At 70.2% G+C, this 112,854-nt stretch carries 101 protein-coding genes, 4 tRNA genes and 1 riboswitch (2 of these 106 running past the window's edge); of the genes, 39 read left to right on the plus strand and 66 right to left on the minus strand.

Annotated elements, in window-relative coordinates:
• On the plus strand, positions 1-152 hold the end of the coding sequence (locus ACFU9P_RS17720; RefSeq protein ID WP_384081534.1) for a putative bifunctional diguanylate cyclase/phosphodiesterase. 1,900 nt of this gene lie to the left of the window's left edge; only the last 152 of its 2,052 coding nucleotides appear in the window; its start codon lies beyond the left edge, outside the window; its stop codon occupies positions 150-152.
• A gap of 94 nt (positions 153-246) precedes the next feature.
• Here ACFU9P_RS17720 and ACFU9P_RS17725 read toward each other — a convergent pair whose 3' ends face one another.
• The 3 genes from ACFU9P_RS17725 to ACFU9P_RS17735 form a co-directional block, all read right to left on the minus strand.
• A complete protein-coding gene (locus tag ACFU9P_RS17725) occupies positions 247-1,356 on the minus strand; it encodes an LLM class flavin-dependent oxidoreductase (RefSeq protein WP_384081537.1) in 1,110 nt (369 codons plus the stop codon).
• A gap of 134 nt (positions 1,357-1,490) precedes the next feature.
• Positions 1,491-2,210, minus strand: coding sequence for a decarboxylase (locus ACFU9P_RS17730; RefSeq protein ID WP_384081539.1), 720 nt, complete (start codon positions 2,208-2,210; stop codon positions 1,491-1,493).
• Between the two features lie 19 nt (positions 2,211-2,229).
• Positions 2,230-3,228, minus strand: coding sequence for a decarboxylase (locus ACFU9P_RS17735; RefSeq protein ID WP_384081542.1), 999 nt, complete (start codon positions 3,226-3,228; stop codon positions 2,230-2,232).
• A 163-nt stretch (positions 3,229-3,391) separates the two neighbouring features.
• On the opposite strand from ACFU9P_RS17735, the gene ACFU9P_RS17740 reads away from it, so the two are divergent.
• Together ACFU9P_RS17740 and ACFU9P_RS17745 are read left to right on the plus strand one after the other, a co-directional pair.
• Entirely contained in the window at positions 3,392-4,342 is a 951-nt protein-coding gene (locus tag ACFU9P_RS17740; RefSeq protein ID WP_384081871.1) for a D-2-hydroxyacid dehydrogenase, read from the plus strand.
• Positions 4,335-5,783 (plus strand): amidase, encoded by a 1,449-nt coding sequence (locus tag ACFU9P_RS17745; protein ID WP_384081545.1) that lies wholly within the window; start codon positions 4,335-4,337, stop codon positions 5,781-5,783. Before ACFU9P_RS17740 ends, ACFU9P_RS17745 begins: the two co-directional genes overlap by 8 nt.
• Before the next feature lie 19 nt (positions 5,784-5,802).
• Here the strand turns inward: ACFU9P_RS17745 and ACFU9P_RS17750 are convergent, their stop codons facing one another.
• Positions 5,803-6,300 (minus strand): DUF3830 family protein, encoded by a 498-nt coding sequence (locus ACFU9P_RS17750; RefSeq protein ID WP_046504012.1) that lies wholly within the window; start codon positions 6,298-6,300, stop codon positions 5,803-5,805.
• A gap of 114 nt (positions 6,301-6,414) precedes the next feature.
• Between ACFU9P_RS17750 and ehuB the strand changes: the two genes are divergently transcribed.
• The 8 genes from ehuB to ACFU9P_RS17790 all read left to right on the plus strand — a co-directional run bounded on the left by ehuB (position 6,415) and on the right by ACFU9P_RS17790 (position 13,947).
• Entirely contained in the window at positions 6,415-7,326 is a 912-nt protein-coding gene (gene ehuB, locus ACFU9P_RS17755) for an ectoine/hydroxyectoine ABC transporter substrate-binding protein EhuB (protein WP_384081548.1), read from the plus strand.
• On the plus strand, positions 7,323-7,997 hold the full coding sequence (gene ehuC / locus ACFU9P_RS17760; RefSeq protein ID WP_384081551.1) for an ectoine/hydroxyectoine ABC transporter permease subunit EhuC: 675 nt from the start codon (positions 7,323-7,325) through the stop codon (positions 7,995-7,997). Before ehuB ends, ehuC begins: the two co-directional genes overlap by 4 nt.
• 32 nt (positions 7,998-8,029) lie before the next feature.
• A complete protein-coding gene (gene ehuD, locus ACFU9P_RS17765; RefSeq protein ID WP_376374342.1) occupies positions 8,030-8,647 on the plus strand; it encodes an ectoine/hydroxyectoine ABC transporter permease subunit EhuD in 618 nt (205 codons plus the stop codon).
• Between the two features lie 34 nt (positions 8,648-8,681).
• On the plus strand, positions 8,682-9,437 hold the full coding sequence (locus ACFU9P_RS17770) for an amino acid ABC transporter ATP-binding protein (RefSeq protein ID WP_384081555.1): 756 nt from the start codon (positions 8,682-8,684) through the stop codon (positions 9,435-9,437).
• A 213-nt stretch (positions 9,438-9,650) separates the two neighbouring features.
• Entirely contained in the window at positions 9,651-10,403 is a 753-nt protein-coding gene (locus ACFU9P_RS17775; protein ID WP_384081875.1) for an IclR family transcriptional regulator, read from the plus strand.
• Positions 10,404-10,487: 84 nt separating this feature from the next.
• Positions 10,488-10,561 (plus strand) — tRNA-Lys (locus ACFU9P_RS17780).
• A 234-nt stretch (positions 10,562-10,795) separates the two neighbouring features.
• A complete protein-coding gene (locus ACFU9P_RS17785; RefSeq protein ID WP_384081558.1) occupies positions 10,796-12,895 on the plus strand; it encodes a phosphocholine-specific phospholipase C in 2,100 nt (699 codons plus the stop codon).
• A gap of 227 nt (positions 12,896-13,122) precedes the next feature.
• Positions 13,123-13,947, plus strand: coding sequence for an RDD family protein (locus tag ACFU9P_RS17790; protein WP_384081561.1), 825 nt, complete (start codon positions 13,123-13,125; stop codon positions 13,945-13,947).
• A gap of 89 nt (positions 13,948-14,036) precedes the next feature.
• Here ACFU9P_RS17790 and ACFU9P_RS17795 read toward each other — a convergent pair whose 3' ends face one another.
• The 4 genes from ACFU9P_RS17795 to ACFU9P_RS17810 form a co-directional block, all read right to left on the minus strand.
• Positions 14,037-14,525 carry a phospholipase gene (locus tag ACFU9P_RS17795; RefSeq protein WP_376374032.1) on the minus strand — a complete coding sequence of 163 codons (489 nt, stop codon included), beginning with the start codon at positions 14,523-14,525 and terminating at the stop codon, positions 14,037-14,039.
• A gap of 427 nt (positions 14,526-14,952) precedes the next feature.
• Positions 14,953-15,540: a lytic polysaccharide monooxygenase gene (locus tag ACFU9P_RS17800; protein WP_384081564.1), complete on the minus strand. Its 588-nt coding sequence runs from the start codon at positions 15,538-15,540 to the stop codon at positions 14,953-14,955.
• A gap of 141 nt (positions 15,541-15,681) precedes the next feature.
• Positions 15,682-18,768 carry an SPFH domain-containing protein gene (locus ACFU9P_RS17805; protein WP_384081567.1) on the minus strand — a complete coding sequence of 1,029 codons (3,087 nt, stop codon included), beginning with the start codon at positions 18,766-18,768 and terminating at the stop codon, positions 15,682-15,684.
• Positions 18,769-18,779: 11 nt separating this feature from the next.
• Entirely contained in the window at positions 18,780-20,243 is a 1,464-nt protein-coding gene (locus ACFU9P_RS17810; protein WP_384081570.1) for a peptidoglycan-binding protein, read from the minus strand.
• A 181-nt stretch (positions 20,244-20,424) separates the two neighbouring features.
• Between ACFU9P_RS17810 and ACFU9P_RS17815 the strand changes: the two genes are divergently transcribed.
• The 3 genes from ACFU9P_RS17815 (at position 20,425) to ACFU9P_RS17825 (ending at position 24,896) form a co-directional block, all read left to right on the plus strand.
• Positions 20,425-20,498 (plus strand) — tRNA-Lys (locus ACFU9P_RS17815).
• Positions 20,499-20,982: 484 nt separating this feature from the next.
• Positions 20,983-22,947: a glycosyltransferase family 2 protein gene (locus ACFU9P_RS17820; protein ID WP_384081573.1), complete on the plus strand. Its 1,965-nt coding sequence runs from the start codon at positions 20,983-20,985 to the stop codon at positions 22,945-22,947.
• Entirely contained in the window at positions 22,944-24,896 is a 1,953-nt protein-coding gene (locus tag ACFU9P_RS17825) for a galactose oxidase-like domain-containing protein (RefSeq protein ID WP_384081576.1), read from the plus strand. The genes ACFU9P_RS17820 and ACFU9P_RS17825 overlap by 4 nt, the downstream gene beginning before the upstream one ends.
• A 66-nt stretch (positions 24,897-24,962) precedes the next feature.
• On the opposite strand, the gene ACFU9P_RS17830 is transcribed toward ACFU9P_RS17825, so the two are convergent.
• From ACFU9P_RS17830 to ACFU9P_RS17850, 5 genes are all read right to left on the minus strand, one after another.
• Positions 24,963-26,021, minus strand: coding sequence for a glycoside hydrolase family 6 protein (locus ACFU9P_RS17830; protein WP_384081579.1), 1,059 nt, complete (start codon positions 26,019-26,021; stop codon positions 24,963-24,965).
• 183 nt (positions 26,022-26,204) lie between these two features.
• Positions 26,205-26,693 carry a hypothetical protein gene (locus tag ACFU9P_RS17835; RefSeq protein WP_384081582.1) on the minus strand — a complete coding sequence of 163 codons (489 nt, stop codon included), beginning with the start codon at positions 26,691-26,693 and terminating at the stop codon, positions 26,205-26,207.
• Positions 26,694-26,806: 113 nt separating this feature from the next.
• Positions 26,807-27,586, minus strand: coding sequence for an HAD-IIA family hydrolase (locus ACFU9P_RS17840; RefSeq protein WP_046499241.1), 780 nt, complete (start codon positions 27,584-27,586; stop codon positions 26,807-26,809).
• Between the two features lie 189 nt (positions 27,587-27,775).
• Entirely contained in the window at positions 27,776-28,651 is an 876-nt protein-coding gene (locus ACFU9P_RS17845) for a hypothetical protein (protein ID WP_376374056.1), read from the minus strand.
• Between the two features lie 208 nt (positions 28,652-28,859).
• Complete coding sequence (locus ACFU9P_RS17850) at positions 28,860-30,167, minus strand: ROK family transcriptional regulator (RefSeq protein ID WP_384081879.1); 1,308 nt, start codon at positions 30,165-30,167, stop codon at positions 28,860-28,862.
• Positions 30,168-30,394: 227 nt separating this feature from the next.
• On the opposite strand from ACFU9P_RS17850, the gene ACFU9P_RS17855 reads away from it, so the two are divergent.
• Positions 30,395-31,510, plus strand: coding sequence for a Gfo/Idh/MocA family oxidoreductase (locus tag ACFU9P_RS17855; protein ID WP_384081586.1), 1,116 nt, complete (start codon positions 30,395-30,397; stop codon positions 31,508-31,510).
• Positions 31,507-32,046: a heme-degrading domain-containing protein gene (locus tag ACFU9P_RS17860; protein WP_384081589.1), complete on the plus strand. Its 540-nt coding sequence runs from the start codon at positions 31,507-31,509 to the stop codon at positions 32,044-32,046. The genes ACFU9P_RS17855 and ACFU9P_RS17860 overlap by 4 nt, the downstream gene beginning before the upstream one ends.
• A 117-nt stretch (positions 32,047-32,163) precedes the next feature.
• Here the strand turns inward: ACFU9P_RS17860 and ACFU9P_RS17865 are convergent, their stop codons facing one another.
• The 4 genes from ACFU9P_RS17865 to ACFU9P_RS17880 all read right to left on the minus strand — a co-directional run bounded on the left by ACFU9P_RS17865 (position 32,164) and on the right by ACFU9P_RS17880 (position 35,242).
• Positions 32,164-33,024, minus strand: coding sequence for a fumarylacetoacetate hydrolase family protein (locus ACFU9P_RS17865; RefSeq protein WP_384081592.1), 861 nt, complete (start codon positions 33,022-33,024; stop codon positions 32,164-32,166).
• A gap of 110 nt (positions 33,025-33,134) precedes the next feature.
• Positions 33,135-34,022, minus strand: a complete 888-nt coding sequence (locus ACFU9P_RS17870; RefSeq protein ID WP_384081882.1) for a YidC/Oxa1 family membrane protein insertase — start codon at positions 34,020-34,022, stop codon at positions 33,135-33,137.
• A 208-nt stretch (positions 34,023-34,230) separates the two neighbouring features.
• Positions 34,231-34,575: a DUF6412 domain-containing protein gene (locus ACFU9P_RS17875; protein ID WP_384081595.1), complete on the minus strand. Its 345-nt coding sequence runs from the start codon at positions 34,573-34,575 to the stop codon at positions 34,231-34,233.
• A 136-nt stretch (positions 34,576-34,711) separates the two neighbouring features.
• The gene (locus ACFU9P_RS17880) at positions 34,712-35,242 is read right to left on the minus strand and encodes a winged helix-turn-helix transcriptional regulator (RefSeq protein ID WP_384081598.1); all 531 of its coding nucleotides are present in this window, start codon (positions 35,240-35,242) and stop codon (positions 34,712-34,714) included.
• A gap of 197 nt (positions 35,243-35,439) precedes the next feature.
• Between ACFU9P_RS17880 and ACFU9P_RS17885 the strand changes: the two genes are divergently transcribed.
• The 3 genes from ACFU9P_RS17885 to ACFU9P_RS17895 all read left to right on the plus strand — a co-directional run bounded on the left by ACFU9P_RS17885 (position 35,440) and on the right by ACFU9P_RS17895 (position 39,285).
• Positions 35,440-37,035, plus strand: a complete 1,596-nt coding sequence (locus ACFU9P_RS17885) for an MFS transporter (RefSeq protein ID WP_384081601.1) — start codon at positions 35,440-35,442, stop codon at positions 37,033-37,035.
• Between the two features lie 291 nt (positions 37,036-37,326).
• Positions 37,327-38,331 carry a tetratricopeptide repeat protein gene (locus ACFU9P_RS17890; RefSeq protein WP_384081604.1) on the plus strand — a complete coding sequence of 335 codons (1,005 nt, stop codon included), beginning with the start codon at positions 37,327-37,329 and terminating at the stop codon, positions 38,329-38,331.
• Positions 38,332-38,358: 27 nt separating this feature from the next.
• On the plus strand, positions 38,359-39,285 hold the full coding sequence (locus tag ACFU9P_RS17895; RefSeq protein WP_384081607.1) for a YDG/SRA domain-containing protein: 927 nt from the start codon (positions 38,359-38,361) through the stop codon (positions 39,283-39,285).
• A gap of 27 nt (positions 39,286-39,312) precedes the next feature.
• Here ACFU9P_RS17895 and ACFU9P_RS17900 read toward each other — a convergent pair whose 3' ends face one another.
• The 3 genes from ACFU9P_RS17900 to ACFU9P_RS17910 all read right to left on the minus strand — a co-directional run bounded on the left by ACFU9P_RS17900 (position 39,313) and on the right by ACFU9P_RS17910 (position 42,856).
• Positions 39,313-40,296, minus strand: coding sequence for a hypothetical protein (locus ACFU9P_RS17900; protein ID WP_384081610.1), 984 nt, complete (start codon positions 40,294-40,296; stop codon positions 39,313-39,315).
• Positions 40,297-40,439: 143 nt separating this feature from the next.
• Complete coding sequence (gene ribD, locus ACFU9P_RS17905) at positions 40,440-41,363, minus strand: bifunctional diaminohydroxyphosphoribosylaminopyrimidine deaminase/5-amino-6-(5-phosphoribosylamino)uracil reductase RibD (RefSeq protein ID WP_384081885.1); 924 nt, start codon at positions 41,361-41,363, stop codon at positions 40,440-40,442.
• Positions 41,363-42,856 (minus strand): hypothetical protein, encoded by a 1,494-nt coding sequence (locus tag ACFU9P_RS17910; protein WP_384081613.1) that lies wholly within the window; start codon positions 42,854-42,856, stop codon positions 41,363-41,365. Before ACFU9P_RS17910 ends, ribD begins: the two co-directional genes overlap by 1 nt.
• Before the next feature lie 337 nt (positions 42,857-43,193).
• Between ACFU9P_RS17910 and ACFU9P_RS17915 the strand changes: the two genes are divergently transcribed.
• The 3 genes from ACFU9P_RS17915 (at position 43,194) to ACFU9P_RS17925 (ending at position 44,612) form a co-directional block, all read left to right on the plus strand.
• Positions 43,194-43,574, plus strand: a complete 381-nt coding sequence (locus ACFU9P_RS17915; RefSeq protein WP_384081616.1) for an ATP-binding protein — start codon at positions 43,194-43,196, stop codon at positions 43,572-43,574.
• Positions 43,571-44,206, plus strand: coding sequence for a hypothetical protein (locus tag ACFU9P_RS17920; protein WP_384081619.1), 636 nt, complete (start codon positions 43,571-43,573; stop codon positions 44,204-44,206). Before ACFU9P_RS17915 ends, ACFU9P_RS17920 begins: the two co-directional genes overlap by 4 nt.
• Positions 44,207-44,282: 76 nt before the next feature.
• A complete protein-coding gene (locus ACFU9P_RS17925; protein ID WP_376374088.1) occupies positions 44,283-44,612 on the plus strand; it encodes a hypothetical protein in 330 nt (109 codons plus the stop codon).
• Positions 44,613-44,756: 144 nt separating this feature from the next.
• On the opposite strand, the gene ACFU9P_RS17930 is transcribed toward ACFU9P_RS17925, so the two are convergent.
• Positions 44,757-46,382 (minus strand): DUF445 domain-containing protein, encoded by a 1,626-nt coding sequence (locus tag ACFU9P_RS17930; RefSeq protein ID WP_384081623.1) that lies wholly within the window; start codon positions 46,380-46,382, stop codon positions 44,757-44,759.
• 215 nt (positions 46,383-46,597) lie between these two features.
• Between ACFU9P_RS17930 and ACFU9P_RS17935 the strand changes: the two genes are divergently transcribed.
• Positions 46,598-48,046, plus strand: coding sequence for an SGNH/GDSL hydrolase family protein (locus ACFU9P_RS17935; RefSeq protein WP_384081626.1), 1,449 nt, complete (start codon positions 46,598-46,600; stop codon positions 48,044-48,046).
• A 111-nt stretch (positions 48,047-48,157) separates the two neighbouring features.
• Here the strand turns inward: ACFU9P_RS17935 and ACFU9P_RS17940 are convergent, their stop codons facing one another.
• From ACFU9P_RS17940 to ACFU9P_RS17955, 4 genes are all read right to left on the minus strand, one after another.
• Positions 48,158-48,838 (minus strand): DUF1707 domain-containing protein, encoded by a 681-nt coding sequence (locus ACFU9P_RS17940; RefSeq protein ID WP_376374348.1) that lies wholly within the window; start codon positions 48,836-48,838, stop codon positions 48,158-48,160.
• Between the two features lie 127 nt (positions 48,839-48,965).
• The gene (locus ACFU9P_RS17945) at positions 48,966-50,051 is read right to left on the minus strand and encodes an ATP-binding cassette domain-containing protein (protein WP_384081630.1); all 1,086 of its coding nucleotides are present in this window, start codon (positions 50,049-50,051) and stop codon (positions 48,966-48,968) included.
• Between the two features lie 38 nt (positions 50,052-50,089).
• Positions 50,090-50,926 (minus strand): ABC transporter permease, encoded by an 837-nt coding sequence (locus ACFU9P_RS17950; protein ID WP_384081889.1) that lies wholly within the window; start codon positions 50,924-50,926, stop codon positions 50,090-50,092.
• 124 nt (positions 50,927-51,050) lie between these two features.
• Positions 51,051-51,851 carry an ABC transporter permease gene (locus ACFU9P_RS17955; protein WP_384081633.1) on the minus strand — a complete coding sequence of 267 codons (801 nt, stop codon included), beginning with the start codon at positions 51,849-51,851 and terminating at the stop codon, positions 51,051-51,053.
• A 375-nt stretch (positions 51,852-52,226) separates the two neighbouring features.
• Here ACFU9P_RS17955 and ACFU9P_RS17960 point away from each other — a divergent pair, with 375 nt between their 5' ends.
• Entirely contained in the window at positions 52,227-54,875 is a 2,649-nt protein-coding gene (locus tag ACFU9P_RS17960) for a transglycosylase domain-containing protein (RefSeq protein ID WP_384081636.1), read from the plus strand.
• A 115-nt stretch (positions 54,876-54,990) separates the two neighbouring features.
• Here ACFU9P_RS17960 and ACFU9P_RS17965 read toward each other — a convergent pair whose 3' ends face one another.
• Both ACFU9P_RS17965 and ACFU9P_RS17970 read right to left on the minus strand, forming a co-directional pair.
• The gene (locus tag ACFU9P_RS17965; RefSeq protein ID WP_046506547.1) at positions 54,991-55,293 is read right to left on the minus strand and encodes a co-chaperone GroES; all 303 of its coding nucleotides are present in this window, start codon (positions 55,291-55,293) and stop codon (positions 54,991-54,993) included.
• A gap of 198 nt (positions 55,294-55,491) precedes the next feature.
• Positions 55,492-55,812 (minus strand): DUF3618 domain-containing protein, encoded by a 321-nt coding sequence (locus ACFU9P_RS17970; RefSeq protein WP_376374102.1) that lies wholly within the window; start codon positions 55,810-55,812, stop codon positions 55,492-55,494.
• Positions 55,813-55,984: 172 nt separating this feature from the next.
• Between ACFU9P_RS17970 and bcp the strand changes: the two genes are divergently transcribed.
• The 5 genes from bcp (at position 55,985) to ACFU9P_RS17995 (ending at position 59,702) form a co-directional block, all read left to right on the plus strand.
• The gene (bcp, locus tag ACFU9P_RS17975) at positions 55,985-56,452 is read left to right on the plus strand and encodes a thioredoxin-dependent thiol peroxidase (RefSeq protein ID WP_376374105.1); all 468 of its coding nucleotides are present in this window, start codon (positions 55,985-55,987) and stop codon (positions 56,450-56,452) included.
• Between the two features lie 169 nt (positions 56,453-56,621).
• The gene (locus tag ACFU9P_RS17980; RefSeq protein WP_384081641.1) at positions 56,622-58,082 is read left to right on the plus strand and encodes an MFS transporter; all 1,461 of its coding nucleotides are present in this window, start codon (positions 56,622-56,624) and stop codon (positions 58,080-58,082) included.
• A gap of 69 nt (positions 58,083-58,151) precedes the next feature.
• On the plus strand, positions 58,152-58,778 hold the full coding sequence (locus ACFU9P_RS17985; protein ID WP_384081644.1) for an HNH endonuclease: 627 nt from the start codon (positions 58,152-58,154) through the stop codon (positions 58,776-58,778).
• Positions 58,775-59,614, plus strand: a complete 840-nt coding sequence (locus ACFU9P_RS17990; RefSeq protein ID WP_384081647.1) for an HNH endonuclease signature motif containing protein — start codon at positions 58,775-58,777, stop codon at positions 59,612-59,614. The genes ACFU9P_RS17985 and ACFU9P_RS17990 overlap by 4 nt, the downstream gene beginning before the upstream one ends.
• 12 nt (positions 59,615-59,626) lie before the next feature.
• Positions 59,627-59,702 (plus strand) — tRNA-Leu (locus ACFU9P_RS17995).
• A gap of 71 nt (positions 59,703-59,773) precedes the next feature.
• On the opposite strand, the gene rdgB is transcribed toward ACFU9P_RS17995, so the two are convergent.
• The 4 genes from rdgB to ACFU9P_RS18015 form a co-directional block, all read right to left on the minus strand.
• Positions 59,774-60,376, minus strand: a complete 603-nt coding sequence (rdgB, locus tag ACFU9P_RS18000) for an RdgB/HAM1 family non-canonical purine NTP pyrophosphatase (RefSeq protein WP_376374115.1) — start codon at positions 60,374-60,376, stop codon at positions 59,774-59,776.
• A 48-nt stretch (positions 60,377-60,424) separates the two neighbouring features.
• Positions 60,425-60,817 (minus strand): hypothetical protein, encoded by a 393-nt coding sequence (locus tag ACFU9P_RS18005; RefSeq protein ID WP_376374118.1) that lies wholly within the window; start codon positions 60,815-60,817, stop codon positions 60,425-60,427.
• A gap of 207 nt (positions 60,818-61,024) precedes the next feature.
• Positions 61,025-61,756 carry a ribonuclease PH gene (rph, locus tag ACFU9P_RS18010; RefSeq protein ID WP_384081651.1) on the minus strand — a complete coding sequence of 244 codons (732 nt, stop codon included), beginning with the start codon at positions 61,754-61,756 and terminating at the stop codon, positions 61,025-61,027.
• Positions 61,757-61,873: 117 nt separating this feature from the next.
• Positions 61,874-62,137, minus strand: a complete 264-nt coding sequence (locus tag ACFU9P_RS18015) for a glucose PTS transporter subunit EIIB (protein ID WP_376374124.1) — start codon at positions 62,135-62,137, stop codon at positions 61,874-61,876.
• A 161-nt stretch (positions 62,138-62,298) separates the two neighbouring features.
• Between ACFU9P_RS18015 and ACFU9P_RS18020 the strand changes: the two genes are divergently transcribed.
• Together ACFU9P_RS18020 and ACFU9P_RS18025 are read left to right on the plus strand one after the other, a co-directional pair.
• Positions 62,299-63,573, plus strand: a complete 1,275-nt coding sequence (locus ACFU9P_RS18020; RefSeq protein ID WP_384081653.1) for a PTS transporter subunit EIIC — start codon at positions 62,299-62,301, stop codon at positions 63,571-63,573.
• A 210-nt stretch (positions 63,574-63,783) separates the two neighbouring features.
• On the plus strand, positions 63,784-65,067 hold the full coding sequence (locus ACFU9P_RS18025; protein WP_376374130.1) for a PTS transporter subunit EIIC: 1,284 nt from the start codon (positions 63,784-63,786) through the stop codon (positions 65,065-65,067).
• Positions 65,068-65,157: 90 nt separating this feature from the next.
• On the opposite strand, the gene ACFU9P_RS18030 is transcribed toward ACFU9P_RS18025, so the two are convergent.
• The 11 genes from ACFU9P_RS18030 to clpS form a co-directional block, all read right to left on the minus strand.
• Positions 65,158-65,910 (minus strand): MBL fold metallo-hydrolase, encoded by a 753-nt coding sequence (locus ACFU9P_RS18030; protein WP_046509263.1) that lies wholly within the window; start codon positions 65,908-65,910, stop codon positions 65,158-65,160.
• A gap of 398 nt (positions 65,911-66,308) precedes the next feature.
• The gene (locus tag ACFU9P_RS18035; protein ID WP_384081657.1) at positions 66,309-67,259 is read right to left on the minus strand and encodes a PLP-dependent cysteine synthase family protein; all 951 of its coding nucleotides are present in this window, start codon (positions 67,257-67,259) and stop codon (positions 66,309-66,311) included.
• Entirely contained in the window at positions 67,259-67,561 is a 303-nt protein-coding gene (locus ACFU9P_RS18040; protein ID WP_046509348.1) for a MoaD/ThiS family protein, read from the minus strand. Before ACFU9P_RS18040 ends, ACFU9P_RS18035 begins: the two co-directional genes overlap by 1 nt.
• A 109-nt stretch (positions 67,562-67,670) precedes the next feature.
• A complete protein-coding gene (locus ACFU9P_RS18045) occupies positions 67,671-67,805 on the minus strand; it encodes a putative leader peptide (RefSeq protein ID WP_384081661.1) in 135 nt (44 codons plus the stop codon).
• Between the two features lie 153 nt (positions 67,806-67,958).
• A complete protein-coding gene (locus ACFU9P_RS18050; protein ID WP_384081892.1) occupies positions 67,959-68,714 on the minus strand; it encodes an ABC transporter ATP-binding protein in 756 nt (251 codons plus the stop codon).
• An 80-nt stretch (positions 68,715-68,794) separates the two neighbouring features.
• The gene (locus ACFU9P_RS18055; protein WP_384081663.1) at positions 68,795-69,910 is read right to left on the minus strand and encodes a FecCD family ABC transporter permease; all 1,116 of its coding nucleotides are present in this window, start codon (positions 69,908-69,910) and stop codon (positions 68,795-68,797) included.
• A 144-nt stretch (positions 69,911-70,054) separates the two neighbouring features.
• Complete coding sequence (locus tag ACFU9P_RS18060; RefSeq protein WP_384081895.1) at positions 70,055-71,059, minus strand: ABC transporter substrate-binding protein; 1,005 nt, start codon at positions 71,057-71,059, stop codon at positions 70,055-70,057.
• A gap of 48 nt (positions 71,060-71,107) precedes the next feature.
• Positions 71,108-71,235: riboswitch (cobalamin riboswitch) on the minus strand.
• The gene (locus tag ACFU9P_RS18065; RefSeq protein ID WP_384081666.1) at positions 71,231-71,644 is read right to left on the minus strand and encodes a Mov34/MPN/PAD-1 family protein; all 414 of its coding nucleotides are present in this window, start codon (positions 71,642-71,644) and stop codon (positions 71,231-71,233) included. Its footprint overlaps the riboswitch before it by 5 nt.
• Before the next feature lie 135 nt (positions 71,645-71,779).
• A complete protein-coding gene (locus ACFU9P_RS18070; protein WP_384081669.1) occupies positions 71,780-73,306 on the minus strand; it encodes an amino acid permease in 1,527 nt (508 codons plus the stop codon).
• Positions 73,307-73,642: 336 nt separating this feature from the next.
• Positions 73,643-74,221 carry a DUF2017 domain-containing protein gene (locus ACFU9P_RS18075; RefSeq protein ID WP_376374150.1) on the minus strand — a complete coding sequence of 193 codons (579 nt, stop codon included), beginning with the start codon at positions 74,219-74,221 and terminating at the stop codon, positions 73,643-73,645.
• Complete coding sequence (gene clpS / locus ACFU9P_RS18080; RefSeq protein WP_376374152.1) at positions 74,221-74,526, minus strand: ATP-dependent Clp protease adapter ClpS; 306 nt, start codon at positions 74,524-74,526, stop codon at positions 74,221-74,223. Before clpS ends, ACFU9P_RS18075 begins: the two co-directional genes overlap by 1 nt.
• 166 nt (positions 74,527-74,692) lie before the next feature.
• Between clpS and ACFU9P_RS18085 the strand changes: the two genes are divergently transcribed.
• Positions 74,693-76,021: a nicotinate phosphoribosyltransferase gene (locus ACFU9P_RS18085; protein WP_376374154.1), complete on the plus strand. Its 1,329-nt coding sequence runs from the start codon at positions 74,693-74,695 to the stop codon at positions 76,019-76,021.
• A 223-nt stretch (positions 76,022-76,244) separates the two neighbouring features.
• Positions 76,245-76,859 (plus strand): isochorismatase family protein, encoded by a 615-nt coding sequence (locus ACFU9P_RS18090; RefSeq protein ID WP_384081674.1) that lies wholly within the window; start codon positions 76,245-76,247, stop codon positions 76,857-76,859.
• Between the two features lie 14 nt (positions 76,860-76,873).
• Here ACFU9P_RS18090 and ACFU9P_RS18095 read toward each other — a convergent pair whose 3' ends face one another.
• Both ACFU9P_RS18095 and ACFU9P_RS18100 read right to left on the minus strand, forming a co-directional pair.
• A complete protein-coding gene (locus tag ACFU9P_RS18095; protein WP_376374362.1) occupies positions 76,874-77,227 on the minus strand; it encodes a hypothetical protein in 354 nt (117 codons plus the stop codon).
• A 147-nt stretch (positions 77,228-77,374) separates the two neighbouring features.
• On the minus strand, positions 77,375-79,786 hold the full coding sequence (locus ACFU9P_RS18100) for an immune inhibitor A domain-containing protein (protein WP_384081677.1): 2,412 nt from the start codon (positions 79,784-79,786) through the stop codon (positions 77,375-77,377).
• A 416-nt stretch (positions 79,787-80,202) separates the two neighbouring features.
• Here ACFU9P_RS18100 and ACFU9P_RS18105 point away from each other — a divergent pair, with 416 nt between their 5' ends.
• A complete protein-coding gene (locus tag ACFU9P_RS18105) occupies positions 80,203-80,493 on the plus strand; it encodes a hypothetical protein (protein ID WP_384081679.1) in 291 nt (96 codons plus the stop codon).
• A gap of 13 nt (positions 80,494-80,506) precedes the next feature.
• Here ACFU9P_RS18105 and ACFU9P_RS18110 read toward each other — a convergent pair whose 3' ends face one another.
• The gene (locus ACFU9P_RS18110) at positions 80,507-81,259 is read right to left on the minus strand and encodes an RDD family protein (protein WP_384081682.1); all 753 of its coding nucleotides are present in this window, start codon (positions 81,257-81,259) and stop codon (positions 80,507-80,509) included.
• A gap of 112 nt (positions 81,260-81,371) precedes the next feature.
• On the minus strand, positions 81,372-82,844 hold the full coding sequence (locus ACFU9P_RS18115) for an RDD family protein (RefSeq protein ID WP_384081685.1): 1,473 nt from the start codon (positions 82,842-82,844) through the stop codon (positions 81,372-81,374).
• 337 nt (positions 82,845-83,181) lie between these two features.
• On the opposite strand from ACFU9P_RS18115, the gene ACFU9P_RS18120 reads away from it, so the two are divergent.
• Positions 83,182-83,658, plus strand: coding sequence for an SsgA family sporulation/cell division regulator (locus ACFU9P_RS18120; RefSeq protein WP_384081688.1), 477 nt, complete (start codon positions 83,182-83,184; stop codon positions 83,656-83,658).
• A gap of 60 nt (positions 83,659-83,718) precedes the next feature.
• On the opposite strand, the gene ACFU9P_RS18125 is transcribed toward ACFU9P_RS18120, so the two are convergent.
• Positions 83,719-85,086 (minus strand): FAD-binding oxidoreductase, encoded by a 1,368-nt coding sequence (locus tag ACFU9P_RS18125; protein ID WP_376374364.1) that lies wholly within the window; start codon positions 85,084-85,086, stop codon positions 83,719-83,721.
• A 116-nt stretch (positions 85,087-85,202) separates the two neighbouring features.
• Between ACFU9P_RS18125 and ACFU9P_RS18130 the strand changes: the two genes are divergently transcribed.
• Positions 85,203-86,774: a tetratricopeptide repeat protein gene (locus ACFU9P_RS18130; RefSeq protein ID WP_384081691.1), complete on the plus strand. Its 1,572-nt coding sequence runs from the start codon at positions 85,203-85,205 to the stop codon at positions 86,772-86,774.
• 132 nt (positions 86,775-86,906) lie between these two features.
• Here the strand turns inward: ACFU9P_RS18130 and hppD are convergent, their stop codons facing one another.
• Positions 86,907-88,046, minus strand: coding sequence for a 4-hydroxyphenylpyruvate dioxygenase (gene hppD, locus ACFU9P_RS18135; protein WP_384081899.1), 1,140 nt, complete (start codon positions 88,044-88,046; stop codon positions 86,907-86,909).
• A 152-nt stretch (positions 88,047-88,198) separates the two neighbouring features.
• Between hppD and ACFU9P_RS18140 the strand changes: the two genes are divergently transcribed.
• Together ACFU9P_RS18140 and ACFU9P_RS18145 are read left to right on the plus strand one after the other, a co-directional pair.
• Positions 88,199-88,726 (plus strand): Lrp/AsnC family transcriptional regulator, encoded by a 528-nt coding sequence (locus ACFU9P_RS18140; RefSeq protein WP_376374171.1) that lies wholly within the window; start codon positions 88,199-88,201, stop codon positions 88,724-88,726.
• Positions 88,727-88,848: 122 nt separating this feature from the next.
• Complete coding sequence (locus ACFU9P_RS18145; protein ID WP_376374173.1) at positions 88,849-89,373, plus strand: hypothetical protein; 525 nt, start codon at positions 88,849-88,851, stop codon at positions 89,371-89,373.
• A 118-nt stretch (positions 89,374-89,491) separates the two neighbouring features.
• Here ACFU9P_RS18145 and ACFU9P_RS18150 read toward each other — a convergent pair whose 3' ends face one another.
• From ACFU9P_RS18150 to ACFU9P_RS18165, 4 genes are all read right to left on the minus strand, one after another.
• Complete coding sequence (locus ACFU9P_RS18150) at positions 89,492-90,289, minus strand: PDZ domain-containing protein (protein WP_384081696.1); 798 nt, start codon at positions 90,287-90,289, stop codon at positions 89,492-89,494.
• A 97-nt stretch (positions 90,290-90,386) separates the two neighbouring features.
• A complete protein-coding gene (locus tag ACFU9P_RS18155) occupies positions 90,387-91,028 on the minus strand; it encodes an IclR family transcriptional regulator (RefSeq protein ID WP_046500092.1) in 642 nt (213 codons plus the stop codon).
• Between the two features lie 513 nt (positions 91,029-91,541).
• Entirely contained in the window at positions 91,542-93,329 is a 1,788-nt protein-coding gene (locus tag ACFU9P_RS18160) for a DEAD/DEAH box helicase (protein WP_384081700.1), read from the minus strand.
• A gap of 270 nt (positions 93,330-93,599) precedes the next feature.
• The gene (locus ACFU9P_RS18165) at positions 93,600-95,114 is read right to left on the minus strand and encodes an MFS transporter (protein ID WP_384081703.1); all 1,515 of its coding nucleotides are present in this window, start codon (positions 95,112-95,114) and stop codon (positions 93,600-93,602) included.
• Positions 95,115-95,329: 215 nt separating this feature from the next.
• Between ACFU9P_RS18165 and ACFU9P_RS18170 the strand changes: the two genes are divergently transcribed.
• Positions 95,330-95,401 (plus strand) — tRNA-Cys (locus ACFU9P_RS18170).
• A 119-nt stretch (positions 95,402-95,520) separates the two neighbouring features.
• Here ACFU9P_RS18170 and ACFU9P_RS18175 read toward each other — a convergent pair.
• The 14 genes from ACFU9P_RS18175 to ACFU9P_RS18240 form a co-directional block, all read right to left on the minus strand.
• Entirely contained in the window at positions 95,521-96,195 is a 675-nt protein-coding gene (locus ACFU9P_RS18175; protein ID WP_384081706.1) for a hypothetical protein, read from the minus strand.
• Between the two features lie 76 nt (positions 96,196-96,271).
• Positions 96,272-98,614 carry a hypothetical protein gene (locus tag ACFU9P_RS18180; RefSeq protein WP_384081709.1) on the minus strand — a complete coding sequence of 781 codons (2,343 nt, stop codon included), beginning with the start codon at positions 98,612-98,614 and terminating at the stop codon, positions 96,272-96,274.
• A 13-nt stretch (positions 98,615-98,627) separates the two neighbouring features.
• Positions 98,628-99,059 carry a hypothetical protein gene (locus ACFU9P_RS18185; RefSeq protein ID WP_376374189.1) on the minus strand — a complete coding sequence of 144 codons (432 nt, stop codon included), beginning with the start codon at positions 99,057-99,059 and terminating at the stop codon, positions 98,628-98,630.
• A gap of 76 nt (positions 99,060-99,135) precedes the next feature.
• The gene (gene mycP / locus ACFU9P_RS18190; protein WP_384081712.1) at positions 99,136-100,527 is read right to left on the minus strand and encodes a type VII secretion-associated serine protease mycosin; all 1,392 of its coding nucleotides are present in this window, start codon (positions 100,525-100,527) and stop codon (positions 99,136-99,138) included.
• A 42-nt stretch (positions 100,528-100,569) separates the two neighbouring features.
• Positions 100,570-102,048: a hypothetical protein gene (locus ACFU9P_RS18195; RefSeq protein ID WP_384081714.1), complete on the minus strand. Its 1,479-nt coding sequence runs from the start codon at positions 102,046-102,048 to the stop codon at positions 100,570-100,572.
• A 69-nt stretch (positions 102,049-102,117) separates the two neighbouring features.
• The gene (locus ACFU9P_RS18200; RefSeq protein ID WP_384081717.1) at positions 102,118-102,645 is read right to left on the minus strand and encodes a hypothetical protein; all 528 of its coding nucleotides are present in this window, start codon (positions 102,643-102,645) and stop codon (positions 102,118-102,120) included.
• 135 nt (positions 102,646-102,780) lie between these two features.
• On the minus strand, positions 102,781-105,090 hold the full coding sequence (locus tag ACFU9P_RS18205; RefSeq protein WP_376374199.1) for a xanthine dehydrogenase family protein molybdopterin-binding subunit: 2,310 nt from the start codon (positions 105,088-105,090) through the stop codon (positions 102,781-102,783).
• Positions 105,087-106,463 (minus strand): (2Fe-2S)-binding protein, encoded by a 1,377-nt coding sequence (locus tag ACFU9P_RS18210; protein WP_384081720.1) that lies wholly within the window; start codon positions 106,461-106,463, stop codon positions 105,087-105,089. The genes ACFU9P_RS18205 and ACFU9P_RS18210 overlap by 4 nt, the downstream gene beginning before the upstream one ends.
• Positions 106,460-107,356, minus strand: a complete 897-nt coding sequence (locus ACFU9P_RS18215) for a xanthine dehydrogenase family protein subunit M (RefSeq protein ID WP_046502952.1) — start codon at positions 107,354-107,356, stop codon at positions 106,460-106,462. Before ACFU9P_RS18215 ends, ACFU9P_RS18210 begins: the two co-directional genes overlap by 4 nt.
• A gap of 300 nt (positions 107,357-107,656) precedes the next feature.
• Positions 107,657-109,357, minus strand: coding sequence for a beta-N-acetylhexosaminidase (locus ACFU9P_RS18220; protein WP_384081724.1), 1,701 nt, complete (start codon positions 109,355-109,357; stop codon positions 107,657-107,659).
• 3 nt (positions 109,358-109,360) lie between these two features.
• A complete protein-coding gene (locus ACFU9P_RS18225) occupies positions 109,361-110,194 on the minus strand; it encodes a carbohydrate ABC transporter permease (RefSeq protein ID WP_384081902.1) in 834 nt (277 codons plus the stop codon).
• Between the two features lie 2 nt (positions 110,195-110,196).
• Entirely contained in the window at positions 110,197-111,246 is a 1,050-nt protein-coding gene (locus ACFU9P_RS18230; RefSeq protein ID WP_384081726.1) for a carbohydrate ABC transporter permease, read from the minus strand.
• Between the two features lie 5 nt (positions 111,247-111,251).
• Positions 111,252-112,568, minus strand: coding sequence for an extracellular solute-binding protein (locus ACFU9P_RS18235; RefSeq protein ID WP_384081729.1), 1,317 nt, complete (start codon positions 112,566-112,568; stop codon positions 111,252-111,254).
• Between the two features lie 271 nt (positions 112,569-112,839).
• Positions 112,840-112,854, minus strand: the 3' end of a protein-coding gene (locus tag ACFU9P_RS18240; protein ID WP_217308418.1) for a DUF3039 domain-containing protein. It continues 288 nt past the right edge of the window; only the last 15 of its 303 coding nucleotides appear in the window; its start codon lies beyond the right edge, outside the window; it ends in the stop codon at positions 112,840-112,842.

The raw sequence follows: 112,854 nt of genomic DNA on the forward strand, positions 1-112,854 counted from the left end.
CGGTGACCGCGGAGTGCGTGGAGACCTCGGGGCAGGCGGCGCGGCTCCAGCGGATCGGCTGCGACACCGGGCAGGGCTGGCTCTTCTCCCGCCCGGTGGCGCCGGAGCGGATCGCGGAGATGATCGCCGCGAGCCCGCGGCCGGCCAGCTGAGCCGCACGGCGGCCGAGCCGCCCGCCGGGGCCGCCTGCCGCGGCCGCCCGCTCAGCCGCCCGCCGCTTCGGACCGCTCGCGACGGTCCGGCCCGTCAGCCGGTCAGGCCGTACGCGTCCGCGATCAGTTCGTAGCTCCGCAGCCGTGCCTCGCCGCCATGGGCGTTGGCCGTGATCATCAGCTCGTCGGCGCCCGTGCGCTTCTGGAGGTCGTTGAGGCCGTCGCGTACCGCGTCCGGGGTGCCGTGCACGATATTGGTGAGCCAGGTGTTCACGAACTCCTGCTCCAGCGAGCTGAATTGGTACGCCTCGGCCTCCTCCGGCGTCGGTACGAGCCCCGGCCGGCCGGTGCGCAGCCGGACCATGGAGAGGGCACCGGTGAGGACCTGGCGGCGGGCCTCGCCTTCGTCTTCACTGGCCAGCGCAGCGACCCCGATCAGGGCGTACGGCTCGTCGAGCACCTCGGAAGGGCGGAAGTTCTCGCGGTAGATGTCGAGCGCGGGGATGGTGTTCTGCGCCGAGAAGTGATGGGCGAAGGCGAAGGGCAGCCCCAGCATCGCGGCCAGCCGGGCGCTGAAGCCGGACGAGCCGAGCAGCCAGACGGGGGGCCGGGCCGCGGGGCCCTGGACCGGGCCGGGGACCGCGTGGATCCGGGAGTACGGATGGGCGTCGGGGAAGTCGTCGTCCAGGAACCGGGTCAGCTCGGAGAGCTGCTGCGGAAAGTCGTCGGCGCCCTCGTTGAGCCGGTCGGAACGGCGCAGCGCCGCCGCCGTCGCCCCGTCGGTGCCCGGCGCGCGCCCGAGGCCCAGATCGATCCGGCCCGGCGCGAGCGCCTCCAGCGTGCCGAACTGCTCGGCGATCACCAGCGGCGCGTGGTTGGGCAGCATGACGCCGCCGGAGCCGAGACGGATGCGCTCGGTGTGGGCGGCGAGATGGGCGAGGATCACGGCCGGGGAGGACGAGGCGACGCCCGGCATGGAGTGGTGCTCGGCGACCCAGTGTCGGTGGTAGCCCCTGCGCTCGGCGAGCCGCGCCAGCGCGACGCTCGTACGGAGCGACCGGGCGGCGGTGGATCCCGTGCCCACCGTGACCAGGTCCAGTACGGAGAGGGGTACGGGGGCGTTGCCCTGCGCGGTGCCCCGGATCCCGTCCGTCGTGCCCTCGGCCCCGTCCGTCGTGCCTCGGCTCGTGTCGTGGTCGTCCACCGGTCAAGACCCTCCTGCGCTGAAGTGCGTACGGAAGGATGCTAACGGGAGGGGCTCTCCGTTTATTCCCGTCCCGGCCCGCCCGGCCCGCGTTGTGTCCTCAAACGCCGGACGGGCTGGCTGCCGCGCACGCTTCAGTCCCGGCTTCCGAACAGTGTGCCCAGTCTCGGCAGCCACACCTTGCGCTGCGCCAGCCGCAGCCCCTCCCAGACCGACACCTGGTTCGCGGTCAGCACCGGCTTGCCGAGTGCCTCCTCCAGTTCCGGCACAAAGGCCGCCGTGTGCAGCGCCGTGTCCGGGATCAGTACGACCTGCGCGTCCGGGTGGTCGCCCGCGTGGGCCAGTTCCAGTACCTGGTCCCGGCCCCAGGTGCCGACCTCGGCGGCGGTGATGATCCCGCTGGCGCGGTCCGCGACGACTTCGATCCCGGCCGACTTCAGGAAAGCGGTGAAGCAGGCGGTGACATCCTCCGGGTAGGTGGCCGCGATGGCGACCCGCTCGGCGCCCAGCGTCCGTACGGCGTGGGCGAAGGCGAACGACGTGCTCGACGCGGGCAGACCGGCGGCTCTGGCCAGGGCGCGCGTCTGTTCATGGGCGCCCTCCCACCCGTACACGAAGCTGCCGCTCGTACAGGCCCAGACGACGGACTGCGCGCCCGCCAGCCGCAGCTCCTCCACCCCCTGCGCCAGCCGGTCCGCGGAGCCCATCTCGATCAGGGCGTCGACGCGGTGGGCGTCCTCACCGATGTCCGTATGGACGACCGCCAGCCGGATGTCGATGCCGAACAGCGCCTCCATGCGCGGATAGTCGTCCTCGGCGGAGTGTCCGGGGTAAAGGAATCCGACGGTGGTCATCTCCAGCCTTCCTCACTGGTCACTCGTCCGGCAGCGGCTCCGGGGGCCCATCGGACACCGTCGACGGCGGCTCCGGTGCTGTCGACGCTATCGGGGGAACCTCCGGCAGGGGCACCGCCGGCCCGGCAGGCACCGTCGGCGCCGCGGGCGGGACGACGGGCACGACCGGCCCGACCGCTGCCACCTCGCGTGCTCCCTGCGTCTCCGCCACCTCCTGCCGTATCTCCCGCATCTCGTCCCGCACCGCACGCGCCTCGTCCGCGTGGAGCACCTCGCCCGCCGGGCTCCGGTCGAGCAGCAGCCCTTGGTACGGACCGACCGCCCGCGCCCCGAGCCTGCGCAGCGCCGCCCACATCGTCACCTGGTTCGCGGACAGCACCGGCATCCGCAGCTCCGCCTCCAACTGGGGAATCGCGTCGTACGTAGGCAGATTCGTACAACTGATGAAGAGCGCGTCCGCCGATCCGACGACCGCCTCTCGCGCCATGTCCACGACCGCGCGGTAGGGCACCTTCCAAATGTGCCGCGTCAGCCCCAGAAAGGCGCGTCCGGTCACGGTTACCCCGACCTCCGCCAGATAGTCCTCCAGCGCCCGGGTGACCGACTCCGTATAGGGCGTGACCAGCGCGATCCTGTTCACACCCAGTTCCTCGATGGCCTCGATGAGGGCCCCGGTGGTGGTGAGCGAGGGGACCTCGCCGGCGCGGGTCATCGCCTCGCACATGGCGCGCTCGCCGGCCGGGCCGCCGACAAAACTGCCCGAGGTGCAGGCGTACGCGATGACCTCGGGCTCGGACGCGCCGAGCGCCCGTACCGCCTCACCGAGCGTCTCGTGCTCGCTGACCAGCCTGGCCAGGTCCAGGGAGACCTCGACGGGTACGTACGGCGTCCTCGTGACCCGCAGCGAGATGTCGTCCGGGACCCAGCGCCACAGCTCGCGGTCCAGGGCGAAATCGAAAGGAGCGACCACGCCGACCCCACGCTGTGGCTGTGGTCCACCGAGAAAAGAGACGTGCAAGACGGGGCCCCCTTAGCCTGTTATTGACGACGGTAAGAGCCAGGTGCAAGCGTGGTCAATCCGCACATCTCAGACGTTGCACGGAATTTCCAGGGCTGAAATCCACCCGCGGCACCCGACCGTCCGACCGGCTCCGGCAGAAGGGCTCCTCCCCATGCCAGCAATGCCAGCCCCCGCCCTCCTCGTCCTGGACGCGGACCCTCCGCCGCGCCTGGGCAGGCTCACCGGGAAGGCCCGGATCCAGCACACCGACGAAGCCGGTCTCGCGGACCGGCTGCCGGCCGCCGATGTCCTGCTGGTCTGGGACTTCACGTCCGACGCGGTACGGAACGCCTGGCCAGGAGAGGGCCCGCGGCCCCGCTGGGTGCACACCGCGAGCGCCGGGGTGGACCGGCTGCTCTGCCCGGAGCTGATCGCCGCCGACACCGTCGTGACCAATGCCCGGGGGATCTTCGAGGAGCCGATCGCCGAATATGTGGCCGGGCTGGTGCTCGCCATGGCGAAGGATCTGCCGGGGACCCTGGAGCTCCAGCGCCAGCGCCGCTGGCGCCACCGCGAGGGGCTGCGGGTCGCGGAGAGCAGGGCCGTGGTGATCGGCGCGGGCCCGATCGGCCGGGCCGTCGCCGGGACGCTGCGGGCGCTGGGGGTGACGGTGGCCGTCACGGGCCGTACGGCACGGCCCGGGGTGTACGGGCCCGACCAGCTCGACCGGCTGGTGTCCAGGGCCGACTGGGTGATCGGCGCGGCGCCGCTGACGGACACGACCCGCGGCATGTTCGACGCGCGGCTCTTCGGTCTGATGCAGCCCTCCGCCCGCTTCATCAATGTGGGGCGGGGCCAGCTCGTGGTGGAGAGCGATCTGATCGCCGCGGTGTCGAAACGCTGGATCGCGGGCGCTGCGCTCGATGTCTTCGAGCGTGAGCCGCTGGACCCGGAGAGCCCGCTGTGGGACGTCCCGGGCCTGATCGTCTCTCCGCATATGAGCGGTGACACGGTCGGCTGGCGGGACCGGCTGGGCGCACAGTTCGTGGAATTGTATGAACTTTGGGCGGCCGGAAAGACCCTCCCGAACGTGGTCGACAAGAAACGTGGGTACGTCCCCATGCATGACTGATCACACGCACCGGACCGACCTGCCGGACCCGCCCGCGACGTCAGGGCTCACCGGCCTGACCGCGCGGCAGCTCCTGGCCGGCTACGAGCAGGGCGACTTCTCGCCCGTCGACGCGACCCGTGCGGTGCTGGAGCGGATCGAGGAGGTCCAGCCGCTGGTCAACGCCTTCGTACGGGTGGACGCGGAGGCGGCGCTCGGCCAGGCGGAGGAGTCGGCGGCGCGCTGGCGCAAGAAGGAGCCGCAGGGGCTGCTCGACGGGGTGCCGGTCTCGGTGAAGGACGTCTTCCTCCAGCGCGGCGGCCCGACCCTGCGCGGTTCGCGGACCGTACGGGCCGAGGGGGCGTGGGAGGAGGACGCCCCGGCGGTGGCGCGGCTGCGGGAGCACGGCGCCGTACTCGTCGGCAAGACGACCACGCCGGAGTTCGGCTGGAAGGGCGTCACGGACTCGCCGCTGTCCGGGGTGACCCGTAATCCATACGACCACACGCGCACGGCGGGCGGGTCCAGCGGCGGCAGCGCGGCGGCGGTGGCGCTGGGCGCGGCGCCGCTGTCGATCGGTACGGACGGCGGCGGCTCGGTCCGTATCCCGGCCTCCTTCTGCGGGATCTTCGGCCTCAAGCCGACCTATGGCCGGGTGCCGGTCTATCCGTCCAGCCCGTTCGGCACGCTCGCGCACGCCGGGCCGATGACCCGGGACGCGGCGGACGCGGCCCTGCTGCTGGATGTGATCAGCGGCCCGGACTGGCGGGACTGGTCGCAGCTCTCCCCCGCGCCGGCGGTGAGCGGTTCGCTGGGCGAGGGGGTGCGCGGGCTGCGGATCGCGTACTCCCCGTCCTTCGGCGGGCAGGTGGCCGTGCGTCCGGCGGTGGCCTCGGCCGTACGGGGCGCGGTGGGCCGGCTCGCCGGGCTGGGCGCGTACATCGAGGAGGCCGACCCGGACATCACTGATCCGGTGGAGGCCTTCCACACGCTGTGGTTCAGCGGCGCGGCCCGGCTGACGCAGCCGCTCAACGAGCACCAGCGGCAGCTTCTCGACCCCGGGCTGCGGGAGATCCGGGCGATCGGCGAGCGGTACAGCGCGGTGGACTATCTGGCCGCGGTGGACGTACGGATGGAGCTGGGGCGGCGGCTCGGCCGGTTCCACGAGTCGTACGACCTGCTGGTCACGCCCACGCTGCCGATCACCGCGTTCGAGGCGGGGGCCGAGACCCCGGCGCGCTCGGGGCTGCGCCGCTGGACGGGGTGGACGCCGTTCACGTACCCGTTCAATCTGACGCAGCAGCCCGCCGCGACCGTGCCGTGCGGGGTGGACGAGGACGGGCTGCCGATCGGGATCCAGCTTGTCGCCGCGCGGCACGCCGACGCGCTGGTGATGCGCGCGGCGCACGCGCTGTACGAATCGGGAGCGGCACGGATCCCGGCGCCGGGCGCGGGGCTCTGAGGGGCCCGTTTACAGGCAGCTACGCCCGGCGGAAGCTGAGCGTCTCGCCGATGGCGCCTGCTCGCCACAGGTCCTGGCAGGCCTCGGCCATCCGGTCGAGGCCGTCGACCACCGAGCCCCAGACGATGCCGGGGATCCAGCCCATGTCCCCGTTAATCAGCAGATTGTTGCGCTCGTAGAAGAGGGCGAGATCCACGACGGTACGGCGTCCCCGTACGGCCTGCTCGTCATAGCCGTACGACGCCGTGCCCAGCTCCGTCTCGGAGAAGGTGAAATAGCACAGGTCGCCCGGGATAGGGGTGACGGTCGGATTCTCCAGCGGCGGTTCCTCGGCGGCGAAGGCCGGGAACAGCGCGTAGATCTCATTGCGGGCGTATTTCGCGTGATAGACGTCCGAACCCAGCGGCAGGGCCTCCCACACCGCCGCGCAGGTGACCGGGGCCCGGTCGTCCAGGAGTTTCGCGGTGCACTCCACTCCGCGCTTGTCCAGTGACACAGTCACAAATCGGTCGGTCATGTCCTCATCGTCCTCGCCCGGCCGACCGAGTCAAGACCGCCGCAAGACCACTGGAAGACCGCTGGGCCGGAACCCGTACGCATAACCGGAGTGGACCGGGGTAGCCGCGCGGCCATGGCTTCACCACCCGAAAACGCCTACCCGAGCACCTACCCGAGACTCCCGAGACCTCTGAGACGCCGTTCCCTGCTGATGGGCACGGCGGTGCTGGGCGCCGCGGGGGCGTTCGGCGCCGCCGGCTGTGCCAAGGTCCCCACCGGCGACACCCTCGCCCGGCTGAAATCGCAGCGCACCGTACGGCTCGGTATCGCGGGCGAGGCACCGTACGGATTCATCGACCAGAACGGCGAGTTCACGGGCGAGGCCGTGGAACTCGCGAAAGTGATCTTCAAACGCCTCGGGGTCGGCAGTGTCCAGCCCGTCGCCACCGATTTCTCCTCGCTGATTCCCGGGCTCAACTCCCAGCAGTTCGATGTGGTGTCGGCCGGGATGTATATCAACAAGGAGCGCTGCGACCAGGTCATCTTCGCCGATCCCGAATACCAGATGCTCGACTCATTCATCGTGCTCAAGGGAAACCCCAAGGGCCTCCGTTCGTACCAGGATGTCGTGCGGACCAAAGCGAAATTCGCCACCGGAACCGGCTATGCCGAGATCGACTACGCGATATCCGCCGGAGTACCGGAGAAGGAGATCGTGATTCTCCAGGACCCGGTGGCCGGGCTGAACGCCGTTGAATCCGGCCGGGTCGATGTCTTCGCGGGAACGGCGCTCACCGGGCGCAGTGTGGTGCGGAAGAGCCGCAGGGCCGAGGCGACCGAACCGTTCGCGCCCGTCGTGGACGGCGAGAAGAAGATCGACGGCGGCGGATTCGCCTTCCGGCCCACCGACACGGAACTCCGCGATTCCTTCAACACCGAGATCCACGCCATGAAGAAGAGCGGCGAACTGTTCCGTATTCTCCGGCCGTTCGGCTTCACCGAGTCGGAGATGACCACCCTGACGGCCAAGGAGCTGTGCGCATGACGGCCGGCCTCTGGACCCACTGGGTGCTGCCCGGCATCTGGATCACCGTACAACTCACGCTGTACAGCGCCGCGCTGGCCACCGCCGTCGCCTTCACCGTCGGCACGGCCCGTACCCACCGTTCGCGTACCGTCCGCTTCCTCGCGGGCTTCTACACCGAGATCTTCCGGGGCACTTCGGCACTGGTGCTGATGTTCTGGCTGTTCTTCGTGATGCCGGGCCTGTTCGGCTGGGCGCTGGTCCCGATGTGGGCGGCGGTGCTGGCGCTGGGCCTGTCGTACGGGGCGTACGGCGCCGAAGTCGTGCGCGGCGCGCTCAACGCGGTCGCTCCGGCGCAGCGCGAGGCGGGGATCGCGCTGAACTTCACGCCCTGGCAGCGGCTCAGGCTGATCATGCTGCCGCAGGCGGTGCCGGAGATGATCCCGCCGTTCTGCAATCTCCTCATCGAGCTGCTGAAGGGCACCGCGCTGGTCTCCCTGCTCGGGGTGGCCGATGTGTCGTTCGCCGCCTATCTGGTCCGGCTGGCCACCCAGGAGAGCGCGCAGATCTATTCGGTGACCCTGGTGATCTATTTCGTCCTCGCCTTTCTGCTCACGCGGGGAATGCGGGCGCTGGAACGGAAGACCAAGGCCGGTATCGGTATCACCACGACCGCCGGAGGTGCCCGGTGAACGGCTGGGACTGGTCCGCGGTCGCGGACTTCATGCCACGTTTCTGGGACGGTCTGCTCCTCACCCTTCAGGTGCTGGTGCTGGGCTCGCTCCTCTCCTTCTCGCTGGGGCTGGTCTGGGCGATCGGATTCCGGTCGGGCACGCGCCTCGTACGGTGGCCGGTCCAGGCCGTCACCGAATTCATCCGGAACACCCCGCTGCTGGTGCAGCTCTTTTTCTTCTTCTTCGTCCTGCCCGAGTGGGGAGTCCAGTTCTCCGGGCTCGCCACCGGCACCCTGGCTATCGGGCTGCACTACTCGACGTACACCGCGCAGGTCTACCGGGCCGGAATCGACGCCGTACCCGCCGGTCAGTGGGAAGCGGCCACGGCGCTCAGTCTGCCGCTGGGCAGGACCTGGACCGCGGTGATCCTGCCGCAGGCGATCCGCAGGATCGTGCCGGCGCTGGGGAATTACGTCATCTCGATGCTGAAGGACACTCCGCTGCTCGCCGGGATCAGTGTGCTGGAAATGCTCCAGCAGTCCCGGCTGGAGAGCGCGTCCACCTTCCAGTACACCGAACCGCTGACCGTGGTCGGTATCGCCTTCATTCTCATCGCCTACCCGGCTTCACTTCTGATGCGAGCCCTGGAGCGCCGTCTTGTCCGCTGACCTCCCTCCCGCGAACGCGAACGCGAACGCGAACGTGAACGTGAACACGAACACCGACGAACTGATCCGTTTCGACAAGGTCACCAAGAGATTCGGCAGAAACACCGTTCTCGACAATCTCTGTTTCTCGGTACGGCCGGGAAAGCATGTCACCCTGATCGGCCCGTCCGGCTCCGGCAAGACCACGATTCTGCGGCTGCTGATGACCCTGGTACGGCCGGACGAGGGCACCATCACCGTCAGCGGCGACCAGCTTTTCCCCGCGGTCCCCAAGGAAGTCCGCGAGATACGCAAGAACATCGGCATGGTCTTCCAGCAGTTCAATCTCTTCCCAAACATGAGTGTGCTGCGCAATGTCACCGAAGCGCCGGTCCGGGTGCTCGGGCTGAGCAAGGACGAGGCGGAGGCGCGCGGCCGTGAACTGCTCGACCTGGTCGGGCTCGGCGACCGCTGCGCCGCGAAGCCGTCCCAGCTCTCGGGCGGCCAGCAGCAGCGGGTGGCGATCGCCCGCGCGCTGGCGATGCGGCCGAAGATCCTGCTGCTGGACGAGGTGACCTCGGCGCTCGACCCCGAACTGGTCGCCGGTGTGCTGGACGTCCTGCGGGACATCGCCCGTACCACCGACATCACCATGCTCTGTGTGACCCATGAGATGAACTTCGCCCGGGACATCTCGGACGAGGTCCTGATGTTCGACTCGGGCAAGGTCATCGAGTCCGGGCCGCCGGAGCGGATCTTCTCGGCGCCCGAGCACGAGAGGACGCGTGAGTTCCTTGGCGCGGTGCTCTGACCCCGGCCGCCTTCCGGAGACCAGCCGCCTTCCGGACGCGGACCGCCTTCCGTACCCCGGACGCCTTCCGGACGCCGGCCGCTTCCCGCTCATGAACCTCACCGGTCCCGGCCGTCCTCAGCTCGGGCCGAGACGCCCCGTACCGGGCGGTTCGCGGTTATCGTGGTACGCGGTGAGCTTGCGGTCACAACCTGTCAGGGGGGAACGGCGGTGCTGAAGCCGGAGCCGACCGCGCCGTCCCACTCGGTGCGGTACGTCCTGCGCGTCCTGGAAGCCGTGTCCAAGTACGGCGGCGGGGTGACCGAGGACCGGATCGCCCGGGAGAGCGGGCTGCCGCCCGGGCATCTCGTACCCCTGCTCACGCTGCTGTGCCGCGAGGGCTATGTGGAGCGGTTCGCCGACGGCGCCTATGTGCTGGGGAACGCGCCGGCGCTGCTCGGGCCGGGATCCGCCCGGCGGCGGGCCCAGCAGGCCAGGCTCCAGCGGGGCCTCGACGAGCTGCGCGACTCGATCGGCGCGGCGGTCTATCTCAGCCGCTACATCGACGGCGAGATCAGGGTCACGCAGATCGCCGAGGGGCCGCTGACGCCCGCGGTCAACGAGTGGGTCGACTTCCGCTCCACCGCCCATGCCAGCGCGATCGGCAAGTGCCTGCTGACCCAGCTCGACCGGGACGGCCGCCGGGAGCATCTCGCGCGCCACAGGATCGCCCGGTTCACCTCGCGGACGATCACCAGCGAGCGCCTGCTGTTCTCCCGTCTGGACAGCCGCCCGCCGACCGTCCCCGTACTCGACCTCCAGGAGTACGCGGTCGGTACGGTCTGCGCCGCGGTCCCCCTGACCGCGGGCTCCACGGTCGGCTGCCTGGCGCTCTCGCTCCCGGTCGAGTACGCGCACCGCCTGCGCTCGGCGGCCGAGACCCTCAACCGCAGGGCGGCCCCGATGGCCCTGTCCCTGACGCTCTAGGGCCGCCCGGGCCTCTCGGCGCATGGTCACCGGCCGCTGGTCCGGAGCACTCCTGAGCACCGGGTATTATTTTCGAGTCAGCAGGCGCCGCTAGCTCAGTTGGTTAGAGCAGCTGACTCTTAATCAGCGGGTCCGGGGTTCGAGTCCCTGGCGGCGCACCGGCGAATAGGTCGCTGACCTGGGCGTTCTCGGTTTACGAGAGCGCCCTTTCGCATTTCTGGGCGGCGTACGGGGGCCGGAATGGCCCTGCCATGGCACCTGCGCGGGGGCCGCTGTACGTGTCCTGTACCGCGCGGCGCCAAGTGGGCGGTACCGGTCGTTCCCCCTGGGTCGGTGACCTTGGCAGGTAGTCGCTTCGTCCGTTACCCCCCGAACAGGCAGGTCCTACGCTCATGCCCGAACTCAACCGGCGCCGCTTCCTCCAGATAGCCGGCGCGACCGCAGGTTTCTCCGCACTGTCCGACAGCATCGCCCGCGCCGCCGCCATCCCGGCCGGACGCCGGTCCGGCACCATCAAGGACGTCGACCACATCGTCGTACTGATGCAGGAGAACCGGTCCTTCGACCACTACTTCGGTGCGCTCAAGGGCGTACGCGGATTCGGTGACCCCCGGCCGATGACCCCGGCCGGCGGGAAGTCGGTCTGGCACCAGTCCGACGGCACCAAGGACATCCTGCCGTTCCACCCGGACGCCGAGGATCTCGGCATGCAGTTCATCGCCGGGCTCGACCACGACTGGGCGGGCGGCCACCAGGCCTGGAACCAGGGCCGGTACGACCAGTGGATCCCCGCCAAGTCGCCGGGGACGATGGCGTATCTGAAGCGTCAGGACATTCCGTTCCACTACGCCCTCGCCGACGCCTTCACCGTGTGCGACGCGTACCACTGCTCGTTCATCGGCGCCACCGACCCCAACCGCTACTACATGTGGACCGGCCACACCGGGAACGACGGCAAGGGCGGCGGACCCGTCCTCGGCAACGACGAGCTGGGATACGACTGGACGACCTACCCGGAGCGGCTCGAAGAGGCCGGTGTCTCCTGGAAGATCTACCAGGACACGGGTGACGGGCTCGACGCGGCCGGCGGCTGGGGCTGGATCGACGACGCCTACCGCGGCAACTACGGCGACAACTCCCTGCTCTACTTCAACCAGTACCGCAACGCCAAGCCCGGCGACGCGCTGTACGAGAAGGCCCGTACCGGCACGAACGCGAAGAACGGCGACGGCTTCTTCGACATCCTCAAGGCCGATGTGAAGGCCGGGAAGCTCCCCCGTATCTCCTGGATCGCCGCGCCCGAGGCCTTCTCCGAGCACCCCAACTGGCCCGCGAACTACGGCGCCTGGTACATCTCGCAGGTGCTGGACGCGCTCACCTCGAACCCCGAGGTGTGGAGCAGGACGGCGCTCTTCATCACCTACGACGAGAACGACGGCTACTTCGACCACGTCGTACCGCCGTTCCCCCCGGCCTCCGCCGCGCAGGGCGCCTCCACGGTCGACACCTCGCTCGACCACTTCCCGGGCGACAGCCGCCACGCCGCCGGGCCGTACGGTCTGGGCCAGCGGGTGCCCATGCTGGTCGTCTCCCCCTGGAGCACCGGCGGTTACGTCTGCTCCGAGGTCTTCGACCACACCTCGGTCATCCGCTTCATGGAGCGCCGTTTCGGGGTGCGCGAGCCGAACATCTCGCCCTGGCGCCGTGCCGTCTGCGGCGATCTGACCTCCGCCTTCGACTTCGGTCTCAAGGACACGCGGCACCACCCGCTGCCGGACACCGACGCGTACGAGCCGACGGACAACGAGCGGCACCCCAGCTACCGTCCCGTCCCGCCGGAGCACGCCGTCCTGCCCAAGCAGGAGAAGGGGTACCGGCCCGCGCGCCCGCTCCCCTACGCCCCGTACACGGACGGCGCCTCGACCCCCGCGACCGGGCGTTTCACGCTCACCTTCAGCGGTGGCGCGTCGGCGGGCGTGTGCTTCACGGTGACCTCGGCGAACCGCACCGACGGCCCGTGGACCTACACCACCGGTGCGGGACAGCGGCTCTCCGACACCTGGAACACGCAGTACTCGGGGGGTACGTACGACCTGTCGGTGTTCGGGCCCAACGGTTTCCTCCGTACGTTCCAGGGTTCCGGCACCAACGCGGCCCCGGAGGTGACGGCCCGCCATGAGACCCACGAGGACCGCGGGTCCCATCACGGCCCCGACAAGAACTCCGGCTCCGCGGCCGTGGTACTGACCCTGACGAACGCGGCCAGGACCGACCGCCGTCTGACGATCAGCAACGCGTACGGCGGCAAGAGCGTGACCGTCAAGGTGCCCGCGGGTGGACGCGTCGTACACCGCGTGGAACTCCAGGGCACCAAGCGCTGGTACGACCTGACAGTCGTCTCCGACAAGGACAAGGGCTACCTGCGCCGCCTGGCCGGACACGTGGAGAACGGCGCCCCCGGCGTCAGCGACCCGGCGATCATCACGGACTGACCCCCAACGGGCTGCCCCCCGAAGAGGCCGCTCGCGCGAAAGGCCGCCCGTACACCCGCCGTACGGGCGGCCACCGGCCGACGGCTATGCCGCCGCGGTGGAGCAATGCGGCGCACATGTACACACAGGGGGATTGAGTCCAAGTGCCCGCTCTTCACTCACTATTTCTGACCCCGGGACATGACTAAGCTCTTCGGAAAATATTTCTCGTCACTTCGGGGGACGACATGTCACGGGAGATCACAAAGAAAGGGCAGCGCACGCTGGCCTGGCTGCTGGACTTCGCTCTGGTGGCCGTTATGGCGGTGCTGTTAGGAATTCTCACCTTCCACCGGATCAGCGCATTGTTGACCGATGTTCCCGAACTGGGCATCCGGAGCGCCTGGGAGCTGTTCAGCTCGCGAGGACAGGTGCTCGAAAGTGCGGAGGGCCTCGGACATGAGATGTGGGACTCGGCGCTGGGGTACGTCCAGCAGGCCTTCGCGGTCCTGGTGGTGTGCACCTTCGTCTACCAGTTCGCGACGCTGGCACTCGTCGGCAGGACCCTGGGCAAAGCGGTGGTCGGCCTGCGGGTCGCGACGGTCCGCCCAGAGCGGAGCCGTCGACACGCGGCGGCGGTGCGTGCGGCCGTGACCACCGTTGCGGATGTCGCCTGCTTCGCCGTGGCGTGCTGCCTGCTGCTGGCCGGCCAGTTCAGCCTCTCCGTGCTGTGCTGGTGCCTCGCCGTGGTGCTCTTCTGGTGCAACGCGCTGCCGGTGGCACTCGGTCCGGGCCGGTCTGCCGCGGACCTCTTGGCCGGGACGGCTGTCGTCGGCATCCAGCTGCCGCAAGCGGTGACCCAGAAGGCCGCCCGGGCCACCCAGGCGGCATCACAGGCGGCCACCCAGGCAGCCGGCTTGGGACGGGCCACCACCCAGGGCGGGCGCAAGGTCTGGGAAGGAGTCCGCCGGGCGGCGGACTCGGACGTCAGCCGTGCCACGGCGGACAGGGGCCGTGCCGCGCTCAACCAGGCGCGCTCCCGGTGGGACCAGCGGCGGTTCCCACAGGAGTGAGTCGGGGCCCCTGGCGGCGCACCACCAACAGCGGGGCCCTTCGCCGGCGCGAGGGGCCCCGCTGTCAGGTGTCAGAACGACCTCGGGTGTCAGGCGACCGAGCGGGTGCCGTCGACCATGGGGCTCACGCCGAAGATGTCGACCGCGTGGTAGTACGTCCACGCCAGCGCGTCGCAGGAAGCCTTCGTGGCACCCGAGTACTTGGCGCACACGCGCTTGAGGTCCGCGTAGAAGGCGGAGTCGATCCGGGCCTTGTTGGCGCTGAACGTACCGGCCGCCTTGTAGTTGCGGTAGCCGAAGTCGTGGCGCACGCAGGCGTTCTGGAAGGGGAAGCCGAAGGGGTTGTCGGGCGACGAGGAACAGTAGTCCGTGGACCAGTCGAAGCCGTAGGCCGACCAGGCGCCCTGGTTGCCACGGGCCGCCATGAAGGAGTTGTAGCTGTTCACGGACTCCTGGGTCCAGCTGCTGAGCACCTGCGGCTTGTCCGCCGGGGCGGCGGTGGCCGAAGTGGCCGTCAGCAGGGAAGCGGCGATGGCGAGTACGGCCGAGGCGAGCGGGAGAGCCAGACGTCTGCGCATGACGGATCAACCTCCGTACGGGTGGGGGGACACGCTCCTTGCCCGGGGTGGCATGGAGCGCCGCAAGCGTGAACGGCACGGCTGTCGCACGGGTCTACGCGCGATGACCGCCGCGGGAATGGTCCCCCAAATCCCGGCGCGGGCAAACCCCTTTCACACCGAACGCCCCTGTGAACGCTTCGAGTTGACGGTTCCGTCCCGGGCTGCCCGGTCTGCGCCCGCGTGCCGGGCGCTCGGGCGCGCGGGGGCAGGGCGGACGTACGCTCCGTACGCGGTGATGACACGCGCCTCGGGGAGCGCGGACCGCACGGCGGCGGACCGGGCGGGGGCCGTGCCCCCCGAGGTTCTTACGGCCTGACTACGCCGGCCACGGCCGGCCACACGTCAGAACTGTCAGAACTGGACGTTCACAACCGGAGTGACCGTCTCAGAACTGGACGTCGGAGCACGCGTAGAACGCGTTCCCCGTGTCGGCGATGGTCCACACCGCCAGGATGATGTGCTTGCCCGACCTCGAAGGCAGCGTGCCCGAGTGCGACAGCGTCGCGGGCGGCTGCTGGTTGTTGTACGGCACCGTCAGGAACGGCTGGGTGTCCAGGGCGGCGCGGGTGAGCGGCGCGTTGGAGTTCCAACCGTTCTTGGTGATGTAGTACTTGAAGTCGGTCGTGGCGTGCCGCGCGGTGAACTGCCAGCGGAAGTTGTAGCTCTGGCCGCCGCTGACCTTGGTGGTCGGCCAGGAGCCGCCGCGCGGGTCGTCGAGCTGCGCGAACTGGCCGAGGCCGCCCGAGCAGATCTTGCCGTCGGCGGGGCCGCCGTTCGGGAAGCCCTTGGGCCCCTCGACACTCTGCGGCTCCCACTGGATGTTGCCGCAGTTGGTCACCGTGCCGTTGGCACAGAGCTTCTGACGGCTGATGGGGGAGTCCGTGTAGCCATGGCTGCTTGCGCTGCTGGTGGCGAGCAGGGACACGCCCGCCACGGCGAGGCCGACAACGGCCGCGCCTATCTTCTTTCGCATGCTTCGCTCCAGAGAACGTGGGGAGTTCGGTGAGCCGTACTGCACGCGTGCAGGGGGAACAGTCTGCGGTCTAGACCAAGCTCTAGAGTATTAACGGAACTTGACCGTGTCCATAACAAGTACGAGCCAGGTCCAGACCAATTACAGCCTCTCCGGGGTGCCTTGCCGCCCGGTGTAGAACGCCACGGTGAGGTCCTTGACCAGCACCTTGCGCTCGTAATCGTCCAGTTCGACCAGTCCGCGGGCGGTCAGCCGGTGCACGGTGTCGTCCACCGCGTCCACCACGGAAGTCAGCACGCTGTCCCGGTGCTTGGCGTCGATCGCCGCGATCCGGCTGCGCTGCATCGCGGCTGCGATCTCCGGCGCGTACTCGATACGGGTCGGCTGCGCGGAGAACACATCGATACCGACGGGCCGGCACTCCGCCGAGAGCATCCGGGTCAGCGCGTCGCCGACCGCCTCCGCGTTGCGCAGGGTGGGGGCCTCGTCGTGGAATGCGTCGGCGGGAAGCTGGGAGAGCACCCGCGCCATCGCCGCCTCGACCTGCTCGCGCAGATACTCCTCGTGGTCCTGTACGCCGAGGGCCGCGCGTACGGTGTCCCTGACCCGCCAGATGACCAGCACGACCACGCACAGCGCGGTGCCGTTCGAGTCGACGGCGGGCATCGGCTCGCTGCGCCAGTGCCGCAGCCGTACGTCCATCCGGCGGCGCAGCAGCAGCGGGCTCACCCAGAGCAGTCCGGTACGGCGGACGCTGCCGCGGTACTCGCCGAACAGCGTCAGCACCCAGGCCTGGCCGACCCGGCCACGGCCGAGCCCGCCGAAGGCGAAGAGGGTGACGGTCCCGCCGAGCGCGAGCAGGGCCCACTGGCCGATCCCGATGCCGCGGTCGGGGTTCGCCCCCAGCCCGAGCGGCCCGGTCACGGCCTCCGGCACGGCCCCGGACCACCACACAACCACCGCACACGCGACCAGCGCGAGCACCCCGACGAGCACGGCGGCCCACCCGGGCAGCACCGGCCCGGGCCGCTCGACCAGCTTCGGATCCACGGGCGGCGGAGGCCGCAACGGCACGGCGGGCACGGCGGCGTGCGCCCGCCTGACCCGAGGCTGCTCCCCGGTCCCCCAACGCCGCCCGGCGCCGGGTGACTTGGTGGCGTCGTCGGCGGCCGTCTCGTCGCGGAAGAGGAGGTGCACGGGGATCTCGTGGGTGGACTCCCCGACGATGAGCGGACTCCAACGGGGCGCGGGTTCGCCGGCGGTACGGGGGCTGGGGTCGGCGGAGCCGACGGGTTCGGCGGCACCGGTGGGGCTGTACGGGCCGGTGGGGCCGGTGCCGGTAGAGCTGAGGCCGTTGGGGCTGCGGCCGGTCGGGCCGGTGCCATTGGGCCCGGTGGGGGTGAACGGGTCGGCGGTCCCGGGGCCGGTGGAGCTGTACGGGCCGGTTGTGCCGCCTGGGGCGTTGTGCCCGGCCGAGCCGGTGGCGTAGGCGGGGTCTCTCGGACCGGTCGAGTCCACCGCACCGCCCAGGCCGTCGTGCCCGGCCAGGCCAGCGGGGTCGACCGTGCCGGTGCGACCGGTCAAGCCGGTCGAGCCGGGCCGGCCGGTTGCGTCGGCCGGCGTAGCCGCGCCGTTCGCGCCGGTCGGGCTGGTAAAGCCGGCCGAGTCGGCCAGGCCGTTCGGGCCTACGGCTCCAGTGTGGCCAGTCGGATCGGCCAGGCCGGGCCAGCCGGTTGTGTCGGCTGATGCCGACTTGCCGTTCACGCCCGTCGGGCCGGACGCGCCACGTGCGCCGGTCGAGTCGACCGGGCCGGGCATTCCCGTAACGCTGGTGGGACCGGACCCACCATTCGGGCCCATCAAACCGGTCGGGCCGGTCGAACCGGCCATTTCGGTTGAGCCGGTCGGGGTGACCGGGTCCGGCGTGCTCGTAACGCCGTTCAGACCCATCGGGCCGGCTGCTGAGCCGGCGGAGTCGAACACACCGGTCCCCCCGGTCCGGCCGGTCGGACTGACCGTGCCGTTCGGGCCGGTCCAGTCGGAGGACCCGACACCGTCGGCCTTGGTCGAGCTGATCCAGCCGGACGCGCTGGTCGCGTCCGTCGCACCGCCCTCGTGGGTCGGGCCCATCGGGCCAGTCGTGCCGGTCCCGCCGAGTGGTCCGACGGAGCCGGATACACGGCTCCGGTCGGTCAAGCCGGGCGAGCCGCTCGTACCGACCGCGTCGGTCGAACCCGTACGGCCGGACGGGCCGTACGGCCCGAGCCCGGACCCGCCGTCCGCGCCGGACGAACCGGTCCAGCCGGGCGCAACGCCCGTACTGGTCAGGCGTGTTGGGTCGACCGTATCGGTCGAGCCGGTCAGGCCGTCCGGGCCGGACGCGCCATGCGCGCCGCCCGCGCCGGTCAAGCGCGTTGGGTCGGCCGGATCGGTCGGGACCGTAACGCCGCTGGGAACGGGCCTGCCGTTCCGGTCCGTCACGCCGACCGTGTCGGGAAAGCCGACCAGACCGTCCGGGTCTGGAGCGTCGAGCCCCGCAGGGCCGCCAGGGCCGGTCGAGTGGACCGGGCCAGTCGTGCCCGTAACGCCGCTGGGATCGAACCCACCGTTCAGACCCGTCCGGCCAGTTGGACCGGCGGAGCCAGGCACACCGACCGCGTCGAAAAAGCCGGGCCTGTCGACCGGGCCGGTCGTGTCCGTGACGTCGCTGGGAACTGATCCACCGTTACGGCCCATCCAGCCAGTTGGATCGCCGGAGCCGGTCACGCCGTTCCGGTCCGCCACACCGGTCGCATCGACCGCGTCGGGCGGACCGGGTCGGCCAGTCGGGCCGGCTGCCTCCCGGCCGTTGCGCCCCGGCGCGCCGTCACGGCCCGACACGGCGGCCCAGCCGGACGGGACGAACGCGTCCGGCGCATCCGGCGCGGCCGTTCGGCCCGTCAGGCCGAAGGGGTCGGTCCCGTCGGCCGCGCCATCGGCCCCGGGCGTACCGGACATGTCGATCGGCAGGGTCGTCTCCACCGCCCCCGGCGGCTCGGCCGCCTCCTCCGTCCGGTCCTCCCGGGACGTCCGGGTCGGGGTCCACACCTCCGCGCCGAACAGGGGGCGGGCCGAGCGCTGGGCCGGTTCGGCCGCCGGCGGCGGGGCGGGCTCGGGCGGGTGCTCGCCGTCCGGCGGGGGCGGCGCGGGGGCCGGCCCTTCGTCGTTCGGGTGCGAGGTCGTCGTCATCCGTGCCTCCGTCATGCGAAGAGTCGCCGCCAGGTCTGCGGGCCGGGATAGCCGTCGGCCTCGGCGCCGCGCCACCCCTGGGCGCGCTGGAACGCCTCGACATTGCGCCGGTCGGCCTCGGTCCAGCCGCGCCCGGGGCCCGAGGTGTAGTGCTTGCCGAAGCCCTTCTTCACGAGCTGCTTGCCGAGCCGCTCGACGTACACGCTGGTGCTGCCGGGCCGGAAGTGCCGGGCGCCCGGATACGGCACGGCCTTCCCGAACCCGGCCCCCGACCCCGACCCGGACCCGGGCTTCCCGGGCTTCCCGGGCTTCCCCGAAGCCCCGCCGCCCTTGTCCCCACCCGCCGCCGGGATGTCCTTTCCGAGGCCCCGTACCAGATACCGCCAGGTCGCCGGGCCAGGCAGCCCGTCCGCCTCGGCGCCGCGCCAGCCCTGCGCCCGCTGGAACGCCCGGGTGGCCCGCCGGTCCGACTCGCTCCACCGGGGCCCGGCGCCCTCCCGGTAGTAACGTCCGCCCCCGCGCGCGATCAGCATCCGGCCGAGCCGTCTGACATGCGCGTTCACCGCGCCCGGCCGGAACGCCCCCGCCCCCGGATACGCCGCCGTCGCCCCGGTCCCGGCACTCGCCCCCGGCCCCTTCTCGTCGCCGCTCTCGGCCAGCCCGCGGTAGCGGTACGGGACGTAGCGGCCGGAGTTGCTCCAGTACGCGAGGGGCGTGGACTGCGAGCGGGCGTGCGGCTGCGCCTGTTCGTACGCCAGGTAGTGGGAGCGGGTGTAGTCGGTCCAGCCGCCGAAGATCGTGACGTGCGACCCCTTCTGCGGGTTGGCCGGATTGTGGAAGAGCAGCATGTCGCCGGGCTGGAGCTCGTCGTGGTCGATCCGTACGCCGTACCGCGCCAGCGTGCCCGTCCATTCGTTGCCCGCGAGGTTCCAGGCCATCGAGACATAGCCGGAGCAGTCCTGGCGGTATCCGTCCGACCAGAACTTGACCATGCTGTACGGCACCTGCGCGTTCGCCCAGCGCTTGGCGCGGTTGATGATGTCGGCCCGGGTGGATCTGCGCAGGGCGCTGTGGGGCCGGTGGGAACCGGGGCCGGGCAGCGGGCGCCCGTAGAGCGGGGAGCTGCCGCCCTGCGGAGTCTCGGGCTCCGGCCCAGCGGCCACCCCCGCGGCAAACCCGGCCGCCTTCCCCGCGGCCACCCCCGCGGTCACCGCAGGCGCCGTATCCACAACCCCCGCAGCCGCAGTCACACCCTCAATCCGCCCCGCCGCCCACGCCGCTTCCGTACCCGTCCCCGCCGTCCCGAGGGCCACCCCCGCCGTCGCCAGGACCAGCGCCCGCCGGGCGCCGTGTGCGGCCGGGTGGCCGCCCGCGCGTACCGGTACGCCCCTCGCCAGGTCGCGCCGCCGTTCGGCGCAGCCGGCGCAGGGGCAGTCGGCGGCGGGCTCGTACTCGTCGAAGACCGGGACGGTCATGCGATCCCCTCCACACTCATCGCGATCTTTCCGGCACGATAAGCGCGCCAGTGTCTCAACTATCTGGACAAGTCGCATTTTGACGGATCAAGGGGAAGAAAGGACAATCCGACAGGCCGCAACAGCCATCAAATGGCCAGGACCACCTCCGCGGATCCGGTAGAGTCCTCCAGGTCAGCAGGCGCCGCTAGCTCAGTTGGTTAGAGCAGCTGACTCTTAATCAGCGGGTCCGGGGTTCGAGTCCCTGGCGGCGCACGCGCATACAGAAGCCCCCTCGCACCGAGCGAGGGGGCTTCCCGCGTCTCCGGCGAAGCACCGGGCACCGAAGCACCATGCGCCACGCGCCCGGCCGCGGCACCCGGCACCACCCGCCCGGCCACCACACCGCCGCCACATCCGTCACACTGGCCGCTCACATCGCGTACACAACCGACAATCGTAACTTTTCTTCCTTGCGGTCCCGAGTCAGGTCGGCCAACCTGTTCTGAACGCGTCGACGCCGGCGCGTCGACGCCAATGAGGTACGCGGTCCGAGCAGTTGCAGTTGCGTTTGCGGTTGCAGTCGGACGCGGCGCGAGGGGATACCTCCACGGGCGGGTGCAACCGGACGGCCGCCGTTCTCTGTCCTTGAGTGCGGGGCCGCGGCTGCCGCGCCCGGGGCCGGTGGTCGAGGGGGACCGTTCCGGACGAAACCGTCGGTACCGATCACGCAGCGACCGTGCTCGCGGGGGGATGACTCATGACGTCGACGCCAGAGGGCGCGCAGCAGAACGACGCGTCCCGGACCACACAGCTCCGGATCCCCTCCCATCTCAGAGGCGGCGGCCAGCGCCCCCGGTCCAGGAAGCCCGCGCTCCCCAAGTACGACTACGAGCACTACAGCCGGCTCGCGGGACCGCTCACCCGGCCCGACCCGGACAAGCCGTACACCGTCCGCTACCGCTCGCTCCTCTCCCAGGAGCCGCACCGGATACGCGCCGCCCTGCTCCTCGGCGCGGCGCCGCTGCTCTCGCTCGGGCTCTTCGTCTGGCTGATGCAGCCGCAGCACTGGACCGAGCGCGATCCGAACCTCAAGAACGACACCCTCCTCGTCCTCGACATCGTGATGCTCGTCTCGATCGGACTGATCGAGCTGTTCCGCACGATGAATGTCCTCTCGAACGCCCATGCCACCCTGGTGGCGCGCGACCCCGTCCCCGTCGTACCGGAGAACGGCACCCGCGTCGCCTTCCTCACCTCCTTCGTCCCCGGCAAGGAACCGCTCGCCATGGTCACCAAGACCCTGGAGGCGGCGGTCAGGATCCGGCACCGCGGGCTGATGCATGTCTGGCTGCTCGACGAGGGCGACGACCCGGCCGTCAAGGAGGTGTGCGCCCGTCTCGGGGTGCACCACTTCTCCCGCAAGGGCGTCGCGAAGTGGAACCAGCCCAAGGGAGCGCACCGCGCGAAGACCAAGCACGGCAACTACAACGCCTGGCTGGACGCGCACGGCGACGCGTACGACTTCTTCGCCTCCGTCGACACCGACCACGTACCGATGCCCAACTATCTGGAGCGGATGCTCGGTTACTTCCGCGACCCGGATGTCGGCTTTGTCATCGGCCCCCAGGTGTACGGCAATTACGACACCTTCGTCACCAAGGCCGCCGAGTCGCAGCAGTTCCTCTTCCACGCCCTGATCCAGCGCGCCGGCAACCGCTACGGCGCGCCCATGTTCGTCGGTACGAGCAACGCCGTACGGATCAGCGCGCTGAAGCAGATCGGCGGTCTGTACGACTCGATCACCGAGGACATGGCGACGGGCTTCGAGATGCACCGCGCCAAGAACCCGCGCACCGGCAACAAATGGCGCTCGGTCTACACCCCGGACGTGCTCGCCGTCGGCGAGGGACCGACCGCCTGGACGGACTTCTTCACCCAGCAGCTCCGCTGGTCGCGCGGTACGTACGAGACGATCCTCAAGCAGTACTGGCGGGGGTACGGCACGCTGCCGCCCGGCAAGCTCTTCAACTACACCATGATGATCATCTTCTACCCGATGTCGGCCCTCAACTGGATCCTGGCGGCCTTGAGTTGCGCGCTGTTCCTGGGCATGGGCGCCTCGGGTGTGCAGATCGACCCGGCGATCTGGATGATGCTGTACGGGAATGCCTCGGCGCTCCAGATCGGGCTCTACATCTGGAACCGGCGCCACAATGTCTCGCCGCACGAGCCCGAGGGGTCCGGCGGACTGGCCGGCATGGTGATGTCCGCGCTCTCCGCGCCGATCTACGCCCGCTCGCTGATGGACGCCGTACTGCGCCGGAAGAGCGGTTTCGTGGTGACGCCCAAGGGCGACTCGTCCAGTCCTGACACGCTCTTCGGGACCTTCCGGATCCATCTCTTCTTCATCCTGGTCTTCGGCGGATCGCTGGCCTCGTCCTTCTACTTCGGGCACGACCATCCGGCGATGATCACCTGGGCTTCGCTGGCGATGCTCATCACGGCGGCGCCGATCTTCGCCTGGCGCTGGGGAATGCGCCAGGACAGGAAGAAGCGGAAGGGGCGGGGTCGCGGTGACGCCGGCCCTCCGTCCGGGGGCACGGCCCCGTCCGGGGGCGCGGCGTCCGGAGGCGCGGCTCCCTTCGTACCGCAGCAGCCCGCGGGCCCGCCCGCGGCCACTGATCAGACCATGCAGATTTCCCTTGGGGGACGTAAGAAATGAGCGCCACTCCCGTCCGGCAGAACCACCGCAGAAACCGTGCCCGACGGATTGCGATAGGCGCCGCGGTGGTGGTCGCGGTGGCCGGGGTGAACGGTCCAGCGCTCTACCGGTTCGGCTCGGCGAAATACCACGAGTACACGATCAACCGGCCGGAGTACAAGGCCGAGAACGGGCACTGGGACTTTCTCGACATCCCGTCCGAGTTCCGTATCAACTCGATCCACGCCGCCCTGCTGCACACCGGCAAGGTGCTGCTGATAGCGGGCTCGGGCAACAACCAGAAGAACTTCGACGCGGGGAAGTTCGAGTCGATCCTCTGGGACCCGAAGGCCAATACGTACAAGAAGATCCCGACGCCCAAGGACATGTTCTGCTCCGGGCACACCCAACTGCCGGACGGGAACCTGCTGGTGGCGGGCGGCACCAAGCGGTACGAGAAGCTCAAGGGCGATGTCACCAAGGCCGGCGGCCTGATGATCGTCCACAACGAGGACCCGGACAAGCCGGTCACCCTGCCCGCGGGCACGATGTTCACGGGCAAGGAGAACGGCAAGACCTTTGTCTCCAAGGACCCGGTCCTGGTCGAGAAGGCGAAGAAGATCTTCGATCCGGAGACCGGCGCTTTCCTGCGGACCGAGGCGGGTCTCGGTCGTATCTATGTCGAGGCGCGCCAGTCCGGCAAGAAATACGAGACCGGCACCGAGGACAATTACCGGGTGCAGGGCATGAAGGGCTCCGACGCCCGCAATGTGTACGGCATCGCGCAGAAGCTCGCGCTCGACAAGAAGGACTTCCAGGGCATCAAGGAAGCCTATGAGTTCGATCCGCTGGCGGAGAAGTACATCACCGTCGACCCGATGAACGAGGCACGCTGGTATCCGACGCTGACCACCCTTGAGGACGGCAAGGTACTGGCGCTGTCGGGTCTCGACGAAATCGGCCAGATAGTCCCCGGCAAGGACGAGATCTACGACCCGAAGACCAAGTCGTGGGAGTACACGGGAATCATCAGGAAGTTTCCCACCTACCCGGCGATCTTCCTTCTGGACAACGGCAAGCTCTTCTACAGCGGCTCGAACGCCGGTTACGGCCCGGCCGATGTCGGCCGTGATCCGGGCATCTGGGATCTGGAGACGAACAAGTTCAAGAAGATTCCGGGGCTGAGCGATCCCGACCGGATGGAGACATCGGCGACGGTCATGCTGCCGCCCGCCCAGGACCAGAAGTTCATGGTCATCGGCGGGGGCGGGGTCGGCGAGTCCGAGAAGTCGAGTGAGAAGTCCCGGCTGGTCGACCTCAAGGCCCGCGACCCGCGCTTCACGGACGGCCCGGCGCTGGAGAAGGGCACCCGCTATCCGAGCGCCTCGCTGCTGCCCGACGACTCCGTACTGATCACCGGCGGCTCCGAGGACTACCGGGGGCGCGGCGGCTCGGACGTCCTCCAGGCACGGCTGTACGACCCGAAGGCGGCCTCGTACGATCGGGTCGCCGATCCGGCGGTGGGCCGCAATTACCACTCGGGCTCGGTCCTGCTGCCCGACGGCCGGGTCATGGTCTTCGGCTCGGACCCGCTCTACTCGGACAAGGCCAACACCAAGCCGGGCGTCTTCGAGCAGCGCGTCGAGATCTACACGCCGCCGTATCTCTTCCGGGACGAGCGGCCTGTGCTCTCGGGCGGGCCGAAGAGTGTGAAGCGGGGCGGGACGGCGGAGTTCAGGACGGCGGACCCCGGGGCGATCGCGTCGGCGAAGCTGATGCGGCCCAGCGCGGTCACGCATGTCACCGATGTCGAACAGCGGTCGGTGGCACTGGACGTGAAGAAGACGGCGGACGGTATCGAGGTCACGGTCCCGAAGAACAGGGCGCTGGTGCCGTCGGGCTGGTACATGCTGTTCGTCACGGACACGAAGGGCACGCCGTCCGAGGGCGTGTGGGTGGAGATTCCGTAGGGCCTGTGGGCGGGGGCGGTACGGGCAGCGCGCCGCGTCCGCCCGCCAACCCCCGCGCCCGCCGCGCTACTTCGTGTTGCGCGCCAGCTCCAGGGCGTACTCCGGATACCACTCGCCCGCCTTGGGCCCGCCCTTGCAGTCGCCGTCCGACTCCCCGGGCCGCTTCACCCACAGATACGCCTTGACCAGCGGGTCACCGGTGTCGGTGGTCGGCGCCTCGCCGAGGGCGCGGCCCGGGGGGTTGCACCAGGTCTCGCCCGGATCGCCGCCGGTGTACGGGCCGTTGCCGTTGCGGCTGGTGTCGATCACGAACGGCTTGCCGCCGACCTTCTCGGAGAGCCGCCTGCCGAAGTCCGCGCTCGCGCCGGTCGGGTAGAAGTTGGAGACATTGACCGCGAAGCCGTCCGCCGCGGCGATGCCCGCGCGCTGGAGCGGTTCGAAGAGCGCGTCGGGCGACTGCCAGCCCGCGTTCCCCGCGTCGACGTAGACCGAGGTGGCGGGCTGCTGCTTGAGCCGCTCGACGGCGCCCTTGAGCAGGTCGTACCGCTCCTCGTGGTACGCCTCCGGGGTGCAGCCGTCCACCAGGTGCAGTACGGCGTCGGGCTCCAAGACCACGGTGGCGCGGCGGTCGGCTATGCCCTGGGCGACCTGGTCGATCCAGGCACGGTACGCGTTGCCGTCCACGGCGCCGCCCTTGGAGAACTGGCCGCAGTCGCGGTGCGGGATGTTGTAGAGGACCAGCAGGGCGTCCCGGTCGGCCTTCGCCGCCGCTTCGGTGAAACCTTTGGTCTGGGCCTCGGGGGTGTCGGGGCCGATCCACTCGGCGACCGGCTGTTCGGCGATCTTCCTGATCAGCCCGGCGTTCGCGGTGTCGCCCCGGCCGGCGTACGCGGCGGCCTCCCGGGCCGCCGTGCCGTCGGGGTTGACCCAGTACGGTGCCTCCGCCTTGGGGCGCTGGCCGATCGGAGCCATCTTCGTACCGCCGTCACCGCCGCCGTCCGCACCGCCGTCGCCGCCGGACGAACAGCCCGCGACGAGCAGCACCGCACCCGCCGACGCCCCCACCGCGCCCGCCCTCAGCACCGCGCGGACGCGCGCGCCCCGGCCGGAATAACTGCCGTACATCCACTCCCCCTTGACGCACCGTGACCCGGAGCGCGCACCCCCCGCGCCTCCGGACCTCCCCTGCCCGCCGGTCGGGACCGGCCGCCACCAATCCTGGCACAGGAGCCCGATCCGCCCGGCGGATCGAGCGGCTTCGTGCGGCTTCGTGGGCGAGCTGTGACGACAGGCGCGTCGACAGCCGCGTCAGAGACGGCGGTCGTGGCTCGCGTCCGGTTGCAGGTCCGGGTCCCGGGCGTCGCGCCGCCGCCGGGCGCCCCGGAAGGCCACCGCGACCGCGGCGACGCCCGCGAGGACCAGGCCGACCACGGCCTGCGGGGCGCCGGGCCCGGCGGACTCGTCCCGTGGGCTGCCGGGTTCCTCAGCCCGCGCCGGATGAGCGGGACCGTATGCCGGCGGGCCGCCGCTGCCGATCTGCACCGGGCCGAACGGCGTGGGCAGGGCTCCGGGGCGGCGCTGCCCGGGGCAGGTTCCGTGAGCCGTCGCCGTACCGCTCGTACAGCCGTCCGCCCCGGCCCCGGCTTCTCCGCCGAGGGTCACGGCCGACGGGGTCAGTGTGCCCCGCACGGAATCGTGGTCCTGGACGGCGCCGCCGGCGCCGGTGACGAGGACCGGTACGGCCACCACCACGGCGGCCGCACCCGCGGCACGGAGAGCGAGCAACCCTGGACGCATCGTGGACCTCCTGACGCCGACGCTCCATCCCGACATCTCAGAGACTCACGCGTCCCCGGTCCTTCCGCATCCGCAGCGCGCGCCGCCCGCCCGCCATTCCCCCGCTGACGTGCTCAGATGCGATCGACCAGATCGGCGATCGAGTCAACGACCGTGGAGGGCCGGAAGGGATAGCGGTCGATGTCGCCGGGCGCGGTCAGTCCGCTCAGCACCAGGAAGGTCTCCATCCCCGCCTCCAGACCGGCGAGGACGTCGGTGTCCATCCGGTCGCCGATCATCGCGCTGGTCTCGGAGTGCGCGCCGATCGCGTTGAGTCCCGTCCGCATCATCAGCGGGTTGGGCTTGCCCGCGAAGTACGGGTCCTTGCCGGTGGCCTTGGTGATCAGCGCGGCCACGGCGCCGGTCGCGGGCAGCGGGCCCTCGGTCGACGGGCCGGTCTCGTCGGGGTTGGTGCAGATGAACCGCGCTCCGCCGTTGATCAGCCGGATCGCCCTGGTCAGCGCCTCGAAGCTGTATGTACGGGTCTCGCCGAGCACCACATAGTCCGGCTCGTGGTCGGTGAGGATGTAGCCGATGTCGTGCAGGGCGGTGGTCAGTCCCGCCTCGCCGATGACATACGCCGTACCGCCGGGCCGCTGGTCCTCCAGGAATCTGGCGGTGGCGAGCGCCGAGGTCCAGATGTTGTCCACGGGCACGTCGAGCCCCATCCGGGCGAGCCGGGCCTGGAGATCGCGCGGGGTGTAGATGGAGTTGTTGGTGAGGACGAGGAACGGCTTGCCCGACTCCTTCAGGCGCTTCATGAACTCGGCGGCGCCGGGGATCGGTACCCCTTCGTGAATGAGCACGCCGTCCATGTCGGTGAGCCAGGACTCGATCGGCTTGCGCTCTGCCACTGGACTGTTCTCCGCTCTGGGGTGGCCAATAATGCGTGGTCCGACACGCCCAGCGTAACGAGGGTGTACAGCGGGAGCCGCAGACGGGCTCTCGTCCCGTACGGCACTCGTACGGCACTCCCGCGGCGCTTGTACGGCGGCTCGTCCAGCGGCTTGCGGCGGCTCGTCCAGCGGCTTGTCCGGAGGTTGTCAGTGCCGTTCGGTACGGTCGGTACGGAGTCGTCGGGCACCGACGACCAAGAGGACTCCGGCGATGAGCAGTGCGGCCACCGCGGCGGTACGGCCCACGAGGTCGCCTTCCAGTCCCGCGCGGGCGAGTTGACCGGTGCCGGTCGGCCGGTCGCCGGGGTGGGAGTGGCCGACGGTGGGCGCGGGTGTCCTCGTACCGGTGCCCTTGGCGGATCCGTCGCCGCCGGTGCTGTTGCCTTCGGGTTTGCGGACGGCCAGCCGGTACGCGTCGGACTCCCCGACCCAGTCGCCGTCCCGGCCCCGCCGCTGGACGGCCGCGGCGGTGATCATGACCTTGTTGGGCTCGGTGTTCGCGGCGAACGCGAGCCGCGCGTGGACGGTGACGGTACGGCCGGCCGGTACGGCGAAGCCCGGCGAGCCGTCGTCGAGTACGCCGATGATCTCGTCCCGCTCGGTCTTCTCCAGCGGCAGCGCGTGCCAGCGCCCCGCGCCATCGGTCATCTCCAGGGTGAGCTGGGAGGCGGTGAGCGCCCGGTGCCGGTCGACGAGGACGAGCACGGGATGGATGTCGCGGCACGTCTCGGCGGTGGTGTTGGTGAGTTCGAGCGCCCACGACCCGGCGGCACCGCCGGGCCGGTAGGCGTCGGGCCCGCCGAGGATCCGTGAGGTGATCGGGAACTCGGGGTCGGAGAGCTTGCCGCACCGGGGACCGGGGGCGGCAGGCAGGGACACGGCCTGTTCGAGGGCGGGCAGGGCCTGTACGGGGACGGGCAGCGGCACGGCTCGTACGGGGACGGGCAGGGCGTGGGCCGTCATCGGCGCGATCGTCGTCGTGGCCACGGTGATTCCGGTGGCGAGGGCGTGACGCAGTCGCATGGGTGGCGTGGCCTTTGCTGCTCGCGGGTCGCGTTGGTGTGCTGGTCGGTGTGCTGCGGGACATGGCCGGGCGCCCGGGCCGCACCGGACAGGACACGACCCGAGCCCCTGTCACGCTGCCATGCGACCGCGGGCCGTCCGGAGCGCCACGACCCCGAACAGCCGGAAAATCACATGAACACACCCCATCAGCCCAGTTCCGGCTCCGTCAGCCCAGTTCCGACTCCCGCCGATGGCCGAAGACCGGTGCGAGAACAAGTTGCGCCGCTCCCTCGGCGACCGGGTGCGGCCCGCCCTCGGCCGCGGTGACGGGGATGACCGCGCCCCGGGCCCGTTCGGCGACGACCGCGCCGACTCCCCGTACAAAACACGCCTCGTGCGCGGCGATCGTTCGGCCGCCGAGCAGGACGCGGTCGATGTCGAGCAGGCCGACGAGGTTCGCCGCGCCTGCGCCGAGCACCCGCGCCGCCTCCGGCAGATCACCGCGGGCGACGGCGGCGAGACAGAGCGCCTCGATACAGCCGCGGTTGCCGCAGTCGCAGCGGGGCCCGTCGAGCTGGATGACCTGGTGCCCGAACTCCCCGGCCCCGGTGCGGGCCCCGCGGTGCAGTCCGCCGCCGAGCACGAGCCCGGCGCCCAGTCCCGTACCGAGATGGAGATACGCGAAGGAGTCGCCGGCCCCGCGCAGGGCGAGACCGAGGGCGGCGGCGTTGGTGTCCTTGTCCAGGACGACGGGAAGCTGAAGCCGCGCGGCGAGCGCCTCGCGCAGCGGAAACCCCTCCCACTCCGGAAACCCGGTGACCCGCCCGGGCACCCCGGCCCGATGGTCGAGCGGCCCGGGCATGGCGACGCCGACGCCGAGTACGTCCTGCGCGCCGTCGCACTCACCGGCCACCAAGTCCGGCCGCATCCCGGCTCGCAGGGAGGTCCCGGCTCGTACGGAGGCCTCGGCCCCGGAGGCTACGGAGGTCCTGGCCGCGGGGGCTGCGGAGGTCCCGGGGCCGGGGGGTACGGGGGCGCCCGCTCGTACGGAGGTCCCGGCCGTGGGGGCGACGCCCACGCGCCCGGCGCCGACCGGCATGTCGAGCCGCGCGCCCGCCCGTACCCTCGCCGCCCGCAGCGCTTCCGCGCGGACCGCGTCGACCTGGACCGCCGCCGTCTCGATGACCTGGTCCGCTCCCGCGCCGAGGTCGAGGGGGACCGTGCGTACCGCGACCAGAGCACCGGACAGGTCCACCAGGACCGCCGTCAGTTCGTCGCGGTCCAGGTGCAGGCCGACCGCGGAGGCGGCGGAGGGGACCAGCCGCAGTACGGTCCTGGGCTTGCCGCCCGTGGAGGCGCGGCGGCCGGCCTCCGTGGCCATGCCCTCCGTACGCAGCCGGGCCGTGATCTTGCTGACCGCCTGCGGGGTGAGGCCGGTCCGCTCGGCGAGTTCCAGCCGGCTGATCCCCGCGTCGCCCGCCGCGCGCAGCAGATCGAGGACCAGGGCCGCGTTGTGGCTGCGCAGTACCGGCAGATTGGCCCCGGCGCCCGCGGTCCCGGCGACCGTACTGCCGGTGACGGCACCGCCGGTGACCGTACCGCCGGTAGCCGCACCACCAGTGACCGTACCCCCGGTAGCCGTACCGCTGGTGACGGCCGCGCTACCCCCGGCTACTCCCGTGACATCCCCGTTTCTTCTCTCCACGTCCGCCATTCTCCCTCGTGGTTGCACTTTGGCAACGCCGTTGCTTAAGTGGAGCCATGACCTTGACTGGTACCCGCACCGGCCCCCGTACCGGCACCCCGCTGCGCGTCGGACTCGTGGGCTACGGCCTCGCGGGCTCCGTCTTCCATGCCCCGCTGATCGCCACCACGGACGGGCTCGTCCTCGACACGATCGTCACCGCGAGCCCGGAGCGCCGGGAGCAGGCGCGCGCCGAGTTCCCGGACGTACGGTTCGCCACGTCGCCGGTCGAGCTGTGGGAGCGCGCGAACGAGCTCGACCTGATCGTCATCGCCTCCCCCAACAAGACGCATGTCCCGCTCGCGACGACCGCCCTCAAGGCCGGTCTGTCGGTGGTCGTGGACAAGCCGGTCGCGGGCAGCGCGGCCGAGGCGCGCGAGCTGGCCGCGCTCGCCGAGGCGCGCGGGCTGCTGCTCTCGGTCTTCCACAACCGCCGCTGGGACAACGACTTCCTCACGCTGGCCCGGCTCATCGACACCGGCCGGCTCGGTGACGTACAGCGCTTCGAGTCCCGCTTCGAGCGGTGGCGCCCGCAGCTGAAGGGCGGCTGGCGCGAGTCGGGCGCGGCGGAGGAGATCGGCGGGCTGCTGTACGACCTGGGCAGCCATGTCGTCGACCAGGCGCTGGTCCTGTTCGGCCCGGCGGAGCGGGTGTACGCGGAGACGGACGTACGCCGTCCGGGCGCCGCGACCGACGACGACACGTTCATCGCGGTCACCCACACGAACGGCGTCCGCTCCCATCTGTACGTCAGCGCCACCGCGGCCCAGCTCGGCCCGCGCTTCCGGGTGCTCGGTTCGACTGCGGGGTATGTGAAGCACGGTCTCGACCCGCAGGAGGCGGACCTGCGCGAGGGCAAGCGGCCGGGCACGGCGGCCGGCTGGGGCGTGGAGCCCGAGTCGCTGTGGGGGCGGATCGGCGCGGGCGAGTCGCCGCTGACCGGGGGCGGCCACCCGGTGGAGACCGAACCGGGCGACTACCCGGCGTACTACGCGGGCATCGCCACCGCGCTGCGCAAGGGCATCGCGCCTCCGGTGACGGCGTACGAGGCGGCGGCGACGCTGGAGGTCCTGGAGGCGGCACGGCGCTCGGCCCAGGAGGGCACGGTCATCACCCTGGAGACCCAGTCATGAGCGCCGCGTCCTCCGCACCGGCTACGGGCCCGGCTTCGGGGCCAGCTCCGACTTCGGCTCAGGCATCGGCTTCGGCCCAGGCCCCCGGTGTCGCCGAACTGGAAGCCCAGGAAGTCCGGCTGACGCTCCGTCAGTTCACCTACGACGACGCGTGGACGCTCGGCTGCCTGCTGGTCGAGCTGGCGCGCGAGCGCAACGCCCCGGTCGCGATCGACATCCGCCGCGGCCCCCAGCAGCTCTTCCACTGCGCGCTCCCCGGCTCGTCGGCGGACAACGACGCCTGGATCGACCGCAAACGCCGGGTCGTGGAACGGTACGGCGCCAGCTCGCTCCTCGTCGGCACCCGCTTCCGCGCCAAGGGCACCACCTTCGAGAACTCCTCCCGCCTGGACCCGGACTTCTACGCGGCCCACGGCGGCTCGTTCCCACTGGCGGTGGAGGGCGCGGGCATCATCGGCACGGTCACGGTCTCGGGCCTCCCCCAGGCGGAGGACCACGCGCTGGTGGTGGAGGCGCTGGAACGCTTGCGCGGCTGACGTTTTCCGTGTCCTCAATCGCCGGACAGGCCGCTGTGTCCTCAATCGCCGGACGGGCTGATTTTCCGCCCGTCCGGCGACACACCAAGCCCGTCCGGCGATTGAGGACAAAAGACGCTACGCGTCTTTGAATTCCTGGCGCTGCTTGCCCAGCCCCTCGATCTCCAGCTCCACCACATCCCCCGCCCGCAGATACGGCTTCGGCTCCGGCTTGCCCAGCGCCACCCCCGCCGGCGTACCCGTGTTGATGACATCACCCGGGTACAGCGTCATGAACTGGCTCACGTACCGCACCACTTCGCCCACGCCGAAGATCTGGTCGGCCGTCGTGCCGTTCTGCTGGAGTTCGCCGTTGACCCACAGCCGCATCGGCAGCGCCTGCGGGTCCGGTATCTCGTCCGCCGTCACCAGCCAGGGCCCCAGCGGGTTGAACGTCTCGCAGTTCTTGCCTTTGTCCCACGTACCGCCGCGCTCGATCTGGAACTCGCGCTCGGAGACATCGTTCGACACCGCGTACCCGCCCACGTGCGCGAGGCCGTCCTCCACGGAGTCCAGATAGCGGGCCGTACGTCCGATGACCACCGCAAGCTCGACCTCCCAGTCGGTCTTACGGCTGCCCCGCGGCACCAGCACGGTGTCCTCGGGTCCGACCACCGTGTCCGGCGCCTTGAAGAAGATGATCGGCTCACCCGGTATCTCGGCACCGGTCTCCCGGGCATGGTCGTGGTAGTTCAGCCCGATGCACACGATCTTGCCGATACGGGCGAGCGGCGGCCCGGTCCGTACACCCTCGCCGTCCAGCACTGGCAGTTCACCGGCGGCTGCCGCGGCCCTGATCCGGTCGAGCGCGGCCTCATCGGCGAGCAGCGCCCCGTCGATATCCGTGACCAGCCCGGACAGATCCCGAAGGGTCGTCCCGTCCTGGTCGAGCAGGGCCGGGCGCTCCGCCCCCGCCGTACCGACACGCAGCAGCTTCATCGTCTGTCTCCCTCTGGTCGAGCTGGTCGAGCGTTTTCGAGGCCGAATCGAGCGGTTTTGGGCCGATGGGCGCGGCCATCGGGGATTGTTCGATCCTCCAAGACATCCGATCACTCCGCAAGTCCCTGTTCATAACCTGGACCACGTCCCTGACCTGCACGGCGCCCGCGCCCGCGCCCGGGGCCAGGGCCGGGGCCGGGGCCGCCCGCAACGGGCCCGCGTCCCGCTTTCGCGCTCCCCGCTTTCGCGCTCCCTGCTTCCGCGCGCTCCGCTTTCGCCGCCGCCATGTCCCGATACATGTCCCGGTAGAGGAAGTACCGCTCGACCGCCGTCCACGTCGTACTTGTCACCACGTACAGCGCCGCCGCCAGCGGCACCACCCCGACGGTGAACAGCGTCGCGAAGGAGAGCAGCGGCATCATCTTCGTCATCGCGCCCATGCCCGGGAGTTGCTGCCCGTCCGGCCCGGCCGGCATCGCGGGCATGGCCGCCATCTGGATCCGGGTCCGCCGGAAGGTGAAGGTGGCGACCCCGGCGACGATCGCGAAGAGCGCCACGTACACCAGTCCCGCCGCACCGAACATCCCGCCGTGCGCGAGCGCGTCCGTCCAGCGACCGCCGAGGGGCGCGGCGAAGAGGGAGTGACCGAGGAGTTCGTTCTGCCCGCCGCCGATCGTCCGGTTGGAGAAGAGGTGGTACATCAGGAAGAACGCCGGCATCTGCAACAGGCTGGGCAGACAGCCCGACAGCGGCGAGATCTTCTCCTTGGCGTGCAGTTCCATGAGGGCCTTCTGCAGGCGCTCGGGGTTCTTGGCGTGCTTCTTGCGCAGTTCGGCGATCTGCGGGGCGATTTTGGTACGGGCCTTCTGACCACGGGCGGAGGCGCGGGAGAGCGGGTGGACGGCCAGCCGTACGCAGGCGGTGAAGAGGACGATCGCCGCGGCGGCGGCCCCGGCGTGGAAGAGCGGCTGGAGCAGATCGGCGAGGCCGGTGACCATGCCGGCGAATACGGACAGGAAGACGGAGAAGACAGCGGACAAGGTGAGCCCTCCGTGGGGTCTCGTCGTGCCGGTTGGACGGAGCCGCGCCGAAGGTGCGAACGGCAGGGCTGGTCCAGGGAAGTGCGCCGCAGGGCGGCGATTCGGCGTGACGACCCGCGCGGGGTCCGGGGAGCCCGAAAGCGGAAATGTGTAGCGGTACGTGCCCCTACGCGGCCGTCGCGAGGCGACGGCCGGGCGCCCGGGGCCTGGTGCGGCCCGAGGCGTCGGGATCCCGCTGGGGCAGGAAGGCGGTGCGCTGCTCGCGGTCGCGGATGGCCGTACGTACCCGCTGCGGCGGATGCGCCGGTACGGAGCGGGCGGTGATGACGGCGCAGGCGGCGAGCGCGGAGCCCGCTGCTGCGGTGGCGGCGAGCGCGACGGCGGCGGAGAGGCTGCCGGCGTCGACCAGCAGGACCAGCAGGACTTGCAGTACTTCGGTGAGGAGGAAGAGCAGCAGTCCGGCGGGGCGCGGCATCCGGAGAGCCGGGAGCGGACCGTGGACCATGCCCATGGCCTGCCCCTCTCGCGCTCGTGTCCCGTGTACCCGCTTGTACCCGCTCGTGTCCGGGATCCCGTGTATCAGTGTCGTATCCGGACGGCTTCGCGGCGTGTCTGCACGAGACATACCGCTTCAGCCTCTTCAGCCGTTATACACGACCGGTCTCCAGGGGCTGAAGCAGTCGGCGGGGCCGGAGCAGCGCACGGCTCACCGGATCGGCCGGATCCGGGTCGAGCCCCTCGCCCGGCAGCATCTCCACATCGCGCGGCGGTACGGCCGTACCGCAGGCGGGGCACTCGCCGTACGAGCCCAGCTCCGTACCGCAGGTGGCGTGCGTGAACACCCGGAGCGGCTTCGTACCGTCCACATGTGCCGTACCCCACACCCCGAGCGACCGCAGCACCGGCCAGAGGTCGGTCCCGCGCTCGGTCAGTACGTACTCGTCGCGCGGCGGAGAGTCCTGATAGCGCCGCTTCTCCAGGACACCGGCGCGCTCCAGGGCCTGGAGGCGGGCGGCGAGAACGGCGCGGGGCAGGCCGAGATGGGCGAGGAAGTCGTTGTAGCGGCGGATGCCGTAGAAGGCGTCGCGGATGACGAGGAGCGTCCAGCGCTCGCCGATGACCTCCAGTGCGCGGGCCATCGAGCACTGCTGTGTGGCGTAGTCCTTGCCCAGAGCCATGGAATCAGCTTAACAAGATCTGGGTTCAATGAATGAACCTAGGCTGTTACGCTCGGCGGGGTCGGTGGGTTCATTCACCGAACCTACGAGTGGGGCTGCTGAGGTCCACAAGTCCACAACCGGGATCCGCCACGGATCCGTCACCGAGATCCGCCACGGATCAGCCGAGATCCGCCACCGAGGGGGACAAGACCGTCATGGCCGAGGCTCAGCCCAACCCGCAATCCGCCGCAGACCGGGCGAGTGCCGGAGCGAGTGCCCGTACGAGCGCCGGAGCGAGTGCCCGTACGAGCGCCGGTACGAGCGCCGGTACGAGCGCCCGCACCCGTACCCGTACCGACAGCGCCCGTACCCGTACCGACAGCGCCCGTACCTGTACCGACACCGGCGCCCCGGACCCGCACGTCAGCGCCCCGCCCACCGCCCACGCGGTCCTCCGCCCCGCCGCGACCCTCGCCGTGACCAGCGCGGCCACCGTCGTCGCGCTGATGAACTACACGGCCCCGCTCCTCACCCTCCCGAGCATGAGCGCCGCCTTCGGCACCCCGCTCTCCGCCCAGGCCTGGCTCATAAACGGCATGCCGCTCGGTCTCGCCGCCGTCCTGCTGGTCGCGGGCAGCCTCGCCGACGACTACGGCCGGCGCCGGATCTTCCTTCTGGGCACCCTCGCTCTCGGTGTCACCACCGCGCTCGGCAGCCTGGCCGACAGCACGCTCCTCTTCACCCTGGCCCGGGTGGCGCAGGGCACGGCGAGCGCGGCGGTCATCGCGAGCAGTCTCGGGCTGCTGGTCCACGCGTTCCCGGCCGGGCTCGCGCGGATCAGGGCGACGGGGGTGTGGGGCGCGTTCGTCAGCGCGGGCATAGCCCTGGGGCCGCTGCTGGCCGGCGGGCTGAACGAAGTGAGCGATTCCGGCTGGCGCCTGACGTACGCCGTGCTCGGCGCGGCCGCCCTGGTCACCGCCGGCTTCGCCGTCCGCGTACTCGCCGAGTCGCGCGCCGCTCACCGGAACCGGCCCGATCTGGCGGGCGCCCTCGCCCTCGCGCTGGCCTTCACCGCCCTGCTGAGCGCGCTCACCCTGGGCCGGGACGGCTGGCTGCGGGCGCCGGTGCTGCTTCTGCTGCTGGCCTCGGCCGTACTCACCGGGCTGTTCGCCGTGATCGAACGGCGCGCCGCCGCGCCCGTCTTCGACCTGGGGCTGCTGCGCCGTCCGCTGTTCGGGGCGGCGTCGACGGGCGCGCTGTTCACCGGGCTCGCGGTGATCGGGCTGATGAGCTACATGCCGTCGCTGATCCAGCAGACCATTCATATGTCGGCACTGGGCTCGGCGTGGCTCTTCCTCCTCTGGTCCGGTACGGCCTTCGCGGTCGCCCTCCAGGCCCGGCGCCTCGCGGGCCGGGTGGCCGCCCGCCACCAGCTCGCCCTCGGTTTCGTCCTGCACGCGGCAGGCGCGCTGGGGATGCTGGGCGCGCTGGGCGCGGGGTCCTGGGTACGGCTGGTGCCGGGCCTGTTCGTCGCGGGCGCCGGCAGCGGCCTGCTGAACGCGGCACTGCCACGCCTGTCCGTCGAGTCGGTCCCCCAGGAGCGCGCAGCGATGGGCTCGGGCGCCAACAACACGGCCCGCTACCTGGGTTCGTCGGCCGGCGTCGCCCTGATCATCGCGGTAGCCACCTCCGTAACCGACCCAGCCCACGGCACGGACCTCGCGATCCTGGTATCAGCGGCCCTGACCCTGGCGGGCGCGACGGCGGTCCTGGCGCTGAGGGACCGCGGGGCGCGCGGGACGGCGGGGTGAGGGGTACGGGGGGCGGGGGCCGGGGGCCGGGGCGGGCGTACGGGACGGGGACGAGGGGACAGGGGACCGGGCGGGGCCGGGGCCGGCGTGCGGGACGGGGGCCGGGGCCGGGCAGGGCCGCAGGGCCAGGCGAGGACAGGAGACCGGGGCGGGCGAGGGACCGTTCGTACGACGACGCCGGCCCCCGGACAAGCGGGGCGCGGCCGGGGCGCGGGCCTCGGCCTCCGGGCTTGGCCTCCGGGCGTGGCCTCGGCCTCCGGGCGCGGCCCGTACAGCAGTACGGTGTGGACCATGCGCCCCGACATGCCTGCCGACCACCCCACGGAAGCCGAGCGCCTGCTGCGTACGGCGGCCCAGTACCCCGAGGATCACGAGCCCCTGCTCCTCCAGGCCGCGGCCCATCTCGAACTGGCCGGCGACCACGACCGCGCCACCGCCCTGTACGACACCCTCCTCGCGGGCTCCCCCGACCACCCCCACCTGGTGAAGGCCCTCAAGGCGGCCAACCTCTGGGAGTACGGCCACGAGGCCGAGGCCCGCGCGATCATCGAAGGCCTGCGCACCGCCGCCCCGCTGGACCCGGCGCCCTGGGAGATCGTGGCCGAGACGCTGGAGTCGCACGACGAACTGCCGGCCGCCCACGACGCCTTCTCCACGGCCCTGAACCTGCTGCTCACCCCGGGCGAAGAGGTCCCGTACCCGACGCACAGCCTGCTGGCCGGCCGCCACCGCGTCCGCCGTCTGCTCGGCCTGGACCACGACGACTGGGACGCCCTCGCCGACCGCGTCCACCCCTCACCGGTCCCCCTGGACGAACTGCACGACCCCAAACGCCTCTGGGCCCTGGGCTCCGACAACCCGGCCGAACTCCAGGCCGAGATCACGCGTCTCCGCGCCGAACTGGGCTCGTACCGCACGGCGTTGTCCCGCCCGTTCCCCGTCGCGGTCCTGCACTGGCCGGAGTCCGAACTGACCGAACTCCTCGCCGCCTACCCGACCCTGACCGCCGAATACCCCTCGCACGAGGCCCACCTGTCCCAACTGGAAGCCTCCCTCCGCGACTTGGCCGCCACCGGCACCCCCAACCTCGGCATCGTCACCGCCACGGTCCCGTCGTACGAAGCCTTCGCGGCCTCGGAACAGTCCTCCCCGGCCAACCCCGACCTCCTCCCCCAATACGCCACCACCCTCGCCGCCCGAGGCCGAGCCACCCCCTGGCCCCCACCCCGCACCACCCCCTGCTGGTGCACCTCAACCAAGCCCTACCGCGACTGCCACGGCACCCCATCGTCCTGATCGGCCGGCGACTGAGACCATCTATCCATGCCGCCCACGTCAAAGCAGGTCATGTTTGGCACCCCCGAAGGTGTCACTGAAGGCGATTGGTTCAAGGGACACCAAGAGCTCCACGCCAGTGGGGTGCATCGCTTTAGCGGTCGCGGAATCTCCGGAACAGCAAAGACAGGTGCCGATTCCATCGTCCTGTCTGGCGGATATGTAGATGACACGGACGACGGCGACGAGATCATCTACACCGGCGAGGGCGGCCGCGACCGAGAATCTGGCCAAATGGTCTCAGATCAGTCGCTCACCGATGAAGGCAATGCCGCACTGGTGGTATCTCAAGCCCTCGGTCACCGCGTCCGGGTGATCGAGGGTCTAGATATTAGGGGGAAAACCCGCAAGAGGGCCAGGGGAGGCTACCGGTATCGCGGGCTCTATCGCGTGGCAGATCACTGGATGACCTTTGGGCAGGAAGGTTTCCTCATCTGTCGATTCCGCCTCTTGAAGATTGCCCCCGGCGAGGTAGTTTCGCCTCAACCGGTAGATCCGGCATCGAGCCAGAGCACAGACTTCGAAGAACAGGTCCGGCGGTACATCAGCCAGAACCGCCTTGCGCGTGACTCCAAAGTGGCGCGACAGATTAAGGACCTCTACAACAACACGTGCCAGATTTGCTCCTTGCGCATGGTGGTCTCGCCCGCTGGTGAAGCGTATAGCGAAGCAGCCCATATCCAGGCACTTGGAAAGCCGCACTTTGGTCGAGACATCATCCAGAACGTTCTCTGCCTCTGCCCCAACTGCCACGCACAATTCGATCGTGGAGCTCTCTATGTAACCGATTCCTTTGAGGTGTTCAACAGCATAACGCAGAAATTTGTTGCAGAGCTAAAGCGCATTGAATCCCACGAGATCAGCACTGAATTCCTCCAAAAGCATCGAGAGCGCTGGGCCGATCGCCTTCTGTAGTACGCCGGGTGGCGCGCTGCCGGTTGGTCAGAGGTAGGGGCGGATGATGAGGTTGGGGAGGGCTGGGCGGGATTTGGCCTGGTGGAGTTTGGTGTGGACTGCGGCTACCAGTTCGGCGGGGTGGTCGCGGATCAGGGCGGGGACTGCTGTTACTACGTCCACGCCGTGGGCTTCCAGGAGGAGGCGGCGGCGGAGGGTGGTGCGGTAGGCGGTGATGCCCAGGTGGAATTCCTCCGAGTCGACTTCCAGGGCCACTCCGGCGTGCGGCCAGTAGGCGTCGGGGCGGGCGAGGAAGGTGCCGGTGGGGGTGAGGAGGGTGGGGTTCCAGAGGGGGTGGGGGAGGCCGGCGGCGAGGAGGGTGTCGCGGGCCTGGCCCTCGGCGATGGAGCGGGTGCCCGCGCGGAGTTCGTCGAGGACGGCGCGGACGGCCGGGTTGCGCAGGGCGTGGGACGCGCGGAGTTCGGCGCGGAGGTCTTCCAGGTGGCAACTGCACATCTGGACCGTCGTCGCGAGGATCTCGCGGACCCGCTCGGCGGACGGTTCATGGGCCGCGAAGTCGGACGCGGCGCGGACCGGGCGTACGCAGGGGATGCCGTCGACCAGCAGGGTCGGCGGCCAGCGGCTGGTGCGGCGCAGCCGTACGTACGCCCTGTCCCGCAGGCCTCGGCGCGGGCCGATCAGGACGTCGGCGTGGTCGGCCCCCGCGCCCCGTACTCCGTACAGCGTCAGCGCCGCCTCGCCGGTCAGGACAGCCCTCGTACCGGACAGCGCGGTCGGTCCGGGGTCCGCGTAGAGGACCCCGGCCAGCAGCCGTTGGCGGGAGTTCGGCTCGCCTGTCTGTATCAGGACGACGCCGGGCAGCAGCCGCTGCCAGGGGCCGGCCGGTCTGCACCTGGAAGCGACGGTGTTGGCGGCGAGGCCGGTGGTGCGTAACTGGCGGGTGGTCGCCAGGCGCTGTTGTGTACGGGACAGTTGGGCGATGGCCGGGTCGGCGGCGGTGGTTCGGGACATGGGGGTTCAGTGCCCACGCCACTCCGGGAACGGAACACGTAGCGACGGCCTGTGACGATCTCTTGTGTCCTCAGTTGCGTTAGGCCGTGTCTGGCGTAGACACAACCCCCTGGGACCTGTTCGGGCCGTGACTTGGGCGGGATTCATGGCAAGTCCCGCCCTCGCATCTCATCAGTCCTGCGTCCTACCAGGCGGACATGGGCTGCCAGTCGGGTAACTTCGGTCAGCCGATAACCGTCCGGGACTGCCACGATTTGGGCTGAATCAGTCCCAGGCGACCACGAGTGTGGAGTTTTCGGGAGATAAACGATTACTTGATCGACCATTCCCGCTGAAGCGATCGAAGACAGTTCATCGATCACACCGGACAGCAAAACGGATCGCGCCCCCGTATCGCCGAGCGCTCTCACCATCTCAGTGGCATTACCGCTCAGCGATCCACACGGAAGCCGGAACACGTCGTTGCCGTGACTTCCTGGTCTTCCTTCTTCGATGCCGGCTTGGTCAATCACCAGGTCGTATGATCCTCGAAGCGCACTCTTTTCCTCAAGCGCGACACCCTGTGTGAGATGAGGGTTGGGGTTTCCGCCTGGACTCGCTTCATAGATCCACGTAATGAACGGCCGGTCACCTTTCAGAGAGGCCCGCCAAGGGCCCAGAACGAGAAGCGCCTCATCTTCAAGAAAGCCTTGCTCAACTTCTACGCCCGCTTCTTGCAGGAGTTTCGCCCCGCCTTCGTCGCGCGACGTTGGATCCATTACAGCAATGAGCACTTTAGCCACGCTCGCATTAATCAGAGCTTCACGGCATGGTGGCGTGCGCCCGTAGTGATTGCATGGTTCCAGTGTTACAACTGCCGTTCCGCCCTCCGCCCGTTTGCCGGCGGCGGTAAGCGCATTGACTTCTGCATGTGACTCACCCTTGCGTACGTGATACCCCTCGCCAACCGTCCGTCCGTCACTATCGAGAATTACACAACCAACAGGCGGGTTGGGGCTGGTCGACCCCAACCCTTGGGCGGAAATTGCGATGGCCCGGCGCATGGCAGCCACCTCGTAGGAATTCATCACGTCAGATCCGCCCCTTCTCGAATCTCTTCAAACAACTGAGACACCGCCTGGGATGTTTGAACTTCTCCCAATGCATTTACCGCAGACACTGTCTCATGCATCGTACGCACCGAACCTGAACTGCGTGCGATACTCAGCGCAGAGGTGGCTTGCGCTGCTGCCGAGTCATATTCCCTTACTCCCGCATACGCGAGTGCTAGACGAGCTTGCGCGAGACCTCGGTCTCGCTGGTAGACGTCCGGAACTTCGTTTAGCGCAGCTTCGAAGACCGGAACGGCGAGATCAGGGCGGCCAAGGGTGAGCCAGCAATTGGCTCGCTGAATTTCGATGTAACTTGCGGTGCAGAAGTCCCCATGCCCAGTGCGGGCATCACCTTTGGTATCCGGCGATGCTGCAAACTCATGAGCTTCGTCCAGACGGTTATGACAAGAAACTTCATCCGCATCCAATGCGTATCCATGCGCTTCTTGCTGCATAGCCGCTGCACGCATGGGCGAGGTAAGAACAGACTCGTTTCGCTGGGCGGCTTGAGCGAGACTCACAGTCTGCGCAGCATTCTTCCTCGTAGTGGCCTGCTGGCTCTTACGGAAAAGTGTCCAAGTGACCATGGCTTGGTCACCTGATTCATTTGCCCATTCCATGGCTTGACTCGTCCACTTAGCCGCGCTCTGCATGTCTGAGGAGTCTTCATTCAGCCAGGCGGCAGATTCCGCATATTTGGCTGCAAGTCCCAGCAGTTCAGAGCGCTGAGCACCCCTGGCATATTCGAGAAGCGATTCGAGGATAGAAAGTTGCTGGCGAACTGAAGCAAGCGCGTGGCGCGGACCAAAAAGATTGTCGGCCTGAACGAGGGTGTGCCACATCTCTTGGAGATGCGCTGTTGCTGCGTCGATTCGGGACGCATCGAGTTTCGGTAATGCGGAGCCCGGGATGGATGCATGACTGGAAACTGAAACTCGCGCCACGTCCGTCATTTGCAGGGCAGCGCCAATCGCACCCGTGACCAGATTTCGCCGACTGATGGGCACGACTTGTTTCCTCCCCTCAATCCACACCGAGACCAAGAGCACGTCAGGAAGAACGTGTACGGAGCTGTTGTCCGCGATATCCAACAGCGCATCCGGGCGGCTTGATCCAGAGTAGGCCAGACCTTCGGCTGGATGGCCGCCTTCCGGGGAACCCCCCTCCCAGGGCCGTTCAGGCACGTCCAGCATTTCCCCAGGAATGCCGAAGCCGTCGCAAATACGTTCGATGACACCCTGTCCGCGGACACCGCGGACACCGCGAATGATGTCGCTTACTCGCGAACTCGTCATCCTGCCGACAGCGGCCGCCATGGCCGCGTGGCTGGAGCCCGTCCGTCTGTTGACGAGACGGAAGATCTCTCGAAAGTTCCGAACGGCACAGGCTGCCCGCATGGCCTCACTCTGCAGCAGTGCATCAGGGATCGTCAGCGGATAGCCGCTGCGCCGTGTCTCGCGTTCGTCCATGGGCCACCTAGCAGGGACGGAAGTGACTCCACCCAGCGTATCCCCGGCCTGCTGAGCGGGGATCCCCAAAGTCCCTTGTGGGGTTCCCCATTTGGTGTTCCGGTAGCTCCCCGTCGCCTAGAAGCTCGTAAGGCACAACGCACACACAGTGCTCGGCGAGGACCCCCGCGACCGCACGAACGGCCCGGGGGCGTGGTCTCAACTACAAGGAGTTGATGACATGGTGAAGGCTATCGCTCAGTTCTTCGAGCCGCTTTTGCGGCACTTACTTCCAGCCGGGATTGCCAGAGAACGAAGTGACGCCGTGGTGCTTCGGTGGAGTCCCCATCCCAGTTGTGTGGGGCTGGCGCGGGTGGAGTTGCGCAAGACGTTGGCGAATTGGGGACTGTCCGAGCTGGAGGACTCCGCGTCGCTTGTCCTCTCCGAACTGCTCACCAATGCGGCGCGGCACACCCGTGTCTCCCCGGGGCGAGAGATCGAGACGCGTTACCTGCCCAGGCCCGGCGCCGTACGGATCGAGGTACACGATTCGTCACCCTGCCGGCCCAAGCTGCGGGGCCTGGACCCTGACTCCGTCGACGGCCGGGGCCTCGTCCTCGTAGCCGCTCTGACGGACGAGTGGGGGGTCTGCGAGCGGGGCGACGGGGCGCCCGGGAAGGTCATTTGGGCCGAGCTGGCTCTCCCACTCGGACTGCCTGGTGAGGGTGGTTGCTCGTGACTGCGCCGGTGGGGAGGCCTCCGGTCGTTCCGTACATCGCCTGTTGGTCTTCGGAGCACCGGCCGCAGGGCACGTTGGTCGTCCGGGGCGGCGGCATCGCGTACGCCGACGAAGGACCGTACGAACGCGACGACTTGGGCGTGCTCTGGAAACGGGTGGGAATCAGTCCAGGCAAGGGGCGGCCGGAGTTCGGGAACGTGCACTTCCTGCGCCAGCGCCGGGCCATGCGGAAACTGCTGTGCCAGATCTGCGGCGGCCCGTCCGACCGTACCGACGACGGCACCCTCTGGGTGGTCGGCGAGGACGCCGACTACCCGAAGTTGAGCAAGCCCGGGTACGTCACCACGCATCCGCCCCTGTGCATGCCGTGTGCCGTGACTTCGGTACGGGCGTGCCCGCACTTACGTAGGCGCTATGTCGCTCTGCGGGTGCGGACGTTTGTGGTGGCGGGGGTGCACGGTGTGGTGTATCAGCCGGGCGGGCTGTTTCCGGTGATGTGCGACGCGGGCGGGGTCGCGTTCGAGAGCCGGCGGATCAGGTGGGTGCTGGCAGGCCAGCTGATCATGGAATTCCAGGAATTCACGATCGTGGACCTGGACGCGGAACACGCCGCGTACCTGAAACGAGCGTAAGCACGGCAGAGCGTGTTCGAGGCCCGTCGCAACGCTCAGCTCCGGCTCCGGTGCGGGGGTCGTTAGGCTCGGTGGTATGGCAGTAGCACCGGTATTGGCGTCAGGAAGTATTCCGGCGGCGGTTGTGGCCGCGGGTGGGCTTGTTGGTGGGTATGGGGTTGCGCGGTGGACGAAGAAGCGGCCCCTTGGTGGGGTTGTTCTTGCCGCTGCGGGTGCGGTGGCTGTGCGGGAGTGGCAGCGGGCCGGTGGGACTGAGGCTGCGGTTGGGCTGGGGGTCGCGTACGTTGCCGCCTTCGCCGGGTCACATCCGCTGGCCAAGAAGATCGGGGCCTGGCCGGCCGTTTTCACCGTGGCGGGTGGGGTTGCCGCCGCGTCGTGGGCCGTCACCCGGCGCGCCGGCGGGTGACCGTGAGCGGGTTGCCGTTGCCTTGAACGGTTCCGGGCTCCGGCCCGTACTCAAGGGCGGCACCCCCCTGGTGGCTGGGCGCGTGGCCGGGCGACATGGTCCGTGGCGCGCGCCCAGCGCTCCCGTACGCCCGCGGCGCCCCGGCTACGCGCCCAGCGCGTGTGCCACCGTATAGATCAGCAGGCCCGCGAGCGCGCCGACGACCGTGCCGTTGATGCGGATGAACTGCAGGTCGCGGCCGATGTGCGCCTCGATCTTGCGGGAGGTGTCGGCGGCGTCCCAGCTCCGTACGGTGTCCGAGATCAGGGACGTGATCTCACTGCGGTACGTCGAGACGACATAGCCCGCCGCGTCCTCGACCCACCCGTCCACCTTCCCCTGGAGCCTGCTGTCCGTCGCCAGCCGTGAGCCCAGGGAGAGGAGCGAGGCCCGGGCACGCAGGCGCAGTTCGCTGCGGTCGTCCTCCGCCGCGGACATGATCATCGCGCGTACGGAAGCCCAGGCCGAGGCGATGATGTCCTGCACCTCGGGGCGCGCCAGCAGCTCCGACTTCAGCCGCTCGACCCTGGCCCGGGTCTCCGTGTCCGACTGGAGGTCCACGGCGAAGTCCCCGAGGAAACGGTCGATGGCGCCGCGCGCCGGGTGGTCGGGCATGTCGCGCATCTCGGTGACGAACCGCAGCAGCTCCTTGTAGACGCGGTCGCCGACCCGGCGGTCGACAAAGCGCGGGGTCCAGCCCGGCGCACCGCCCTGGACGGCGTCCATGACCGAGTCGCCGTGCTCGACCAGCCAGTCGTGCGCGCGGGCGCAGATCAGGTCCACGGCGCGGTGGTGCGCGCCGTCCGCGACGACTCTCTCCAGGGTCTTGCCGATGCCCGGAGCGACCTCCGCCGCGTTGGCGCGGCGGGTGATCGCCTCGCCGACGATGGCCTGTACGTCGGAGTCCCGCAGGACCCGCAGCGCACCGCGCAGCGCCGTGGACAGCTCGGCGGTGACGCGGTCGGCGTGCGCCGGCGCGGCGAGCCAGGTACCGAGCCGGCCGCCGATGGCGAGGGCGCGCAGACGGGCCCGTACGACCTCGGCGGAGAGGAAGTTCTCGCCCACGAACGAGCCCAGGGAGGTGCCGAGCTGGTCCTTCTTGTTCGGGATAATCGCGGTGTGCGGGATGGGGAGGCCGAGCGGGTGCCGGAACAGCGCCGTCACCGCGAACCAGTCCGCCAGCGCGCCCACCATGCCCGCCTCGGCCGCCGCGGCGACATAGCCGGTCCAGCCGCCCGCGCCGGCGTTCTTGGCCCAGGTGGTCAGGACATAGATCAGGGCGACGAGCAGCAGCAGCCCGGTGGCGGTGGTCTTCATACGGCGGACGCCGCGCCGCTTCTCCTCGTCGGCGGCGGTGTACGAGAAGGAGCCCAGGGCGGCGCCGAGAGGTGAGCGCTTGCTGGGCGAGGCGGGTGTGCCGGGCGCGCCGGGCGCGCCGGGCGAACCGGCCCCACCCGCGCCGGAACCTCCGGACCTGCCCGAGTCGCCGGACCCGCTGCCCGAACCGCCGCCCGTGCCGGAACCCCCCGAACCGCGAGCCCCGCCCGCACCAGACCCGCCGTCCGAACCCGACCCGCCGTCCAAACCAGACCCGCCCGTGCCGGAACCGTCCCGCGCCCCCGGCCCGCTCCCCAGCTCACGACCCTCCGGAAGCCCGGCATGGTCTCCGGTGCCAGCCGCGTCGTCGGCGCCAGCCACCTCCGGCGTTCTCTCCGGATCCGTACGTTCCATTCCGTTCCACCCGTCCGCGTACCCGCCGTGCCCGCCGTGCCCGTCGTGCCTGTCGTGGCCGCAAGCCCGCCCTTGTCCATTGACATTGTCCCTGCCTGAGGTACTCCCGGGGCGCGTGCCGAGTTCCCGGGGCCATGCCCGATGATGTCTCTGCGCCAAGGCACGACAACAAGCACGAGCACGAGCATGCACGACCGTGAGGGGGACCACCGGGCATGACTGGATATCGCACATATGCCCTGCTCGGAGCGCTTCTGGGATTAGTGGCGCTGGTCTGCGCCACCATCATCGGCGGGTTCGCCCTGCTCGACGGCTCCGGCATCGGCCCCCGCACCGGCGGCCTCGCCTTCGGCGACCCCTGGCTGTCCCGCGCCGAGAACCGCGCCGAAAACCAGGACCGCAACCAGGACGGAACTCAGGGCCGGACCCCGGACGGACTCCACGACGGCGCCCAGGACCGTACCGAGAACCGCACCAACGACCGTACGCGCCTCGGCACCGCCGAGCAGCCCGCCTCGGACAGCGCCTGGACCGCCACCTGGGCCGCCGCCCCCGCCGGGACCGAACCGGGCGCCCCCTTCGGCCACCCCGGGCACACCATCCGTAACGTCGTGCACACCAGCATCGGCGGCACCGGCGTCCGCGTCACCCTCTCCAACCTCTACAGCCCCGCCGCCCTCCTGATCGGCCATGCCTCGGTCGCCGTCCGGGACGGCGAGGGCGCCGCCGCCGTCCCCGGCACCATGCGCAGGCTCACCTTCGCGCGGCAGACCGCCGTGACCGTGCCGCCCCGCGGCCAGATCATCAGCGACCCGGTGGAACTGCCGGTGCCGTACGACGGCGATCTGCTGGTCACGCTGCACACCCCGGCGCCCGGCGGCCCGGTCACGTACCACCCGATGGCGTTCCAGACCTCGTACCTCGCCCGGAGCGACCGGGGCGACCGTACGGAGGACCTCGACGCCGCCGCGTTCACCGAGCCGACCGGCTTCTGGCGCTATGTCACGGCCGTCGACGTGCTCAACCGCGAGTCACCGGGCGCGGTCGTGACCTTCGGCGACTCGATCACCGACGGCGACGGCTCCCGGCCCGACGCGAACCGCCGCTGGCCCGACATCCTCGCGGCCCGGCTGCGCGACCGGAACATCGGCGTGGTGAACGCGGCCATCAGCGGCAACCAGGTCCTCGGGGACCAGTCGTGGCGCGGCTGCGGCGCCAGCGGCCTCGACCGCTTCCGGCGCGATGTGCTCGGCCGGGCCGGGGTCAGGGCCGTCGTCATCGACCTCGGCGTCAACGACATCCTGCGCGGCGGCGAACGCGACCCTGCCAGAATCACCGCCGGGCTCCGCGAACTGACCCGGCAGGCGCACGCCCGCGGAATCCGCGTCGTCGGCGCGACCCTGGCGCCGTTCGGCGCGCACCGCGGGTACGACGAGGCCACCGAGGCCGTACGCGACCAGGTCAACGAGGAGATCAGGTCGGGCGGGATCTTCGACGAGTTCGTGGACTTCGACCAGGTGCTGAGCGATCCGTACGCGCCGGACCGGATCAGGCCGGTGTACGACTCGGGGGACGGTCTGCATCCGAGCGACGCGGGCTACCGGGCGATGGGCCGCCACTTCGATCTCGCGTCGCTGGAGGGCAAAGTCCCGGCCGAGCTCTGACCCGTACACGTACAGATCCGTACACGTACATACGCCGGTGCGGGTACGCGCGTACCCGCACCCCCGCCCTGAAAACCCCCGGCCGCCCAAACCGCCCGCGGCCCGACGCCCTCAGTCCAGCTCCCCGCGGTCCTTCTTCTCCAGCTTCTGCCGCTTCCGCTCTTCCTTCAGCCGGCGCTTCTCCGACTCCCGGATCTTGCGCTCCACCCCGACCCCGCCCATCAGCGCGAACCCGGTGACGATCACCCGCGGCGACCCCGGGCTGATCTCGCTGTCGCCCACCTCGCCGAAGCCGCCCATGAAGCCGAAGCCCCTGACCTCGACATCCATGTCCGGCGGCACGACCACATGCACCCCGCCCATCAGCGTGAAGCAGCGGATCACCACATCGCGCTCCTCGAACCGCGCCTCGCGCAGATCGATCTCGCCGCCCGCCTGGAGGACGACCGCCGTGAACGTACGGCCCACCGTCCACGTGCCCTTGCGCCCGAAGCCGCCCCAGAACGCGAAAGCGCCCTTGGAGGTGGCCCGTTCGCGGCCGATCCGGTCGGACCAGGCGGTCACGGCGCCGCCCGGCGAGGACGGAACCGCGACACCCGTCGTCGTACCGGGCGCGGGCAGGTCCCGTACAAGTGGCACCAACTCGCCATGCGTGCGCGCCTTGTACGCCGAGTCCAGGCGCTCCTGGAACTCCTCCATGTCAAGCCGCCCCTCGGCGACGGCCTCGCGCAGCCGTTCCGCGATCTGCTCCCGCTCGGCGTCGGAGGCTCGCGTATCGGGCGCCACGGGCATATCGGGGCGAGAACCCTCGAAGTGACCGGCGGCTGCGGAGCCAGGACCGGGCGCGGACTCGGACTCGGGACCTGGGCCAGGCCGTTCACTCGTCATGGCAGCAGAGTAGTCACCGCCGGGGCCCGCGTCACACAGCCGATCGATCGGCGTACATCTTGGCGATCACCGTCTCGATGTCCGGCTCCCGCACCGACAGATCCACCAGCGGGTACTCCGCCGCGATCCGCGCCACCAGCGGCGCCGCGGACTCGGTCGCCGGGAAGGCCAGCCACTGCCGGGGCCCCTCGGTCCTGACCGGCCGCGCACCGGGCACTTCGATGGGCGGAAGCTCCCGCTCCAGATCGACGACCAGTGTCCGCTCGCTCCGGCCGATCTCATGCAGCCCGGCCAGCGCCCCGTCGTAAAGCAGCCGGCCATGGTCAATGACCATCACGCGCTTGCAGAGTTGCTCAATATCGGTCAGATCGTGGGTGGTCAGCAGAACGGTCGTACCGCGCTCGGCATTGAGGTTCCGCAGGAAATCCCTGACCTTGGCCTTGGAGATCACATCGAGCCCGATGGTCGGCTCGTCCAGATACAGGATCGCCGGATCGTGCAGCAGCGCCGCCGCGATGTCGCCGCGCATCCGCTGGCCGAGCGAGAGCTGCCGTACGGGTACGTCCAACAGCTCGGCCAGATCAAGGAGTTCGACACACCGCTCCAGATTCGCCCGGAACCGCGCGTCGGGGATCCGGTACATGCGGTGCATCAGACGGTACGAGTCGATCAGCGGCAGATCCCACCAGAGCGTGGTGCGCTGCCCGAAGACCACGCCGATGTGCCGCGCCAGCCTGGTGCGTTCCCGGGACGGGTCGATGCCCGCGACACGCAGCCGGCCGCCGCTCGGGGTCAGAATGCCGGTGAGCATCTTGATGGTGGTCGACTTGCCCGCGCCGTTCGGGCCGATGTAGCCGACCATCTCGCCGCGCGGGACCCGGAAACTGATGCCGTCGACGGCCCTGACCTGGTGCTTCTCACGGCGCAGCCAGCCGACGCCGCGCCGCGCTCCGCCACCCGCTCCACCACCTGATCCGCTACGTGCCCCGCCTCGCGCTCTGCGCCGTACGTCGAAGACCTTCTCCACGCCGTCCAGTTCGATCAAGCCGTCCTCAGCTCCGACCGCATCCTCGGCAGCTCCGACCGCGTCCTCGGCGCCTGCGCCCTCCGTATTCATGAACTCTCCATCCTCATGAACTCTCCATTCGCCGGTCGTCAGCTCCCCGTACTCCGGTACGCGCGCAGCCCCGCCCGCCAGGCGAGCCCCGCCAGCGCGCAGCACACCACCGCCACCAGCGGCGGCAGGAACGCGACCGCGTCCGGCAGCCCCAACGGGTCCTCGCGGCCCAGGACATACAGCGCGGGCATCCAGTTGACGAAGGCCAGCGGCACCACAAAGGTCACCCCGCGCACGAGGTCCTTCGAGAAGACCGTCGGCGGGTACTGGAGCAATGTCTGCCCGCCGTACGTGAACGAGTTCTGCACCTCCGAGGCGTCCTGCGCCCAGAACTGGAAGGCCGCGCCCGCCACGAACACCGCCCCGAAGATCACCGCCCCGCTGACCACCATCATCGGCAGCATCAGTACCCGTACCGGCGTCCAGTCGAGGTCCAGCGCCGACAGGGCGTAGACCAGTACGAGCAGCCCCTGCCCGAGCCGGCCGACCCGGCGCAGCGCGAACCGGTCCGCCGCCACCTGTGCCAGTACGGGTACGGGCCGCAGCAGCAGCGTGTCGAGTGTGCCGTCACGCACCCGGCTGCCCAGCCGGCCCATCGGCCCGATGAGCAGATCGGCGAGACCGAACGCGATCGCGGACGTCCCGTACAGAAACGCGACCTCCGGCAGCGCGTAGCCGCCCAGGCTGTCCACATGGGAGAACATCAGCAGGATCGTGACGAAGTCGAAGGCGGTCACCGCGAAGGTCCCGAGGGCCGTCATCACGAAGGACGCGCGGTACGTCATCGTGGAACGGATCCACATGGCCACGATCAGGCCGTACGCCCGGAGCCCGTCCCGTACGGCGGCGCGCCGCGAGGACCCCGGAATCCACAGCTCCGGAAGATCCGCGGACGCCCCCCGGACCGACGACGTTCCCTCGCCCGACGTCCCCTCACCCGACGCCCCCTCGGCCCACGACTCCACGACCGCGTCCCTGGACTCAGCCCCCGCCCCCGCCTCAGCCACCCTGGACCACCACCCTCCGTGTCGCGACCGACTGGAGCACCCGCCCCGCCGCCAGCAGCGCCACCGCCCAGCCCGCCTGGAACGCGTACGCCCCGGCCAGGTCCCAGCCGGTGTGCTTGCCGAGCAGGACGTCCGCCGGGATCTGGAGCAGCGAGGACCACGGCAGCGCCGCCGCCACCTCGCCCAGCGCGCCCGGGAAGACCGGGAGCGGCAGCAGCATCCCGGAGAAGAACAGCCCCGCCAGCAGCGCCATCTGCGCCGCCCCCGCACCGTCCATCAGCCAGAACGCCGAGAGCGCGACCAGGAAGCGGATCGCGAAGCTGACCACCACCCCCAGCGTCACCGCGCACAGGAACGCCAGCCAGGTCAGCGGATCCGCGGGCAGCGCCAGCTCGAAGACGAGCGAGCCGAGCACCATCGGCAGGATCCCGCGCCCCAGCAGATGGAAGGCCGCCCGGCCGAGGTCCACGGCCAGCCACCAGAGCTGGAGATCGGCGGGTCGGTAGAGATCGATCGCGACGTCCCCCGTACGGATCCGCTCGATCAGCTCGCTCTCGAAACCGCCGCCCATCATGGCGCAGGTCGCCAGCAGCGCCTGGCCGAGCCATACATAGGTCAGGGCCTCCGGCAGGTCGTAACCGCCGAGCTGCGGGCGCTCGTCCCAGAGAGCCATATAGGTGTACGCCACGATGTAGCCGAAGACAGTGTTGGTGAACACACCGGCGAAGGTCGCCACCCGATAGGTCGCATAGCGCCGGAACCCACCTCCGGCCACCGCGATATAGAGCCGCACCACACCCCCCTCAAGACTCGCTGAAACCGCCCCGGACCCGCCGCCCGCCGGGGGGCCCGTGCCGTACCGGCCCCCGGCGAGGCACCCGCGACACACCCGGCACACACCCGGAAAGCACCGGCGGGAACCCGGCACGCACCCCGGTAGGCATCCGGCACGCACCCGGTAGGCACCAAAGCGCACGACCCTAGCCCACCGGAGTCAGCCACCGCGACCCGTTATCCGGGCGACGCTACTCATCCGTTCTGACCGTGTTTCATAGGACTGCGCAGCTTTTCGTAGATCTGCGCCGCGAATCGCCTGATACGACACCGTCAAGGACACCGCCAAGCCGGAGAGCGATCACCGGGCCACGGCCGAGGAGTCTCCACACTTATGAGCGACGAGCCATATCAGCAGGGCTGGGCCCCAAGGGACCCCTCGGTCCTCGTGCCCACGATCTCCCGCTTCCCGTCCGGCCAGAAGGGCGGGCGAGGCGGAAGGACCCGAAAGGGTGAACCGGGCGGAAGCCCCGGAAGCGGCGGGTCCGGCGCCAACGGGCCCGGCAACCCCGGTGGCCCCGGAAAGCGCAACCGCCCCAAACGCCCCCGCCACCCCGGCGCCCCCCGCCGACCCCACGACCCCAACGACCCCAACAGCCCCCACCGCACCGGCCTCCGCCGCATCCTCCCCACCTGGCGGACCGTCCTCGGCGCGACCCTGATCAGTACGCTCCTCCTGATGGCGGCCCTGATCATCGGCTACCAGATCGTCGGCATCCCGCCCGCCAACGCCCAGGCCACCGCCCAGTCCAATCTCTACCTCTACGCGGACGGCACCCAGCTCGCCCGCGACGGCGAGGTCAACCGCGAGAACATCCGGCTCTCCCAGGTGCCGAAGAGCGTCCAGCAGGCCGTACTCGCCGCCGAGGACCGCGACTTCTACCACGAACACGCCGTCGACCTGCAAGGCATGACCCGCGCCTTCTGGAACACCCTCACCGGCAAGGGCACCCAGGGCGGCTCCACCATCACCCAGCAGTACGTCAAGAACTACTACCTGGGCCAGGAACAGACCGTCGTACGCAAGAGCAAGGAACTCTTCATCGCGATCAAGCTCAACCGCGAACAGAGCAAGGAGAGCATCCTCCAGGGCTATCTGAACACCAGTTACTTCGGCCGCAACGCGTACGGCATCCAGGCCGCCGCCCAGGCCTACTACGGCAAGGACATCGAGCGGATCAGCGTCGCCGAAGGCGCGTATCTCGCCGCACTGCTCAACCAGCCCAGCGAGTACGACATCGCCGTCCACCCCGAGAACCGGCCGGCCGCCAAGGCCCGCTGGAACTACGTCCTCGACGGCATGGTCAAGGAGGGCTGGCTCGGCCAGGCCGACCGGGCCGCGCTGAAGTTCCCCGTACCCGGCAAGATCAGGCACGCCTCCGGCGGGCTCTCCGGACAGCGCGGCTATATCGTCCAGGCCGTCGAGGACTACCTCACCAGCAACAAGATCATGGACGAGAACACCCTGGCCGCCGGCGGCCACCGCATCACCACCACACTGGAGCGCTCCAAGCAGGACGCCCTCGACAAGGCCGTCGACGACCACGTACTGAGCCGGCTCGACACCGACGAGCGCGACGCCGACCGCAACGTACGTGTCGGCGGCGTCTCCATCGACCCCGCGACCGGCCGGGTCGTCGCCATGTACGGAGGCGTCGACTACACCCAGCAGTACGTCAACAACGCCACCCGCCGCGACTACCAGGTCGGCTCCACCTTCAAGCCCTTCGTCCTCGCCGCCGCCATCGAGCACCAGTCCCGGACCCGGTACGGCGAGACCATCACCCCCAGCACCGTGTACGACGGCGACAACGAGCGCGAGGTCGAGGGCCCGGAAGGACCCATCGACTACGCCCCGGCCAACGAGGACGACATCAGCTACGGCCCCATCTCCGTCCGCGAGGCCACCGACAAGTCCGTCAACGCCGTGTACGCGCAGATGGCCGAGGACGTCGGCCCGGCCACCGTCAAGGAGACGGCCATCGCCCTCGGCGTCCCGGAGAACACCCCCGACCTGACGCCCTCCCCCTCCATCGCGCTCGGCCCGGCCACCGCCAGCGTCCTGGACATGGCGAAGGCGTACGCGACCCTCGCCAACCACGGCCGGCACGGCACATACACCCTGGTCGACAAGATCAGCAGAAACGGCAAGGACGTCGGACTGCCCGGCCGGAGCACCGAGCAGGTCATCAGCCGCGAAGCCGCCGACACCACCACGGCCGTACTGCGCGGGGTCGTCGAAGGCGGTACGGGCACCGCGGCGCTCTCCGCGGGCCGCCCCTCCGCGGGCAAGACGGGTACGGCGGAGGACGACAAGGCGGCCTGGTTCGCCGGCTACACCCCGGATCTGACCACGGTCATCGCGATGATGGGCGCCGATCCGAAGACCGCCGCGCAGAAACCGCTGTACGGGGCGCTGGGCCAGACCCGGATCAACGGGGGCGGGCCGCCGGCCGAGATCTGGGGGCAGTTCACGGCCGATGTGCTCAAGGGCACCCAGGCCAAGGACTTCGACCTGCGGACCGAGGAGGGGTCGGACCGGTTCTCCACCTCGGAGGACTCACCTGACTCGCCCGACTCGCCCGTCTCATCGGACTCGGCGGACGGATTCAGGAAGGACGAAGCGGGCGACGGGCCACTGCTCGACCCCGAGGACGAGGCCCTGAAGCTGGGCCCGTTCTCGTACCAGGACCGGTCGGACGGGCGGTCCCCCGGCAGGCCCGGAGGCCTGGCGCACGGCGGCGAGGGCGGCTACCCGGGGCAGTCGTACGGCCGCTCGCACGGTCCGGGCCTCTCGTACGGTCCGGGCCTCGGCCAGGGACAGAGCCAGGTGCCGTCGCAGGGGCTGGCCGCGCCCTTCGGCGGAAGTGCCGACTCCGGTCAGGGCGACACCGAAGACGGCAGGCCGGGCCGTACGAACAGCTACGGATGGGGTACGGGCAGCAGCCCGGCCGGCAGAAGGATCCCGGGCCTCGACTGGTGATCCGGCGCCTTGACGGGATCCGGCCGGGCGGCCGCGGCTATGGCGGCGGCTCGGCCGGGTCCCGGGGGCTCTGAGAAAACAGCGGCCGGCTTACGAAAGCCGTGGCTTTCGTGGCTTACAGATACAGCCCGGTCGAGTCCTCGGAGCCCTCGAACCGGTCGGCGGCGACCGCGTGCAGATCGCGCTCCCGCATCAGGACGTACGCCACCCCGCGCACCTCGACCTCGGCCCGGTCCTCGGGGTCGTACAGCACCCGGTCCCCCGGCTCCACCGTCCGTACGTTCTGGCCCACGGCCACCACTTCGGCCCAGGCCAGCCGACGGCCGACCGCGGCCGTCGCGGGAATGACGATGCCGCCGGACGAGCGCCGCTCACCTTCCGGGATGTCCGTCCTGACCAGGACCCGGTCATGGAGCATCCGGATGGGCAGTTTGTCGTGCTGGTCGTGCCTGCCGAGCTGGCTGAGGGGTTTCTCGCTCACGTCCCAGAACCTACCTGCTCGCGTTCATTCCGTATGCCACAGGGGTAAACCACATGGTCCCCCTCAGTCCGCGGGCGCGTCTTCCGATTCGCCCGGGTCCGCCGCGGTCCGCCCCCCACGATCCGTCTCGGGGGGTCAGCGCCGGCGGCGCCGTACCGACACCGCGAGCAGCCCCACGATGCCGACCGCCACCAGCGCCACCGGCACCAGCCGGTCGAGCCGCGGCCCGCCGTCGAGCCCGACGAACTGCGCCCGTACCCCCGACACCGCTCTGTTCACCGCCACGAACGCACGCCCGGCCGTGTGATCCACACCGGAGACCACCCGGGCCTTCGCGTCGCCGACGATCGTCTTCGGGTGCACCCGCACCCCGATCTCGTCCAGCGTCTCGGCGAGCTGCTCGCGCCTGCGGATGATGTCCGCCTCGATCTGCGCCGGGGTCCTGGAATCCGACACCGCGCTGCCTCCGTCGTCGTGTCCGGTAGTGCCTTGTCCGTACTACGTTCAGTACTCGTTCAGTACTGACTTCGGTACTTCCTCGACAGTCTGTCAGCTTCACCGCGGCCGCACCCGGCGGCACCCCCGATTACGCTCGGCCACGTACACCCGACCTCCACCGAGGAGAACCATGAGCGAGCGACTCAAGCCCGGCGACACCGCCCCCGCCTTCACCCTGCCCGACGCGGACGGCACCGACGTCTCGCTCGCGGACCACAAGGGCCGCAAGGTCATCGTCTACTTCTACCCCGCCGCCCTCACTCCAGGGTGCACCAAGCAGGCCTGTGACTTCACGGACAACCTCGGCCTGCTGGCCGACGCCGGTTACGACGTGATCGGGGTGTCGCCGGACAAGCCGGAGAAGCTCGCGAAGTTCCGCGAGAAGGAGAACCTGAAGGTCACGCTGGTCGGGGATCCGGGCAAGGGCGTGCTGGAGAGCTACGGCGCGTTCGGCGAGAAGAAGATGTACGGGAAGACCGTGACCGGGGTGATCCGCTCCACGGTGGTCGTGGACGAGGAGGGGAAGGTGGAGCACGCCTTCTACAACGTGCGGGCGACGGGCCATGTGGCGAAGATCATCAAGGATCTGGGGATCTGATCCGAGGATCGATCAGGGGATCGATCCGGTGATCTGACGAAATCTGATCCGTGACCGGGGTCCCACTCACGTGGGACTTCGGCCGGCCGACGCCATGAGCGTGCCGAAGGTTCCTTTGGGCGGTCCGCGCGGACCGTACCCGTGAGGCCCTGAGGAAGGGACCCCCGCCATGGCCGATCCGGGGCCGCGCAGGTCCGACAACGGTTCCGACAACGGTTCCGACAGCAGCTCCGAAAACGGCTCCGGCAACGGCTCCGGCACCAGCGCAGGCGTCACCGTCACGGCCACGGTCACCGACGAGCGCGCGGTCCGGCGGGCGGTGAAGGCCGCCGCGCTGGGCAACGCCATGGAGTGGTTCGACTTCGGCATCTACAGCTATCTCGCCGCGACCCTCGGACAGGTCTTCTTCCCGTCCGGGAACCCCACCGTGCAGTTGCTCTCCTCCTTCGCGACCTTCGCCGTCGCCTTCCTCGTACGCCCGGTCGGCGGCATGGTCTTCGGCCCCCTGGGCGACCGGATCGGCCGCAAGAAGGTACTCGCGCTGACGATGATCATGATGGCGGTGGGCACCTGCGCCATCGGTCTGATCCCCTCGTACGCGACGATCGGCTTCTGGGCGCCGGTCCTGCTGGTCTTCTTCCGGCTGGTCCAGGGGTTCTCCACCGGCGGCGAGTACGGCGGGGCATCCACGTTCATCGCGGAGTACGCGCCGGACAAGCGGCGGGGGTACTACGGCAGCTTCCTCGAATTCGGAACCCTCTGCGGCTACATCGGCGCGGCGGGCCTGGTCACGGCGCTACGGACCGGGCTCGGCGCGGGGGCCATGGAGGCGTGGGGGTGGCGCGTACCGTTCCTGGTCGCGGGGCCGCTGGGGCTGGTCGGCCTGTATCTGCGGTTACGGCTCGACGAGACGCCCGCATTCCAGCGGCTGGCGCCGACGGCGGTGCCGGCCACGGTGAAGGGCGACCTGGGCCGGATCTTCCGCCTGCACTGGCGGACGCTGATCCTGTGCGTGGCGCTGGTCGGCGCGTACAACATCACGGACTACATGCTGCTGTCCTACATGCCGACGTATCTCTCCGACGAACTGGGCTACAGCGACACCCATGGGCTGCTCGTCCTGCTGGGCGTCATGGCCTGTCTGCTGCTGGTCATCAACCGTGTCGGCACCCTCAGCGACCGCTTCGGCCGCAAGCCGCTGCTGATGACCGGGATGCTGGGCTTCTTCTTCCTCGCGCTGCCGTCGTTCCTCCTGATCGCCCAGGGCAGCATCCCGGCGATCGCAGCGGGCCTGCTGCTGCTCGGCCTGTCCCTGGTCTGCCTCCTCGGCACCATGTCCGCCGCACTCCCAGCCCTGTTCCCGACAAACGTCCGCTACGGCGCGCTGTCCATCGGCTACAACGTCGCGGTCTCGGTCTTCGGCGGCACAACTCCCTTGGCCCTCACGGCGCTTATCGCCCTGACGGGTACGGATCTGATGCCGGCGTATTACGCGATGGCGGCGGCGCTGGTGGGGGTCGTGGCGGTAGCCCGCATAAGGGAAACGTCCCAACTGCCTTTGCCGGGCTCGCCGCCGTCGGTCGCGACGGAAGCGGAGGCGGCGCAACTCCCGTCTGATTTCCGGACGTGACTATCCGCCATTCGGATCGTTACTCAGTGCGAGACCACGAACACGCGGCCGGACGGAGGGGAAAGAACGATGCCGGCGAGATACACCCGTGAGTTGATGGAAGAGGCAGCGCAAGAAACGACCTCTTTCGACGAAGCGGTCCGCTGGTGCGGCGGTACGCCGACGCCAGGAAGCCGCCGGTATCTCCGGGCCAAGATGGCCGCAGAGGGTATCGATACATCCCACTTCAGAACCAGGTGGGTGCGCCACTCGGACGAAAGACTGCGCGAGCTGGTCGCCTGTTCCAAGAGCGTGAGCGAGGTCGTACGCCGACTCGGAATCAGCCCAGTTGGCGGAAACAAGGCTCATATCGGCCGTCGAATAGCCGCGTTGGGCGTCAGCACCTCTCACTTCATTCGTGCGCCTCGGGGGCGTCCGAAGGGAGCGCTGGGCAATCGCCTGGTCCTGGGGTCACCCGCGGACGGCCGGGTTCCCGGTGAGCGCCTGCGCCGCGAATTGCTGCGTACGGGAGTCTCGGAGTCGTGCGCTACGTGCGGCAATGGCGCCGAGTGGAACGGCAGACCGCTGCGGCTGGAAACCGATCACATCAACGGCGACTGGTGGGACAACCGTCCGGAGAACCTCCGGCTGCTCTGCCCCAACTGCCATGCGGTCACGGATACCTTCCGAGGCCGGAAGCGGCGAGCTACGGCGTGAGCGGGGACAGGAGATATCCCCGCAACCTGCTGGCGCGGACCGCAGCCGAGGCCGGCAGCCTTGTCGACCTGCTACGCAAACTGGGCGCTCCGATGGGAAGCGGCCCGCTCCGCTACATACGCGGACGGCTTGAGTATTACGGCATCGACACCTCGCACTTCCAGGAAGAGCGGCTCCCCGAGCGGGAGCGCCGCTCGTACGCAAAGGAAGTCCTGGAGGAGGCCGCCGCCAACTCGCACAGCATTCGGGAGATGTTCGAGTACATGGGCATCCCGCCCAGCGACGGCCCGTACGGCCACATCAGGAAGAAACTGGATCGATTCGGGATCGACACCTCGCACTTCACCCGGAGGTACGGGCAACACGCGGGCATCCTGCCACTCGATGAACTGGCACCAGCGGTCACGTCTTCCATGAGTCTGGCCGGGGTGACGCACCTTCTGGGCCTGCCGGACGGCGGGGCATCCCGTGCGCTCGTGAAGCGCAGCATCGCGGCCCACGGCCTGTCGTCCGCCCATTTCACCGGGCAGGCCCACAAACGCGGGGTACCTTCCGCACGGCGCAAACCGGCGGCCGAGATTCTGCGGTGCCTCGCTCCTGGAGCCCCGCGTACAAAGACCGCGCTGCTGAGACGCGCGCTCGACGAGGCCGGAGTCCCGCGCGTCTGTGACGAGTGCGGCACCGGGGACACCTGGCAGGGCAGACGGCTCGTCCTGGAGATCGACCACATAAGCGGCGATCGCCTGGACAACCGGATCGGGAATCTGCGGTACCTCTGTCCGTCGTGCCACAGTCAGACGAGCACCTTCGCGAAGCGCGTCCGGGGAGCACGGTAAACTTCTGGGTGCGGGTCCGTACCCCAGTTGGCCAAGAGGGCGCCGGTTTAGGTCCGGTGTGTCGTGGGTTCGAGTCCCACCGGGCCCACGTCGAAAAGGGCGCGGCCTCCCAGGCGGATGCCGCGCCCTTTGTCGTGCCGCAGGCGCATGTCGCGGGCGTCAGCCCAGGAGTTCCTGGATCGCTGGGACCAGGGCTCGGAAGGCCTGGCCTCGGTGGCTGATCGCGTTTTTCTCCGACGGGGTCAGTTCCGCGCAGGTTCGGGTCTCGCCGTCCGGCTGGAGGATTGGGTCGTAGCCGAAGCCGCCGGTGCCGGTGGGGGTGGTGCGGAGGGTGCCGGGGAGGTGGCCCTCGGCTACGCGGTGGGTGCCGTCCGGGAGGGCCAGGGCTGCCGCGCAGGCGAAGTGGGCGGTGCGGTGGGGCGGGGTGATGTCGGCGAGCTGGGCCAGCAGCAGGTTCAGGTTGGCCGTGTCGTCGCCGTGGGCGCCCGCCCAGCGCGCGGAGAAGATGCCGGGCGCGCCGCCGAGGACGTCGACGCAGAGGCCGGAGTCGTCGGCGACGGCGGGCAGTCCGGTGGCGTCGGCGAGGGCGTGGGCCTTGAGGAGCGCGTTCTCGGCGAAGGTGACGCCGGTCTCCTTGACGTCCGGGACACCGGGGTAGGCGTCCGCGCCGACGAGGTCGTGGGGCAGGCCCGCGTCGGCGAGGATGGCCCGTAGTTCGGTGATCTTCCCGGCGTTGCGGGTGGCGAGGATGAGGCGGGTCATGCCCTCAGTATCCGTGCCCGCCCCGCCCGCCGGTCGGCCGCCCGCCTCTCAGGGGGTGCAGATGCTCCCGATCTCGGAGGCCGCGTCGGAGACGGGCGTGAGGTCGGGGGTGTTGTCGCCGTTCTTGATGGCCGTACGGACGCTCTCGACACCCTTGTTGAGGTCGTCGACGGCCTTGCTCAGGTCGGCGTTGTCGGTCTGGTCCTTGAGGTTGCCGAGTTCGGTGTCGATGTTGTTGAGGGCCTCGTCGACCTTGAGCGGGTCGTCCCCGATGCTGGAGACGGCCTGTTCCAGGTTGCTGACGCTGGTGGCGATGGCGTCGGCGGCCTGTACGCAGTCCAGCGCCGTGTCGAGCGCGCCGCAGCCCGCGGTCAGGGGCAGGGCCAGGGCGGTGGCGGCGAGAGCCAGGGTGATGCGGCGTCGGCGTATGGGCGCGGGCATAGCGCGGGTTCCTCCCCGGGGTACGGACGGGCGCACGGTTCGGTCCGTGCGCCCGTGCGGGTGAGACGCCCCGGGGGTCTTCCCGGTTGCTTCCGCCGACCATTTTCGGCCGCCCCGGCCGGATCGACTGCCGACGTGGCCGGCGCCGGTCCGGCCGACCCGGGGTGGCCGGCCCGACTGGCCTGTCCCGCGTGGGAGTTGGTTCCGTTACGGCGTCTCGTCCAGGGCCGCTCGCTGGATCGCGGCGAGGTCGGCGCAGCCCGCGGTGGCGAGGTCGAGGAGCGCGGTCAGTTCCTTGCGGTCGAAGGGCTCGGACTCGGCGGTGCCCTGGACCTCGACGAAGCGGCCGTCGCCGGTGCAGACGACGTTCATGTCGGTCTCGGCGCGGACGTCCTCCTCGTAACAGAGGTCCAGGAGCGGCGTACCGCCGACGATACCGACGCTGACGGCGGCGACCGTGCCGGTCAGGGGCCGCCGCCCGGCCCTGACGATCTTCTTGCGCTGCGCCCAGGCGACCGCGTCGGCGAGGGCGACATAGGCGCCGGTGATCGCGGCGGTACGGGTGCCGCCGTCGGCCTGGAGGACATCGCAGTCGAGGACGATGGTGTTCTCGCCGAGGGCCTTGTAGTCGATCACGGCGCGCAGCGAGCGGCCGATGAGACGGCTGATCTCGTGCGTACGGCCGCCGATCTTGCCGCGTACGGATTCGCGGTCGCCGCGGGTGTTGGTGGAGCGGGGCAGCATCGAGTATTCGGCGGTGACCCAGCCTTCGCCGCTGTTCTTGCGCCAGCGCGGGACGCCTTCGGTGACGGAGGCGGTGCAGAAGACCCTGGTGTCACCGAAGGAGATGAGGACCGAGCCCTCGGCGTGCTTGCTCCATCCGCGTTCGATGGTGACGGGACGGAGCTGATCGGGGGTGCGGCCGTCGATTCGTGACATGCCGCGAGCCTATAGGCAAGGGCTTTCCCCCCATTTTTGAGGGCTCGGTTCGCCTCCGGGGCGACAGCAGCCCGAACATGTCCGGACCCGGCCCGGCTGACGCCCGGGCCTTCCCTTTCACATCATGTCTTCGATGTCCGCGGCGATCGGGTCGGCGTCTGTGCCGATGACTACCTGGATCGCGGTGCCCATCTTGACGACACCGTGCGCCCCGGCGGCCTTGAGAGCGGTTTCGTCGACGAGGTCCGGGTTGACGACCTCGGTGCGGAGGCGGGTGATGCAGCCTTCGACCTCTTCGATGTTGTCGAGCCCGCCGAGCCCGGCGACGATCTTCTCAGCCTTGGTGGCCATGGTGTTCTCCCTGAGTGTCGCTCGCTGCACCTTCGTACCGCTTCGCCACGGTAACGCACAGTTGGACCATCTTCGCGGGCGCGCCCTCACGCCGTACTCAATGATGACGATCACCGGCCCCGCGAGCCTACCGCAACTGGTCTACACCAGTCGGGAACTCGACGGCACCACCACCGGACGGAAGGACGCCGATGAGCGCCGACAGCACTCCAGCGTCCCGGCCGCCCCGTACGAGGAAGTGGTGGAACGGGCTGTTCCAGGGGCTTCAGAAGATCGGCCGGAGCCTCCAGCTCCCGGTGGCCACGCTGCCCGCGGCGGGGCTGCTGGTCAGTCTCGGTAATCTGTTCTCCGCCTATCTGCACGGGCCGTTCTGGGACAGGACCGCGAAGGTGCTGAGCCTGGGCGGCGGCGCCATCCTCGACGGGGCGTTCGGTCTGCCGCTGCTCTTCTGCATCGGGGTGGCGATCGGTTTCGCCAAGAAGGCGGACGGCTCGACCGCGCTCGCCGCGGTCGTCGGTTTTCTCGTCTACCACGGCGTCCTGGCCGCCTTCCCGGTCGCGGGCTCGGTGACGAAGGCGCGGCCGGACGGCACTCCGCAGAATCCCGGGGTGCTCGGGGGCATTCTGATCGGGCTGCTCACGGCGGTGGTCTGGCAGCGGTTCCACCGTACGAGACTGGTCGACTGGCTCGGCTTCTTCAACGGCCGCCGTCTGGTGCCGATCCTGATGGCCTTCCTCTGCACGCTCCTCGGCGTGGCCTTCGGGCTGCTGTGGGAGCCGGTCGGGGACGCGCTGACCGCGTTCGCCAAGCAGCTCATCGACCTCGGCGCGTGGGGCGCGGGCATCTTCGGGCTCGCCAACCGGCTGCTCATCCCGGTCGGCATGCACCAGTTCCTGAACACGTTCTTCTGGTTCCAGGCCGGTGAGTACACCGAGCCGGACGGTACGGTCGTACGGGGTGATCTCACCCGGTTCTTCGCCGGGGACCCCACGGCCGGGCAGTTCATGTCGGGGTTCTTCCCGGTCATGATGTTCGGGCTGCCGGCCGCCGCGCTCGCCATCGCGCACTGTGCGCGGCCCGAGAACCGCAAGCGGGTCGGCGGGCTGATGTTCTCCGTGGCGCTGACCTCGTTCGTGACGGGGGTGACCGAGCCGCTGGAGTTCTCGTTCATGTTCGCGGCGCCGCTGCTGTACGGGGCGCACGCGGTGCTGACGGGGGCGTCGATGGCGGTGACCTGGGCGCTGGGGGTGCACGCGGGGTTCAGTTTCTCGGCCGGTCTGATCGACTATGTCGTGAACTGGCATCTCGACACCAAGCCCTGGCTGATCATTCCGATCGGGCTGTGCTTCGCGGTGGTGTACTACGTGGTCTTCCGCGCGGCGATCACGCTGTTCCGTATTCCGACTCCGGGGCGGGAGCCCGAGGAACTGGCGGAGGAAGCGGAGCAGCAGAACACGCGCCCGTGAAGCCAGGGGCCCGGCCCGTAAGCCACAGCCCCCGCCCGAAGCCCCGGAGCCGCCGGCCCGCCGTGCCCGTGAACCCGCTATGGCCCAGGCCACATTTTCGCAGGTTCCTTATCGAACCCACCCCGTGCTACAACAGGTCTACACCACTGGAGTGGTGTAGACCACGTGGCCGTGCGCGCCGCGTTCCGGGCACCTGGTTGGAGGATGTTGATGAGTACGGCCGACGTCGCCCCCGCGGCACAGCACGATCCGGCGGCGCGGAAGAAGTGGGGCAGCCGCGCGATGGCCGTGATGCAGCGCATCGGCCGCAGTCTGATGCTGCCCGTCGCCGTGCTGCCCGCGGGCGCCCTGCTCGTACGCCTCGGCAATCCCGACATGCTCGGCCGCGAGTCGTTCCCCGCGTTCATCACCAAGATCGCGGGCTTTATGGCCGCGGGCGGCAACGCCATCCTCGACAACATGCCGCTGCTCTTCGCGGTCGGCATCGCCATCGGCTTCGCCAAGAAGTCGGACGGCTCGACCGCGCTCGCCGCCGTCACCGGCTATCTGGTCTTCAAGAGCGTCCTGGGCACCTTCACCGACTCCAACCTGCCCAAGGTGGCCTCAGTGGTGGACGGCAAGGTCGTGATGACGGACGCGCCGGTCGACGCGAAGGTGCTCGGCGGCGTTGTCATGGGCATCGTCGTGGCGCTGCTGTACCAGCGCTTCTACCGTACGAAGCTGCCCGACTGGGCGGGCTTCTTCGGCGGCCGGCGGCTGGTCCCGATCCTCTCCGCCTTCGCCGGTCTGGTCATCGGCATCGCCTTCGGCTATCTCTGGCCGGTACTCGGCACGGGCCTGCACAACCTGGGCGAGTGGCTGGTCGGCTCCGGCGCGGTCGGCGCGGGCATCTTCGGGGTGGTCAACCGCGCGCTGATCCCGGTCGGCATGCACCATCTGCTGAACTCGTTCCCCTGGTTCCAGGCCGGTACGTACCACGGCAAGAGCGGCGACATCAACCGCTTCCTGGCGGGCGACCCGACGGCCGGGCAGTTCATGACCGGCTTCTTCCCGATCATGATGTTCGCCCTGCCCGCGGCCTGTCTCGCGATCTACCACTGTGCCCGGCCCGAGCGCCGCAAGGTCGTCGGCGGCATGATGCTCTCGCTGGCACTCACGGCGTTCGTCACCGGGGTGACCGAGCCGATCGAGTTCACCTTCATGTTCATCGCGCCTGCGCTGTACGCGATCCACGCGGTGCTGACCGGTGTCTCGATGGCGCTGACCTGGGCGCTCGGGATGAAGGACGGGTTCGGCTTCTCGGCGGGCGCGATCGACTTCGGCCTCAACCTCGGTATCGCGACGAATCCGTGGGGGCTGGTGCTGGTCGGTCTGTGCTTCGCGGCTGTCTACTACGCGTTGTTCCGCTTCGCGATCGTCAGGTTCAACATACCGACGCCGGGCCGTGAGTCCGACGAGGAACTGGCGGAGCTTCAGAAGGCCGAGGCCAAGTAGCAGGCCTCCAGGCCTCCAGTCCATCCGCCGGACGGGCCGACCGTACGCCCGTCCGGCACCGGCCGCCCGGTCAGATGCGCTGGCGGCCGGTCAGATCTCGTACACCGCGCCCGGAACGGCCAGTTCCGCCGGGCCTCCGTACACCGCGCGCGCGTCGGCCAGGTTCTGTTCGCCGTCCGTCCACGGCGGGACATGGGTGAGGACGAGCCGGCGCGCCCGGGCGCGGGCGGCGTGGGCGCCTGCCTCGCGGCCGTTGAGGTGCAGGCCGGGGATGTCCTCCTTGCCGTATGTGAAGGCCGCCTCGCACAGGAACAGATCGGTGTCCTCCGCCAGCTCGACCAGCGGCTCGCAGACCCCGGTGTCCCCGGAGTAGGTGAGGGACCGGCCGCCGTGTTCGACCCGGATGGCGAAGGTCTCTATGGGGTGCGAGACCTTCTCCGTACGGACCGAGAAGGGGCCGATGTCGAAGGAGCCCGGCTTGAGCGTGTGGAAGTCGAACACCTCGCTCATGGACTTGTCCGTCGGCGTGTCCGCGTAGGCCGTGGTGAGGCGCTGCTCGGTGCCCTCGGGCCCGTACACCGGGATCGCGTCGCAGCGTCCGCCGTCGAACCGGTAGTAGCGGGCTACGAAATAGCCGCACATGTCGATGCAGTGGTCCGCGTGGAGATGGCTGAGGAAGATGGCGTCGAGGTCGTAGAGACCAACATGGCGCTGCAGCTCGCCAAGGGCGCCATTACCCATGTCGAGCAGCAGCCGGAAGCCGTCGGCCTCTAGGAGGTAGCTGGAGCAGGCCGATCCCGCGGAGGGGAACGAGCCCGAACAGCCGACGACGGTGAGCTTCATGGAGCGTGAACCTCCGTGGCGTGGAAGGGGGGCGACGGGGGTTGTGCGGTTTGTCGAGCGTAAAGCGCGAAAGGGCTGGTCGCTCCTCCACGACGGTCCGTTGTGGGAGAACTCACCTGCGCTGTCACCGGTTCGGATGGACTGCCACGGCGGGGTCTTGCGGCGCCGGAGACACGCTGGGGACGGCCTGGAGAAGACCTGGAGACGGCCCCGGCCCCCCGCCCGGATCGGGCGGGGGGCCGGGTGTGCGGTCCGGTACGGCGGGTACGGGGCGGGGGTACGGGCATGGCGCCGGGCCATGAGACCCGCCCGGGGTGTTCCGGCCATGAGCGCCGGGGACCCGGGCCCGGGGGCCGTCGGTACGCGCGCCAGGCGCTACGCGCTACGGAGCTACGCCGCTACGCCCAGAGCTGGCCGTGCAGCGTCTCGATGGCCTCTTCCGTGGTGGCCGCCGTGTAGACGCCCGTGGACAGATATTTCCAGCCGCCGTCCGCGACGACGAAGACGATGTCCCCGCTCTCGCCAGCCTTGACCGCCTTGCGGCCGACACCGATCGCGGCGTGCAGCGCGGCGCCGGTCGAGACGCCCGCGAAGATGCCCTCCTGCTGGAGCAGTTCACGGGTACGGGCGACCGCGTCGGCCGAGCCGACGGAGAAGCGGGTGGTGAGGACGGACGCGTCGTACAGCTCGGGCACGAAGCCCTCGTCGAGGTTGCGCAGCCCGTACACGAGGTCGTCGTAGCGCGGCTCCGCGGCGACGATCTTGATGTCGGGCTTCTGCTCGCGCAGGAACCGTCCGACGCCCATCAGCGTGCCGGTCGTGCCGAGCCCCGCCACGAAGTGTGTGACGGACGGCAGGTCGGCGAGGATCTCGGGGCCGGTGGTGGCGTAGTGCGCGCCCGCGTTGTCGGGGTTGCCGTACTGGTAGAGCATCACCCAGTCCGGGTTCTCGGCCGCCAGTTCCTTGGCCACCCGTACCGCCGTGTTGGAGCCGCCCGCCGCCGGGGACGAGATGATCTCCGCGCCCCACATCGTCAGCAGGTCGCGCCGCTCCTGGGAGGTGTTCTCCGGCATGACGCAGACGATGCGGTAGCCCTTGAGGCGGGCCGCCATGGCGAGCGAGATACCGGTGTTGCCGCTGGTGGGTTCCAGGATGGTGCAGCCCGGGGTGAGCCGCCCGTCCTTCTCGGCCTGCTCGACCATGTGCAGGGCGGGCCGGTCCTTGACGGAGCCGGTGGGGTTGCGGTCCTCCAGCTTGGCCCAGATCCGTACGTCGTCCGACGGGGACAGCCTGGGAAGCCGTACCAGGGGCGTGTTGCCGACCGCCACCAGCGGGGAGTCGTACCGCATCAGGCCGGGTTCGATTCGAGCGCCCCGCCGGCCACCGCCGGGAGGATGGTGACACTGTCGCCGTCCGCGAGCTTGGTGGCGACTCCGTCGAGGAAGCGGACGTCCTCGTCGTTGAGGTAGACGTTGACGAACCGGCGGAGCTGGTCGCCCGCGGCGGGGTCGATGAGCCGCTCCCGGATTCCGGCGTGCCGGGTTTCGAGGTCGGTGAACAGCTCGGAGAGCGTGTCGCCGGTGCCCTCGACGGCCTTCGCGCCGTCGGTGTAGGTGCGGAGGATGGTCGGGATGCGGACCTCGATGGCCATGGCGTGGGCTCCTGTCGGGAGATGGCGTGGCGGGCGCGCGGCTCGGGCCCCCGCGCGAGGGGGTGAAGCGGTACGGACGGGTACGGCGGGCGGCGCTCGCGGCCGTCGCTCAGCCTGCGCGGCCGGCGGGGAGGACCGCGCCGCCGGGACAGATGGCGCTGGCGAGGCGGCACAGGTCGACGTGCAGCCGCGCCACGAGCAGCGGGGTGCTCGGCGTCTTGTCGCTCACGTCAGGGAAAACCATGGGTTCATCGTATCGATTCCCGGTCCGCGGCCCGGCATGTGATCTCGTATGGCGGACCGTGGACGTTCGTCACGTGGACGTCACGTGGACGGCCACGTGCTGCGGGGTCGGGTAGGTGCCGGGAGCTACGGGCCGGAGGCCACGTCTCGGGAGCTACGGGACGTAGACGATGGTGGGGGCGCCGGTGACCGGGTGCGTGCTGATCTCGGCCGTCACTCCGTACACCTCCGCGAGCAGCTCGGGGGTCAGCACGGCGCCCGGCGGGCCCGAGGCCACGATCCGGCCGGCCTGGAGGACATGGATGCGGTCGCAGTAGTAGGCGGCCAGATTCAGATCGTGCAGGGCGAGCAGATTGGTGGTGCCCGAGCGGCTGATCAGGGTGAGGACATCGAGCTGGTGGCGGATGTCCAGGTGGTTGGTCGGTTCGTCGAGTACGAGCAGGGCCGGCCGCTGCACCAGGGCGCGGGCGATGAGCGCGCGCTGCCGCTCGCCGCCGGAGAGGGACGGGAAGGCCCGGTCGGCGAGCGGGGCGCTGCCGACCCGGTCGAGGGCGGCGGTGACGAGTGTGGTGTCGGCGGCGGTGTCGGCCTCCCAGAAGCGCTTGTGGGGCGAGCGGCCCATGGCGACGACTTCGCGGACGGTCAGCTCGAAGTCGACCCCGCCGTCCTGCGGGACCGCGGCGACACGGCGGGCGCGGGCCTTGGGGGCCATGGTGTGCAGGTCATCGCCGTCGAGGAGGGCGCGTCCGGCCGTGGGGCGGAGCGTTCCGTACACGCAGCGGAGCAGGGTGGTCTTGCCGCTGCCGTTGGGGCCGACGAGTCCGACGGTCTCGCCGGGGGCGGCGGTCAGTTCGGCACGGTCGACGAGGAGGCGGCCGTCGGTCTCGTACGAGAGGGCTTCGACGCGCAGCTCGGCGGCGGCTGGTTGCTCTCCGGTGCGGGTGCTCGTACGGCCGCTCGTAGGCCTGCTCGTACGGTTGCTCTCGTTGCTCACTCCGGGGCTCCTTCCGGGCGGCGGCGCATCAGCCACAGGAACACCGGACCGCCGATGAGCGCGGTCAGGACGCCGACCGGGATGTCCTGGGGCGCGGCGACGGTACGGGCCGCGAGGTCGGCGACGACCAGCGCGACCGCCCCGGCCAGCGCGGCGACCGGCAGCAGCGCCCGGTGCCCGGCGCCGACGGCCATCCGCGCGGCGTGCGGCACCAGCAGCCCGATGAAGCCGACCGCGCCGCTCGCGGCGACCATCACGGCGGTGACCAGGGAGGCGAGTACGAAGACCGCGGCCCGGAAGCGCGAGGTGTCGAGCCCTAGGACGGTCGCGCCCTCCTCCCCCGCCAGCAGCAGATCGAGCGGCCTGGCCAGTGCCATGAGCAGGGCGGTGCCCGCGACGAGCGCGACGGCGGGCGGTACGAGCGTGGCCCAGCGGGCGCTGCCGAGGCCGCCCAGCGACCAGTAGAGGGCCTCCTGGAAGTGCTCGGGCCTGGCGGAGACGACCAGGATCAGGGTGGTGAGCGCGGAGAGGATGTACGAGACGGCCACCCCGGCGAGGACGAGCCCGCCCCCGCTCATCGTGGAGCCGCGCCGGGCCAGCCCGTACACCAGCGCCAGCGCGAGCAGCGACCCGGCGAAGGCGGCGGCGGGCATCGCGACGGTGGTGGTCACCCCGCCGCCGATGCCGAGCACGAGGACCAGCACGGCACCGGTGGAGGCGCCGGAGGAGATCCCGAGCAGGAAGGGGTCGGCGAGCCGGTTCCGTACGAGCGCCTGGAGAACGGTCCCGACGACGGCCAGCCCGCCCCCGACGACGGCCCCCAGCAGCACTCTCGGCAGCCGCACATCGAGCACGATGGTCCGGAACGGGCCGGGCTCCGCGCGCCCGGTGAGGACCGCGACGACCTGCCCGGGCGGAATCCACACGGAGCCGAGGGCGAGCGCGGCGACGACGGCGGCGCAGAGCGCGACGGCGAGGCAGCCGAGAACCAGGGGCAGGCGAAGCCGCCGGGCCCCGGGCTGCGGCCGGGCGGGGGCCGGGGGCGTGGGCGAAGCCTCCGAGCCGGTTCCGGCGGAGCTCCGGGGAGCGCCTGCGGCGGGCTTCTCCCCCACCCCGCCCCTTCCCGAAACCGGGGCTTCGCCCCGGACCCCGGTGTCCTCAAACGCCGGACGGGCTGGTTTTGCCGCGGTGTCCTCGAATGCCGGACCGGCTGGTTTCGCCGCCGGCGAAGGCTCGGGATCGCTGGGCATCGGACGTTACTTCGTCCGCGCCGGGTGGAGTTGGGTTGCCAGGCGTTCGATTGCGCCCGGCGCTCGTACGCCCAGGACCACGTCCGACAGCGGCATCACCGCGAAGCTGCGGTTCTTGATGGCCGGGATGTCCTTCAGGGCCGGGTCGTCGAGGAGGCGCTTCTCCTTCTGGGCGACCGTCGTCGAGCCGTAGTCGTAGATGACGACGGTCTCGGGGCGGCGGGCCACGACCTGTTCCCAGGTCGCGTCGCCGAAGGACTTGTCGAGGTCGGCGAAGACATTGCGGCCGCCGGCCAGCCGTATCAGCTCGTTGCCGATGCCCTTGCCGCCCGCGGTGAACGCGGTGCGGTCGCCGCTGTCGTACACGAAGACCGGCACGGGCCTGACGCCCTTCAGTCCGCCCGCGGTGGACGCGACCGTGGCGCGCGCGTCCGCGATCCAGCGCTTCGCGCGCTCCGGGACGCCGAAAGTACGGCCGGTCTCCTCGACCTCGCGGTAGACGTCCTCCATCGAGGTCCGGCCGTCCGTGCAGTTCTCCAGGTTGAGCCGGGTGTTGATACCGGCCGCCTTGAGGTCGTCGCGGCTACGGCCGTCCTTCGCGTCGAAGGCGCTCGCGTACCCGCCGTACACGAAGTCGGGTGCGGCAGCGAGGAGTTTCTCCTTGGAGGGATACTCCTCGGCGAGGACCGGCACGCTCTTGTACGCCTTCTCGTACGCGGGCAGGATCCGGTCGTCCAGCCAGGCGGTGCCGACCAGGGACTTCTCCAGACCGAGCGCGAGCATGATCTCGGTGACGTGCTGGTTCATGGTGACCACGCGCTTCGGCGGCGCCTGATACGTGGTCGTCACCCCGCAGTTGGTGACGGTGTACGGGAAGCCGGGCGCGGCGGGCTTCCCCTGCGTGGACCCGTCGGCGGTGGGGCCGCCGCAGGCCGTGAGCGGCAGCAGGGCCAGTGCGACGGATACGGCTGGTACGACGGCGGGCGCGAACGCGCGGCGGCGCCGGGGCACGGCAGACACGACAGGGCCTCCTCCGGGGGATTTCCGCGTCCCCTGGCTGGTGGGAGAAAGGCGGCAGGTCAGTTCCTGGCTGCCAAGCGGAGCTTGGTCACAGTGGCGGGACCGCGCCGGTTTCGCACCGGCTTCCTGGGTCCTGCCGCCTAAGTTTCTGCGTCGAGTCTCTCAGACGATCTCGACGGGCTCCTCGGTGACCTCGCCGTCCACGATCCGGTACGAGCGGAACTGGAAGGGGCCTTCGCCGTCGGTGTCCGCGGTGGAGACCAGCACATAGTGGGCGCCGGGCTCATTGGCGTAGGTGATGTCCGTACGGGACGGATAGGCCTCGGTCGCGGTGTGGGAGTGGTAAATGATCACCGGCTCCTCGTCGCGGTCGTCCATCTCCCGGTAGAGCTTGAGCAGATCGGCCGAGTCGAACTCGTAGAAGGTGGGCGAGCGCGCGGCGTTGAGCATGGGGATGAACCGCTCGGCCCGGTCGCTGCCCGCGGGGCCCGCGACGACACCGCAGGCCTCGTCGGGGTGGTCGGCTCGCGCGTGCGCGACGATCTGGTCGTGCAGGGCCTGGGTGATGGTGAGCATGCAGAGAATATAAACGGGGCGATGGGGTGCGGGCGGGCCCTGGTACGCGTGCGTGGGCCGGCCCCGGTACGACGGAGCCGGCCCACGCGGTGTCCTCAATCGCCGGACGGGCTGGATTTACCGGACGGGCTGGTCTCAATCGCCGGACGGGCTGGTTTTGCCGGCTGCACTGACCTTCAGCACAGCAGCCGGGTCGCGCCGCTTCAGCGTCTGCCAGCCGACTGCCAGCCCCACCGCCCACACGGCCGCCACATACAGACAGATCCGCGCGTCCTTGTCGTACGCGATCAGACAGGTCACCAGCGCCAGGAAGGCCAGCGCGACCCAACTGAACAGCGCGCCGCCGGGGGCGGGGAACGACGAGGCGGGCAGCCTCCCGGCCTCCACGGCGCGGCGGTAGCGGATATGGCTGATCAGGATCATCATCCAGGTCCAGATGCCGGCCGCGGTGGCCACCGAGGTCACATAGCCGAACGCCTTCTCCGGGACGACGTAGTTGAGGACCACGCCGATCCCCATCAGTACGACGGAGACGGTGATGGCGAGGGCGGGCGTCTTGCGGGAGTTGAGCCTGCCGAAGGCCTTGGGCGCCTCGCTGTTGGCGGCGAGGTCGCGCAGCATCCGGCCGGTCGAGTACATCCCGGAGTTGCAGGAGGAGAGCGCGGCGGTCAGGACGACGAAGTTGACGATGCCGGCCGCGAGGGGGATGCCCATCGTCTCGAAGGCGTGCACGAAGGGGCTGTTGCCCGCCGAGAACTCGGTCCATTTGACGACCGCGAGGATCACGGAGAGCGCACCGACGTAGAAGACGATGATGCGCCAGGGCAGCGTGTTGATGGCCTTGGGGAGGGTCTTCTCGGGGTTCTCGGACTCGCCCGCGGTGACCCCGACCAGCTCGACGGCGAGATAGGCGAACATGACGCCCTGAAGGGTCATCAGGCTGGAGCCGATGCCGTTCGGGAAGATCCCGTCGTGCGCCCAGAGGTTGGACGCGGAAGCGGTCTCGCCGGCGTCGGAGAAGCCCAGTGTCAGCACGCCCAGACCGATGACGATCATGCCGATGATCGCGGTGACCTTGATCATCGAGAACCAGAACTCGACCTCGCCGAAGATCTTCACCGAGATCAGATTGACCCCGAAGAGCACCACCAGGAACACCAGCGCGCTGACCCACTGCGGGATCTGCGGGAACCAGAAGTGGATGTAGATGGCGGCGGCGGTCAGTTCGGCCATCCCCGTGACGACCCACATCAGCCAGTACGTCCAGCCGGTGGCGAAGCCGAAGAACGGGCCGAGGAACTCTCTGGCGTACTCGGCGAAGGAGCCCGAGACCGGCCGGTAGAGGAGCAGTTCGCCGAGCGCCCGCATGATGAAGAAGATCACCACACCCGCGAGGGCGTACATCAGGATGATGCTGGGGCCCGCCTTGGCGATATTGGCTCCGGCGCCCATGAAGAGGCCGACCCCGATGGCGCCGCCGATGGCGATCATCTGGACCTGACGGCTGCCGAGTCCCCGTTCGTAGCCCTCTTCGGGCGCTCCGGCGGGCCTGTCCCCGGAGGGGCCGCCTCCGGCCGGGTCCGCCGTGGCGGTGCGGTCGCCGCCGGGTCCCGTACCGCCGTGTTCGCCGCCGTATTCCTTGTCGACCTGCGCAGAGGTCATGGTCGTGCGCCTTTCTCCATACCGGTCCGCGCCGCACGCGGCCACGGGACCGGTTCGTGATCCCCCCGGATGACGGATGGAGTGCCGCCGGCGGTCGGCCGGCGGAGAACACCCCCGGGGACAGGGGTGGAGTCCCCGGGGGGTCGTGAAGATTTATCACGGCGGAGGGGGTCACCGGCGCACGGTTCTGTGGCGCAGCCCACAGGAAGAAGCGGATGAATCACACCGCGAAACGCAAAGGGCGCCGAAGCGTTGACGTGATCGTTATGGCGAATTGAGGGTGTTCTGAGGGTGTACGGGGGTACGGAAACGTCCCGCGCCCTTACCCCCCGCGCCCTACGGCATCAGCGTCTCGACGAGGGTCTCCTGGAGCGCGCCGAGCCACAGATACGCCATCACCATCGGCTTGCGAGGGTCGGAGTCCGGCAGCCGGTACAGCTCGCCGCCCTCGTCCTCGTCCGTGACCTCCAGCCGTGTCCCGATGGTCAGCCGCAGGTCGTTGAGGGCGCCGAGCCAGTGCAGACAGTCCTCGGGGGTCAGCTTGAGCACCGCGCCGCCAGCGCCCGACGGGCCGAGCCCGTCCAGGGTGCGGACGACCGCCATGCCGTCCTCGCGCTTGCGGCCTCGCAGGTCGTTCTCCGTGAAGCGTCTGAACTCGGCGGAGAACTCCTTCAGTTCGTCGTCGTCATCGCCGTACGCGTCCGGGAAGAGCCGGGCCAGCGCCGGGTCGGCGGGCGGCTCGCTGGGGCCCTCGGCGAAGAGCGAGGCGAGCGGGTCCTCGCCCTGGGCCGGCTCGTCACCGGGCCCGATCAGCTCCAGGAGCTGTACGGCGAGGGAGCGCAGGATCGAGATCTCGACCTCGTCGAGGGCGACGGCCGCTCCGCCGCCCGGGATGGCCTCGAAGCGCCCGGCCATCAGGTGCGGTCCTGGGAGAGGGTGGCCCAGAGCCCGAATCCGTGCATGGCCTGCACATCGCGCTCCATCTCCTCGCGGCTGCCGCTGGAGACGACCGCGCGGCCCTTGTGGTGGACGTCGAGCATCAGTCGGTGCGCCTTGTCCTTGGGGTAGCCGAAATAGGTCTGGAAGACGTACGCCACATAACTCATGAGGTTGACGGGGTCGTTGTGGACGATCGTCACCCACGGCACATCGGGTTCCGGGACGGCGAAAGTCTCCTCGGCCGATTCGGGGCGTTCGATCTCAGTGGGAGCAACACTCACGGTTCCGGACGACCTTCTTCTCTGCCGGGCTTCTCTGGCCGGGTCACAGCGTCACACGCCGGGGCACAGCGTCACACGACCCATGCTGCCACCCGGGACGGCCTGTCGCACAAACGGCCACGCAGAAATCGTCAGTCTGACGAGAGGTAGGGGTAGAATTCTTGTTATGAACACAGCGGATCTTGGACTGCCGGTCGACGTCCCGTCGACCGCGCTCTTCACCGATCAGTACGAGCTGACGATGCTCCGTGCCGCGCTGCGGGCCGGCACGGCCGACCGCCGCTCGGTCTTCGAGGTCTTCACCCGGCGGCTGCCCGAGGGGCGCAGGTACGGAGTGGTGGGCGGCACCGGGCGGGTCCTGGACGCCGTGGAGAACTTCCGCTTCGACGCGGACGTCCTGGGCTTCCTCCGGGGGAACGGCATCGTCGACGAGGAGACGCTCGGCTGGCTCGCCTCGTACCGCTTCGGCGGGGACATCTGGGGCTATCCGGAGGGCGAGGTGTACTTCCCGGGCTCGCCGATCCTGCGGGTGGAGGGCTCGTTCGCGGAGTGCGTGCTGCTGGAGACGGTGGTCCTGTCGATCCTCAACCACGACTCGGCGATCGCGGCGGCGGCCTCCCGGATGTCGGCGGCCGCGGGCGGGCGCGGGCTGATCGAGATGGGCGCGCGCCGTACGCACGAGCTGTCCGCGGTGGCCGCCGCGCGCGCCGCGTATGTGGGCGGCTTCGACTCGACCTCGGACCTGGCGGCCGGGTTCCGGTACGGCATTCCGACGGTCGGTACGAGCGCGCACGCCTTCACCCTGCTGCACGACAGCGAGCGGGACGCCTTCCAGGCGCAGGTCACCTCGCTCGGCCGGGGCACGACGCTGCTGATCGACACCTTCGACGTGGCCGAGGCCGTACGGACCGCGGTGGAGATCGCCGGGCCCGAGCTGGGGGCCGTCCGTATCGACTCCGGCGATCTGCTGCTGGTCGCGCACCGGGTACGGCAGCAGCTCGACGAGCTGGGCGCGGTGGACACCAGGATCGTGGTGACCTCCGACCTGGACGAGTACGCGATCGCCTCGCTGGCCGCCGCGCCGGTCGACGCGTACGGCGTGGGCACGCAGCTCGTCACCGGCAGCGGGCACCCGACGTGCTCCATGGTCTACAAGATCGTCGCCCGTGCCGCCTCCGCCGACCCGAAGGCGCCGCTCCAGCCGGTGGCGAAGAAGTCGCTCGGCGGGAAGACCTCGATCGGCGGCCGCAAGTGGGCCGCGCGGCGCACGGACGCCCAGGGGTACGCCGAGGCCGAGGTGCTCGGTACGGGCGCGGTGCCCCCGGAGCTGCTGGACCGGCAGCTCCTGGTGCAGCTCGTCAAGGGCGGCGAGATCGTGGCGCGGGAGCCGCTGGAGACGGCGCGCGCCCGGCACTTCGCGGCGCGGGAGGCGCTGCCGCTGTCGGCGACACAGCTCTCGCGGGGCGAGCCGGTGATCCCGACCGAGTACATATGAGTCGCGTGAGGCGGTGGTGAAGGATGTCCGGCTCTTCCCGCCGGAGGGTCCGCGTATCTAGGCTCGTACGACTCGTACCGCTCGTACGGCGACCCGTACCGCTCGTACGGCCCGGACAGGCCGCGGCCCGTACACCCTCCCCCGCCGTCGCCGCGAGACCTGCCTCACCCGTCCGCCCCGCTCGTCCGCCGCTCGCCCGCTCCCCCGCCGAAGGATGGCCGTCATGCACCGCGCGTTGCTCGTCGTAGACGTTCAGAACGACTTCTGTGAGGGCGGCAGCCTCGCCGTGGCGGGAGGGTCGCAGGTCGCCGCCGCCATCACCGATCTGATCGGCGAGGCGGCGCCCGGATACCGGCATGTGATCGCCACCCGGGACCACCACATCGACCCCGGTGATCACTTCGCCGGCAGCCCGGACTTCGTCCACACCTGGCCGCCGCACTGTGTCGCGGGTACGGAGGGCGTGGGCTTCCACCCCAATTTCGCCCCGGCCGTCGCCTCCGGTGCGATCGACGCGGTCTTCGACAAGGGGGCGTACGCGGGCGCGTACAGCGGCTTCGAGGGGGCCGACGAGAACGGGATGCGGCTCGGGGACTGGCTGCGGGCCCGCGAGATCACCGAGGTCGATGTCGTCGGTATCGCCACCGACCACTGTGTCCGCGCGACCGCGCTGGACGCGGCCCGGGAGGGCTTCACCACCCATGTGCTGCTCGATCTGACGGCGGGGGTGGCCGTGGAGACCACGGAGAAGGCGCTGGAGGAGCTGCGCGAGGCGGGCGTGGAGCTGATCGGCAAGCCGGTGGTGGTCAACCGCCTGACGCCCGCCCAGGACGCCTAGGACGCCTAGGACGCCTAGGACGCCTCGTAGGCCGGGCCCTGGTACCCGGCGTTCGCGGGGCTCGTGGACGGCCGCAGCAGGGCGCGTATCGGCTGCCAGAGCTGGTTCCTGCGCTGCGGTGTGGTGCGCCACAGCAGACCGTCCGGATGGTGCAGTACGGCGGTGATCTCGTCCGGTGTCGGGGGCTCCGCGTTGCCGCGCAGATACACCGCGCGCAGCCCCAGATTCCGCAGCCTGGTCAGGGCGCGGGCCCGGTTCGCCGCGTGCACGAGGACCCGTACCGTACCGCCCTCGGCCGCCGGGCTGGGCAGGGTCAGTGCCACCACCACCGTGCCGTTCGGGAGCTTGCTGAAGCCTCCGCCTGCCATGTCGTTCATCTCCCCCGTGAAGACATCCCTGAGACGCCCGTGAGACATCCTGTCAATAAGAGAACCGCAGGATGCACCTAAACACGATCGGCCGCCGCCCGCTAGAGGGCGACGGCCGATCCTGCTCTGACCTGCGGTTACTTCCGGTTACCGACCGGAGCGGCCCACCTGGACCGTCAGCGTCTGGCCGTCCAGCGGCTGGCCGATGATGCTGATCTTGGTGTTGGTGTCAGGAACCTTGACGCTCGCGCCCGGGTTCTCGGCACTCCAGTAGGTGCCCTTGCGGTCGTCGAAGACCGGGGCGCCCAGCTGGGCCTTGATCCGCGTCGGGACATTCGCCTTGTGCAGCGTCAGCCCGGTCGTCGGCCACCAGCTGAAGGTGGAGTCGTACGCCTGGATCCGGTTGCGCATGACCGTACCGTCCGACCACTTCAGCGGCTTGGCGTGCGCGTCGATCGGCAGCACCAGACCCTCACCGGGGTGCTGGCTGGTGTTGTTGTCGACCTGCGAGGTGTCCCACAGCCAGATCAGCAGACCGGGCTGGTACGGGAAGTGCTCGACCTTGTTGTCGTTCGGCACCGTGAAGCCGAAGTTGTACGGGCCGACCTCAAGGGTCTTGTCGTACGAGACGTACTGGCGGTTCTCGGCGATGTAGTACTGCGGGTAGTCCTGGGTGAAGGACTCACCGATGCGCGAGAAGCCGTCCGCGGTCCAGCCGGCGTCGTCGCCCTCGGCGTTGTCCGAGAAGACCGTCGCACCGTCCGCGGTCAGGGTGATCGCGTCCGCGGCGAAGCCCTTCTGCGCCACTCCGCCGTCCGTCTGGTAGCGGAAGCGCAGGTCGAACTTCTTGCCCGCGTAGGCGTCCAGCGGGAAGGAGAGCTGCTGGTACGACTCCGAGACCCCGGTCAGCGACGGCTTGTCCGCCGCATCACGGGGCAGCGGCACGCCATTGGCCGTACCGTCGAGCACCGTCCAGTTGGCGCCGCCGTCCGTGGACACCTCGGTGTAGAGGTAGTCGTAGTCGGCCTCGATGTCCCACCAGCCCTGGAGGTCCAGCTTCGCCGTGGACTTCCCGGTCAGGTCGACCGAGCGGGTGAGGGTGTTCTTGAGGTCGTCACCCATGTCGCTCCACCACTGCTTGGAGCCCTCGGCGGGCTTCACGACAGTCGTGGTACGCGTCTTGTTCGGCAGCTCGACGATCAGCGCCTGCGGGTTCTTGGTGTTGTACTCCGAGACACCCAGCTTGTGCGTGGAGCTGGTCGCGGCCTTGGCCTCGGCGTAGTTGAGCCAGCCGAGCTGGAGCTTGTCCCAGGCGGTCATGTCACCGGGCAGGTCGCCGATCGCGTCCTTGCCGGTGCCGAGCCAGGAACCGGACGACATCAGCGTCCAGAAGGCCGTCGAGTTGTCGCCGCCCGCGGTGTCGTACAGGTCGGGCAGGCCCAGGTCGTGGCCGTACTCATGGGCGAAGACACCGAGGCCGCCGTTCTCGGGCTGCATGGTGTAGTCGCCGACCCAGATGCCGGTGTTGCCGAACTGGGTGCCGCCCGCCTTGTTGTCGGCCGGACCCGTGCTGCCCGCGTTGGTGCCGTACGCGTACCAGCGGTGCGCCCACAGGGCGTCCTCGCCCTGGACGCCGCCGCCCGCGGACTCGTCCTCACCGGCGTGCACGATCTGGAAGTGATCGATGTAGCCGTCGGGCTCGTTGAAGTTGCCGTCGCCGTCGAAGTCGTAGCGGTCCCACAGGTCGTACTGGGAGAGGTCCGCCTTGATCTGGGCGTCGGTACGGCCCTGGGCCTTCTGGTCCGCGGTCCAGGCGTTGACGCCGTCGCGCACCGCGTCCCAGACATTGGCGCAGTTGCTGGAGCCGCAGTAGTTGGAGCCGTAACGGGCCTCGTTGTAGGGGACCTTGACCCAGTCGGAGACCTCGCCGTCGACCGAGTAGCGCCCGGAGGACGTCTTCTCGTAGTAGGTCTTCAGCGACTCCTTCTGCTTCCCCTTGCTGTCCTTGCCGGTGCCGAAGTAGAGGTCCTGGAAGTGCTGCTGGTTGTAATCGGCCTGCCAGGCGGTGGAGTTGTCGACCTTGCGGTCGGGCTCCGCTATCTGGTTGTGCTGGGGGCCGGGCTCGCCGCCGTACCTCGGGACGGGCGGGAGCGGGCCCGGGCCGTCCGGGTCGTACGTCGTGGTGTTGTCGACCTGGTCGCCGAACTCGACGAGGATCGTGAAGATCTTGTCGGTCTTCTCCCGGCCCAGCTCGACGTACTTCTTGTTGTCGAGCCTGACCACATTGGAGCCGCCGCGCTTCTCCACCTTGGCGGCACCGGAGATGACCTGCTGGAGCGCTGCCTCGCGCTGCTGTTCCTGCTGCTTGCTGAACGGGCCTTCCAGGTCGTGTTCGACCTGTCCCTTCTGCGGCGCCGGGTCACGGCGCTCGATACCCGCGGGGCCGGATGCGGGGCTGTCCTCGGCCTGGGCCGTGGTGAAGGCCGAAGCCGTGGCGGCGGTCGCGGCAAGGGCCACGATCACCGCGGACACTCTCTTCGCCCGTCTGTTTCTGATCACTTGATGCTTTTCCTCCCCGGCGCACGCGATCCGCGGACCGGGAGTGAGGGATCCGCGCGCGTCTGCGTCATAAGTGACGACATTCGACCGGAGTTAAGGGAGAAAAGACAGACCTTGACTTGCACTGGTCAACTGCACTATACGGAGGCCTGGTTTCCGGGGCCCGAACAGCGCGGACATGGAGGAATTCGGACAACCGGCGCACAATTCAAGCCGCTTGGCGAGGGGTGTGAATCGATGCGCCCCCCGTGCGACGGAACCGTGGGTGAGGTCACGCTTACGGCCCGTTCCCCTCGGGCATGCACCGCCTTAGAGTCGACTGAGAGTGCGAACTGCTCGCATCTGCCGCACCCTTGCGGCCTGTGCGGGACACGCGAGACACCCCCGATACCGATGCTCCGAGGACGGATCCCGCCATGCCGCGTCCGACTGCAGCACAACTCGCCTATGGTTCCGCCACCGTCGTCTGTTCCACCGTCGTCATGCTGCTGCTCTCGGGGATCACCACCGGTGCCGGTGTCGTGGTGATAGGAATCGCCGCGCTCGCCCTGGGACTTCTGGTCACGGTCACCGTGCCCGCGCCGGCCCGCGCGTCGGCCCAGCCGGCTCGTACTGCCGGCGGCGCGGAGCCGTCCCGGGACCGGGCGCCCGCCGCACGGATCCGCAGGGGCGCCGAGTCCCGGTTCCAGCACTCACTGCGCCGCTAGGGCCTGTTGCGCCCTAGACCTGGCCGGGCCGCTCCTCCGTCGCCTGTACGACGACGGTCCTGGCCGCCTTGTCGTGGAGGCCCTGCCGGTAGGGCCTGCTGACCAGGATGCTCAGGATGATGATGGCCCACCAGATGATCAGACAGCACAGCAGCGCGGGCAGCCAGAGCACGATCGCCCGCAGCAGCGAGGTGCCCGTGTCGGGCACCGCGCCGTTGTTGAGCATCGCGACGCGCAGTTTCATCCAGCGTTTGCCGAGCGTCTGGCCGGTTCTCCGGGCCATCAGGGTGTCGTAGCCGACAAAGGCGATCACGGAGATGACCGACCACAGCCACTGCGTTCCCGTATTCACCTGATTGGCGAAGTCGTCCCAGTTGCTGCTGTTCGCCCGGCCGCGCCAGCTTCCGAAGAATCCGGACAGGATCGCCAGCGGTACAAAAATGATCAGGGCGTCGATGATCCGCGCCACCAGCCGTCTGCCGAAGGGCGCGAGCGGCGGCATTCCGGCGAGCGGATCCGTACCGCCGAACGGCCCGCCGCCATAGGCGTTCCGGCCGGGGACGTCCCGGTCGTAGGGGCCACCGGGCGGCGGCCCTGTGTCGCCGCCGTAGGGAGCACCGTACGGAGAACCGTACGGAGAGCCGGCCCCCGGGGACGGCGGGCCCTGCGGACCTTCCGGGCCTTGCGGTGACGGGGGTTCCTGCGGCTTCTTCAGAAACGGGTCGTCATCGGGTGCCGGTCCTGGCGGCGGCTGATCGTTGCTCATGGGGGCAGTGCACCGCGCGGGGCAGGGGCACGCAACGGATCACCCGCCGTTCGGAGCAGTCCGACGGGCGTCCGGAGGCCTCCTGGAACCTGTGTCCTCTACGGGCTCGGCGTCAGCCCGCCACGAACGTACGGGCCGCCTTGTCGTGCCAGCACTGCCGCCACGGCCGGTCGACCAGGCACCACAGCACATTCAGAACGCCCACGACCAGCACGCCCAGCAGACCGTAGACCAGCCAGCGGCGCAGCGCGGCGCCGAAGGCCGGGGCCTCGTGGGACTCGATGTCCCGTACTTCCAGACCGCAGAGCTTCTTGCCGAGCGTGCGCCCCCAGCGGGCCGTCGGCAGCGCCTCGTACAGCGTCCCGAGGATCAGCAGCGCCGCCAGCGCCAGCCCCAGATAACCGGCCGTCGTGCCGTCGATGAGCCAGACCGTGACGGTCTCTCCGGTCTCCTTGGCCGCCTCGACCTTGGCGTCGATATGTGTACGGGCCCGGGAGTAGAGGGGGAGCGAGGCGGCGCCGACGAGCGCGCCGAGGACGACGGTGTCGATCAGCCGGGCCACGAACCGCTTGGCCAGACCGGCGGGCCTGGCGGCGGCCTGCGCCTGGGCGGCCTGGAGGAACGGGTCGTCGACCGGGGGCTTCCAGGGCACGACCGGCTGGTCGGGCGCGCCGGGGGTCATGGGCTGGGCGAGCGGGTGCGCCTGCTGGGCCCAGGACGCGGCGCCGCCGCCGGAGCCGGAGCTGACGGGGGCCTGCGGCTGGGCCGGTGGCTGGGGGTTCGTGGGCGGTACGGCCGTGCCCGTGTGGGAGGCACCCTGGTTGAGCGCGCGGATCGACATGGTGCCTTCGGCCCGGCCCGAGGCGGCGCCGGCGTCGTCGTCCTTGGCGCGGCGGGCGGCGCGCAGGGCACGGATGGCGACGGTGCTGTCGACCGGCGGCTGCCCGGCCCCGGCTCCCGCGCCCGCTCCGGCTTCCGGGTCGCGCGGGGCGGGCGGGCGGCCCGTATCGGCGCCGGTTCCCGCGCCGGGACCGGAATCCCGGCCCGTGTCCGGCCTGACACCCCGTCGCATGGCGCGGATCGCGACCGTACCTTCCGAAGGCGCCGACGGCGGGCGGCCGTCGTCCGGGCCGGGCGGGAGGGCGCGTACGCCGGGCAGCGCGCCGCCCGTCGGATCGCCGGGAGTGGGCGGCGGGACCTCGTGCAGCGCGGGCGGCGCGGGGTCGGGTGAAGCCGTGGGCGAGGGGATTCGGGGATCCTGGCCGCCCGCGCCCCAGGACACCCGCTCGTCCCGCTCGCCGCCGAAGCCGGTCTGCCGGGAGGCGTCGGCCTGCCAGGCGGACGCCGGTTCCTGCCGGGGTCCGCCGGAGGGCTCCTCGTCGAGGAAGACCGGTCCGGTCTCGTCGACCGCGGGCGGCGCGGGGGCCGGGCCCGGCTGCGCCGTCTCGCCGCCCTGGGGCGCGGGCCGGCTCGTACCGGGCACCCAGGCCGCGCCGTTCCAGTAGCGGACATATCCGGGGATGGACGGGTCTGGGTAGAACCCTTCCCGGGGTACGTTCCCGCCGTCACCAGGAGGAGTAGCCACTGACCCCAACTCCGTTCACTCACACCATGTTCGCCAGGGAAGACATTAACGAAGAACTCAGATGCCTGAAGAAGGGGAACAGCAGAAAGGCCGCATTCGAAAGGATGTGGGCAGAGAAATGTTCGCCATGGTGTACGAACAGCCGGGCTCCAGTGCCAAAAGGGCGGGCCGGGGGCGTACGGACGAGCAGGCCGTGCGGGTGATCCGCCGGAGTGCGCGGGCGGGGCATGGGCGGTTTCAAGTCGTCGCCGAAAGTCGCGTAATAAACAGCGGGCCGGGGCCTCTCTCCTGGTACGGGCCCGTCGCGGGGCCACCGTCAGGAGAGGAAGTGCCGCTCATGGACACTGTCGTGGAGCGCGAACTGGAGTTGCGTCTGGTGCTGTCGCCGGAGCGCGGGATCCCCGTACCGGCCCGGCTGACCTACCGTGCGGACGATCCGTATGCCGTGCACATCACCTTTCACACCGGTTCCGACACCCCGGTCAAATGGACCTTCGCCCGCGAGCTGCTGGTGGAGGGGGTGTTCAGGCCGTGCGGGCACGGCGATGTACGGATCTGGCCGACGAAGATCGGCGGCCGCGGTGTGCTGTGTGTCGCGCTCTCCTCGCCCGACGGGGACGCGCTGCTTGAGGCGCCCTCGGTGGCGGTGTCGGCGTGGCTGGAGCGGACGCTGCGGATCGTGCCGCCGGGGACGGAGAGCGGGCAGCTCTCCATCGACGACGGCCTCGCCCGGCTCCTCGCCGCCACCCCGGCGGACGACCTGTGGCTGCGCGACCCCTGGCCGTCGGACGGATCCGCGGACGGCGAGGGGTAGGCCGTGCCACGGGAACCACCGCCGGTACGGAGCGGGTACGGGGCGCTCGGGGCGGGCCCGTCAGAAGAGCTTGCCCGGGTTGAGCAGGCCGAGCGGGTCGAAGGTGCGCTTGATGCCGCGCTGCAACTCCAGCCCCACCGGGCCCAGTTCGCGCGACAGCCACTCCTTCTTCAGTACGCCGACGCCGTGTTCGCCGGTGATCGTGCCGCCCAGTTCCAGGCCGAGCGCCATGATCTCGTCGAAGGACTCGCGGGCGCGCCGGGACTCGTCCGGGTCGGTCTGGTCGAAGCAGACGGTGGGGTGGGTGTTGCCGTCGCCCGCGTGCGCGCAGACGCCGATGGTCAGGTCGTACTTCTCGGCGATGGCGGCCGTTCCGTCGAGCAGCGCGGCGAGCCGGCTGCGCGGTACGCACACATCGTCGATCATCGTCGCCGACTTGACGGCCTCCAGCGCGGTGAGCGAGAGGCGGCGGGCCTGGAGCAGCAGCTCCGACTCGGCGGCGTCCTCGGCGGGCACGACCTCGGTGGCTCCGGCCGCCGCGCACAGCTCGCCGACCGCGGCCAGATCGGCGGCGGGGTCGGGGGTGTCGAAGGCCGCCAGGAGGAGGGCCTCGGTGGTGTCGGGCAGGCCCATGTTGGCCATCGCGTTGACGGCGCGGATGGTCGTACCGTCCATCAATTCGAGGAGGGACGGGGTGTGGCCGCGCTCCATGATGCGGCAGACCGCGTCGCACGCGGCGGCGGCCGAGGCGAACTCGGCGGCCAGCACGAGCTGTTGGGGCGGCTGGGGCTTGAGCGCGAGGACGGCCTTGACGACGATGCCGAGGCTGCCCTCCGAGCCGACGAAGAGCCGCGTCAGGTCGTAGCCCGCGACGCCCTTGGCCGTACGGCGGCCGGTGGTGAGCAGCCGGCCGTCGGCGAGGACGACATCGAGGCCGAGCACATACTCCGCGGTGACGCCGTACTTGACGCAGCACAGCCCGCCCGAGGCCGTGCCGATGTTCCCGCCGATGGTGCACATCTCCCAGCTCGACGGGTCCGGCGGGTAGTAGAGCCCCTGCTCGCCGACCGCCCGGGACAGCGTGGCGTTGATGACGCCCGGCTCGACGACGGCGATCCGGTCGACCGGGTTGATCTCCAGGATGCGGTCCATCTTGGTCAGGGACAGGACGATGCACCCGTCCGAGGCGTTGGCCGCGCCCGACAGTCCCGTACGGGCACCCTGCGGGACGACCGGCACGCGCAGCTCGGTCGCGGTCCGCATGACGTGCTGGACCTGCTCCGCCGAGCGCGGCAGGACGACCACCGCCGGGGTGCCGGCCTCGCAGAAGCTGGCCATGTCATGGGAGTAGGAGGCCGTGATGTCCGGATCGGTGATCACGGCTTCGGCGGGAAGTCCGGACCGCAGCCGTACGAGGAGGTCAGCCAGATCATCCATGATCCCAGCGTCGCATCCGGGGCCATCGGTGTGAACCCGTCTGCGATCCACAACATCAAGCGCGGATATGTTCTTCATATGGACGCACAGTAATCACCATGAACCCCATGAAAACAGAGCAGGTCAGACAGGTCAAAAGGGCGGCGCTGGCCGCGGGGGTGGGGGCGGCGCTGGTCGGGGGCGTCCTGCTGTTCGTGCCGGAACGTGATCAGCCGCCGCTGACCCCCGAGGCCCGGGCGATGGCGGCGGCGGGCTCGGGGGCGCCCGCCGCGTTCGCCGACCTGACCGCGCTCATCCGCGACCGGGAGACCTGGCTGCGCTCGCACCCGGAGGACGGCGAGGCCTGGGCCGTGCTCGGCGCGGCGTATGTGGAGCGCGGCGCGCGCCGCGCGGACTCGACGTACTTCCCGAAGGCCGACCAGGCGCTCCAGCGCTCGCTCGCGACGGTCCCGACCGACGGGTCCGCCGGCGCGGACGGGCCAGCCGGGTCCGGTGAGGACGGCAAGCCGGGTGAGTCCTCCGAGTACGGGAATCCGGCGGCCCTGGTGGGTCTCGCCCGGCTCGCCAACGCCCGGCACGACTTCGCCACCGCCAGGAAGTGGGCCGAGACGGTACGGAACCAGCGGCCCGACGAGGCGTCGGCGTACCCGGTGCTGATCGACGCGTACAACGGCCTCGGCGAGTACCGGGCGGCGGGCGACGCCCTGGAGAAGCTCCAGGAACTGCGCCAGGGAGCGCCGGTGCTGGAGCGCTCGGCGGCCATCTACCGCGAGCGCGGCCGGCAGGACGAGGCGGCGGCCAAGGCGGCCGAGGCCGCGGCCCGCGCCACCACCCCGGAGGAGAAGGCCGAGGCGCTGCACACCCTGGGCATGGTGTCCTGGGACCGGGGCGAGCCGACCGAGGCGCTGGCGCACTTCAACTCGGCGCTGGCGGCGGCCCACGACCATCCCGCGTCGCTGGCCGGGCGGGCGAGGGCGCTGGCCGCGCTGGGCAGGACGGACGAGGCGTACCAGCAGTACCACACCGCGCTCACCAAGCTGCCGAAGCCCGAATACTCCCTGGAGCTGGGCGAGTTGTACGACTCGCTGGGCCTGAACGGGGACGCGGAGACCCAGTACGAGGCGCTCCGCGAGCGGGTCGAGAAGGAGCGCGCCCATGGCGTGAACGAGGAGCTGGTCCTCGGCCGCTACGAGGCCGACCACGCGGACCCGGAGTCGGCGGTGACCCGGCTGACGGCCGAGTGGACGCGCTCGCACCGGAGCATGTACGTCGCGGACGCGCTGGCCTGGGCGCTGTACCGGGCGGGCCGGAGCGAGGAGGCGCTGACGTACGCGCGGAAGGCGACGGCGCAGGGGCCCAGGAGCGCGCTGTTCTCGTACCACCTGGGCGAGATCGAGCGGTCGCTCCAGATGTACGGTCCGGCGCGCCGCCATATCGAGGAGGCGCTGCGGATCAACCCGTACTTCTCGCCGCTGCTGGCGCCGAAGGCACGGGAGGCGCTGGACGAGCTGCGGGATCTGCCGGTCTCCCCGCCGGCCTCTCCGCCTTCCGCTCCGCCTGCCTCCTCGGCTCCGCAGCTCCCGGTGCCCCCGCAGGCGCCGGTGCCGGTACCGGCTCAGCCCGAGCCGGCCCAGCCCGAGGCGCAGTCTTCGCCGTCCGTCTTCTCCGGCGGCATCTGAGGCCTGCGCCGGGCCTGCGCCGGGCCCGGGCGAATGGGGGCGCGGCCCCACGGGTGAGTGGGATTCCCCGTGGGGCCGCGCGGTCTGTGCGTACGTGTCCGGGCCCGGGGCTGTACGCGTCAGGCCCGGGGCTCAGAGGTTTCCGCGCTTCTCCTGCTCGCGCTCGATCGCCTCGAAGAGCGCCTTGAAGTTGCCCTTGCCGAAGCCCATCGAGCCGTGCCGCTCGATCATCTCGAAGAAGACCGTCGGCCGGTCCTGGACCGGCTTGGTGAAGATCTGCAGCAGATAGCCGTCCTCGTCGCGGTCGACCAGGATCTTCAGCTCGCGCAGCGTCTCGACCGGCACCCGCGTCTCGCCCGCCCATTCGCCGAGCGTGTCGTAGTACGAGTCGGGGGTGTCCAGGAACCGTACGCCCGCCGCCCTCATCGCCCGTACGGACGCGACGATGTCGTTCGTGGCGAGCGCGATGTGCTGGACGCCGGCCCCGCCGTAGAACTCCAGGTACTCGTCGATCTGCGACTTCTTCTTGGCGATCGCGGGCTCGTTGATCGGGAACTTCACCTTGAGGGTGCCGTCCGCGACGACCTTCGACATCAGCGCGGAGTACTCGGTGGCGATGTCGTCGCCCACGAACTCCTTCATATTCGTGAAGCCCATCACCTTGTTGTAGAAGCCGACCCACTCGTTCATCCGGCCGAGTTCGACATTGCCCACGCAGTGGTCGATGGCCTGGAAGGTGCGCTTGGCCGGAGGCTCGACGATCGGGTCCGCGGACTCGAAGCCCGGCAGGTACGGGCCGTCGTAGCCGGAGCGGTCGACCAGGGTGTGGCGCGTCTGGCCGTATGTCGCGATGGCGGCCAGGACGACCGTGCCGTACTCGTCCTTGATCTCGTACGGCTCCTGGATGCCGCGGGCGCCGTGCTCGGTGGCGTACGTGTACGCGGCGCGCGCGTCCGGCACCTCGATCGCCAGGTCGACAACGCCGTCGCCGTGCTCGGCGACATGGCCGGCCAGGAAGCGGCCCCACTCGGTGGACGGTTTGATGACGGACGTGAACACGAAACGGGCCGCGCCGTTGGTCAGGACATAACTCGCGGTCTCGCGGCTGCCGTTCTCCGGTCCCGCGTAGGCGACGAGCTTCATGCCGAAGGCCGTGGAGTAGTAGTGCGCGGCCTGCTTGGCGTTGCCGACGGCGAAGACGACGGCGTCCATTCCCTTCACCGGGAAGGGGTCGGCCTCGCGTGCGGTGTCGGGGGCGTTGTCGATGTTCATCGAGGTGTCAGCCATGGCTTCAGCGTCCCGCCGTTCCACAAGGTGCGCAACAGTTCCGGTTTTTGCTGGGCAATATGCACAGTGGATGGTGAGAATGGCGGGACCATCTGCACAGTATGACTACGGCAGTGCACATGACGAGGGGGCTGTAGATGACAGCGGACACGGGTACGGGTACGGGGGCCGGTATCGACGGGCTCGACGGCAGGCTCATCGTGCTGCTGGCACGTGAGCCACGGATCGGTGTGCTGGAGGCCTCGCGCCGGCTCGGGGTGGCCCGCGGGACCGTACAGGCGCGGCTCGACCGGCTCCAGTCGAACGGGGTCATCAAGGGGTTCGGGCCGGCCGTCGACCCGGCCGCCCTCGGTTATCCGGTCACGGCCTTCGCCACGCTGGAGATCAAGCAGGGCCAGGGCTCGGACGTACGGGCCCATCTCGCGACCGTCCCCGAGGTGCTCGAACTGCACACCACCACCGGCCAGGGCGACATGCTCTGCCGTCTGGTCGCCCGCTCCAACGCGGACCTCCAGCGGGTGATCGACCGGGTGGTCGGCTTCGAGGGGATCGTGCGGGCGAGCACGGCGATCGTGATGGAGAACCCCGTACCGCTGCGGATCATCCCGCTGGTGGAGCAGGCCGCGGCGGACTCCGCCACCGGGCGCCCGCATCGGTCCCGGTGACGCGTCCGGTGACGCGTCCCGTGACGCGTGCTCCGCGGATCGGGTGGTTCGGCGGGGCGCCCCGCTAGTCGTACGACCGTACGGGTAGATCATCAGCACACACATCGCAGAGGAGGCCCCGAGTGACGGTGACGCCCTTGCCCACCGACCGGCCGCCGAGCTTCCCGGAGATCATGGACGACCTCGCCAAGGCCTGGTGCCACACCCCGTGGGCGGCCTCGGAGATGAGCTTCGACGGCGACGCGTACCACGGTGTCTTCGATGTCGACATGGCGGCCGATGTCCGCGCGGAGGCGCCGTACCGGCCGCTGCTGCACGGTTCGGTCCTGGCGCAGATCGTCTCGTACCACGCGCTCGCGTCCGTCCTGTTCGCCTACACCAACCAGCACCATCCGGTGCTTGCCGCCCTGCCGCGGGTGGATCTGGTCGAGGCGAGAAGGCGTTTTCTGGTGACCGCGCTGGAACTGTCGCTGCTGAAGCCGGTGTTCGAGACCCGGGTGCCGCTGAAGCTGACCATCGACACCTTCACGGACAAGTGGGAGACGCACCGGATGGCATTCGGGGTGATGTCGGTCGAGGTGGCGGGCGGGAAGCACACGGCGCGGCTGGAGGGCTGCGTCAACTTCCGGGACGCGGTGGATCTCTGAGCAGTGGATCTCTGAGCAGCACCTTTGGGGCGGCGTCCTGGGCGGCGGCGTCCTGAGTGGCGGCGCGGGTCCTGAGCGGCGGCCGGCTCAGCAGGCCGGGCGGCCGGGGGCGGCCGGCTCAGCAGGCCGGGACCTCGCCGCCCCTGGCCAGTGCGCGCAGCGCCGAGACCGCGCCCTTGAGGGTGGTGACCGGGATCAGCCGCATGCCCTTCGGCAGCTCGGCGCTCGCTTCGCCGCACTCCGCCTTCGGTACGAGGAAGACGGTCGCGCCGTCGCGGCCCGCCGCCCGGGTCTTGAGCGACACCCCGCCGACCGGGCCGACCTCGCCGTCCTCGGTGATCGTGCCCGTACCGGCGATGGTGCGGCCTTCGGTGAGATCGCCGCCGGACCCGTCGCCGTCGAGCTTGTCGACGATGCCGAGGGCGAAGAGCAACCCGGCGCTGGGGCCGCCGATGTCGGCGAGATGGAGCCGTACGTCGACGCCGTCCGGGTTCCTGCGCAGATAGCCGAGCGCCGCGACGGTCGCGGAGTCCTGCGACTCGACCATGTCCTGGACGTTGTGCTTCTCGATCTCCTTGTCTGACTCCCCCGTCGGATACACCGCCTCGCGCGGCAGCACGGCCCGGTCGGTACGGAACCAGCCGTCGATCACATCGCCGAGATCGACATCGGCGGACGGTCCCGTCGCCTCGATGGTCGTCATCCGGAGCTGGCCCGTGGTCGGGCGCGTGGGCGTCCCGTTCACGGTGATGACCTGCTGCCCCCGGTCGGTACCGAGGACATCCACGGTCATCCCGGGCTGCGCCACGGCGTACGGCAGCGGCGCCACGCCGACGACGACGAACAGCGCGGCGACCGGCACGGCGCAGACGGCGAGGACGCCGGTGCGGGAGCGACGAAAGAGACGAGAGAGCACGAGGTCAATGTAGCCGCAGGTGGCAGAACCCGGTCGGGGACCGCGGCCGGGACGCCACCGCGGGCGCCCCGGCACCGCGGACACGCCCTGGCGCGACTCAGCGCAAGGCGTCCGCCACTTCCTTCGCCGCGTCGACCACGCGCGGGCCGACCCGTTCCGGTACCGCGTCCGCCAGCATCACGACCCCGACGCTGCCCTCGATCCCCGTCACCCCCACCAGGGCGGCCGCGGCGCCGCTCGCGCCCGCCTCCAGTTCGCCATGGGTCAGGGTGCAGCGCGGTTCGCTCAGTACGGTCTGGCGCGCGGCCAGGATCGCCTTGCCCGCCGCGCCGCGCTCCAGCGGATGGCGGAATCCGGCCCGGTAGGCGACGTGGTAGTCGGTCCAGGTCGGCTCGACGACCGCGACCGCCAGCGCCTCCGCCCCGTCGACCAGCGTGAGGTGCGCCGTCGCGCCTATGTCCTCGGCGAGCGAGCGCAGCGCGGGCAGCGCCGCTTCCCGTACCAGCGGATGCACCTGGCGGCCCAGCCGCAGCACACCGAGCCCCACTCTGGCCCGGCCTCCGAGGTCACGGCGGACCAGCGCGTGCTGTTCGAGGGTGGCGAGGAGGCGGTAGACGACGGTCCTGTTGACGCCGAGTCTGTTGGACAGTTCGGTGACGGTCAGGCCGTGGTCGGTGTCGGCGAGCAGCTTGAGGACACGCAGTCCCCGGTCGAGCGTCTGGGAGGTCTCCGCGGTCACGACGCCCCCTCCTTCGGAGTGAGTAGCGGCGGCCGGTCACATGGAGGCAGCGGCGCCGGTCCCGTCGGCAGCACGCGGAGAGACCGCCGGCGGCCCCCGCGCACCGGCTGCGCTCCGCGGCCGAGCAGCCACGGGGCGTTTACACTGCGGGGACATTAGCGACCGGCACCGCTGAGCGGAAGACCTCGTCCAGAATCCGGTCAGGGAAGGGGAGTTGATCCCCGTTCGGGAATCAAGCGAAAATCATGGTGACTTGGGGTGATCGCTCCCACAATGCCGGGTGACGCGGAGGGGCGGGTGAGTGTACGGGCGGGAGGGCCTGGATACGAGCCGCTGCCCAGCGCGGAAGCCCGGCTCCGGGACCCGGCACGGGCACTCGGCGCGGGCCCTCGGTACGGGAGCCCGGCGCGGGAGCCCGGCGCGGATGACCGGCGCGGATGACCGTACAGACCGTACAGACCGCGCACGCACCACCGGTGCCACCGGCACCACCTGCGCCAACGCCCGCCCGGCTCACCGCATCCGCGTGGCCCACTCCCGTACCTTCGCGATCCGCTCCCGGATCTGGTTCGCCGTCGCCTCGGCGCTCGGCGGCCCGCCGCACACCCGGCGCAGCTCGGTGTGGATCACCCCGTGCGGCTTGCCGCTCTGGTGGACATACGCGCCGACCAGCGTATTGAGCTGTTTACGCAGCTCCAGCAGCTCCTTGTGGGAGACCACGGGCCGCCGCTCAGCCGGCAGTTCCAGCAGATCCGCCTCGGCGTCCGGCTTCTTGCGGCTGTGCGCGATCTGCCGCGCCTGCCGCTTCTGGAGCAGGAGCTGCACCTGGTCGGGCTCCAGCAGTCCGGGGATGCCGAGATAGTCCTGCTCCTCCTCGCTGCCCGGGTGCGCCTGCATCCCGAACTCGGCGCCGTCGTACAGCACCCGGTCGAAGACGGCGTCGGACTCCAGCGCTTCGAAGGGCAGCATGTCCTGTTCGCCGGTGTCTTCGTCCTGCTCCTTCTCGGCCTCCGCCATCTCCTTCTCGGACTCGGCGTACGGATCCTCGTCGCCGTCCTTCTTCGGCTTGTCGAGGACGTGGTCCCGCTCCACCTCCATCTCGCTCGCGAACCCGAGCAGATTGGGGATGGTGGGCAGGAACACGGACGCGGTCTCGCCCCGGCGTCTGGACCGTACGAAACGGCCGACGGCCTGCGCGAAGAACAGCGGGGTCGAGATCGTCGTGGCGTACACGCCCACCGCCAGACGCGGTACGTCGACGCCTTCCGACACCATGCGGACCGCGACCATCCAGCGGTCCTCGCTCGCGCTGAACTCGTCGATCCGCTTCGACGCGCCGACGTCGTCGGAGAGCACGACCGTCGCCTTTGTCCCGCTGATCTCGCGGATCAGCTTCGCGTACGCCCGCGCCGAGTCCTGGTCGGTCGCGATGACCAGGCCGCCCGCGTCCGGGATGCCCTTGCGCACCTCGGTCAGCCGCCGGTCGGCGGCGCGCAGCACATTCGGCATCCACTCGCCGCGCGGGTCGAGCGCGGTGCGCCAGGCCTGGGAGATGGCGTCCTTGGTCATGGGCTCGCCGAGCTTGGCCGCGACCTCGTCACCGGCCTTGGTGCGCCAGCGCATATTACCGCTGTAGCTGAGGAAGATGACGGGCCGGACGACTCCGTCGCCGAGGGCGTTGCCGTATCCGTACGTGTAGTCGGCGGCCGAGCGGCGGATACCGTCGTTGCCCTCCTCGTACGCGACGAAGGGGATGGGGTTGGTGTCGGACCGGAAGGGCGTACCGGTCAGCGCGAGCCGCCGCGTCGCGGGCTCGAACGCCTCAAGGCAGGCCTCGCCCCAGGACTTGGAGTCGCCGGCGTGGTGGATCTCGTCGAGGATGACCAGGGTCTTGCGCTGCTCGCACCGGTTGCGGTGCAGCATGGGCCGTACGCCGACCCCCGCGTAGGTGACGGCGACTCCGTCGTACTCCTTGCTCAACGGCCCCGCGCTGTAGTCGGGATCGAGCTTGATCCCGATCCGCGCGGCCGCCTCCGCCCACTGCTTCTTGAGATGCTCGGTCGGCGCGACCACGGTCACCTGCTGGACGACATGGTGGTGCAGCAGCCACGACGCGAGCGTCAGCGCGAAGGTCGTCTTCCCGGCGCCGGGGGTCGCGACGGCGAGGAAGTCGCGCGGCTGCTCCTGCAGATATCTGCCAAGAGCCCCCTCCTGCCAGGCACGCAGCTTATTGGCGGTACCCCAGGGGGCCCGGCCGGGGAAGGCGGGTGAGAGGTGGTGTGAGGAGGCGGTAGTAGTCACGGTCTCCGGTTCGGGCGCTCGGGCTGACGGGACGCGTACGCGGGGACGCACGCGTGGACGTACGACGACCGGGCCACCCTACCGGTGGGGCGGAGCGATCCTCGTACGAATCGGACCCTCCGCGGCCAGGTGCGACGGGCGCCACATCCGTACGGCCCGGACCGCCAAGGGCGCGCCGGACAGCCCGAGTTGCCCCGCTTCAGCCGTTTTTGCCGGTCATCTTTCGGCGGTCGGCCCTCTCTTGGCGGTCGGCCCTCTCTTGGCGGCCGGTCATCGCGTCCGTATCCGCGTAGCGACCCACACCCCCAGCAGCGCCACCGCTGCCATCGGCAGGAACACCGCGGCGAAGGCCGTCGGGTGGGAGGCGGTGGTGGCGGTGGCTTCGAGGGCGGAGTGGGACGGCGCGGTGCCCAGTGTGCCGCCGCCCAGGGCCGCGAAGGCCGCGCCGCCCGCCGTCAGCAGCAGAACGTTCGACAGGCCGTCGGAGATCTGGAGGGAGGCGGAGTTGGCGCCCGCCTCCTCCGGCGCCGAGAGCTTGAGGAGCAGCACGCTCGTCGAGGAGATCACCGCGCCCATGCCGAGACAGCCGACCCCCCAGGCGACCCCGACGATCCACACCGGTACGGACTCGATCAGCACGCTCGGCGCGGTCGCGATGGCGGCGGCCGTGAGCGCCATCCCGACCGCCATCAGCCGCTCGCGGTGCGGCTCCATGCGCGGCCGGGACTGGACGTACGAGCCGAACGCCCAGGTCGCGCCGCCGGCCGCGAGCGAGAGCCCGGCCAGGGTCGGCGACAGCCCGCGCTCGGTGACGAGCATGAGCGGTACGAAGCTCTCGGCGGCGATGAAGGATCCCGCCGACAGCCCGCGCAGCAGCACGACGGACGGCAGTCCGCGGGCCGCCCGCCAGGTGCCGCCGGGCAGCAGCCCGAGAACGGCCGGTACGAGCAGCGCGGCGCCCGCCGCGGCGGGCAGCAGTGACAGCACACGCAGATCCTGGCCCGCGTACTGGAGCAGCCCGGCGCCCAGCGAGATCCCGAGCGCGAGCAGGATCCGGCGCCGGTCCATGGCCACGACCGGCGCGGAGGGGTCGGCGGGCCCGGACGCCATCCGCCGTATCGCGGGCAGCGCGAGCGCCAGCGGAAACACGATCAGCGCCGGGATGCCGATGAACACCCAGCGCCAGCCGAGCTGCTCGGTGACGGTCCCGGCGGCGAGCGGTCCGACGACGGAGGGGATCACCCAGCTCGCGGCGAAGGCGGCCATGATCGCGGGCCGCAGCCGCTCCGGGTAGGCCCGGCTGACAACGACGTACAGCGCGACGATGACCAGACCGCCACCGAGCCCCTGAACGGCGCGGCCGATGATGAACAGCCACATCGTGCCCGCCGTACCGCACAGCAGCAGCCCGGCGCCGAACGCGCTGATCCCGGCGGCCAGCGGCGCGAGCGGCCCGCTGCGGTCGGCCCACTGCCCGGACAGCACCATGGCGAAGAGGCTGGTGGTGAAGTACGAGGAGAAGGCGAACGCGTACAGCGGAATGCCGTGCAGCTCCCGCGCGGCCACCGGCATCGCCGTACCGACGGCGGTCGCCTCGAAGGCGATCAGCAGGACGACGGAGACGATCCCGATACTGAGCGCCCGGTGCTCGGGGCCCAGGACACCCCCCTGACCGGGGTCCTTGGCCGCGGAGCCCTTGGCGGCGGGGCCTTTGGTGAACGAGGGACGCACGGCGGAGCTGTCGGCGGGCGCGACATCGGCGTCGCGTGGATCCAGGGGGGTCATAGGCACAGGGTAAGGGGCAAATCTCGGGTTGACCCATGTCGCGGGCCGTACCGGCGCTGGTCCCTTGGTCGTACGACCACCACCGTGAACGACGTGACCATCGTGAACGGCGTATGGCATTCGCATTGCACCCCCGCCCCCCGCCTTGAGCCCCACGCCCCACCGCCCTACGGTCGAACCAGCGACAAGGAAGCGCCGAACGACCGAACAGCCATGGCCGTGTGCCCGAGTGGTTCAGGGACTCGCCTGCAAAGCGAGTTACGCGGGTTCGATTCCCGCCACGGCCTCCGAGGGCGCGGAAAGCGGCCGCTCCGGGAATTTCCCGGGGCGGCCGCTTTTCTGTGGGGTCGTTTGTGGGTCGGGGGTGGGTCAGAGGTGGGGGGTGTGGCCGTGACAGACCAGACCCTCAGGCGCCTTCCGACGGCGCCGTCGACGTTGGATCGGCCTCGGCCTCAGGCTCGGGCTTCGGCTTGAGTACCACCTTCTCCGGAAGCCCTCCGTTGTTCTCGCACTCCAGCTTCTTCGCCAGGGCGAACGACGCCGCGTGGAGGACGGTGAGGTTGGCCTCGCGCAGGGCCTGGGTTTCCGGCACCTTCCGGTCCTTGAAACTCAGTGAGCCCAGGATGCGCGCGGGATCCTTGTCCGATCCGTCCAGTTGAGGACTCACGCACTCGAAGTAGAGTGAGGACTTCTTGGCTCCGGCCACGGCCAGCTTCCCCAGTTCATAGAACCGCTGGTCCGCCGCGTGGCCGCCTTCCAGGTCGTCCGGCTTGTAAAGGGCGAAGCTGATGTCAATACGCCCGGCATCACGCTTCTTGCCGTTGATCACACAGAATTCGCGGGCGCCGTACACGTACTGCCCGTCCGCGTAGAACTCCTTGAGTTTCTCGACAACCCTGTCCGGCGCGACGTCACCGGTACTGAAGAAGGTCGTGTCGCCGACCGTGGTTTCCACGGCAGCCGCCGCATCGCCGGAGAAAATAGAATTGCAGAGTTCACCGGCGCTCACGTAGAGAGGCTCCTCACTCTCATCGCCGCCGCACGCCGAGGCACCAAGGCCGAGCGCCAGCACCGCAGCCACGGTCCGCGCGGTGTTCCGTATCCTCACAGCTCTCGCTCTTTCCATTGTTTCGGCTTCTGGGTCCGCTTCGCTTGTCTCAGCCGGTTTCAGGATCATTGCCCTGCTGGTTCTCCCGGTCATTGCCCTTCGCGTAACCAAGGTCGACGGAGTCCTGGAGATCCCTGCCGAAGTCGCTGTTCATATCGATGCCGTGCTGGTCACGGAAGTGCCGCATGGGTGCCTCCGCGCTCTGCTCACCGGCCCGGAAGACGGTCGTCTTCTCCTCCCGGGTCAGCTCCTCGATGTTCTCCTTGTGCTCGTCGATGGCGTTGTCCGACCAGTCGCCGATGACCTGACCTGCGATCTGTTCCAGTGCCCCGCTGCCTGTGTCGACGGCGAGGGGCACCAGGATGGCCGCCGTTCCGGCCGCGGCGGCCGTGACCGGCAGGAACGCGACACCGGCGGCGATCGCGGAGGTCGCCCCGAACTCGACCCAGGCGGACCGCTGCTGCTGCGCCTTCTCGTACTCCTCGTGCAGCTTCAGGCCCTCCGCCTCGACCTGGTCGGCACGCGACTGGTCCAGCATTCCCTGGACTTCGGCGCCGACGCCCACTGCGGCCCGCGCCGCGCCCTCGTTGATTCGGCCGTCCGGACCCACCTGGGCCTCCAGCATGCTGGAGGTGTAGATCCGCTCGGCGGTGGTCAGGGACGCGTAGGCGTCGGGGTGCTGGCCCAGAGCGCTGAGGAAGGCGCGGGCGTCGCCCTGCCCGAAGCTGGCGTGGCCCTCGGGGTTCCGGTCCGGCGCGAAGATACTGCCGTCGGCGTTCTTTTCCAGCGCCCAGTTGATGTCGTCGATATAACCGGCCCCCATGTTGCCCATGCTGTCCGCCAGCGCCTCCTGGTGCTTGAGCAGGCCCGCGTCCCCTCCGTACTTCTCGACGACTTCCTGCATGATCGTGGCACTCGTCTCGTTCCGTACCGCGTTCGGGTCGGGGTTGTCCCATGGGTAGCCGAGTGTGGCGGATTCCAGGGCGTGGCCCAGCGCGTCCGGCATATAGGCCACGGACGCGGCGGCGGCGTCGGGGTCGTGGCCATTGATGTCCGGGAACGACTCGTACTCCTCGTTGGCGAAGTAGTCGAGATAGCTCTCGATGGGACGGCCGTCCTTGTCCTTGCCGAGGTCCGCAACGCCGTTCGCGTTGACGGTGCCGTCCTCGTTGTAGGCCGTGGGCTCGGCGGAGAAGAACTGCCTCGACGCCTCCGGGCTGTGCCCCAGCGCCTCCAGCATGCCGACGACCGGATCGTAACCGGACCCGTTCACACCCGACGGGTTGTACGGGTTCCTCGGCCCGCCGATCGCCAGCTTCGAGTCGGCGAACATGTACGGGTCCTTCTGGTGCAGTTGGACCACGTGCTCGGCTATCGGGTTCAGGAACTTCGGATCGTAGTTGCCGTACCGCATGATCCCGCCGAGGAGCTGATATCCGTACGGCGGGTTCATGTCGTTCCTGACGACCGGAATGCGCTCGGTCCCGAGCCGGCGCATCTCCTCGGACCACCGGTCGGTCCACGCGTCGTTGGCGCCCGTGGGACTGGTGGCGGTGGCCAGGTTGAGACCGAGGTTCCGCTGGAGCGCCTGGACGTCCCTCAGACGTTCCTCGTCGAGTTCGGAGTAGTCGTAGGTGTCCGTGGACAACTGACCGAAGAACTCCAGGGCGCCCTCGGGGCCGAGGCCGTCGTAGAACCTCCGGGAGAAGTCACGCGAGGAGCGGTTGTCGCTCAGCAGCTCGTTGAGCTGCTGGAGTTCGGCGTGCGTGAGGTCACGGCCCTTGTTGGCGAGGTCGATCGCGCGCTGTGCCTCCTCGGCGTCCAGGCTGTCGTACCTCGGGGCGCTGAAGTTGTGCTGGTCGGTGGTGATGTTCGCCTTGAGCGCGTTGGCCGTGGCCACATCGGCGTCGTCGCACGTCTCCACGATGGCGTCGATACGGCGCTGCATCGTGTCGATCTTGTTGTTCTGCGCGCGCAGCAGTTCGCTGTAGTCGGGGTCGTGGCGGGCCGCCTGGCTGTCCTGAAGCGGATACTGGGCCTCGACCCGGCCATGGGCGGTGACGACCAGCCCCTGTGCCGGCGCCTCGGTGTCCATCAGGGCCTTGAGGTCGTCCTTGGCCTTCTTGAACGCCTCGTAGCCGTCGGCGAGGATCAGTTTGATGCCCTTGGCGGCCTTCGCCGCGTCGTCGAACTCCCGGGCCGTCTTGTCGACGAACGGTTTGGTGACCTCGGCGGTGACGCCCCGCCAGTAGTCGTCCCTGGCCCTCGCCGCCATGGTCGTACGCGCGTCCTCGGCGAGCGTCTCCAGCTTGGTCGTCATCTCCGACCAGTCGTCCGCCGCCGACTTCAGCCTGTCCAGCGGGGCGTTGTACACGTTGTTGAAGGTCAGCACGGCTCCCCCGCGGCTACTTGAGGTACTCGTTTATGGCGGACACCGCGAGGGCTGCCGTGATCTCTTCCTCTTCCCTCGCGTGCGACGCGGCGCTGTAGTCGAGGTGGTTCGAGATGTTCGCGCAGGCGTCGAGCAGGGTGTTGAGCTGCGAGTCCCAGGTGTCGTGAACGGTCCGCATCGCGGCACCGGTCTGGAAGCTGTTGACGGTCATCATCGTCGCCGCCTCCGACGTGCTGGCGCGGGCGTGGCCGCCGTCGGACCGGAGCCTGCCGTGCAGCGCGTACGCCGCGCTCCCGATCTCGCCCAGCTTGTCCTGGTTGACGCTCAGATCGGCGCTGCTCCCGCCGCCGGATCCCTCATCGGGAACTCTGTTCAGCCGCATGTCGGAACTGGTCTCGGCGGTGGCATCAGTGCGGGCTGACGCCCATTCTTCATCGAACGACATGGCTTCCCCGTTGAACTGAAATGGTTGAGACGCTGGGCTGCGCAGCCTGAGACGGCGACGCGCGCTCGTCGGGCCGTTACGACCGTGGCGGGCCGGACGGCGGCGGCTGCTGCGGGTACTGCTGCTGCTGCGGCGGGTACGACGGCTGCTGGTACGGCGGCTGCGGCTGGTACGGGGACGGCTGCTGGTACGGGGACGGCTGCTGCGGGGCGAACCCGGTGGGCGGGGCGGGGAACTGCTGCGGAGGTACGGCCGCGCGGCGGCGGGACCGTACGAGCGGTACGGCGACGGCGGCGCCGATGAGCACGGCCGCACCGATGCCCAGGCCGATCCAGAGGCCGGTGTTGCCACCGTCGCCACCGTCGTCGGAGGAGGCGGCCGGGGCGGGGGCGGGCTGCTGGGCCTCGTCACCCTTGCCGTCCGCGTCCTGGGAGGCCCCGGGGGACGGCGACGCGGAAGCGGCTGCCGCCAGGTCGGGCAGCGGGTACTCGTCGGCGGGGCCGGGGTCGCCGGGGTTGGTGAGGGCTATGCGCGGGCGGACCATCCCGTATCCCACAGAGTCGTTCCGCTCGGCCCCGTCGGTCGGGCCGCCCGCGGTGTTGAGCATGACCCGCAGCACCTGGTTGTTCGTCCAGTCCGGGTACTTGGACCAGATCAGGGCGGCGGAGGCGGAGGCCAGGGCGGTGGCGTCACTGGTGCCGCTGGTGTTGCAAAGGCCGGTCTCACCGGCACAGGCGGTGATGATGTCGGTGCCCGGGGCGACCAGGTCCACTTCGGGGCCGCGCTGTGATTCGGTGGTCGCTTTGGCGTCCTTGCCGACCGCGCCGACGCCCACAACGCCCGGGGTCGCGGCCGGAAATTCGACATCAAGGCCGAGATTTCCGCTGTTGCCGACAGAGGCGAAGATGAGTTTGCCCTTGCTCAGCGCGTACTTCACCGCTTCACGAACAGCGGCGCCGTCGTAAGGGCCACCGCGCGAGATATTGATGACTTTCGCTGCCGAATCGGCCGCGTACCGAATGGCCTCGGCTTCCATCTCGTCGCCCGACCTTCCCGCGCCGAGGTCCGCCCTGATGGGGAGGATCTTCGCCCCGGGCGCCAAGCCGAACGCGCCGTCTCCGCCATGGCTCTTGCCCGTCGCCGCTATCAGGGCCGCCATGCCCGTACCGTGATTGCCGAAGTCGTTGCGCTCGTCGCCGGGCTTCACCGAGAAGTCCTTGCCGGGCAGCACCTGGCCTTCGAGGTCGGGCTCGGGATCCACGCCCGAGTCGATGACCGCGACGGTGACGCCCTCACCCGTGCTGGTGCGCCACATCTCCTCGGCCTTCATGACATCGAGATGCCACTGTCTCGACCTGACCGTCTCGGCGTGGGCGGGGGTGGCCGCCACGCCCGCCAGCAGCAGCAGCCCCAGAGAGCCGGATATGAGCACGTTCCATCGGGTGGCTCGGGTGCTGCTGGCGCGCATGTACGGTCCTTCTCACCGGATTCGGGCGGGGCGGGGGGCGGTTCAGTCGATGACCGGCGGCACGATACGGCGACCGCCCTGCTGCCAGGTCTCTTCGTCTTCTGTCAGATAGTCGGGGCGCTGTCCGTCCTCGTCCTCGGGGCGCCGTCCGGGCCGCTGGGAGGAGTGCGGTGCCACGCCGGGGCGTCCCGTCTGTCCCGGGCGGTTGCCACCGTCCGTACCGGCGCCACGGACCAGACCGGAGCCGCCGGGGGTGAAGGGACGGGCACCGGTCGTCCCGGCCTGCTGCGGCCGGCCGGCCATCATGCCGCCGGTCTCGCCCGCCAGACGGCGCCCGCCGGCCGTACCACCGGAAGCACCCGCGCCACCGCCCATGGCCCCACCGCCGGTCGCACCACCCATCGGCGGACGGCCGTGCATCGCCTCGCCGCCCACGACCGTGCCGCGCGGAATCCCGCCCGACGGACGGCCCGAAGCCTGCGGCGGCACGGGACGGCCACCGACGATGCCGGTGTCCCGCGGCATCCGCCCGCCCGAGGAACCGGCGAGCGGCGGCTGCCCGGAGAGCGAGGGCGGACGGACACCGCCGACCCGGCCTCCGCCGGGCTGCGAGCCGGGGTTGCCGCCGAACGCGGGCGGAATCAGCCCGACCGGAGGCATGCCGCCGTCGGGACGGCCCGCCGGAGGAACCACGTTCGGTGTCCCGGCCGGTGGAACCTGGGTCGGAGGCGGCAGCGTGGCCACGCTGTCGATCTCCATGGCCACGGGACGCTCCACGGAGGGCGGCGTCGTCTGGATCTGCGTGGGAAGCCCCGTCACCGGCGGAACGTTCCGGGTGTCCGCCGAGGTCTGCGACAACGACGCCCGGTATCCGTCCGAACTGCCCCCGCCACCGGCCGACGAGTTGCTGGACCAGGCAGCGTCCCCAGTGAAGTTGTCGCGCCCCCCATCGGGCACGAACGCCTGCGGCGGCGGCGGGAACACCGGCGGATCCTGCGCCCCTATCACCGACGACGACAGCGAGTACGACTGCGCCAGCTTGGTCATCTGCTGGACGGCTTCCGCGTGGTCCTCGTTGAGCTTCGCCCGCGCCTGCGACGCGATCATCTGCGAGTCAGGGTCGTTGTGGAACTCCCTGGCCGCTTCAAGGTTCCCCTGCGCCGAGGCGTCCACCGGCGGCAGCGCGGCCTTGACCTCCCTGAGGGTCTGGGCCGCGTCGCCCATCCATGTGGCGCCCACATCGGTGTAGTCCGCCAGCAGCAGCGTGGCCTTCCAGGTCTGGTCGCCCCAGGCCTCGAACGCCTCGCCCGCCTCGCCCCGCCAGTCCACCGAGGTGATGTACGTCTTGAGGTCCTGGCCGATGGTGTCGATGGCCTGGGCGGCCTCGGCCAGCAGCTCGGCGTGGCTCTTGAGCGTGTCAGGATTCGCGGCGTCGATCATGTTCCGCAGTTCCTGATGCGTGTGCGCCTCGAAGTCGGTGGTCGCCGCGTACGATCCCCCGCCCCCGCCGCTATCCAGCATGACGTCGGCCTCTCATATCCCCGTACCCCCGTATTCCCAAGTCTCCGTGCCGGCACGGCCCGGCCGGCCTCAGAACGCGCTGCCCGCGTCTGTGCCGCTCTCCTCGGCGGGCGGCCCGCCCGCCGTACGCTCCTGCTCCCTGCGCCGTTCCTCCTGGCGGCGGTCGTACTCCTCCTGCGCGCTCTGGCTGATGCGCTGCATACGCCGCCTGATGTCGTCGTCGATGTTCTCGTACCCCCTGCGGGAGCCCTCGACGGCGATACCCAGGGCCTCGATCTGGCCCGCCAACCCCTGGGAAAGGTTCTGGAGTTCAGTGTGAACCCTCTTGTACACCCCGTACAGTTCGTCGGCCTCGCTGAATCCCGTGCCGAGGTCGCCCCGGGCGACCTGGCCGCCCTCCATCTGCGTCGGCGCCGCGGGGGATTCGTCGAGCTTGGTCAGCAGCCCGTCCACCCGGTTCTTGAACTTGATCAGCTCCGAGGCGTCGACGTTCAGGTCCGCGGACCCGCGCCCGCCGCCGCCCCCGCCACCGCTCGCCGAATCGCTCGTGGGCAGCGCCGGATACACCGGCTGCCCCGTCCCGTCGTCCTCCGCCATCGACGTCTCCCCCGTTGATGCGTCTGCCCCGTTCACCACAGCTATGGAGATCACTGTAGCGAGAGCCCACGACAGTACGCATCCCGGGCTTGCAGGTGCAACGCGTATTACGCCACCGCGAGTTGAGGACCGCCGCTACGCGTTGGGGACCGCCACCGCCGCCTGCGGCCGGATCGGAAGACGGCTGATGGGGCGGCCCGTCGCCGCCCGCACCGCCGAGGCGACCGCTGCCGGGGAGGTCACCACCGGTGCGGCGCTGGCCGGTTTGGCGCCGAAGGGGGCCACCACATCGCGTTCTTCCACAAGTTTCACGATGCGAATATCTGGTGCGTCCAGGGAGGTGGGAAGTGCGTAACCGGTGAGGTCGGGGCGGCGGACCAGGCCCCGGTTGGTACGGAGGTTCTCGGTCAGGGCCGTGCCGATGCCCTGGGTGACGCCCGCCTCGATACGGGTCGCGAGCTGCGCCGGGTTGAGGACCCGGCCGACGTCCTGCGCCACCGCCATCTCGACCACCCGGATCGAGCCCAGCTCGATGTCGACGTCCACGACCGCGCGGATCGCGCAGAAGGCGAGACCCACGAACGCGTCGCCCTGGCCCGACGCGTCCAGCGGCTCGGTGGGGTGGGGGCGGCACTGCGCCGTCGCCCACAGCTCCTTGCCGTCCATCGCCTCGGTCACGGTGGTGGACAGCACACCGTCGTACGAGGTGATCTTGCCGTCGGTGATCTGGAGCAGCTCGGTGGACATCCCGAACTTGTGGGCCAGCGGCTGGAGGAGCTGCGTACGGACCATCTTCGCGGCCCGCTCGACCGCGCCGCCCGAGACCCAGGTGTGCCGGCCGTGCGCGGCGGGACCCGCCGGGGGCTGGTCGGTGTCGACCGAGGCGACATGGACCTCTTCGATACCGAGCGTCTCCTGCACGATCTGGCGGGCCAGGGTGGCGAATCCCTGCCCGGTCTCGACAGCGGCGCAGATCACCGTGGCCACCCCGTCGTGGACCTTGACGGTGGCCGTGGAGACCTCGTCCGCGCCCTCGGCGCCGAGCATATGGACCATGCCCAGGGCGTAGCCCACCCCGCGCCGTACCGCTCCCGGTTCGCCCGCGCCCTCCGGTCCTCCGGGCAGCAGCCAGGCCGCCTCCGGGGTGTCCTTGGGGAGCGCGGGCAGCGGGAAGTCCCGTACGGCACTGAGCAGTTCGGCCACCGGGGCCGGGCAGGTCACGGTCTGTCCGGTGGGCAGGATGTCGCCGGTTGCGAGGATGTTGCGGAGGCGCAGCTCGGCCGGTTCCAGGCCGAGTTTGGCGGCCAGCTTGTCCATCTGGCCCTCGTACGCCGCGCAGACCTGCATGGCGCCCTCGCCGCGGACATGTCCGGACGGCGGGTTGTTGGTACGTACGGCCCAGCCCTCGATGAAGGCGTGCGGGACGACGTACGGGCCGCAGGCGAACGCGACCGCAGCCGCGAGGGACTCGGACGAGGCGTCCGCGTAGGCGCCCGCGTCGAGCAGGATCTGCGCCTCGACCTTGACCAGCCGGCCCTCGGCGTCGGCGTGGTGGCGGTAGCGCAGCAGGGTCGGGTGGCGGTGGGCGTGGCCGAGGAAGGACTCCTCGCGGGTCGCGGCCAGTTTGACCGGGCACCCGGTGCGCAGCGCGAGCAGGCCGAGCGGGATCTGGAAGCCGGGGTCCTCGCGGTCGCCGGTGGCCCCTGGCACTCCGGTGACGACGACCTTCACCCGCTCCGGGTCCAGGCCGAAGCAGGCGGCGGCCAGATCGCGGTCGGTGTGCGGGTCGGTGGAGGCGGTGTAGATCTCGACGCCGCCGTCGGGTCTCGGTACGGCGAGGCCCGCCTCGGCGCCGATGGGCGCCGGGTCCTGGCGGCCGATGCGGTAGAGCCCCTCGACGACCACTTCGCCGGTGATCTCCGGGTCGCCGTAGCTGAGCGGGATATGGCGGATCAGATTGCCGTCGGGGTGGAGCGGCTCGGCGGCGAAGGCCTTCTCGGGGTCCGTGACCGGTTCGAGCACCTCGTACTCGACGGCGATCGCGGCGGCGGCGAGCCGGGCCGTGTCGGGGTGGTCGGCGGCGACCGCGGCGATCGCCTCGCCGTGGTGGCGTACGACCTCCGAGGCGAAGACGGGCCGGTCGACGACCGTGCGCCCGTACGCCGAGTCCCCCGGGACGTCCTCGTGGGTGATGACGGCCCGTACGCCCGGCATCTCGGCCGCGGCGGCGGTGTCGACCGAGACGATGCGCGCGTGCGGGTGCGGGGAGCGCAGGATCGCCGCCCACAGCAGGCCCTCGGCCCACAGGTCGGCGGCGTACGGGAACGTGCCCTCGGTCTTCGCGCGCGCGTCGGCCGGGGAGAGTGATGCTCCGAGGCCGTGCGCGGGGGGCTCCTGCTGAGGAGCGTCGAGCGCCGGGGTCCCGGTGGCCGCGTCGTTGCTCACGCCATGCCTCCGTCGGGCGAGTGCGGGGGCTGGGCGCTGCCGGCCCCTGGGGGTGCCTGGTGCGGGATGCGGGCTTCCTCGGAGGCCACGGCGGCGGCCTCCGCGCTCGCGGTCCGTTCGGCGACGACTTCGTTCACCGCGTCGAGCACGCCGCGGTAGCCGGAGCAGCGGCAGAGGTTGCCGCAGAGCGCCTGGCGGGTCTCCAGCTCGCTGGGGGCGTGGTTGCCCTCCAGGAGATCGTGGACGGTCATGGCCATGCCGGGGATGCAGAAACCGCACTGCACCGCGCCGCACTTGGCCAGGGCCCGCTGGACGTCGGAGGGTTCGCCGTCGGCGGCGAGGCCCTCGACCGTACGCACCTCGGAACCGGCCGCGGTGGCGGCGGGTACGAGGCAGGAGGCGACGAGCCGCCCGTCGACCTGGACGTTGCAGGCACCGCACTCGCCCTGGGAGCAGCCGTCCTTGGCGCCCGCGAGGCCGAGGCGCTCGCGCAGCACGTACAGGAGCGACTCGCCGATCCACGCGTCGGTGACGGGGCGGTCGGCGCCGTTGACGCGCAGGACGTAGGAGCCGGCGGGGTGTTCGGCGCTGTCGCTGCTGCTGGTGAGCGGCTCGGGCTCGGGCTCCGGAGCGGGATCGGCCTCCGGCCCGGGTACGGGCGTGTCGTGTACGGGCAGCTCGGCGGCTTCCGGTACGGACTGCTCGTGTACGGCGGCGGGCTCGGGCTCCGCGTCCGGAAGCGGCGCGCCAGGGGTGCCAGGCGCACCGTGAGCGCCGTTCCGAGTCGCGTCGGCGGGCTCCGCCCAGGGTGCCGCCGCGCCGCCCGGCAGGGTCGCCGGAGGGTTGCCGCCGCCCCACTGGGAGGCGAGCATCGACGTACTGAACTCGCCCGATTCGTCCGGTAGATCACCCTTGGCGACCGGAATCGTCCACTGGCCGGTCAGCTCCGAGGGACCCGGCACCTCCCCGGTGTCGCCACCCGTCCCGTTCTCGGCGAAGTTCCACTGCCCGGTCGATCCGGCCGATCCGGCCGGCCCCTGGCCGTACCCGCCCTGGCCGTACCCGCCCTGGCCGTACGCGCCCGGGTACTGCCCCGAGCCGTCCGTCCCCGGGTCCGGCCACCGTACGCCGCCCTCCGCGCCCTCCACGGGCGGCAGGGGCGCGATGTGCGGCGGTACGTAACCGTGCCCGGGCGCGGCCAGCGGCGCGTCCTGCCCGTCCTCCGGCGGAAGCTGCACGAACGCCGTGGACTCGCCGTCGTACTCGCCGCCCTGCGGCACCGGCTGCCAGCCGCCCCGCACCCGCGGAACCCCCGTACCGGTGCCCGAAGCGGAACCGGAACCGGAGTGCCCGGAGTTCTCGTTGGTGGTCACGACAGCGCCCTCCCCAGTGCTCGTCGGGCCAGCGCGGCGACCGTGCGCCGCAGATGCTGTACGGCGGGCGACACCGGCGGGGCCTCTCCCCCGTCGGCCGGCGGCGCCGGGTCCGGGATGCACGCGGCGGCGACGTACTCGCCGAAGGCGGCGAGCGCCTCCTGCGCGAGCCCCCGCGCGCCGTCCCAGTCGATCAGCGAGCCGATCCAGCGCTCGGCCTCCAGGGGCCGCAGCGGCATCGGCGCGATCGCGCCGACCGCGCAGCGCACCCCGCGGCGCGCCGGGTCGAGCACGACGGTGACGGACGCGGTGGCCCGGCCGGGGCCGGTGCGTCCGGTCGCCTTGAGGAAGACCTGGGGGGCGTGCAGCAGGGGCACCCGTACGAAACCGATCAGCTCGGCGGGCTCCAGCATCTCCCGGCCCGCGAGCAGATGGGAGATGGGGATCTCACGGCGCGCGCCGCCGGGGCCCGCGACGACGAGGTCGGCCTCCAGGGCGGCGAGCACCGGCAGCGAGTCCCCGGTCGGGGCGGCGGTGGCGATATTGCCGCCGAGTGTCCCCGCGTTGCGGATCTGCGGCGGTCCCGCGGCGCGCGCGGACGCGGCGAGCGCGGGGATGAGAGCCGCGAAGTCGGGCCTGCCCATGCGCGCGTGGGTGAGACCCGCGCCGAGCAGGGCGTGCCCGTCCTGGTAGTGCCAGCCGCGCAGCTCGCTGATCCGGCCCAGGCCGACGAGTCCCGCGGGCCGGAGCTGGCCCTTGTTGACGGCCGCCATCAGATCGGTGCCGCCCGCGACGGGCACGGCGGCAGGCATCTCCGTGAGCGCCGCCACGGCCTCGTCGAGCGTGGCCGGCAGCGTCACGGACTGCGCGGTCTGCGGTGCGTGCGTGGTCAACCCGGCTGCCCCTTTCCGGTGTCCCGGTGTCCCGCCTGTGTTGCCGTACCGTACGTGCTCACAGGCCGGACGTGGCAACTCTGGCACATCTTCCGGGCCTGCCGACGCGAGGGTCCACGAAGGGCGGATCCGTCCCCCACCAGGGGGAAGGTCCCGTTTCACACCTCTTCGCAGTCAGATACGGAATGCCACTCTTCGGCGTTCCTTGTACGACTTATCCCTACGGATGACGACGTTCCCGAGGACAGGGCCGGGGCGGGGCTCCGGGGCACCGGATCCCCCGTGGACCCGCGCGTACGCTCACACGTTTGGCGGCGCCCCCTCGATCGGGCGTCCGAGTACGCCCGGGCGGCGCTGCCACGGATGGGGGCCGCCGGGCGGGCGGTAGGCGACACCGAGTGCGTCAAGGCGCCGGTAGTGCTCGGCCATCCGCCGTTCGAAATCGGCGTAATCCCGTTCGGCGGGGGCGGGCAGGGACGACCAGGCGACCTCGGCGAAGGCGGCGAGCCGGGGGAAGACCTGGTAGTCGACGCGGGCGGCGTCCTGCATCACCTCGGTCCAGACATTGGCCTGGGTGCCGAGGACGTGGGCCGCTTCCTCCTCGGTGAGCTGGGGCGGTACGGGCTCGAACCGGTAGACGTCCTCCAGGGTGCGGACATAGCCGATGGGCATCGGCTCGTCCTCGCCCGCCGCCTGACGGTGGTCCAGATACACATGCTGCTCGGGGCACATGACGACATCGTGACCGGCCCGCGCGGCGGCGATCCCGCCCGCGTAACCCCGCCACGACGACACGGCGGCCCCGGGCGCCAGGCCGCCTTCGAGGATCTCGTCCCAGCCGATCAGCCTGCGGCCCCGGGCGGTGAGCCAGCGGTCGAAGTGGCGGATGAACCAGGACTGGAGCTGGTCCTCGTCGGCCAGGCCCAGTTCGCGCATCCGGGCCTGGGCTGTTGGCGACTGCCTCCACTGGTCCTTGAGGCACTCGTCGCCGCCGATGTGGATGAACGGCGAGGTGGCTGCGGGGAAGAGGCCGAGCAGTTCTTCGAAGACGCCCTCGTAGAAGCGGAGGGTGTTGTCAGTGGGGGCGAGTACGTTTGCGGTAATGCCCCAGGTGTCCCAGACGGAGAGGGAGGTCGTGTCGATGACATCGGTGTTGCCGAGTTCCGGATACGCGGCGATGGCCGCCTGCGAATGGCCCGGGATATCGATCTCGGGCACGACCCTGATATGCCGTTCGGCGGCGTAGGCGACGATCTCGCGGATGTCGTCCTGGGTGTAGTAACCGCCGTGCGGCTTCTCGTCCCACAACTCCGAGGCGCGGTGCCCCCATTTGGTGCGTGAGCGCCAGGCGCCCACCTCGGTGAGCCGGGGATGGCGCTTGATCTCCACGCGCCAGCCCTGGTCGTCGGTGAGATGGAAGTGGAAGACATTCAGCTTGTGGGCGGCGAGCAGATCCAGATAGCGCAGGACGCCGTCCTTGGGCATGAAGTGCCGTGACACATCGAGCATGAGACCCCGCCAGGTGAAGCGGGGCGCGTCCTCGATGACGCCCGGGGGTACGGTCCACTCGCGCCCGGGGGCGACGGGCGCGGCGCGGTACGCGTCGGGGCCGAGGAGCTGACGGAGGGTCTGCGCCCCCCAGAAGACCCCGGCCGGGCCACCGCCCTCGATACGGACCGTCCGCGTGTCGACGGCGATCCGGTACGCCTCGGGGCCCGACTCCTGGGCGGTACGGGGGTCGACGGCGAGGACGATCCGGCTGCCGGAGCCGGGGCCGGGGGTGCCGTTCGCGCTGTCGGCGAGCGGCAGTCCGGTGGCGGCGCCGACGGCCGTACGGAGCCAGCGGGCCACGCCCTCCGTGCCGGGGCCCGCCTCGATCACCGTCCCGCCGTCGAGCCGGCAGGGGCCGGTTCCGAGCGGTAGGGGGCCGGTTCGCAGCGGGCGTGGGATCAGGTGCGGGGTCGGATCCATCTCGTGCGCCCTCATCTCGTACGTCCTCATTCCTCAGTCCTTGACCGCGCCGCCGAGTCCGGAGACCAGGCGTCGCTGCACGAGTACGAAGAAAACCAGCACCGGAATGGTCATGACGGTGGACGCGGCCATGATGCCGCCCCAGTCGTTCTCGTCCGGTTTGAAGAAGACCAGCAGCGCCATGGGAAGCGTCGACTGGGAGGTGTCGCTGATGATGAAGGACTTGGCGAAAAGGAAGTCGTTCCAGGTCGAGATGAAGGAGAAGACACTCGTCGCGACAAGCCCGGGCAGGACCAGCGGGAAAAGGATCTGCCACAGGAACCGGGTGCGGCTCGCGCCGTCGATGTACGCGGCCTCCTCCAGCGCCTCGGGGACCGCCCGTACGAATCCCCGCAGCATCCAGATCGCGAAGGGCAGCGAGAAGGCGAGATGCGGCAGCACGAGCGAGCCGAGCGTATTGAGCAGCCCGGCATCCCTCATCAGGAAGAACAGCGGGATGGTCAGCGCCTCGACCGGCACCATCTGCGCGATCAGGAACATGATCAGCAGGGTCGTACGGAATCGGAACCGGAAGCGGGTGACCGCCGTGGCCGCCAGAAACGCGATCAGCGCGGAGGCGATCACCACCGTGCCCGCGACCACCAGGCTGTTCAGGAAGTACCGCCCGAATTCCTGCTGTTCGAAGACCCGGCGGAAGGAGTCCAGCGAGGGCGAGAGCGTCCAGGGACGGGCCTCGGTGGACTGGATCTCGCCCGCGGGTTTGAGCGCGGAGAGGACCATCCAGTACAGCGGAAAGGCCACGATCACCGCGATGACAAGGGCCGATGCCTCGGCCACCAGCCGCCAGGGACGGCGTATACCGAGCAGGTTCACAGGTCTTCTCCCCGGCGTCGGATCAGTCGCAGATAGACGAGAGTGACCGCCAGCAGAATCACCAGCATGACCACGCCGATCACCGAGCCGAGGCTGTACTGCGAGGAGGCGAAGGCCTTCTGATAGGCGTACACATTGAGCACGAGATTCTGGCCGGCGATTCCGCCGCCGTTGGTCATCACATAGATCTGGGTGAAGACCTTGAAGTCCCAGATGATCGACTGAATGGTGACGACCACCAGGATCGGCCGCAGCATCGGCGCGGTGACGGACCGCCAGATCCTCCACTGCGAGGCGCCGTCGAGCGCGGCCGCCTCCAGCACCTCGCCCGGCACGGCCCTGATGCCCGCGTACACCGTCACCATCACGAACGGGAAGGAGCACCACACCACTTCGAGCAGCACCAGGGTGAAGGCGCTGTAACGCCCGTACGTCCAGGAGAAGTCGCCGAGCCCCAGCAGCCGGTTGACCGGACCGTAGTCCGGGTCGAAGAGGAAGACCCAGACGGTGGATCCGGTGATCGCCGGGGTGGCCCAGGCGCCCAGGGCGGCCAGCATCAGCGCGAGCCGCGGCACGGCCCGGACACGCGTCAGCAGGACGGCCAGGGCGCAGCCCACCGCGAGAGTGGTGACGACGCACGCGGCGGCGAACACCACCGTCGCGAGCAGCACCTGCCAGAACTGGGGGTCGCCGAAGAGCGCGGTGTAGTTGCCGAAGCCCTGGAAGGTGGTGGGTTCACCGCCGCTGACCTGGGCCTGGGTGTATTCGAGGAAGGAGATCAGACCGAGCTGGTAGATCGGGTAGACGAGCAGCCCGCCGAGGACGACGAGCGCGGGCGCGAGATAGAGCCAGGGCGTCCAGCCGCCCTCCCCGGCCCGCCGGGGCCCCCGCCGGCGGGCGCCCGCGGGGGCGGAACCGACGGCGGGAAGTGGCGTGTTCTCGCCCCTGCCACCACCCCCGGACCCTCCCCCGGGCCCAACTCCGGACCCGCCCCCGCCCCCGGGCCCGACCGCGCCTTCGGCGAGGCCTTCCGTACGGTTCGTCATCGTGCTCAGCCCGCGGCCGTGAACGCCGCGTCCATCTTCCGCGCCGCCTCGTCCGATGCCGTGGCGACGTCCTTACGGCCGCTGACGATCTCCTGGAACATCGTCGGCAGGACGAGCGAGGAGTCGATCTGCGCCCAGCCCGGCGACGCCGGAACGAACTTGGCGCCCGCGCCCAGGGTCTGGACGAACGGCTCGACGAACGGCTCCTTCTTCGCCGCGTCCGCCAGCACATCCGTGTACGTCGGCAGGAACCCCATCGCGTCGAACAGCTTCGACTGGGTCTCCTTGCCCGTGAACGACTTCATCAGGTCCACCGCGAGCGTGCGGTGCGACGTGCTCTTGAGGACACCGATGTTGTTGCCGCCCGCGAAGGCCGGTGCGATCGAACCCGCCGTGACTCCGGGCAGCGGTACGACCGCGTACTTGCCCTTCACCGAGCCCTCCTCGACGGCCGAGTGACTGAAGTCACCCCCGATCGCCATCGCGGCCTTGCCCGAGGCGAAGGCCGTCACCGTCGCGTTGCCGCCCATCGAGGCGCACTTCGCGGCCGGACAGTTGTCGTCGCCGAACAGGGAGGTGTACGCCTCGATGCCCTTGCGGGCAGCCGGGCTGTTGACGGCGGCCTTGTACGTACCGCCGCTCTCCTCCGCGAGTTCGCCGCCGTTCGCCCAGAGGAACGGCATCGCGCCATAGGTGTACGCGCCGCCGACCGCGAGCCCGTACAGCTCCGGCTTCGCCTTGTGGATCTTCTTGGCCGTGGAGATCAGCTCCGCCTGGGACGTGGGAACCGCGATCCCCAACTCCTTGAACACATCGGTGCGGTAATACAGCGCGCGCACGCCCACGAACAGCGGCGCGCCGTAGACCTTGCCGTCCACGGTGACGGACTGCCGGGCCGTCGGGTCGGTGTCCTTGGCCTCGTCCCAGGCGTTGAACTCCGTGGTGATGTCGGCCAGTCCGCCGTCCTTCACGTAGCCGGCCGTGTCGGTGTTGCCGTACTCGATCAGATCCGGGGCGCTCTTCGGGTCGTTGAACGCGGCCTTGACGCGCTGGGCACGGGTCTCTACCGGGATGTACTCGATCTCGACCTTGGCGTCCTTGTGCTCCTTGGAGAAGGCGGCGACGGCCGCGTCGACCACCTGCTCCTTGGGCTTGTTGCTGACCTCCTGGAAGAGCCAGACGCGCAGGGTGCCGCTCTTCTCGTCCTTCGTCGCGCTGGTGTCGGACGTTCCCGGGGCGCAGGCGGTGGCGGTGAGACCGACGAGCGCGAGTGCCGCGATCGGGGCCACCGTACGGGCGGCTATACGGGCAGAAAGCTTCATCCGGGATCCCTACGGGTCGGCGTTGCAGCATGCGCAACGTACGTTTCGTGCTGCACAACTCGCAGGAGACTAAACACCGCTGGAACACGCCGACAAGTGGTCTCAACCATTTCGTTGCAGCGGACACGACAGCGAAACAGCGTCAGCGACCGCCGGAAACGCACATCGCGCGGAACACCGCCGCGCGGAACACCCGTACAAACGCGCACGGCCCCCGGGGCGCACACATGCGTGCGCCCAGGGGGCCGTACCGACGGAGAAGGACCAGCCGCTACTTCCTGCTGCC

The organism is Streptomyces sp. NPDC057617 (genome assembly GCF_042800555.1).
Taxonomy (GTDB): Bacteria; Actinomycetota; Actinomycetes; order Streptomycetales; family Streptomycetaceae; genus Streptomyces.

What these genes read in the sequence shown, in the direction of transcription:
- ACFU9P_RS17730 (WP_384081539.1), bottom strand. Translation starts at nt 2,210, where the DNA reads ATGACCACCGTCGGATTCCTTTACCCCGGACACTCCGCCGAGGACGAC.
- ACFU9P_RS17740 (WP_384081871.1), top strand. Translation starts at nt 3,392, where the DNA reads ATGCCAGCCCCCGCCCTCCTCGTCCTGGACGCGGACCCTCCGCCGCGC.
- ACFU9P_RS17745 (WP_384081545.1), top strand. Translation starts at nt 4,335, where the DNA reads ATGACTGATCACACGCACCGGACCGACCTGCCGGACCCGCCCGCGACG.
- ACFU9P_RS17750 (WP_046504012.1), bottom strand. Translation starts at nt 6,300, where the DNA reads ATGACCGACCGATTTGTGACTGTGTCACTGGACAAGCGCGGAGTGGAG.
- ehuB (WP_384081548.1), top strand. Translation starts at nt 6,415, where the DNA reads ATGGCTTCACCACCCGAAAACGCCTACCCGAGCACCTACCCGAGACTC.
- ehuC (WP_384081551.1), top strand. Translation starts at nt 7,323, where the DNA reads ATGACGGCCGGCCTCTGGACCCACTGGGTGCTGCCCGGCATCTGGATC.
- ehuD (WP_376374342.1), top strand. Translation starts at nt 8,030, where the DNA reads ATGCCACGTTTCTGGGACGGTCTGCTCCTCACCCTTCAGGTGCTGGTG.
- ACFU9P_RS17785 (WP_384081558.1), top strand. Translation starts at nt 10,796, where the DNA reads ATGCCCGAACTCAACCGGCGCCGCTTCCTCCAGATAGCCGGCGCGACC.
- ACFU9P_RS17790 (WP_384081561.1), top strand. Translation starts at nt 13,123, where the DNA reads ATGTCACGGGAGATCACAAAGAAAGGGCAGCGCACGCTGGCCTGGCTG.
- ACFU9P_RS17795 (WP_376374032.1), bottom strand. Translation starts at nt 14,525, where the DNA reads ATGCGCAGACGTCTGGCTCTCCCGCTCGCCTCGGCCGTACTCGCCATC.
- ACFU9P_RS17800 (WP_384081564.1), bottom strand. Translation starts at nt 15,540, where the DNA reads ATGCGAAAGAAGATAGGCGCGGCCGTTGTCGGCCTCGCCGTGGCGGGC.
- ACFU9P_RS17805 (WP_384081567.1), bottom strand. Translation starts at nt 18,768, where the DNA reads ATGACGACGACCTCGCACCCGAACGACGAAGGGCCGGCCCCCGCGCCG.
- ACFU9P_RS17810 (WP_384081570.1), bottom strand. Translation starts at nt 20,243, where the DNA reads ATGACCGTCCCGGTCTTCGACGAGTACGAGCCCGCCGCCGACTGCCCC.
- ACFU9P_RS17820 (WP_384081573.1), top strand. Translation starts at nt 20,983, where the DNA reads ATGACGTCGACGCCAGAGGGCGCGCAGCAGAACGACGCGTCCCGGACC.
- ACFU9P_RS17825 (WP_384081576.1), top strand. Translation starts at nt 22,944, where the DNA reads ATGAGCGCCACTCCCGTCCGGCAGAACCACCGCAGAAACCGTGCCCGA.
- ACFU9P_RS17830 (WP_384081579.1), bottom strand. Translation starts at nt 26,021, where the DNA reads ATGTACGGCAGTTATTCCGGCCGGGGCGCGCGCGTCCGCGCGGTGCTG.
- ACFU9P_RS17835 (WP_384081582.1), bottom strand. Translation starts at nt 26,693, where the DNA reads ATGCGTCCAGGGTTGCTCGCTCTCCGTGCCGCGGGTGCGGCCGCCGTG.
- ACFU9P_RS17845 (WP_376374056.1), bottom strand. Translation starts at nt 28,651, where the DNA reads ATGCGACTGCGTCACGCCCTCGCCACCGGAATCACCGTGGCCACGACG.
- ACFU9P_RS17855 (WP_384081586.1), top strand. Translation starts at nt 30,395, where the DNA reads ATGACCTTGACTGGTACCCGCACCGGCCCCCGTACCGGCACCCCGCTG.
- ACFU9P_RS17860 (WP_384081589.1), top strand. Translation starts at nt 31,507, where the DNA reads ATGAGCGCCGCGTCCTCCGCACCGGCTACGGGCCCGGCTTCGGGGCCA.
- ACFU9P_RS17865 (WP_384081592.1), bottom strand. Translation starts at nt 33,024, where the DNA reads ATGAAGCTGCTGCGTGTCGGTACGGCGGGGGCGGAGCGCCCGGCCCTG.
- ACFU9P_RS17870 (WP_384081882.1), bottom strand. Translation starts at nt 34,022, where the DNA reads ATGGTCACCGGCCTCGCCGATCTGCTCCAGCCGCTCTTCCACGCCGGG.
- ACFU9P_RS17875 (WP_384081595.1), bottom strand. Translation starts at nt 34,575, where the DNA reads ATGGGCATGGTCCACGGTCCGCTCCCGGCTCTCCGGATGCCGCGCCCC.
- ACFU9P_RS17880 (WP_384081598.1), bottom strand. Translation starts at nt 35,242, where the DNA reads ATGGCTCTGGGCAAGGACTACGCCACACAGCAGTGCTCGATGGCCCGC.
- ACFU9P_RS17885 (WP_384081601.1), top strand. Translation starts at nt 35,440, where the DNA reads ATGGCCGAGGCTCAGCCCAACCCGCAATCCGCCGCAGACCGGGCGAGT.
- ACFU9P_RS17890 (WP_384081604.1), top strand. Translation starts at nt 37,327, where the DNA reads ATGCGCCCCGACATGCCTGCCGACCACCCCACGGAAGCCGAGCGCCTG.
- ACFU9P_RS17895 (WP_384081607.1), top strand. Translation starts at nt 38,359, where the DNA reads ATGCCGCCCACGTCAAAGCAGGTCATGTTTGGCACCCCCGAAGGTGTC.
- ACFU9P_RS17900 (WP_384081610.1), bottom strand. Translation starts at nt 40,296, where the DNA reads ATGTCCCGAACCACCGCCGCCGACCCGGCCATCGCCCAACTGTCCCGT.
- ribD (WP_384081885.1), bottom strand. Translation starts at nt 41,363, where the DNA reads ATGAATTCCTACGAGGTGGCTGCCATGCGCCGGGCCATCGCAATTTCC.
- ACFU9P_RS17910 (WP_384081613.1), bottom strand. Translation starts at nt 42,856, where the DNA reads ATGGACGAACGCGAGACACGGCGCAGCGGCTATCCGCTGACGATCCCT.
- ACFU9P_RS17925 (WP_376374088.1), top strand. Translation starts at nt 44,283, where the DNA reads ATGGCAGTAGCACCGGTATTGGCGTCAGGAAGTATTCCGGCGGCGGTT.
- ACFU9P_RS17930 (WP_384081623.1), bottom strand. Translation starts at nt 46,382, where the DNA reads ATGGAACGTACGGATCCGGAGAGAACGCCGGAGGTGGCTGGCGCCGAC.
- ACFU9P_RS17935 (WP_384081626.1), top strand. Translation starts at nt 46,598, where the DNA reads ATGACTGGATATCGCACATATGCCCTGCTCGGAGCGCTTCTGGGATTA.
- ACFU9P_RS17940 (WP_376374348.1), bottom strand. Translation starts at nt 48,838, where the DNA reads ATGCCCGTGGCGCCCGATACGCGAGCCTCCGACGCCGAGCGGGAGCAG.
- ACFU9P_RS17945 (WP_384081630.1), bottom strand. Translation starts at nt 50,051, where the DNA reads ATGAATACGGAGGGCGCAGGCGCCGAGGACGCGGTCGGAGCTGCCGAG.
- ACFU9P_RS17960 (WP_384081636.1), top strand. Translation starts at nt 52,227, where the DNA reads ATGAGCGACGAGCCATATCAGCAGGGCTGGGCCCCAAGGGACCCCTCG.
- ACFU9P_RS17965 (WP_046506547.1), bottom strand. Translation starts at nt 55,293, where the DNA reads ATGCTCCATGACCGGGTCCTGGTCAGGACGGACATCCCGGAAGGTGAG.
- bcp (WP_376374105.1), top strand. Translation starts at nt 55,985, where the DNA reads ATGAGCGAGCGACTCAAGCCCGGCGACACCGCCCCCGCCTTCACCCTG.
- ACFU9P_RS17980 (WP_384081641.1), top strand. Translation starts at nt 56,622, where the DNA reads ATGGCCGATCCGGGGCCGCGCAGGTCCGACAACGGTTCCGACAACGGT.
- ACFU9P_RS17985 (WP_384081644.1), top strand. Translation starts at nt 58,152, where the DNA reads ATGCCGGCGAGATACACCCGTGAGTTGATGGAAGAGGCAGCGCAAGAA.
- rdgB (WP_376374115.1), bottom strand. Translation starts at nt 60,376, where the DNA reads ATGACCCGCCTCATCCTCGCCACCCGCAACGCCGGGAAGATCACCGAA.
- ACFU9P_RS18005 (WP_376374118.1), bottom strand. Translation starts at nt 60,817, where the DNA reads ATGCCCGCGCCCATACGCCGACGCCGCATCACCCTGGCTCTCGCCGCC.
- rph (WP_384081651.1), bottom strand. Translation starts at nt 61,756, where the DNA reads ATGTCACGAATCGACGGCCGCACCCCCGATCAGCTCCGTCCCGTCACC.
- ACFU9P_RS18020 (WP_384081653.1), top strand. Translation starts at nt 62,299, where the DNA reads ATGAGCGCCGACAGCACTCCAGCGTCCCGGCCGCCCCGTACGAGGAAG.
- ACFU9P_RS18025 (WP_376374130.1), top strand. Translation starts at nt 63,784, where the DNA reads ATGAGTACGGCCGACGTCGCCCCCGCGGCACAGCACGATCCGGCGGCG.
- ACFU9P_RS18030 (WP_046509263.1), bottom strand. Translation starts at nt 65,910, where the DNA reads ATGAAGCTCACCGTCGTCGGCTGTTCGGGCTCGTTCCCCTCCGCGGGA.
- ACFU9P_RS18035 (WP_384081657.1), bottom strand. Translation starts at nt 67,259, where the DNA reads ATGCGGTACGACTCCCCGCTGGTGGCGGTCGGCAACACGCCCCTGGTA.
- ACFU9P_RS18040 (WP_046509348.1), bottom strand. Translation starts at nt 67,561, where the DNA reads ATGGCCATCGAGGTCCGCATCCCGACCATCCTCCGCACCTACACCGAC.
- ACFU9P_RS18045 (WP_384081661.1), bottom strand. Translation starts at nt 67,805, where the DNA reads ATGGTTTTCCCTGACGTGAGCGACAAGACGCCGAGCACCCCGCTGCTC.
- ACFU9P_RS18065 (WP_384081666.1), bottom strand. Translation starts at nt 71,644, where the DNA reads ATGCTCACCATCACCCAGGCCCTGCACGACCAGATCGTCGCGCACGCG.
- ACFU9P_RS18070 (WP_384081669.1), bottom strand. Translation starts at nt 73,306, where the DNA reads ATGACCTCTGCGCAGGTCGACAAGGAATACGGCGGCGAACACGGCGGT.
- ACFU9P_RS18075 (WP_376374150.1), bottom strand. Translation starts at nt 74,221, where the DNA reads ATGGCCGGGCGCTTCGAGGCCATCCCGGGCGGCGGAGCGGCCGTCGCC.
- ACFU9P_RS18085 (WP_376374154.1), top strand. Translation starts at nt 74,693, where the DNA reads ATGAACACAGCGGATCTTGGACTGCCGGTCGACGTCCCGTCGACCGCG.
- ACFU9P_RS18090 (WP_384081674.1), top strand. Translation starts at nt 76,245, where the DNA reads ATGCACCGCGCGTTGCTCGTCGTAGACGTTCAGAACGACTTCTGTGAG.
- ACFU9P_RS18095 (WP_376374362.1), bottom strand. Translation starts at nt 77,227, where the DNA reads ATGGCAGGCGGAGGCTTCAGCAAGCTCCCGAACGGCACGGTGGTGGTG.
- ACFU9P_RS18105 (WP_384081679.1), top strand. Translation starts at nt 80,203, where the DNA reads ATGCCGCGTCCGACTGCAGCACAACTCGCCTATGGTTCCGCCACCGTC.
- ACFU9P_RS18110 (WP_384081682.1), bottom strand. Translation starts at nt 81,259, where the DNA reads ATGAGCAACGATCAGCCGCCGCCAGGACCGGCACCCGATGACGACCCG.
- ACFU9P_RS18120 (WP_384081688.1), top strand. Translation starts at nt 83,182, where the DNA reads ATGGACACTGTCGTGGAGCGCGAACTGGAGTTGCGTCTGGTGCTGTCG.
- ACFU9P_RS18130 (WP_384081691.1), top strand. Translation starts at nt 85,203, where the DNA reads ATGAAAACAGAGCAGGTCAGACAGGTCAAAAGGGCGGCGCTGGCCGCG.
- hppD (WP_384081899.1), bottom strand. Translation starts at nt 88,046, where the DNA reads ATGAACATCGACAACGCCCCCGACACCGCACGCGAGGCCGACCCCTTC.
- ACFU9P_RS18140 (WP_376374171.1), top strand. Translation starts at nt 88,199, where the DNA reads ATGACAGCGGACACGGGTACGGGTACGGGGGCCGGTATCGACGGGCTC.
- ACFU9P_RS18165 (WP_384081703.1), bottom strand. Translation starts at nt 95,114, where the DNA reads ATGACCCCCCTGGATCCACGCGACGCCGATGTCGCGCCCGCCGACAGC.
- ACFU9P_RS18185 (WP_376374189.1), bottom strand. Translation starts at nt 99,059, where the DNA reads ATGTCGTTCGATGAAGAATGGGCGTCAGCCCGCACTGATGCCACCGCC.
- mycP (WP_384081712.1), bottom strand. Translation starts at nt 100,527, where the DNA reads ATGCGCGCCAGCAGCACCCGAGCCACCCGATGGAACGTGCTCATATCC.
- ACFU9P_RS18195 (WP_384081714.1), bottom strand. Translation starts at nt 102,048, where the DNA reads ATGCTGGATAGCGGCGGGGGCGGGGGATCGTACGCGGCGACCACCGAC.
- ACFU9P_RS18200 (WP_384081717.1), bottom strand. Translation starts at nt 102,645, where the DNA reads ATGGCGGAGGACGACGGGACGGGGCAGCCGGTGTATCCGGCGCTGCCC.
- ACFU9P_RS18220 (WP_384081724.1), bottom strand. Translation starts at nt 109,357, where the DNA reads ATGAGGACGTACGAGATGAGGGCGCACGAGATGGATCCGACCCCGCAC.
- ACFU9P_RS18230 (WP_384081726.1), bottom strand. Translation starts at nt 111,246, where the DNA reads ATGACGAACCGTACGGAAGGCCTCGCCGAAGGCGCGGTCGGGCCCGGG.
- ACFU9P_RS18235 (WP_384081729.1), bottom strand. Translation starts at nt 112,568, where the DNA reads ATGAAGCTTTCTGCCCGTATAGCCGCCCGTACGGTGGCCCCGATCGCG.